Origin of the sequence: Pseudomonas sp. NPDC089396, assembly GCF_044749545.1 — a bacterium.
Taxonomy (GTDB): domain Bacteria; phylum Pseudomonadota; class Gammaproteobacteria; order Pseudomonadales; family Pseudomonadaceae; genus Aquipseudomonas.
Map to the genome: position 1 here is coordinate 111,185 of NZ_JBIVIC010000005.1, position 115,343 is coordinate 226,527.

The window sequence follows — 115,343 nt, forward strand, 5'->3', positions numbered from 1 at the left end:
CTTGGGATCAGGCCCTGGCACTGGTGTTGCGGAGCAAGGGGTTGGCGCGGCGAGAGGAAGGCAATGTCTTGCTGATCGCGCCCGCGGGTGAGTTGGCTGAGCAGTCGCTCGGCGAGTCCTACGGACAGGCCCTCGATGCCCAGTTGCAGCCCTTGCGCCGGGAGTTGATGCCAATCCATCACGCCAATGCCTCGGCGCTGGCGGAGGTATTGCTGGCGACGCTGGCCGACGACGGCATCCTCACCGGTCGCGGTAGCCTGAGTGTCGATGCTCGTACCAATACCTTGCTGGTGCACCAGCCCGAAGAGCGCCTCGCCCAGTTGCGGCAACTGGTCACGCAACTGGATGTGCCGGTGCGCCAGGTGGCGATCGAAGCGCGCATCGTCGAGGCCAATGTCGATTATGAAAAGAGCCTGGGTGTGCGCTGGGGAGGTGCCCTGCATGAAGAGGCTGCGCAGTTGGGCAGGGATGTGTTCGTCGATCTGGGCGTGGAGAGGGCCGGCGCTGGAGTAGGCCTGGGCCTGGGCCTGTTGCGAGGAGGCGTACTGCTGGACCTTGAACTCAGTGCCATGGAAAAAAGTGGTAATGGCGAGATCATTTCGCAACCCAAAGTGGTTACCGCAGACAAGGAAACGGCCCGGATCCTCAAGGGCACCGAAGTGCCATACCAGGAGACCAGCAAGAGCGGCGCCACCTCCGTTTCCTTCCGAGAGGCCTCGCTGTCGCTTGAAGTCACCCCGCAGATTACCCCTGACGGCAAGGTCATCATGACGGTCAGGGTGACCAAGGACGAGCCCGACTTCGTCAATGCCCTGAACGACGTGCCGCCGATTCGCAAGAACGAGGTCAATGCCAAGGTCCGTGTGGCCGATGGGGAAACCATCGTCATTGGCGGCGTGTACTCGACTTCGCAAAACAATGTGGTCGACAAGGTGCCATTTTTGGGCGATCTGCCGTATGTTGGGCGGCTGTTTCGACGCGATGCATTACAAGAGAAAAAATCCGAGCTGCTGGTCTTCCTGACTCCGCGTATCATGAGTGACCAGGCGATTGCTGTGAGTCGTTGATTCTGTGCGAAATTTGATACTTGTAGGGCCCATGGGCGCTGGAAAGAGCACCATCGGGCGCCTGTTGGCCAAAGAGCTGCGCCTGCTGTTCAAAGATTCCGACAAGGAAATCGAACTGCGAACCGGCGCCAACATTCCGTGGATCTTCGATAAAGAAGGCGAACCGGGCTTCCGTGACCGTGAGCAAGCGATGATCGCCGAGCTCTGCGCGCTCGATGGCGTGGTCGTGGCGACCGGTGGCGGCGCAGTCATGCGCGCGGAAAACCGCCAGGCGCTGCATGCGGGCGGACGGGTCATTTACCTGCATGCTTCGGTGGAGCAGCAAGTCGGGCGCACCGCGCGCGATCGCAACCGCCCGTTGCTGCGCACCGCCAACCCGGAGGCGACCCTGCGCGCCCTGCTGGAAACGCGCGACCCGCTCTACCGTGAGATCGCCGACCTGGTGGTGGAAACCGACGAGCGGCCGCCGCGCATGGTGGTGCTCGATATTCTCGAACGCTTGCAGCAGTTGCCGCCCCGCTAAGCCGGGACTATTCTCGGCCAGCGCCGAGGCGAGGTTCAACGTTACCGCGTGGGTCGCATCAATGACGCCGCGCCCAAGTACATTGTGGGGATACATGCAGACACTAAAGGTCGACCTGGGCGAGCGCAGCTACCCGATCTACATTGGCGAAGGCTTGCTGGACCAGCCCGAACTGCTGGCGCCGCACATCGCCGGGCGGCAGGTTGCCATCGTTTCCAATGAAACTGTCGCGCCTCTGTATCTCGAACGCCTGAGCAAGACCCTGGGTGCCTATTCGGTGCTGCCAGTGATCCTCCCGGATGGCGAGGCCTACAAAAACTGGGAGACCCTGCAGCTGATCTTCGACGGCCTGCTCACCGCTCGGCATGACCGCCGTACCACCGTGGTCGCCCTTGGCGGCGGGGTGATCGGTGACATGGCGGGCTTCGCAGCGGCCTGTTACCAGCGCGGTGTCGATTTCATTCAAGTGCCCACCACCCTGTTGTCCCAGGTCGATTCCTCGGTCGGCGGCAAGACGGGCATCAACCACCCGCTGGGCAAGAACATGGTCGGTGCGTTCTATCAGCCCAACGCGGTGCTGATCGATACCACCAGCCTCAAGACCCTGCCCCAGCGCGAGCTGTCGGCTGGTCTGGCCGAAGTGATCAAGTACGGCCTGATCTGCGACGAGCCGTTCCTCGGCTGGCTCGAAGACAACATGCAAGCCCTGCGCGCCCTGGAGCCTGCGGCCCTGACCGAAGCGATCCGCCGCTCATGCGCGGCCAAGGCCGCCGTGGTCGGCGCCGATGAGCGCGAATCCGGCGTGCGGGCGACCCTGAACCTTGGCCATACCTTCGGGCATGCCATCGAAACGCACATGGGCTACGGCGTCTGGTTGCACGGCGAAGCCGTGGCTGCGGGCACGGTGATGGCCCTGGAGATGTCAATGCGCCTGGGCTGGATCGACCAGCCTGCGCGCGATCGAGCAATCCGCCTGTTGCAGGACGCAGGTTTGCCGGTGGTGCCACCACAGGAAATGACCCCGGCGCATTTCATGGAGCATATGGCGGTCGACAAAAAGGTGCTCGACGGTCGCCTGCGGCTGGTGCTGTTGCGCCGGCTGGGCGAAGCCGTGATCACCGACGACTATCCGAAAGAGATTCTTCAGGCCACGCTGTCGGCGGATTACCGCGCGATCGTGGCCCAGCTTTGAGGTTGTGACAGCGCAATGACCAGTTTGCATGCCGATGAGGCGTTTCTCGACCATTTCCAGTTGAGCCACGATCCGTTCGCGCCGCGCGTGCCCGGTTTCAAGTTCTTCCCCGCCCAGCGCAAGCCTGTGCTCGGCCAGTTGCATCACCTGGCCCGTTACAGCCAGCTGATGCTGGTGGTTACAGGCCCCGTAGGCAGCGGCAAGACACTGCTGCGCCAGGCCTTGGTGGCCAGTACCAACAAGCAGTCGGTGCAAAGCGTGGTGGTATCCGCCCGTGGAGCCAGCGATGCTGCCAGTGTATTGGGGCAGGTTGCCCAGTCGCTGGAAGTGGCCCAGCCCGAGGTTCAGGCCATTCTGTCCAAGGTGGTGCAGCTTGCCCTGACCGGACAGGAAGTCTATTTGCTGGTGGACGATGCGGAACAACTCGACGAGTCGGCACTCCAAGCGTTGCTGGAGCTGGCGGCGGGTGTCCCGGAGGGGCGCCCGCACGTGTTCCTGTTCGGCGAGCCGTCGCTGATTGCCGGGTTGGATGAGATCCATGTCGAGGAAGAGCGCTTCCATGTCATCGAACTCGCCCCCTACAGCGAGGAAGAGACCCGCGAGTACCTTGAGCAGCGTCTGGAAGGCGCCGGCCGGGGCATCGAGGTGTTCACCCATGAGCAGCTCGTCGATATCCATGAAAACTCCGACGGTTGGCCTGGCAACATCAACCAGGTCGCCCGCGATACCTTGATCGAAGCCATGATCGCCAGCCGCACTGCGGTCAAGCGACCATCCATGGGGTTCAAAATGCCGAAGAAACACGTGCTCGCGCTGTCCGCTGTCGTCGTGGTCGCTGTTGGTGCCGCGGTGCTCATGCCCAAGAAAGGCGACAAGGCTCCTGAGGCACCCGCTGCCCAGGCCCAGTTGCCATTGGGCGACAAATCGAACAACCCCGCCATCGAGTTCTCCGGCTCGTCGCAGCCGATGCCGCTGCCGCTGGTTGGCCAATCCCAGCCGGTGATGCGTGAGCCTCTGGCTCAGGCAGCTGGCATGGGCGACGGCGAGGAGGGCGGCCCAGCCGACAATACCGCGCTGCAGCCTGGTAACCCGCCGCCGACCGTGACCACCACTGCACCACCGCAAGGCGTTGCTGCGGGCCCGGCGCCGACCCTGGCCCAGGCGACCCCTGTAGCACCGTCACAGCCGGTTGCGCCTGTGCAAAAGCCTGTCGCAACCCAGCCGGCCAAGCCGGTTGCCCCTGCCAAGCCGACCCCGGCGCCGACCCAGGTCGCCACGGCCAAGCCGGCCGCCAAGCCTGCTGAAAAACCGGCAGCCGGTGGCAGTGCCAGCGGTGGCTGGTACGCAGGTCAGAAGCCTGGCAACTATGTGGTGCAGATCCTCGGCACCAGCTCCGAGGCCTCGGCCCAGGCCTTCGTCAAGGCACAGGGTGGCGACTATCGCTACTTCAAGAAAAACCTGCAGGGCAAACCGCTGTACGTGGTCACCTATGGCAGCTTCGCCAACCGCGACGCCGCAGTAGCTGCAATCAAGAACTTGCCAGCGAAGGTCCAGGCTGGTAAACCTTGGCCACGTACCGTCGCCAGCGTCCAACAAGAGCTGGCCTCGGCCCGCTGATACCTTCCGGGCGGCATCACCCCGCCGCCCAGTTGCTGAGCGATTACTGACTTTCGTCTAGCCTGCTGCGCCTGAGCGCGGCAGGCTTTTCTGTCCCAGGCTGCCGGCCACAAGCCCTTCTTGCAGTCATGGCTGAAACGCTTCAGACTCGAGCCGAGCCGCTATCACGGCGCGCGGCGCAAAAACATTCAAAAATGCGACATAAATTTTCAATGGTGAGACATGAAAATTTGTGAGTATCGCTGTCGCTGTGCAACAATGGTTTTCCATGGCCACCGCAAAAAAGCTGGCATTTGATCGGCGTGGATGGTAAGTGGTTGTACTAAAAAGAGATTTACCTCCGTTGAGAGGTGAACCTGGTGAGAAAGTGTCTATGAAAACAGGTCTGTACCATCCCGAAGAATTCAAGGACAACTGTGGCTTTGGCCTGATCGCCCATATGACGGGCGAACCGAGCCACCACCTTCTGCAAACCGCCATGCAGGCACTGACCTGCATGACCCACCGCGGCGGCATCAACGCCGACGGCAAGACCGGTGACGGTTGCGGTCTGCTCATGCAGAAGCCCGATCAATTCCTGCGTGCCGTGGCCCAGGAACACTTCGCCGTCGAGCTGCCCAAGCAGTACGCCGTCGGCATGGTGTTCTTCAACCAGGACCCGGTAAAAGCCGAAGCCGCGCGGGCCAACATGGACCGCGAAATCGTCAACGCCGGCCTCACGCTGGTGGGCTGGCGCAAAGTCCCGATCGACACCAGCGTGCTGGGCCGCCTGGCCCTGGAGCGCCTGCCGCAGATCGAGCAGGTGTTCATCGGCGGTGAAGGCCTGAGCGATCAGGAATTCGCCATCAAGCTGTTCAGTGCCCGTCGCCGTTCGTCCGTGGCCAACGCCCATGACGCCGACCACTACATCTGCAGCTTCTCGCACAAGACCATCATCTATAAAGGCCTGATGATGCCGCGCGATCTCGCGGCCTTCTATCCAGACCTGGATGACGAGCGCCTGCAAACCGCGATCTGCGTGTTCCACCAGCGCTTCTCCACCAACACCCTGCCGAAGTGGCCGCTGGCGCAGCCCTTCCGCTTCCTCGCCCACAACGGCGAGATCAACACCATCACCGGCAACCGCAACTGGGCCATGGCCCGTCGCACCAAGTTCGCCAACGACCTGATCCCCGACCTCGAAGAGCTCGGCCCGCTGGTCAACCGTGTCGGCTCCGACTCCTCGAGCATGGACAACATGCTGGAGCTGATGGTCACCGGCGGCATCGACCTGTTCCGTGGCGTGCGCATGCTGGTACCGCCAGCCTGGCAGAACGTCGAAACCATGGACGCCGACCTGCGCGCCTTCTACGAATACAACTCCATGCACATGGAGCCGTGGGACGGCCCGGCCGGTATCGTCATGACCGAAGGCCGCCATGCGGTGTGCCTGCTCGACCGCAACGGCCTGCGCCCGGCGCGCTGGGTCACCACCACCAATGGCTACATCACCATCGCCTCGGAAATCGGCGTGTGGGGCTACCAGCCTGAGGACGTCCTGGCCAAGGGCCGAGTCGGCCCAGGCCAGATTCTTGCCGTGGACACCGAGACCGGCCAGATCCTCGACACCGATGCCATCGACGACCGTCTCAAGTCGCGTCACCCGTACAAGCGCTGGCTGCGTCAGCATGCCCTGCGCATCCAGGCGACCTTGACCGACGACCAGGGCGCGGCCAGCTACGACACTGACCAGCTCAAGCAATACATGAAGATGTTCCAGGTCACCTTCGAAGAGCGTGACCAGGTGCTGCGTCCACTCGGCGAGCAGGGCCAGGAAGCGGTAGGCTCGATGGGTGACGACACGCCGATGGCCGTGTTGTCCCAGCGCGTGCGTTCGCCATACGACTTCTTCCGCCAGCAATTTGCCCAGGTCACCAACCCGCCGATCGACCCGCTGCGCGAAGCGATCGTGATGTCGCTGGAAATCTGCCTGGGCGCCGAGCGCAACATCTTCCAGGAATCCCCGGAGCATGCCTCCCGGGTAATCCTCAGCTCGCCGGTCATCTCGCCCGCCAAATGGCGCTCGCTGATGAACCTGGAGCGCGAAGGCTTCGACCGCCAACTGATCGACCTCAACTATGAAGAGAGCGTCGGCCTGGAAGCGGCCATCCGCAACATTGCCGACCAGGCCGAAGAAGCGGTGCGCAGCGGCAAGACCCAGCTGGTGCTGAGCGACCGCTACATCGCCCCGGGCAAACTGCCGGTGCACGCCTCGCTCGCCGTCGGCGCGGTACACCACCGCCTGACCGAGCAGGGCCTGCGCTGCGACAGCAACATCCTGGTGGAAACCGCCACCGCCCGTGACCCGCACCACTTCGCCGTGCTGCTGGGCTTCGGCGCCTCGGCCGTGTACCCGTACCTGGCGTATGAAGTGCTGGCCGACCTGATCCGCACCGGCGAAGTGCTGGGCGACCTGGACGAAGTCTTCAAGTACTACCGCAAGGGCATCTCCAAGGGTCTGCTGAAGATCCTGTCGAAGATGGGTATCTCCACCATCGCCTCGTACCGTGGTGCCCAGCTGTTCGAAGCCGTGGGCCTGGCCGAGGAAGTGGTCGGCCTGAGCTTCAAGGGTGTGTCCAGCCGCATCAAGGGTGCGCGCTTCGTCGACCTGGAAGGCGACCAGAAGCTGCTCGCCGCCGAAGCCTGGAGCGCGCGCAAGCCGATCCAGCAAGGTGGCCTGCTGAAGTTCGTCCACGGTGGCGAATACCACGCCTACAACCCGGATGTGGTCAACACCCTGCAGGCTGCCGTGCAGCAGGGCGACTATGCCAAGTTCAAGGAATACACCACGCTGGTCGACCAGCGCCCGGTGTCGATGATCCGCGACCTGCTGAAAGTGAAAGTGGCCGACCAGGCCCTGCCGCTGGATCAGATCGAGCCGCTGGACGCGATTCTCAAGCGCTTCGACTCCGCCGGTATCTCGCTGGGCGCACTGTCGCCAGAAGCCCACGAAGCCCTGGCCGAGGCCATGAACCGCCTGGGTGCGCGCTCCAACTCCGGTGAGGGCGGTGAAGACCCGTCGCGTTACGGCACCCTCCGCAGCTCCAAGATCAAGCAGGTGGCCACCGGCCGCTTCGGTGTCACCCCGGAGTACCTGGTCAACGCCGAAGTGCTGCAGATCAAGGTTGCCCAGGGTGCCAAGCCCGGCGAAGGCGGGCAGCTGCCAGGCGGCAAGGTCAACGGCCTGATCGCCAAGCTGCGCTATGCCGTGCCGGGCGTGACCCTGATCTCGCCGCCGCCGCACCACGACATCTACTCGATCGAAGACCTGGCCCAGCTGATCTACGACCTCAAGCAGGTCAATCCGCAGGCCCTGGTATCGGTCAAGCTGGTCGCCGAGGCAGGCGTTGGCACCATCGCCGCTGGCGTGGCCAAGGCCTATGCCGACCTGATCACCATTTCCGGCTACGACGGCGGCACCGGCGCTTCGCCGCTGACCTCGATCAAGTACGCCGGCGCCCCGTGGGAACTGGGCCTGGCCGAAACCCACCAGACCCTGCGCGGCAACGACCTGCGCGGCAAGGTGCGGGTACAGACCGATGGCGGCCTGAAAACCGGCCTGGACGTGATCAAGGCGGCCATCCTCGGCGCCGAGAGCTTCGGCTTCGGCACCGCACCGATGATCGCCCTGGGCTGCAAGTACCTGCGCATCTGCCACCTGAACAACTGCGCCACCGGCGTGGCCACCCAGAACGACAAGCTGCGCAAGGACCACTACATCGGCACCGTCGACATGGTGATCAACTTCTTCACCTTTGTCGCCGAAGAAACCCGTGAGTGGCTGGCCAAGCTGGGCGTGCGCAGCCTCGGCGAGCTGATCGGCCGCACCGACCTGCTCGACGTGCTGCCAGGCGACACCGAGCGCCAGCATCACCTGGACCTGACTCCGCTGCTGGGCAGCTCGCACATTCCGGCCGACAAGCCGCAGTTCTGCGAAGTCGACAAGAACCCACCGTTCGACAAGGGTGAGCTGGCCGAGAAGATGGTCGAGATGGCCCTGCCGGCCATCCGTGACCAGGCCGGTGGCGAGTTCGCGCTCGACATCTGTAACTGCGACCGTTCCATTGGTGCCCGCATCTCTGGCGAAATCGCCAAGCTGTACGGCAACCAGGGCATGGCCGACAAGCCGATCACCTTCCGCTTCAAGGGCACTGCAGGGCAAAGCTTCGGCGTGTGGAACGCCGGCGGCCTGAACCTGCACCTGGAAGGCGATGCCAATGACTACGTTGGCAAAGGCATGACCGGTGGCAAGGTCACCATCGTGCCGCCTGCCGGCAGCCCGTTCAAAACCCAGCTCAGCGCCATCGTTGGCAACACCTGCCTGTATGGCGCGACGGGCGGCAAGCTGTTCGCCGCCGGCACCGCAGGCGAGCGCTTCGCTGTGCGTAACTCCGGCGCCCACGCGGTCGTCGAGGGGACTGGCGATCACTGCTGTGAATACATGACCGGTGGCTTTGTCTGCGTTCTGGGCAAGACCGGTTACAACTTCGGTTCTGGCATGACTGGCGGCTTCGCCTACGTGCTCGACATGGACAACTCCTTCGTCGACAAACTCAACCACGAGCTGGTGGAAATCCAGCGCATCAGTGGTGAGGCGATGGAGGCTTACCGCAGCCACTTGGCGCGGGTCCTTGCCGAATACGTGGAGGAGACTGGCAGCGAGTGGGGGCGTGAGCTCTCGGAGAACCTGGACGACTACGTGCGGCGCTTCTGGCTGGTCAAGCCGAAGGCGGCCAACCTCAAGCAACTGCTGTCCAGCACCCGTGCCAACCCGCAGTAACAACAGCTGCAAGTGACGGCCCCGTGCGCGGGGCCCGTCGTGCTCAAGTGATCGTCTTGCAGCTTGCAGCCCAAGGCTGGCAACTGCGGTAAAGAGGTTTTGAAAAATGGCTGAACGTCTGAACAACGACTTCCAGTTCATCGAAGTGGGCCGCAAGGACCCGAAGAAAAAGCTCCTGCGCCAGCGCAAGAAGGAGTTCGTGGAGATCTACGAACCCTTCAAGCCGCAGCAATCCGTGGAGCAGGCGCACCGCTGCCTGGGCTGCGGTAACCCGTACTGCGAATGGAAGTGCCCGGTGCACAACTTCATCCCCAACTGGTTGAAGCTGGTTTCCGAAGGCAACATCCTGGCGGCGGCGGAGCTTTCGCACCAGACCAACACCCTGCCGGAAGTGTGCGGCCGCGTGTGTCCGCAAGACCGCCTGTGCGAGGGTGCCTGCACCCTGAACGACGGCTTCGGCGCGGTGACCATCGGCTCGGTGGAGAAGTACATCACCGACACCGCGTTCGCCATGGGCTGGCGCCCGGACATGTCCAAGGTCAAGCCGACCGGCAAGCGCGTCGCGATCATCGGTGCAGGTCCTGCGGGCCTGGGCTGTGCCGACGTGCTGGTGCGCGCTGGCGTGACCCCGGTGGTGTTCGACCGCAACCCGGAAATCGGCGGCCTGCTGACCTTCGGCATCCCTGAGTTCAAGCTGGAAAAGACCGTGCTGAGCAATCGCCGCGAAGTCTTCACCGGCATGGGCATCGAGTTCCGCCTGAACACCGAGGTGGGCAAGGACATCACCCTGGAGCAGCTGCTCGCCGAGTACGACGCCGTGTTCATGGGCATGGGCACCTACACCTACATGAAAGGTGGTTTCCCGGGTGAAGACCTGCCGGGCGTGCATGACGCGCTGGATTTCCTGATCGCCAACGTCAACCGCAACCTGGGCTTCGAGAAGTCGCCGGAAGATTTCGTCGACATGCAGGGCAAGAAGGTGGTGGTACTGGGCGGTGGCGATACCGCGATGGACTGCAACCGCACCTCCATCCGTCAGGGCGCCAAGGCGGTGACCTGTGCCTACCGTCGTGACGAAGCCAACATGCCGGGCTCGCGCAAAGAGGTCAAGAACGCCAAGGAAGAGGGCGTGAAGTTCCTCTACAACCGCCAGCCTATCGCCATTGTCGGCGAGGACAAGGTCGAAGGCGTGAAGGTGGTCGAGACCCGTCTCGGCGAGCCGGACGCCCGTGGCCGTCGCAGCCCCGAGCCGATTCCAGGGTCTGAAGAAATCCTGCCGGCCGATGCCGTGGTGATCGCCTTCGGCTTCCGTCCGAGCCCAGCGCCGTGGTTCGAGCAGCATGGCATCCAGATGGACAGCCAGGGCCGCGTGGTGGCGCCGGAGAAGGGCAAGTTCAAGCACCAGACCAGCAACCCGAAAGTCTTCGCCGGTGGCGATATGGTGCGCGGTTCGGACCTGGTGGTGACCGCCATTTTCGAAGGGCGTACCGCTGCCGAAGGCATCCTGGACTATCTGGAAGTCTGATTCTGGCTGAACCGGCCTCATCGCCGGCAAGCCGGCTCCCACAATACCTGTGGGAGCCGGCTTGCCGGCGATGAGGCCGGTTTTGTATACAAAACTGCTTGATCCAACGCATCCAATAGACAAAACGCATGGTCTCAGCCGTGCCTTTTGCGCTCCCGTCTGAGAAAATGCCCGCACTTTTTTTCCGGATGCCGACATGACTGCCCTGAAGAACGATCGTTTCCTGCGTGCACTGCTCAAGCAACCCGTAGACGTCACCCCGGTATGGATGATGCGCCAGGCCGGCCGCTATCTCCCGGAGTACCGCGCCAGCCGCGCCAAGGCCGGTGACTTCATGAGCCTGTGCATGAACCCGCAGTTCGCCTGCGAGGTCACCCTGCAGCCGCTGGACCGCTACCCGCTGGACGCGGCGATCCTGTTCTCGGACATCCTCACCATCCCCGACGCCATGGGCCTTGGCCTGTACTTCGAAACCGGCGAAGGCCCACGTTTCAAGAAAGTCATCAGCACCCCGGCCGACATCGAAGCGCTGCCGATCCCTGACCCGCAGAAAGACCTGGGCTATGTCATGGACGCGGTCAGCACCATCCGTCGCGAACTCAATGGCCGTGTGCCGCTGATCGGTTTCTCCGGCAGCCCATGGACCCTGGCCACCTACATGGTCGAAGGCGGCTCTTCCAAGGACTTCCGCAAGACCAAGGCGATGGCCTACGACAACCCGCAAGCCCTGCACCTGCTGCTGGACAAGCTGGCCCAGTCGGTCACCAGCTACCTCAACGGCCAGATCCTCGCTGGCGCTCAGGCCGTGCAGATCTTCGACACCTGGGGCGGCAACCTGTCGGCGGCGGCGTACCAGGAATTCTCCCTGGCCTACATGCGCAAGATCGTCAGTGGTCTGATCCGCGAGCACGAAGGCCGCAAGGTGCCGGTGATCCTGTTCACCAAGAACGGCGGCCTGTGGCTGGAAAGCATCGCCGAAGCCGGCGCCGACGCGCTGGGCCTGGACTGGACCTGCGAGATCGGCGATGCGCGCCGCCGTGTCGGCGACAAGGTGGCACTGCAGGGCAACATGGACCCGACGGTGCTGTACGCCAAGCCAGAAGCGATCCGCGCGGAAGTGGCGCGTATTCTTGCCAGCTACGGCAAGGGCACGGGCCACGTGTTCAACCTGGGGCATGGCATCACGCCGGAAGTCGACCCAGAGCATGCGGGCGTGTTCATCAACGCCGTGCACGAACTGTCGGCGCAGTACCATCAGTGATCTGATGGCAGATACAGAAAACCCGGCCTGGCGCCGGGTTTTTTTATGGCATTAAGTTTCAATTCAGCGATCGTCGTTAATCTGGGCCCATCGAAACCGAAACAGGACCCGATCCCCATGAAAGCACGTTACCTCGCCCTGATCCTTGCCCCGCTCTTCAGCACCGCTGCCCTGGCAGCCGGTTATACCGGCCCGGGTGCACAGTCGGTGACCAGTGTGGCTGCTGCCAATGATGCCGCCGATGACACGCCGGTGGTGCTGCAGGGCTTTGTGACCAAGAAGATCAACAACGACGACAAGTACGAGTTCAAGGACAACACCGGCACGATCACGGTTGAAATCGATGACGAAGACCTGCCGCCGACGCCGTTCAACGAGAAGACCAAGGTCAAGCTGACCGGCGAAGTGGAGAAGCACCTGATGAGCCGTGAAGTGGATGTGGATATTGTCGAGATCGTGAACTGATCCGAAGGCCCTATCGCCGGCAAGCCGGCTCCCACACAGATCACCGCTGACCTTGTGGGAGCTGGCTTGCCAGCGATGGGCTGCAAAGCAGCCCCAAATGCTCAGGCCTTCTTGGGCTCCAGCCTGCTCAGGTGCAACGCCACCATCAACGCCACCGCCAGCAAGCTGCCAATGAACAGCCCGATACCGTTCCACCCCCAGTGATGCCAGAACACCCCGCCCGCCGTACCCGCCACGCTCGACCCCGCGTAGTAGCAGAACAGGTACAGCGACGAGGCCTGCCCCTTGGCCTTCAGCGCCCGCCGCCCAATCCAGCTGCTGGCCACCGAGTGCGCACCAAAGAAACCGAAGGTGAACACCAGCATGCCCAGGATTATCAGCACCAGAGGCGTTGCCAAGGTCATCAGCAACCCGCCCGCCATCACCACGATACTGGCCCAGAACACCTTGCGCCGGCCCAGCTTGTCGGCCAGGGCGCCGACCTGCGCCGAACTGTAGATACCCGACAGGTACACCACCGACAGCAAGCCGACCAGCGCCTGGTTCATGTGGTAGGGCCCCGCCAGCAGGCGATAACCGATGTAGTTGAACAGGGTGACGAAGGCGCCCATTAGCAGGAAGGCCTCGAGGAACAACCACGGCAGGCCGGCATCCTTGAAGTGCATGACGAAGCCATCCAGCAGCCTGCGGGGCTTGAGCGATTGTGCGCGGAAGTTGCGCGATTCCGGCAGCACCTTCCAGAACACCAGCGCCGCCACCAGGGCCAGGCCGCCGATGATCAGCATTGCCATGTGCCAGCTGACGAAGTCGATCAGTACCCCGGTGATCAGGCGGCCGCTCATGCCGCCGATGGCATTGCCGCCAATGTACAGCCCCATGGCCAGGCCGATGTGCTGTGGATGGATCTCCTCGCTCAGGTAGGTCATGGCCACGGCTGCCAGGCCGCTGAGCGACAGCCCGACCAGCGCCCGTGTCGCCAGTACCCATTCCCAGGTCGGCATGACCGCGCTGACCATGGTCGACAAGGCCGCGCACAACAGGGCGAAGACCATCACCGGCTTGCGCCCGATGCGATCGGAAATCGGCCCGGTGATCAGCAGCCCGAACGCCAGCATGGCGGTGGATACCGACAGCACCAGGCTGCTTTGCGCGGCATTGATCGCGTACTCCTGGGACAGTAACGGCATCATCGGCTGTACGCAGTACAGCAAGGCAAAGGTGGCGAAGCCGCCGCTGAACAGGGCCAGCACGGTCTTCATGAAGGCAGGGGTGCCTTTTTCGATCCAGATGTCGTTCAGCGGGGCAGGTTCGGGTGCGGCGGGAAGGGGTGCTACAGCAGTTTTCACGGGCGGGTACCTCTGTTGCAATGAAAAAAGCTTATAGCTGGCTAATGATTAGATCCAATATATTGTTCGACCTGTTTAAGAGGTTTTACGACCCAATCGGAGCTGATCATGGAACTGCGCCATTTGCGGTATTTCATCGCCGTTGCCGAAGAGCTGCACTTTGGCCGTGCAGCCCAGCAACTGGGCATTTCCCAGCCTCCCCTGAGCCAGCAGATCCAGGCGCTGGAGCAGGAGTTGGGGGCACGGTTGTTCGAGCGTACCAATCGTCGGGTCGAACTGAGCGAGGCTGGCAGGTTGTTCCTCGACGAGGCACGGCAGGTGCTGGCGCAGGTGGAGAAAGCGGCCGATGTGGCACGCCGGGCGCAGTTGGGGGAGCTGGGCGAGATGAAGATCGGCTTCACCGCATCGGCGCCGTTCACCTCGAAGATTCCCAAGGCGATCCATGCCTTTCGCCAGCGTTTTCCTGCCGTGCACCTGAGCCTCAAGGAAATGAGCAGCCGCGATGTGGCTGAGGGTGTGTTCGACGAGTCCATCGAAATCGGGCTGATGCGGCCAATGCCGCTGCCCGAAGGCCTGGTAGCCACCGAGCTGTTCCGCGAGCCTTTGGTGGCGGTGATCAATGCGTCGCATCCGCTGGCCGCGGGTACCGAACAGGGCGTGCACATTGCCGAGCTGGCCCATGAGCCTTTTGTGTTCTTCCCGCGCAGCTATGGCAGTGGTCTGTACGCCCAGCTGCTGAGCCTGGCGCGGCAGGCAGGGTTCAGCCCGCACTTCACCCAGGAAGCGGGCGAGGCGATGACCATCATCGGGCTGGTGTCCGCAGGCCTTGGGGTGTCGGTATTGCCGGCTTCTTTCCAGCGTATGCGGATCGAGGGCGTGGTCTATCGGACCTTGCTCGACGAGGGCGCGACGTCGGCCGTGTGGCTGGTACAACGTGAGCGTGGCAGCTCGGCGATGGCCAAGGCCTTCGCCGAACTGGTCACCGACGCGACTTCCGCTGTCAATTGAGGTGCAGCGGCCAGTGCCGCTCGCCGAGCATCTCGGGCGGCGAGGGTGCCCAGTTTTCGCGCGGGGCAGGGGTATCGTTGCCGTCAACGTCCGGCAAATGCCGCTGGCCATTGCCGCCGCGCCGCCACATACTCGGTCATTCGTTGATACACGGAGGTCTCTCATGCGGCGCGTGGTGTTCAATCAGAAAGGTGGCGTAGGCAAGTCGAGCATCGCTTGCAACCTGGCGGCAGTCAGCGCCAGCGAAGGCTATCGGACCTTGCTGATCGACCTGGATTCTCAGGCCAACTCGACTCAATACCTGACCGGGCTTACCGGCGAAGACATCCCCATGGGTATCGCCGATTTCTTCAAGCAGAGCCTGTCCAGCGGGCCATTCAGCAAGAAGAATAAGGTCGATATCTACGAAACTCCGTTCGACAACCTGCATGTGGTCACCGCCACGGCGGAGCTGGCCGACCTGCAGCCCAAGCTTGAGGCCAAGCACAAGATCAACAAACTGCGTAAGTTGCTCGACGAGCTGGACGAGGACTACGAGCGGATCTACATCGACACGCCACCGGCGTTGAATTTCTATGCAGTATCGGCACTGATCGCCGCTGATCGCGTACTGATTCCTTTCGACTGCGACAGTTTCTCTCGCCAGGCCCTGTATGGCCTGCTGGCTGAGATCGAAGAGCTCAAGGAAGACCATAACGAAGACCTGGCGGTCGAAGGGATCGTGGTCAACCAGTTCCAGTCCCGTGCCAGCCTGCCCCAGCAGATGCTCGACGAGTTGCTGGCCGAAGGCTTGCCGGTGTTACCGGTGTACCTGGGCAGTTCGGTGAAGATGCGCGAGTCGCACCATGCCAGCCTGCCGCTGATCCACCTGGAGCCACGGCACAAGCTGACCCAGCAGTTCGTCGAGTTGCATTCCCTGCTTGAAGAGAACGCCTAGACCCCCTGACTACGCAGCCACTCCAGCAACGACTGGAGTGGAAACGCTCCAGCCTGGCGGCTGACTTCGCGGCCATTCTTGAACAGGATCAGGCTGGGAATCGAGCGGATGCCCAGTTGCCCGGCCAGGTTGCGGTTGGCTTCGCTGTCGAGCTTGGCCAGGCGGCAGCGGCCATTGAGCTGGCCGGCGGCCTGTTCGAAGGTGGGGGCGAAGGACTTGCACGGGCCGCACCAGTCGGCCCAGACGTCGACCAACAGCGGCAGGTCGCCTTTGATCTGGCTGGCGTAGCTGCTTTCGCTGAGGTCGAAGGGTTTGCCGAGCAGTACATCCTGTTTGCAGCGGCCGCACTTTGGAGCATCGCCCAGGCGCGTGGCGGGCAGGCGGTTGAGGCCGTTGCAGTGGGGGCAGGGGATCAGTAGCGGGTCGGTCATGTCAGTTCCTTGTGGTGTTTGATCGGGCCCTATCGCCGGCAAGCCGGCTCCCACAGGGGAGTGCACTGCTGCCCTCTGTGGGAGCCGGCTTGCCGGCGATGAGGCCTATGAGGAGCAGCTGATTTCCAGATGCTTGCCCCACTCCGGCGGTCGCTCGGCATAGGCCTGCATCCCGGCTTGCTCCTCGAACGGCCGGCTCAGCACCTGATGCAGGCGACGCACTTCACTGTAATCCCCCGCTTCGGCCGCTTCGATGGCTTTCTGCGCCAGGTAGTTGCGCAGCACATACAGCGGGTTCACCGCATGCATGCGTTCGCGCCGCCCCTCGGCGTTGCCGGCTTCGCGCTCGCAGCGGGCCAGGTAGTCCGCGCCCCAGGCGTCGAAGCCGGCAAGGTCGATGAAGTCGTCGCGTACCACGGTGAGGGCAGCGGCCACGGGTTGATCGCCCAGCTTGCGGAAGAACAGGTTGTAGTCCACGCCGCCGCTCTGCATGCACTGCAACAGGCGTTCGACCAGCGCCATGTCGTCGTCTTCGGCGGTGGCAAGGCCCAGGCGCCGGCGCATCAAGTCCAGGTAGTGCGCCTGGTAGAGCGGCAGGAACAAACCCAGCGCTTCTTTCAGCGGCTCGACCTCGATGACCGTGGTGAGCGCCTGGGCCAGGGCGCTGAGGTTCCAGTGGCCGATCGGCACCTGGTTGGCGTAGCTGTAGCGGCCGCGATCATCGGAATGGTTGCAGATGAAGTTGGCATCGAAGTCGTCGAGGAACGCGTAGGGGCCGAAGTCGAAGGTGATGCCAAGAATCGACATGTTGTCGGTGTTCATTACCCCATGGCAGAACCCATAGGCCTGCCAGCGGGCGATGAGTTCGGCATTGCGCTCGACGATGGTGCGGAACATGTCCAGGTAGGGCTGTTCGGCATCGCGGCATTCGGGGTAGTGCTGCTCCAGCACGTAATCGATCAGCACCCGCTGCTGTTCAGGCTGCTTGGTGTAGTAGAAGTATTCGAAATGCCCGAAGCGCACGTGGCTCTGCGCCAGGCGCGTGAGCATGGCTGCACTTTCGCGGGTTTCGCGCCATACCGGGGTGCTTGAACCGATCACGCACAGCGCCCGACTGGTCGGGATGCCCAGCGCATGCAGGGCTTCGGAGGCGAGGAATTCGCGAATCGACGAGCGCAGCACGGCGCGCCCGTCTCCCATGCGCGAGTACGGGGTCTGGCCGGCACCCTTGAGGTGCAGGTCCCAGTGCTCGCCCGCGTCGGTGAGCACTTCGGCCAGCAGCAGGCCGCGACCATCGCCCAGGCGTGGGTTGTAGGCGCCGAACTGGTGGCCGGAATAGACCATCGCCCGTGGGTCGGCTTCTTCCCAGAGCTTCTGGCCGCTGAACAGCTCGGCGAAGATCGGCAGCTCGGCTTGCGCGGGGTCGAGGTCGAGCAGGGCCATGGCCGACTCGCTGGCTACCACCAGGCGAGGGTCTGCGATGGGGTCGGGCAGCACCTGGGTGGAGAACGCGTCACCCAGGCGGGCGAAGCGGTTGTCGAAGCTGAGTTGGTCGAGGGCTTTCACGGGGCTGCTCCTGGGGATCGGTGCTTGGGGCCGCTTGGCGGCCCATCGCCGGCAAGCCGGCTCCCACAAGGTCCAGCGCAGTTCCTGTAACTGTGGGAGCCGGCTTGCCGGCGATCGAGGGCAAAGCCCTCGCCAGCATTCTGGCGGTCATGCCCGTTGGAGTCCACTCAGCTTGGCGCAGTGCCATCCGTTTTCGGCTGTTCCACCGGAATCAACTGCTGCTTGCCGCCGGTGGCGTCCATCAGGAACACCTCGACCTGGCGCACGGAAATCTTGATGTCGTGCGCCTTGAACTCGCGACTGATGTAGCGGTTGATCTCGTCCAGCGTCGGGTTGCGGTCGCCCAGGTCGCGCACGTGCATGCGCAGCTCGTGGTCCAGCGAGCTTTCGCCGAAGTTGAGGAAGTACACGATCGGCTCCGGGTCCTTGAGCACCCGTGGGTTTTCGTGGGCACCCTTGAGCAGCAGATCGCGCACCAGGTCCAGGTCGGAGCCGTAGTCGATGCCCAGTTTCAGCGTCACCCGGGTGACCGTGTCGGTCAGCGACCAGTTGATCAGCTGACCGGTGATGAAGGTCTTGTTGGGGACGATGATGTCCTTGCGGTCGAAGTCGGTGATGGTGGTGGCGCGGATGCGGATCTTGCTCACTGTACCCGACAGGTTGCCGATGGTGATGGTGTCGCCGATGCGCACCGGGCGTTCGAACAGGATCATGATGCCGGAGATGAAGTTGGCGAAGATCTCCTGCATGCCGAAGCCCAGGCCCACCGACAGCGCTGCCACCAGCCACTGCAGCTTGTCCCAGCTCACCCCGAGGGTCGACAGGGTGGTGACGATGCCGATGCCGACGATGATGTACGACAGCAACGTGGTGGTGGCATAGGCGCTGCCCTGGGCCAGGTTCAGGCGCGACAGCACCAGCACCTCCAGCAAGCCCGGCAGGTTGCGGGCCAGGGCGAAGGTGATGCCGACGATCACCAGCGCGCCGAGCAGGTCGCCGAGGCTGATCGGCACCATGCTGGCCGCGCTGCCGGTGCCGCTGGTGTATTCGTACAAAGTGAAGTTGTTGAGGTAGGCGAACACCGAGATCAGGTCCGCCCAGACCCAGTACAGGCCGGCAATGAAACCACCCAGCAGGGCAAGGCGGATCAGGCGCAGCGACTGCTGGTTGACCTGTTCGATATCCAGCGTCGGCTCTTCGGTGATGACCTCGCCATCGAGCCCTTCCTTGGCCGCCGCGCGCTTGCTCAGGGCGCGCTGATAGGCCAGGCGCCGCGCCGCCACCGACAGGCCGCGCACGAAGGCGGCCTCGATCACCAGCCAGAACAGCAGCAGGTACAGGGTGTAGATCAGCCGGTCGGTGAGCTTCAGCGCGGTGTAGTAGTAGCCGAAGCACACCGCCACGAACAAGGCGATCGGCAAGGCCGTGAAGGCCACCCCGACAGCGCGGCGGAACAGCGAGGTATCACGGTGGGCGGGGCTGCTCAGCAACAGGCGGCTGAGCAACCAGGCCATCAGCGCATAGCAGGTCAGCACCACACCGATGCCCAGTACGTCGTCGGCCAGCGCCGAGGGCTGGTGCTCGGCCACCGCCACCACGCCAACCAAGGCCAGCACCACGGTGCCCAGCCGGCGTACCCAGCCCCGCAGGAACTCGACCTGCGGCTTGTGCCAGCGGAAGTGGATTTCCGCCACCCCGCCGGGGGCGAGGATGCGGTAGGCGGTGTAGAACACCAGCCAGGCCTGGGCCAGCTGCCACAGCGCCGCGCCGAGGTTGGCGTTCTGCCCGCGAGCGTCGATCTGCAAGGCGTAGCTGCACAGGGCAAGGCCCAGACTGACCGGCATCGCCAGCAGGATGTTGATGAGGATGGCCTGGGGCGTGTGCCACTGGCTGTCACGGCGGAAATGGCCGATGTCCTGGTGCACCTTGCTCAGCCGCTGGTACAGATACTTGCGCCGCCACAGCAGGGCGCCGATCACCAGCAGCAAGGGCAGGAACAGCAGCGGGCGCTGGCTCAGGCCGTCGGTCAGCTCCTTGAGGCCGGAGCCCCAGGGCAGGTCGGCGACCTGCTTGGCGAAGCGTTCAGGCACATAGCGCAGCCAGTCCCAGTCCAGCGGCTTGTTGCTGGGGATCCAGAACATCTGCTCGTCGAGGGTGGTGCGCAGGCCCTGGGCAGTGCCCAGCAGCTGCTTCTGATTGAGCTGCAGGGTGATCGATTCGTTGAGCAGTGCCGACAGCTCGCGGTTCAGGCGTTCGAGCAGGTCGCTGCGGGTAATGGCGACTTCCAGCAGGGCCTTGCGCAGCGCCGGGTTCACGTCTTCCTGCGGCTGGTTGGCCAGCAGCTTGTCGACGTAGGTCACCGGGCTGCTCATCTGCTCGCGTTGCTGATTGACCTCGAACTGGTACAGGCGGATGTCGGCGATCTGGTCGGCCAGGTCGCGATCGAACTTCAGGTGCGGCAAGGCCTGTTTCTGCTTGTAGAGGATCTTCGACAGCAACAGGCTGCCCTTGAGCACGCTGATCTGTTCGTCCAGGGCCTGGTCGGCCTGGGTCAGGCTGTCGAGTTGTTGCTTGGTGCGCAGGTTTTGCTGGGTCAGTTCGTTGAGGCGGTCGGTACTTTTGAGCAGGTAGTCGGAAAGCTTGAGGTTGGCCGCGCTCTCGCTGGCCAGCAGGGTGCTGCCACCGGCCTTCTGCGCCTCGATCGACTGCTGGGTGACGGTCTGCTGGGACTGGGCCAGGCGCTTCTCGTTGATCAGCGTCTGCAGGTCCTGGATTTCCTGCTCCAGCCGCGCGGCGCGGTCGATCAGCAGGTCGTGGCGGGCGTTGCCGAGGTCCTGCAGTACGCCGTTACCGGCCAGCTCCTGGCGGCGCAGCAGGGTCAGGGCATTGAGCGAGGCCAGCTCGGCGGTGAGCTGGTTGCGCTGGTCGGCATTGATCGCCTTGCCGCCGTCCTTGCCGCTCTTGAGGATGTTGTTGATCTGCTGGCTGCGGGTCTGGTTGCTGCTGATCTCGGCCTGGGCACGCTCGGGGCGGGTTTGCGAGTTGATGATCAGGCTGTTGGCTTCCGACAGCGCTTTTTGCAGTTCACCTTGCAGCGTGTTGCGCTCGCTGAGCATCTGCTCCAGCTGCGGCACGCTGAGGTTGGCGTAGCGCTGGGCGACCGGTTGCGGCTTGCTGTCCTTGAGCTTGGCCAGCTCTTTCTGGCTGTCGCTGGTTTCTTTCGGCGCGTTGGCCAACTGTTGCTTGAGCGCAGCCAGCTTCTTTTCGCTGTCTTCCTTGCTGGCCAGCAGCGCAAGGGTTTGCTCCAGCACTTGCTGCAGGGCTTTCTGGTCGGCTTCGGGCAGTTTGCGCTCGGCGATCTTGTCGAGGCTGTTCTGGATGCTGGCAGTGGTCGGCGTTTCGGCCGCGGCAGCCGCGAACGAAAGGGACAGGCACAGCCCGAGGAGGGCTGTGCGAAGGTACACGCGCAGGGACATAGGCAGACTACTTGTGACTCGAGCGAAAACGGAGTTTAGAGGAACAATCCTGGTCCGGGTCGCGTTCCTTCGGGGAATCTGACGCCCACTTTCTGGATCTTGTTCCCGTCCATGGTTGCCACGGTCCAGATTGTGCCGTGCCATTCGACCTGGTCGCCTACTACTGGAGCGCCTCCGACCTTCTGTCGGATGAACTGCGCCAGCGGCATTTTCGCGTCCAGGCCGTCGAGTTTCAGGCCATAAAGCGCGGCTACCGCGCCCAGTTCGGCATCGCCTTCGAGCACGAAGTCGCCGAAGAAGCGCAGGTCCAGGCCACGCTGCGGCGCCTGGCTGAACAGCTTGCCCAGGGCAGACAGGTTATGTTCGTGGCCGATCACGCAGAGCATGTCACCGACCTCCAGTACGGTACTGCCCGACGGGTGCAGCAACTGCTCGCCCCGGAACAGGGCGGCGATGCGCGTGCCTTCAGGCATCTTCAGCTCACGCAGGGCGGCGCCGATGCACCATTTTTCCGCGCCCAGCCGGTAGACGAACAGCTCCCACTCGCTGGTGACATGCACCTCCAGCGCGGAGCGCGAGATGGGCGCCGGGTCCGGCGGTACCGTGACCTTCAGCAACTTGGCCATCCACGGCAGGCTGGTGCCCTGCACCAGCAGCGACACCAGCACGATGAAGAACGCCAGGTTGAAGAACAGCTGGGCTTCCGGCAGCCCGGCCATCAGCGGGAACACCGCCAGAATGATCGGTACCGCACCGCGCAGCCCGACCCAGGAAATGAAGGCTTTCTCGCGGCCATGGAAGGCCTTGAACGGCAACAGCGCAGCGACCACCGACAGCGGGCGGGCAACCAGGATCATCCACAGCGCCAGGCCCAGCGCCGGCAGGGCGATCGGCAGCAGGTCGTGGGGCGTGACCAGCAGGCCCAGCACCAGGAACATGCCGATCTGCGCCAGCCAGGCCATGCCGTCGAGCATGTGCAGGATGCCGTGTCGGCTGCGGATTGGTTTATTGCCCAGTACCAGGCCGCACAGGTAAACGGCGAGGAAGCCGCTGCCATGCAGGGCGTTGGTCAGCGAGAACACCACCAGGCCGCCGGCCACCACCAGGATCGGGTACAGGCCGCCGGCCAGGTTGATCCGGTTGACCAGTTGCAGCATCAACCAGCCGCCCCCCAGGCCGAGCAGGCCGCCAATGCCGAATTCGCGCAACAGGTGGGTCAGCAGGCTCCAGTGCAGGCCGGTCTGGCCGCTGGCGATCATGTCGATCAGGGTAACGGTGAGAAATACCGCCATCGGGTCGTTGCTGCCCGACTCGATTTCCAGCGTGGCCGTGACCCGCTCGTTCAGGCCCTTGCCGCCCAGCAGCGAGAACACTGCCGCGGCGTCGGTGGAGCCGACGATGGCGCCGATCAGCAGGCCCTGGATCAGGCTCAGGTTGAACAGCCAGGCCGCGACCAGGCCGGTCAGGGCAGTGGTGATCATCACGCCGACGGTGGCCAGCGAAAGGGCCGGCCACAACGCTACGCGAAAGCTCGCCACCCGCGTGCGCAGGCCGCCGTCGAGGAGGATTACCGCCAGTGCCAGGTTGCCCACCAGGTAGGCGGTTGGGTAGTTGTTGAAGATGATGCCGCCACCATCGACCCCGGCGACCATGCCGACGGCGAGGATGATGACCAGGATCGGGATGCCCAGGCGCGACGACAGCGAGCTGACCAGGATGCTTGCGCCCACCAGCAATGCGCCGATGAGGAACAGGCTGTTGATGGTGCTGGCATCCAAAGGCAGGTACTCCGGTACATCGCGGGGGAAGGGACTTGCGAGAATGAACTAGCAGGTCGCGTGCCAATTGATTCTAACCTGATGAATTGGCAGGCTGTAAAGCGTTTCTGCTGATGTAGAAAAGGCACCGCGGAGGGTGCCTTTTCTGAGTTGTCGCTGTTGCGAGGGCTGCGCCCTCGATCGCGACGCAAGGCCGCTCCTACAAAGAGTACGTGGATCCCTGTAGGAGCGGCCTTGTGTCGCGAAAGGGCCGCAAAGCGGCCCCAGTGCCTTACCCCTGCTTCACTTCACGCATCGGCTTGCCTTTCACCGGCGCACCGCCCGCCACGTAGTACTTGGCGGTGCTGCGCGGCAGCGGCTTGCGGCCACGGATCTTGTCCGAGATTTTCTCAGCGATCATGATCGTGGTGGCGTTGAGGTTGCCGGTGATGATGATCGGCATGATCGACGCATCGACCACACGCAGGCCCTTCATGCCATGCACGCGGCCTTCGTTGTCGACCACGGCCATGTCGTCGGTGCCCATCTTGCACGAGCAGGACGGGTGGAAGGCGGTTTCGGCGTGCTCGCGGATGAACGTGTCCAGCTCTTCATCAGTCTGCACGTGCTCGCCCGGGCTGATCTCGCGGCCGCGGTACGGGTCCAGCGCCGGCTGGGCCATGATCTCGCGGGTCAGGCGGATGCCGTCGCGGAACTCCTGCCAGTCCTGCTCGGTAGCCATGTAGTTGAACAGGATGCTTGGGTGCTGGCGCGGGTCCTTGGACTTGGCCTGGATACGCCCACGGCTTGGCGAACGCATCGAGCCCATGTGCGCCTGGAAGCCGTGTTCCTTCACGCCGTTGGAGCCGTTGTAGTTAATGGCCACCGGCAGGAAGTGGTACTGAATGTTCGGCCATTCGAACTCAGGGCGAGTGCGGATGAAACCGCCGGCCTCGAACTGGTTGCTGGCGCCGATGCCGGTACCTTTGAACATCCACTCGGCACCAATGGCCGGCTGGTTCCACCACAGCAGCGATGGGTACAGGGAAACCGGCTGGGTGCAGGCGTACTGCAGGTACAGTTCCAGGTGGTCCTGCAGGTTCTCGCCGACGCCTGGCAGGTCGTGGACCACCGGGATGTCGAGGCTTTCCAGCAGGGCGCGTGGGCCAACACCGGAGCGCTGCAGCAGCTGCGGCGAAGCGATGGCGCCGGAGCTGACGATGACTTCCTTGCGGGCGCGGGCTTCGACGCGCTCTTCGCTGTCGCCAACCAGGTAGGTCACGCCAACGGCGCGCTTGCCGTCGAACAGCACGCGGTCGCTCAGGGCGTGGGTGACGATGGTCAGGTTCGGGCGCTTCTTGGACTGGTCCAGGTAGCCGCGTGCGGTGCTGGAGCGGCGACCTTGCTTGGTCACGGTGCGGTCCATCGGACCGAAGCCTTCCTGCTGGTAGCCGTTCAGGTCTTCAGTGCGCGGGTAACCGGCTTGCACGCCGGCTTCGACCATGGCGTGGAACAGCGGGTTGTTGCCGGCTTTTGGCGTGGTCACGCTGACCGGGCCTTCGCCACCGTGGTAGTCGTTCGGGCCGATGTCGCGGGTTTCCGCCTTGCGGAAGTACGGCAGGCAGTCCAGGTAGGTCCAGTCTTCCAGGCCTGGCAGTTTTGCCCAGCCGTCGAAGTCCATGGCGTTACCGCGGATGTAGCACATGCCGTTGATCAGCGAGGAGCCACCCAGGCCCTTGCCGCGGCCACATTCCATGCGGCGGCCGTCCATGTGCGGCTCCGGGTCGGTCTCGTAGGCCCAGTTGTAGCGACGGCCCTGCAGCGGGAAGGCCAGGGCGGCTGGCATCTGGGTGCGGAAGTCGAAGCGGTAGTCAGGGCCGCCAGCTTCCAGCAGCAGCACGGTGACGCCGGCGTCTTCGGTCAGGCGGGTGGCCAGGGTGTTACCGGCGGAGCCTGCTCCGACGATGATGTAATCGAATTCTTGGGACATGTAAGTACCCTCGTTTGGCGGTGATCAGGGAGCGAAAACGCCCGTGCGCGGTGGCACGGGCGTGGCTAGACAGGGTTTAGAAAACCGAGTTGTAGCCGCCCAGCTCGACCTGGACCGACTTGATGCGAGTGTATTGAGCCAGCGAGCTGACGCCGTTTTCACGGCCGACGCCCGACTGCTTGTAGCCACCAACCGGCATTTCGGCCGGCGATTCACCCCAGGCGTTGATCCAGCAGATGCCGGCTTCGAGCTTGTGGATGATGCGGTGGGCACGGGTGATGTCGTTGGTGCACACGCCTGCGGCCAGACCGTATTCGGTGTCGTTGGCGCGGCGGATCACTTCTTCTTCGGTGTCGTAAGAGAGAATGCTCATTACCGGGCCGAAGATCTCTTCCTTGACGATGGTCATGTCGTCGGTGCAATCGGTGAACACGGTCGGGGCCACGAAGGCACCCTTGGCGAAGTCACCGGTGGTCAGACGCTCACCACCGCACAGCACGCGGGCACCTTCTTCCTTGCCCTTGGCGATGTAGCCCAGCACGTTTTCCATGTGTGGGAAGCTGACCAGCGGGCCAAAGTTGGTGTTCTCGTCTTCCGGGTTGCCGACACGGATGCGGGCTACGCGCTCGGCGATCTTGGCTTCGAAGGCGGCTTTCATCTCGGTAGGGATGAACACGCGGGTGCCGTTGGTGCAGACCTGACCGGAGCTGTAGAAGTTGGCCATCATGGCGATGTCGGCGGCCTTGTCCAGGTCGGCGTCGGCGCAGATGATCAGTGGCGACTTGCCGCCCAGTTCCATGGTCACTTCCTTCAGCGAGGAGCTGGAGGCGCTGGCCATGACTTTCTTGCCGGTGGTGGTGCCGCCGGTGAAGGAAACTTTTTCGATGCGCGGGTGCTCGGTCAGCCAGGTGCCGACTTCGCGGCCGCTGCCGGTCAGGACGTTGAACACGCCGTCCGGCAGGCCGGCTTCGGTGTAGATCTCGGCCAGTTTCAGGGTGGTCAGCGAGGTGACTTCCGATGGCTTGAAGATCATCGCGTTGCCAGCGGCCAGGGCCGGGGCGGATTTCCACAGGGCGATCTGGATCGGGTAGTTCCAGGCGCCGATACCGACGGTCACGCCCAGCGGCTCGCGGCGGGTGTAGACGAAGGAGCTTTCACGCAGCGGGATCTGCTCGCCTTCGATGGCCGGCACCAGGCCTGCGTAGTATTCCAGCACGTCGGCGCCGGTGACGATGTCGACGTAGCGGGTTTCCGAGTACGACTTGCCGGTGTCCAGGGTTTCCAGCATGGCCAGCTCGTCGTTGCGCTCACGCAGGATGTCGACGGCGCGGCGCAGGATGCGCGAACGCTGCATGGCGGTCATCGCTGCCCAGACTTTCTGGCCGCGCTCGGCGCTTTCGACGGCTTTTTCGACATCGGCCTGAGTGGCACGTTGCACGTGGGCGAGGACTTCGCCGGTAGCCGGGTTGATGGCTTCGAAGGTGGCATCGGTGCCAGCGTCGACGTAACCGCCATCAATGTAGAGTTTTTGCGTTCCGAAACGGGCCATAGTGTCCTCGCAAGTGCAGTGTGTGAATGGCGTATCCGTCACGCTCCTGCCGTGTTGGCAAGCGCCGTGCGCGGTGATTCAGCGGCCTGGTCGTCTGTTGCCAGGGTGTGCTGTTTAGCCAGTTGTAGATCCATGTATTCGTAAGCAATCCGTATCGCCTGATCGGTGTCGAATGCATCACCCGACAGCGCTCCACGCAACCACAAGCCGTCGATCAGGGCCGCCAGGCCGCGGGCTGCCTTGCGTGCATGGTAGAGCGGCAAGACGCGGCGGAACTGGCAGCACAGGTTGGAGTACAGGCGGTGGTCGTTGATCCGCTGCAACCTGTGCAAATCGGGCTGGTGCATGCTGGAAGCCCAGAAGGCCAACCAGGTTTTCATTGCCGGGCCGTTCACCTGGCTGGCATCGAAGTTGCCCTCGATGATCACTTTCAGGTGGGCTCGCGGGCTGTCATCGGTCAATGCCTGGCGACGCGCCCTCACGCCCTCATTGAGCATGCTCATGATGTAACCCATCGTCGCTGCGATCAGGCCGTTCTTGTCCCGAAAGTAGTGACTGATGATGCCGTTCGACACGCCGGCCAAACGGGCAATCAGCGCAATGCTGGCGTCCCCCAGGCCGACCTGATCGACCGCTTGCAGCGTGGCTTCGATCAATTGCTGGCGGCGGATGGGTTGCATACCGACCTTGGGCATCTTGCTATCTCCTCAGGCCTGCGAGCAGACGACGGGCGGCTGACTCGGCGAAGGCCAGTCTATTTTGTTTTGATTGAACGTTCAATCAATAAAGAATAAGCTCTGCGACAATTTGTGCCATTGACAGTTTTTCAGGCTGCTTCGAGGGCACGAACTGACACCCCAGGAAATCGTGTAACCCCCGGAATACAAGGCGTTGACGGGCTAGTGCGAAGCAAGATTCAGATTCTGCCCAGCGGTCATGGACCCTGCGGCGGGCCCTTGGAGCGGGCGGGGTGCTCTGTGACGAATGCGCGCACCTCATGGGAGGCGTGGCATTTTTTGCAGGCCACCTGTCTGTTTTTTGCAACGTATCGATTCGGGATCACGGTTTCCAGGGTGCTTTTATAACACCTGTAGCAGTGGGGCTATTGCACCAATTGCTCGGGAATAGACTGATTAGCCTCCAAAGCCGTACTGCCCGGAGCATTCGTGCAATGAGTTCTGCCTCCCTTACCAAACCCCCCGCCGAGAGGGTACGGGTCAACCGCGTCGTGTTCTTCACCTCCGCGCTGATGATCCTTGTTCTGACTGCCTTGCTGATCGCTGTACCCGAAACCGCAGGCCAAGTGCTGGGCGTGGCCCAGAAGTGGCTGACGCGCACCTTCGGCTGGTACTACATGCTGGTGATCTGCAGTTACCTGGTGTTCGTCGTCTACCTGGCTTTCTCCGACTACGGCAAGCTCAAGCTTGGCGGCAAGGACGACCAGCCCGACTTCAGCTACGGCGCCTGGGCCGGCATGCTGTTCTCTTCCGGTATCGGTATTTCGCTGCTCTACTTCGGTGCTTCCGAGCCGCTGGACCACTATTTCAACCCACCTGAAGGCACCCCAGCCAGCCTTGAGGCCGCGCGCCAGGGCTTGCAGCTGACCTTCCTGCACTGGGGCCTGCATGGCTGGGCGATCTACGCCCTGGTCGGCCTGGCCGTGGGTTACTTCGCCTATCGCCACAACCAGCCGCTGGCACTGCGCTCGGCGCTGTACCCGCTGGTCGGTGAGCGCTGGGTCAAGGGCGCTGCTGGCAATGCCGTGGACATCTTCGGCATGTTCGTCACCCTGCTGGGCCTGGTGACCAACCTGGGTATTGGCTCGATGCAAGTGTCTTCGGGCCTGGAATACCTGTTCGGCATGGACCACAGCAAGACCAACCTGCTGGTGGTGATCCTGGTCATGGCCGGCGTGGCCACCGTGGCTGCGGTGTCGGGTGTGGAGAACGGTATCCGCCGCCTGTCCAACCTGAACATCATGCTGTTCAGCGGCCTGCTGATCTTCGTCCTGCTGGGCGGCGAAACCCTGCACCTGCTCAACGGCTTCGTGCAGAACGTCGGTGACTACCTCAACGGCATCGTGCTCAAGACCTTCGACCTCTATGTCTACGAGAGCGAAGCCGGCAAGTCCGAGCGCTGGCTGGGCCTGTGGACCGTGTTCTACTGGGCCTGGTGGATTTCCTGGGGCCCGTTCGTCGGCATGTTCATTGCCCGAATTTCCAAGGGCCGCACCGTGCGCCAGCTGGTCAGCGGCGTGCTGCTGATCCCACTGGGCTTCACCCTGGCCTGGCTGTCGATCTTCGGCAACACCGCGCTGGACCTGGTGATCAACCAGGGCGCCGTGGAGCTGGGCAAGACCGCACTGGAACAACCGTCGATGTCGATCTACCAGCTGCTGGAATACTTCCCGGCGGCCAAGATCGTGATCGGTGTGGCGGTGTTCGTCGGCTTCGTGCTGTTCCTCACCCCGGCCGACTCCGGCGCGGTGATGATGGCCAACCTGTCGTGCAAAGGCGGCAAGGTCGACGAAGACGCCCCGCACTGGATGGTGGTGTTCTGGTCGGTGGTCATCACCCTGGTCACCATTGGTCTGCTGTTCGCCGGTAACTTCGAAGCCATGCAGACCATGGTGGTGCTGGCCGGCCTGCCGTTCTCGGTGGTGCTGGTGCTGTTCATGTTCGGTCTGTACAAGGCCATGAAGCAGGATGTGGCCGCCGAAGGCGAGCGTGCCGAGCTGGCGGCCCGTGGCCGTCGCGGTTTCAGCGAGCGCCTGAGCCAGCTGGAGTTGCAGCCGACCCAGGCCGTGGTCCAGCGCTTCATGGACCGGCACGTCAGCCCGGCGTTGAAAGATGCCGCCGCGCAATTGCAGACCCTGGGCTTCGAGGTGGAAACCCGCGTCGGCCAGTCGCGCAACATGATGGGCCTGCGGGTGATGATGGAAGAGGGCAACCCCTTCGTCTACGAAGTGAGCCTGGACGGCTATATGGCCGCGCCGAGCGAAGCGCCGGTCGAGGGCGAACCGGAGGTGCGCCAGCGCTTCTATCGCGCCGAAGTGTACCTGCACGATGGCAGCCAGGAATATGACCTGATGGGCTTTGCGCCTGAGCAGATCGTGCGTGATGTGCTCGATCAGTTCGAGAGCCACCGGCAGTTGCTGGGTCGCGTCTACAGCTGAGCTGCACGACGGTGACAAAAAAGGTCCCGCCGCAATGGCGGGGCCTTCGTTGACTTAGATCCCCCCTTGCCTGCGTGGGTGCTGAACATCTAAACGTTGGGGTGATGGCTGAAGCAAACCGGTAGGGTCACCGGTTGCTGTAGATACCATGCCTGCCGTGTCCAGGCATGGCTTGGTTGCTGCGTTCGGCGATCATCTGCTTGAGGCCGATCAGGGTGATGCCCTGGCTCCGGAGCCGGGGCAGTTCCTGCTCCAGAATGGCCAGCGTCTGCGGATAAGGATGGCCGATCAGCACGGCTGAACCCTGGCGTCGTGCCAGCTCCACGCCCAGACGAAGTTGCCCGGCGATGGCCTCGGGCGTGCGTGTGTCGTCAAGGAACACATCGCGCGAGACGTGGGCCAGGCCGGTGCGCTGGGCCTCGGCGGCGGCCACGGTGGCTGCGCTGGTACGGCTGTCGACGAAGAACAGATGCCGCTGCTGCAGCTCGCCCATCAACCAGGCCATCGGCTCGCGCTGGGCGGTCATGCGGCTGCCCATGTGGTTGTTGATGCCGGCAGCGTAAGGAACCTTGGCCAGGGCGGCCTGGAGTCGGCTGGCCAGCTCTGGCAACGGTGTGCCGGGGTGCCAGGCATAGGGGCCGGTGGCCGGGTCCATCGGCATGTGCAGGATCACCGTCTTGCCGGCCTTGTGTGCCTGGCGAGCAAAGTCGCTTGCGTGAGGGGTATCGGGCATGATCGCCATCGTGACCGGGCCGGGCAGGGCCAGGGTACGGCTGTCCCGGTCGATGCTCTGGCCCAGGTCGTCGATGATGATGCTCATGTAGGCCTTGGCTGGCGCCGCATGGGCAGTGCCAGCCAGCAGGCAGAACAGCGTGAGCAACAGATAACGCATGGCAGGTATCAGTGGCCGCCCTTGGTGATGTTCAGGCCCTTGAGCAGGCTCAGCGCCTGGCTCAGCTGGAAGTCATCGTCCTGTGGCCGCTCCTTGCGCTTGCTGCTGCTGGTCGGGCGGTCGGCGCCGCCGTTGCCGTTGCCCAGGTGGCCCTGCAGGTCGGCTTCCTTGAAGTTCTCGGTGTCGGCTTCGGCAGTGAGCTTGGCTGGGCGCACCTCGATGTCAGGCACGATGCCCTGGGCCTGGATCGAGCGGCCGTTGGGCGTGAAGTACAGCGCGGTGGTGAGCTTCAGCGCACGGTCGTTGGCCAGCGGCAGCACGGTTTGCACCGAGCCTTTGCCGAAGCTGTCGGTGCCCATCAGCACGGCGCGTTTCTGGTCTTGCAGGGCGCCGGCGACGATCTCCGAAGCCGAGGCGCTACCGCCATTGATCAGCACAACCAATGGCACACCGTCGCTGGCATCGGCCGGGTCGGCGGAGAAACGCAGCTCGGAGTTGGCGATGCGGCCCTTGGTGTAGACGATCAGGCCTTTGGTCAGGAAGTGGTCGGCCACTTCCACCGCCGACTGCAACACGCCGCCTGGGTTGTTGCGCAGGTCGAGCACAACACCGCGCAGTTTCTTGCCGTTGTCCTTGCGCAACTTGGCCAGGGCCTTGCCCACTTCCTCGCCGGTCTTGACCTGGAACTGGGTGATGCGGATGTAACCGTAGTCGTTTTCCAGCAGCTGGCTCTTCACGCTCTTGACCTGGATGACCGCGCGGGTCAGCGTCACGTCGAACGGATTGCCGCCGTCACGCACGAGGGTCAGGGTGATCTTCTCGCCAACCTTGCCACGCATCTTGTCCACGGCTTCGGTCATGCTCTGGCCGCGGGTCGGGGCACCGTTGATCTTGACGATCAGGTCGCCCGCCTGGACGCCGGCGCGCGAGGCCGGGGTGTCATCGATGGGCGAAACCACCTTGATGAAGCCGTCTTCCTGGCCGACTTCTATCCCTAAGCCGCCGAACTCGCCGCTGGTGCTTTCCTGCAGTTCCTGGAAGTCTTCGGGGCCAAGGTAGGCCGAGTGTGGGTCGAGGTTGCTGAGCATGCCCTTGATGGCATTTTCCAGCAGGGTCTTGTCATCCACAGGTTCCACGTAGGCCGCTTTGATGCGGTCCAGGACCTCGGCGAAGGTGCGCAGTTCTTCCAACGGCAGCGGCGCCTTGGAGGTCGCCTCGGTGGCCGGCACCGCGGCAGGCTTGGCAGGCTCGGCGGCGTTGGCCAAGGGCGCGCCGACCGACAGGGCAATGGTCAGGGCCAGCTGGGTGAGGCGAGGCGAGTGCAGCATGTCGAACGAACTCCTGATCCTGTAGACGCTCCCTGGGGAGCATCGGCGCAGCGCCTGGCGCTACGCCGTAAAAAATGAACTCAACCTCTGCACCACTGCGCAGGGTCGGTGGGCCGGCCCTGCTGGCGGATGGCGAAGTACAAACCCGCGCTGTCCTGGCCACCGCTGTCGCCAACGGTGGAAATGGCTTCGCCGGCCTTGACGATGTCACCGGCGCTCTTGAGCAGACTCTGGTTATGGCCATACAGGCTCAAGTAACCATTGCCATGGTCGAGGATGACCAGAAGTCCGGCGCCACGCAACCAGTCGGCGAACACCACGCGCCCGCCGTGCACGGCGCGCACCTGGGTGCCTGGGTTGGCGCTGATCATCACACCGTCCCACTTGGCGCGGGCATCGCTGCCGCGGGCATCGCCGAAGCGCGCCAGCAATCGACCATTGACGGGCCAAGGAAGTTTTCCCCGCGCGGCGGAAAATGCACCGCCGTAGCTGGCGCCGTCGCCGGAAACAATCGGGCCGAGGGTGGTGCGGGCCTTTTTCGGTGGTTCGGCATCGTCGCGGGCGGCCAGGGCTTGTTGCTGGCGACGCTTCTCGGCTTCCTGCTGGGCGAGCAGGGCTTTCTTGCGTGCTTCCTCGGCCTCGCGGGCCTGGCGGGCCAGGGTTTCCTCGATGGTCTTGAGTACTTTGCCCAGATCGGCCTGGTCCTGTTCGCGGGCCTGCAGCTTCAGGCCGCGGTCCTTCACGTCGCTGTTGAGCTTGGCCAGCACTTGCTGGCGTTTGCCGCGTTCGACCTCCAGGGCCTGGCGGCGGCCGTCGAGGTCGGCGCGCTGGCTCAGCAGCTGTTCTTGCTGGCGGCCGATGTCCTGTTCGACGTTGGCCAGCTGGCGCAGGGTCTCGTTGAAGGCGCGCAGTTGATCTGTGCGCGCCTTGCTCAGGTAATCGTAGTAGGAGAGGGTGCGGGCGAACTTCTCGGGGTTCTGCTGATTGAGCAGCAGCTTGATGTATTCCTCGCGGCCATTGTTCTGGTAGGCGGAACGGGCCTGGATGGCGATCAGTCGCTGCTGTTCAATACGGGCGCTCTGGAGTTTTTTTTTCTCGGTATCAAGGCGCTCCAGCTCGCCCTCGGTCTTTTTTAGTTCTTGCTGCAGTGCCTCCACCTGCTTTTCGAGATTGCCGATGTCGGTCTCGGTGGACTTGAGGTCTTTCTGCACGCCGGCCTTTTCTTCCTGGAGCTTGCCCAGCATCTTCTTGAGCTCGGCGATGTCCTGGCGGGTGGCGTCCAGTTGTTGCTGGGTCTGTGCGCGCTCATCGGCAAAGGCCGGACTGAGCAGGCAAGACAGGGCGAGTAGGATCAGGGCGCGGAGCATGGGGTTTGGCGTACCAGGGATGGAGACTGGCCTAGTATGCCCGCGCGGGCCTGCAAAAAAAACGCCTCGCTGCGGGTGCGGCGAGGCGTTTGTCCGGAATTCATGTGCAGGGGGCTGCTTTGCAGCCCAATCGCTGGCAAGCCAGCTCCCACAAGGCCGGCGCTGGCCTACTCTTTGTGGGAGTTGATTGGACCTCATGCCGAGACTTGGATGCTGTGAAGCACCTGTGGGAGCCGGCTTGCCGGCGATTGGGCCGCAGAGCGGCCCCAGTGCACCCATCAGGCGTCGACCAGAATCGAAGAACCGGTCATTTCCACCGGCTTCTCCAGCCCCAGCAGTTCGAGCATGGTCGGCGCCACGTCGGCCAGCACGCCGCCTTCGCGAACCTTGACCTTGCGCTTGCCGACATAGATGAACGGCACCGGCTCGGTGGTGTGGGCGGTGTGCGCCTGGCCGGTGCACTCGTCTTCCATCTGCTCGACGTTGCCGTGGTCGGCGGTGATCAGCGCTTCGCCGCCCACCTTGTCCAGCGCCTCGACGATGCGACCGACGCAGCCGTCGAGTGCCTCGACCGCCTTGACCGCGGCATCGAACACGCCGGTGTGGCCCACCATGTCGCCGTTGGCGTAGTTGACCACGATCACGTCATAGCGCTGCTGCTCGATGGCCTCGACGATACGGTCGGTGACCTCAGGTGCGCTCATTTCTGGCTGCAGGTCGTAGGTGGCGACCTTCGGCGACGGGATGAGGATGCGCTCTTCGCCTTCGAAGGGTTCTTCGCGGCCGCCCGAGAAGAAGAAGGTGACGTGGGCGTACTTCTCGGTTTCGGCGATACGCAGCTGGGTCTTGCCGTTCTTCGCCAGGTATTCACCCAGCACGTTGTTCAGGCTGGCAGGTGCGAAGGCCGCAGGGGCTGGAATCTTCGCCGAGTACTGGGTCAAGCCGATGTAGGCCGCCAGTTTCGGCAGGCGCGCCCGCGGGAACTCGTTGAAATCGGCCTCGACGAACACACGCGACAATTCGCGAGCGCGGTCGGCGCGGAAGTTCATGAAGATCACGGCGTCGCCGTCTTCGACCTTGACCGCTTCGCCGATGCGCGTGGCTTTGACGAACTCGTCGCTCTCGTCACGTGCATAAGCGGCTTCGAGGCCGGCCACAGCGCTGTCGGCGCTGTATTCGGCGACGCTGTCGACGATCAGGTTGTAGGCGGCGCTGACGCGGTCCCAGCGGTTGTCACGGTCCATCGCGTAGTAGCGGCCGATCAGGCTGGCGATACGGCCCTTGCCGAGCTTGGCAAAGGCCGCATCGAGCAGTTCGATGGACGACTGAGCGCTACGCGGTGGGGTGTCACGGCCATCGAGGAAGGCGTGCAGGTAGATCTTCTCGGCGCCACGCTGCGCGGCCAGTTCGGCCATGGCGACCAGGTGGTCCTGGTGGCTGTGCACGCCGCCGTCGGAGAGCAGGCCGAGGATATGCACGGCCTTGCCGGCACCCACAGCCTTGTCCACCGCGCCGGAGAGTACCGGGTTGTGGAAGAACTCGCCGTCGCGGATGGCCTTGGTCACCCGGGTGAAGTCCTGGTAGACGACGCGGCCGGCGCCGAGGTTCATGTGACCGACTTCGGAGTTGCCCATCTGCCCGTCCGGCAGGCCGACATCCATGCCTGAGCCGGAGATCAAGCCATGCGGCTGGCTGGCGCGCAGGCGGTCATAGACCGGTGTGTTGGCGGCATAGATGGCGTTGTATTCGGGGCTTTCGCTGTGGCCGAATCCATCCAGGATGATCAGCACCAGGGGTTTGGGCGTACTCGTCATCAATCAAACTCACGGTTGTTCAAAGATGATAAAGACACGCATTTTAGGGCAAATACGCCACCTGCGGCGAATAATCGTCCTATTGCCTGACCGGCGAGCCCTGTTTGGAACATGAAGTGACTCTCCCGCCCGGCCTGTCGGGCTTTGGCGGTCATGGGGGGCTGTGTATACTGGCCGGCATTTTCAATCGCCTGGAACACCGCTGATGGTTGCTCACCTGATTCAATTCGCGACAGATCACTACATCCTGGTTGCCATCTTCGTCGTTTTGCTGGTTGCCTTGCTGGTCAATGAAATTAGCCGCGGCGGCAAGAGCCTGAGCAATGGCCAACTGACCGCGCTGGTCAACGCCGACAAGGCCCTGGTCATCGATATCCGCCCGTCCAAGGATTATTCCGCCGGCCACATCGTCGGCGCAGTGAGCATCCCGCAGGACAAGCTGGCCAACCGCATGGCCGAGCTGGACAAGCACAAAGAGAAGACCCTGATCATCGTCGATGCGATGGGCCAGCAGTCCGGCATGGTCTGCCGTGATCTGCTCAAGGCTGGTTACACCGCCGCCAAGCTCAGCGGTGGCGTTTCCAGCTGGAAAGCCGATAACCTGCCCCTGGTGAAGTGATATGAAGCCCGTCATCGTCTACTCCAGCGACTATTGCCCCTACTGCATGCGCGCCAAGTACCTGCTCGAGAGCAAGGGCGTGGCCTTCGAGGAAATCAAGGTCGACGGCAAGCCGCAGGTGCGCGCCGAGATGAGCCAGAAAGCCGGTCGTACCTCGGTGCCGCAGATCTGGATCGGCACTACCCACGTTGGAGGCTGCGATGACCTCTATGCCCTGGAGCGCGCCGGCAAGCTCGACGCGCTGCTGGCGGCCTGATTTGCACTGCATTCAAAAACATTAGGATAAGGACCTGCCATGACTGACCAACAGACCAACGGCGCAGCCGCCGAAGACAACAGCCCTCAGTTCTCCCTGCAGCGCATCTACGTGCGTGACCTGTCGTTCGAGGCGCCGAAAAGCCCGCAGATCTTCCGCCAGCAGTGGGAGCCGAGCGTTGCCCTGGACCTGAACACCAAGCAGAAAGGCCTGGAAGGCGACTTCCATGAAGTGGTGCTGACCCTGTCGGTGACCGTCAAGAACGGTGACGAAGTGGCCTTCATCGCCGAAGTGCAGCAAGCCGGTATCTTCCTGATCAAGAACCTCGATGCCCAGTCGATGAGCCACACCCTGGGTGCGTTCTGCCCGAACATCCTGTTCCCGTATGCACGTGAGACCCTGGACAGCCTGGTGACCCGTGGTTCGTTCCCGGCCCTGATGCTGTCGCCGGTGAACTTCGACGCCCTGTACGCGCAAGAAATGCAGCGCATGCAGGAAGCCGGCGAAGCGCCGACCGTGCAGTAATACTGCCGGTATGAAAAAGCGCCTCTCGGGGCGCTTTTTTGTTGCCTGTACCGGCCCTATCGCCGGCAAGCCGGCTCCCACAAAAGCCTTGCACCTCCCCTGTGGGAGCCGGCTTGCCGGCGATAGGGCCAGTGCAGGCAACCTGTCAGCTCCCGGCAAACCCTTGCTGACGCCACGCCTCATACACCGTCACCGCCACGGTATTGGACAGGTTCAGGCTGCGGCACCCCGGCCGCATCGGCAGGCGCAGGCGCTGCTCGGCCGGCAGGCTGTCCAGCACCTCGGCCGGCAGACCACGGCTCTCGGGCCCGAACAAGAATGCATCGCCCGGCTGATAGGCCACTTCGTGGAACGGATGCGAGCCCTTGGTGGTAAAGGCGAACAGCCGCGGGTTGCCCAGGCTTTCCAGGCATCCGGCCAGGCTTTCGTGGCGCTTGAGCGTGGCATACTCGTGGTAATCCAGCCCAGCGCGACGCAGGCGCTTGTCGTCCAGCTCGAAACTGATCGGTTCGATCAGGTGCAGGTCGCAACCGCTGTTGGCGCACAGACGGATGATGTTGCCGGTATTCGGCGGAATTTCTGGTTGAAAGAGGATGACGTGAAACATGCACGGCTCCAAGCATGAAGATGGCGAGCATTCTACCCCTGAAGCGGACCTGCGATCGAAGGGCTTCCCGCGTGTGCTGCTGTCCCTTGCGATCGTCGGCGTGATGGTGGGGCTGATGATCGGTCGCCTGACGTCGCCGGATGAGCGTGTCCTGGAACAGGTGGACGTGGTGCAGGATGGCCTTGACCTGTGGTTCAACGAAGCGCCGAAGCTGCACGGTGAGCATGTCGAAGGGACGGTTGCAGTGCTGTTCGAAGCCCAAGGCAAGGCCCAGCGCGGGCAATTGAGCCTGCAGGGCAGGCCGGTGGGTTGGCGTTTGCAGAAGAGCGAAGAGGGGTTGCTGTTGACCCTGGTGGCCGCGCGTCCTCTGCACGGCGAGTGGGCCGGTGCAGAAGACGCTGGGCGCTGGCGTGTGCAGGTACGGCTGCACGAATAAAAGAGGGGATGTCCCGGCCTGCCTGTACCGAGGTCCCCAAAACTTGCGCGGACTGCGAATAAAAGAGGGGTTCACCCGGCCTGCCTGTACCGAGGCCCCCGAAACTGGAGATGTCTTGGTTATTGCAGGGGGCGTGCCAGTTTTGCAAAGCCCGGGAATATTGGGCTTTCAGGGGGATTTGGCCGGGATTCGAGGGGATTTGTGCCTTGGGGCGGTGCAGGGGGCACAGGATCGGTGCATGGGTCTCAAATGGCTGGGGCCGCTTTGCGGCCCTTTCGCGACACAAGGCCGCTCCTACAGAAGCAACGCAGTCCCTGTAGGAGCGGCCTTGTGTCGCGAAAGGGCTGCGCAGCAGCCCCAGCAATCAAACTGACCTATCAGGTCTTAATGTTCATCCCCCTCATCATCATCCCCACCATCCACATTCATCCCCAGCTCCTTGATCTTGCGGGTCAGGGTATTGCGCCCCCACCCCAGCAGCACCGCCGCATCACGACGTCGTCCCGCCGTATGCTTGAGCGCGGTCTCGATCATGATCCGTTCGAAACTGGGCACGGCGCTGTCGAGCAGGTTCGACTGTCCGCGCGCCAGGGCCTGGTCAGCCCACTGGCGCAGCGCCTGCTCCCAGTTGGTGACCGGGGCGGCGTCCTGGGGCAGGTTCAGTAGCTCGGGCGGCAGGTCGCCGATCAGCACTTCGCGGCTGGAGGCCATCACTGTGATCCAGCGGCAGGTGTTTTCCAGCTGGCGAACGTTACCGGGCCAAGGCAGGTTGCGGATGAATTCTTCGGTTTCCGGCTTTAGCAGTTTCGGCTCGACGGCCAACTCCTGCGCGGCGCGGCCAAGGAAGTGCCGGGCCAGGGCCGGAATATCCTCGCGGCGGTCGGCCAGGCGGGGGATATGAATGCGGATCACGTTGAGCCGGTGGAACAAGTCCTCGCGGAACTTGCCCGCCTGGACCAGCGATTCGAGGTTCTGGTGAGTCGCAGCGATGATTCGCACATCGACCTTCACCGGTACATGGCCGCCGACGCGATAGAACTCGCCATCGGCCAGCACCCGCAGCAGACGTGTCTGGGTATCGGCTGGCATGTCGCCGATCTCGTCGAGGAACAAGGTGCCACCGTCCGCCTGTTCGAAGCGACCGCGACGCAGGTTGGCTGCACCGGTGAACGCGCCTTTCTCGTGGCCGAACAGCTCCGACTCCATCAGGTCCTTGGGAATAGCGGCCATGTTCAGCGCGATGAATGGCGAAGCCGCACGTGGGCTGTGGCGATGCAGGGCATGCGCCACCAGCTCTTTACCGGTACCCGACTCACCGTTGATCAACACGGTGATATTGGAATGGCTGAGCCGGCCAATGGCGCGAAACACCTCCTGCATCGCCGGCGCTTCGCCGATGATCTCGGGGGTGCGGGCCAGTGCCTGGGGGACGTCGAGGCCTTGCTGTTCCTGGGCGTGCTGGTTGGCGCGCTTGACCAGCGACACCGCTTCGTCGACATCGAACGGCTTGGGCAGGTACTCGAAGGCGCCGCCCTGGTAGGAGGCCACGGCGCTGTCCAGGTCGGAATGGGCGGTCATGATGATGACCGGCAGACGCGGGTGCTGTTCGCGGATCTGCGCCAGCAGGTCCAGGCCACTGGCGCCGGGCATGCGAATGTCGGAAATGATCACGTCCGGCTGCTGCCGAGCCAGGCGGCCCATTACGCCATCTGCGCTGTCGAAGCTCTGGGTCGTCATGCCTTCCTGTTGCAGGGCTTTTTCCAGGACCCAGCGGATGGAGCGATCATCGTCGACGATCCATACGGTTTCACTTCGGCTCATGAGGCGGTGACTCCTTGTTCCAGGGGCAGGAAGATCGAGAACGCGGTGTGGCCCGCGTGGCTTTCACACTCGATCAGGCCCTGGTGCTGGCTGATGATGTTCTGGGTGATGGCCAGGCCCAGCCCGGTACCGTCCGGGCGTCCACTGACCATGGGATAGAAGAGGGTGTCCTGCAGTTCCGCCGGGATGCCCGGGCCGTTGTCGATGATCTCGACCCGGGCCACCAGGCGGTGACGCACATGGCCGATGGTGAACTGACGCACCGCACGGCTGCGCAAGGTGATGCGCCCAAGGCGCAGTTCGTTCTGCGAGCTGATGGCCTGCATCGCGTTGCGCACGATGTTCAGTACCGCCTGGATCATCTGCTCGCGGTCGATGAGCAGGTCCGGCAGGCTGGGGTCGTAATCGCGCACCAACGTGATGCATCCCTGGCTTTCGGCGTCGACCAGGCTGCAGACGCGCTCCAGCACCTCGTGGATGTTGGTCATGGCCAGCGACGGCAGCTTGTTCGAGCCGAGCATGCGGTCGACCAGGTTACGCAGCCGGTCGGCTTCCTCGATGATCACGTTGGTGTAGTCGCGCAGCCCGTCTTCGGGCAGCTCGCGCGCCAGCAGCTGCGCTGCGCCACGGATGCCGCCCAGCGGGTTCTTGATTTCGTGGGCCAGGCCACGCACCAGCATCTTGGTGGTTTCCTGCTTGCTCAGCTGGGCTTCTTCCTTGGTGATGCGCAGCAGGCGGTCGCGCGGGTGCACCTCCAGCAGCAGCAGGGTATTGCCCTGGTGCAGGATCGGCGTCACCGCGTAGTCGACGGTGATGGTCTGCCCGGTCAGTGAGGTCAGTTGCGCTTCACGCTTGGTGAAGGGGTGTGCGTGTTCCACCGCCTGACGCAAGGAATTGAGCGCCTCGGTCGACTCGGTGAACAGCTCGCTGATGAATTGCCCGTGGCTGCGTTGACCGCTGACAGCCAGCAGCATTTCGGCGGCCGGGTTCATGTACTCCAGGCGCAGCTCTGCGTTGAGCAGAAGCGTGGCGGTGGTCAGGTTGTCCAGAAGCAGACGGTGCTGTGCATCGCTGATGGTCATAAGGCGTCGGTGACCTCTTTTGGCGCTGGCAGCCCTCGGCGTGACCTGGGGCGGGCGCGCTATGGATCCGCAGATGCCAGGAAAATGCAAGAAACAAACCAAGGCTCCGAAAAGAAGCGGAATTAGCCGAAAAAGGCCTGCAATTGCGCGAATTCGGAACAGAATGCCCTGGTTTAACGTTTTTTGTGATCCATTTTGGGCTGCACCGAAGGCCCACACTCAATCGGATGCACCAATATAGAGCATAGAGGTTTCAGGGTTTATCGCACAGTTGGCCGGTGGCGCGGATCAGTGCGTTGCGGGTCAGGTTGTCCACCGGGCGGCTGGCCAGGGCATCAGCCAGTCGGGCGGCGCAAGCGCGTGGCGGGTGCTGCTCGAATGCGGCCAGTTGCCCAAGCAGCGTGGCCTGCAGTTGATCGAGCTGCGGGCGCAGCTGTTGCTGCAGGTCCTGGCGTAGCGTGTCGGGCGCCACACCCTGGCGATGCCAGCGGGAAAGCAAGGTGTACTGCATCAGTTTGTTGGCTTCGATCTGGTCGGCGAAGAAGGCTTCGGCGCGCTGCGGGATCAGGCCATAAGCGGGTGCGGCTGCGCGAACATGCGCAAGCACCTGCTGTTCGCGTTGGGTTGCCTGCACCGGTTGGCCCTGGTCCCACTTGTGCAGCGCAACCGCCTCGGCCAGGCTCAGGCGTTGTTCGATGGCGTCGAGTAGGGGTGCGAACGCGGGGCTGTCTGTCGAGGTTGTGGTGCAGCCTGCAAGGCTCAAGGCGGCAAGGGCGACGAGGGAAAATGGACGCATGGCAAGTCTCCAGTGGATGAAGCGTCGAGTGTGGAGAAGCTGCCGTGTTTCTCGGGTAGGAACCTTCCGAAGCTGTTGAAGGCAGAAACAGAAACGGCCTCCCGAAGGAGGCCGTTTCATGTGACGTTGATCAGCGCCAGGCGCCGATCAAATCAGCAGCTGTAGTACAGCTCGTATTCCAGCGGGTGTACGAAGGTGCGGACCTTGATCTCTTCTTCCGACTTCAGCTCGATGAAGGCATCGATGAAGTCGTCGGAGAACACGCCGCCCTTGGTCAGGAACGCACGGCCTTTATCCAGCTCTTCCAGGGCTTCTTTCAGGCTGCCGCAAACCTGCGGGATATCCTTCGCCTCTTCAGGCGGCAGGTCGTACAGGTTCTTGTCGGCAGCATCGCCTGGGTGGATCTTGTTCTGGATGCCGTCCAGGCCAGCCATCAGCAGGGCCGCGAAGGCCAGGTACGGGTTGGCCGATGGGTCCGGGAAGCGTGCTTCGATACGACGGGCTTTCGGGCTGCCGACGTAAGGAATACGGATCGAGGCGGAACGGTTGCGAGCCGAGTAGGCCAGCATTACCGGCGCTTCGAAGCCTGGGACCAGGCGCTTGTAGGAGTTGGTCGACGGGTTGGTGAAGCCGTTCAGGGCCTTACCGTGCTTGATGATACCGCCGATGAAGTACAGGGCGGTGTCGGACAGGCCGGCATAGCCTTCACCCGAGAAGGTGTTCTTGCCGTCTTTCCAGATCGACATGTGCACGTGCATGCCCGAGCCGTTGTCGCCGTACAGTGGCTTCGGCATGAAGGTGGCGGTACGGCCGTAAGCGTCGGCAACGTTGTGCACGACGTATTTCAGGGCCTGTACTTCGTCAGCCTTCTTCACCAGGGTGTTGAACTTGACGCCGATTTCGTTCTGGCCGGCAGTCGCCACTTCGTGGTGGTGAACTTCAACGGTCTGACCCATTTCTTCCAGTGCGTTGCACATGGCAGTACGGATTTCGTGGTCGTGGTCGAACGGCGGAACCGGGAAGTAGCCGCCTTTCACGCCTGGACGGTGGCCTTTGTTGCCGCCTTCCACGTCAGCGCCGGTCATCCACGAGCCTTGCTCGGAGAAGATCTTGAACATCGAGCCGGAGATGTCCGACTGGAACTTCACTTCGTCGAAGATGAAGAACTCAGGCTCTGGACCTGCGAATACGGTGTCACCGATGCCGGTGCTCTTCAGGTACTCTTCGGCGCGCTTGGCGATGCCACGCGGGTCGCGATCGTAGCCCTGCATGCTCGACGGGTCGACGATGTCGCAGGTGATGATCAGGGTCGGCTCTTCGGTGAACGGGTCCAGTACAGCGGTGTCGTCGACCGGCATGAGGATCATGTCGGAGGCTTCGATGCCTTTCCAGCCTGCGATGGAGGAACCGTCGAACATCTTGCCGACTTCGAAGAAGTCTTCGTCCAGGCCATCACGCGCCGGCATGGTCACGTGATGCTGAATGCCTTTGGTGTCCGTGAAACGCAGATCAATCCACTTGACGTCATGATCTTTGATGAGTTGAACCGACTTCGACATGTTGTCCTCCGGAGGGTCTAGAGCGCGGTGGGCCGCCGCCCTGGAAAAAGGGTGTTGCTGGGCGCGGATAGTCGGCCAAGCTTACCTGCCTCACAAGGGAGCAAATTGCATGCCAGTGCCCGAAAATGGCGAGGCTGGGATAAAAAGGGGCGTTTGCGGGCATCTAGGGGTGTAGGCCTGGCGAAAAATGCACTCTTAAGATGCGGATTTTGGTAGTTGCGCACCAATACGGTGCGTTTGTTGGGGTTTGTGCTTCCTTTAAGGGCCTCATCGCCGGCAAGCCGGCTCCCACAAGGTCAACCACAGGCCTCAAGACCTACGCCCTCCCCTGTGGGAGCCGGCTTGCCGGCGATGAGGCCGGTGCGGGCAAACATAAATCCAACCTTCTGTACAAAAGTTGGTCAAATCCTGAGCAATTTCCGATATAATTCGCGCCCCTCATTTTCGGCAGGCCCTGCGCGCGCTGTTAAACCAATGAAACTTATCGTCAAAGTCTTCCCAGAGATCACCATCAAGAGCCGGCCGGTGCGCAAGCGCTTCATCCGCCAGCTCGGCAAGAACATCCGCAACGTGCTCAAGGACCTCGATCCTGAGCTCGCGGTCGATGGTGTCTGGGACAATCTCGAAGTGGTCACCCGCGTCGAGGACGAGAAGGTCCAGCGCGAGATGATCGAGCGCCTCACCTGCACGCCGGGTATCACCCATTTCCTGCAGGTCGAGGAGTACCCGCTGGGCGACTTCGACGACATCGTCGCCAAGTGCAAGCAGCACTTCGGTCACCTGCTGGAAGGCAAGATCTTCGCTGTGCGTTGCAAGCGTGGCGGCCACCACGACTTCACTTCGATGGACGTCGATCGCTACGTCGGCAGCCAGCTGCGCCAGCAGTGCGGCGCCGCCGGCATCGACCTGAAGAACCCTGAAGTGCTGGTGCGCATCGAAATCCGCAACCAGCGCCTGTACGTCATCCACAACCAGCACCAGGGCATTGGCGGCTACCCGCTGGGCGCCCTGGAGCAGACCCTGGTGCTGATGTCCGGTGGTTTCGACTCCACCGTGGCGGCCTACCAGATGATGCGCCGTGGCCTGATGACCCACTTCTGCTTCTTCAACCTCGGCGGCCGCGCCCACGAGCTGGGGGTGATGGAAGTCGCCCACTACCTGTGGAAGAAATACGGCAGCAGCCAGCGCGTGCTGTTCATCAGCGTGCCGTTCGAAGAAGTGGTGGGCGAGATCCTCAACAAGGTCGACAACAGCTACATGGGCGTGACCCTCAAGCGCATGATGCTGCGCGGCGCCGCGCACATGGCCGATCGTCTGGAAATCGAAGCGCTGGTGACCGGCGAGGCGATCTCCCAGGTATCCAGCCAGACGCTGCCGAACCTGTCGATCATCGATTCGGCGACCGACAAGCTGGTACTGCGCCCATTGCTGGCCAGCCACAAGCAGGACATCATCGACCAGGCCACCGAAATCGGCACTGCCGATTTCGCCAAGCACATGCCTGAATACTGCGGCGTGATCTCGGTGAACCCGACGACTCATGCCAAGCGTCATCGCATGGAGCATGAAGAGAAACAATTCGACATGGCCGTGCTGGAACGCGCCCTCGAACGCGCCAAGTTCATCTCCATCGACCACGTGATCGACGAGCTGGGCGAGGACGTGGAAATCGAGGAAGTACGCGAAGCGCTGCCAGGCCAGATCGTCATCGACATCCGTCACCCCGACGCCCAGGAAGACGAGCCTCTGGTGCTCGAGGGCGTTGAAGTCCAGGTGATGCCGTTCTACGCGATCAACAGCAAGTTCAAGCAGCTGGATGAGACCCGCCAGTACTTGCTGTATTGCGACAAAGGTGTGATGAGCCGTCTGCACGCACACCACCTGCTCAGTGAGGGACATGCCAATGTGCGTGTTTATCGTCCGGCATAAGATGCCAGGGCTGTATGGCGGCAGCATCCGCCATCGCCCTCCCGACCGCCGGGCCCGCTGAGCCTTTTAACTTCATATTGGCCGCCTAGACTGGCGGCAACCGAATCCTCTGATCGAGATACAGTTGTGATCGAAAATCTGCGTAACATCGCCATCATCGCCCACGTTGACCATGGTAAAACCACCCTCGTCGACAAACTCCTGCGTCAGTCCGGCACTCTGGAGCGTAACGAGCTCAACGACGAGCGCGTCATGGACTCCAACGACCAGGAAAAAGAGCGCGGCATTACCATTCTGGCGAAGAACACCGCCATCAACTGGAACGGCTACCACATCAACATCGTCGACACCCCCGGCCACGCCGACTTCGGTGGCGAGGTTGAGCGTGTAATGTCGATGGTCGACTCCGTGCTGCTGCTGGTCGACGCCCAGGACGGCCCGATGCCGCAAACCCGCTTCGTGACCAAGAAGGCCTTCGAAGCCGGCCTGAAGCCGATCGTCGTGATCAACAAGGTTGACCGTCCGGGCGCGCGTCCTGACTGGGTTCTGGACCAGATCTTCGACCTGTTCGACAACCTCGGTGCCACCGACGAACAGCTGGACTTCAAAGTCGTCTACGCCTCGGCCCTGAACGGCATTGCCGGTCTGGACCACACCGCCATGGGCGAAGACATGACCGCGCTGTACCAGTCGATCGTCGACAACGTACCAGCACCGGACGTCGATCGTGACGGTTCGTTCCAGATGCAGATCTCCGCGCTGGACTACAACAGCTTCCTCGGCGTTATCGGCGTTGGCCGTATCGCCCGTGGTCGCGTCAAGCCGAACACCCCGGTTGTCGCCATCGACACCAACGGCAAGAAGCGCAACGGCCGTATCCTGAAGCTGATGGGTCACCACGGTCTGCACCGTGTTGACGTCGAAGAAGCCCAGGCCGGCGACATCGTCTGCATCAGCGGTTTCGACGAGCTGTTCATCTCCGACACCCTGTGCGCCCCGGATGCGGTAGAAGCGATGAAGCCGCTGACCGTTGACGAGCCGACCGTTTCGATGACCTTCCAGGTCAACGACTCGCCGTTCTGCGGCAAGGAAGGCAAGTTCGTCACCAGCCGTAACATCAAGGACCGTCTGGACAAAGAGCTGCTGTACAACGTTGCTCTGCGCGTTCAGGAAACCGATTCCCCTGACAAGTTCAAGGTATCGGGCCGTGGTGAGCTGCACCTGTCGGTACTGATCGAAACCATGCGCCGTGAAGGCTTCGAGATGGCCGTAGGCCGTCCTGAAGTGATCATCCGCGAAGTCGACGGCGTTAAGCAGGAGCCGTTCGAGAACGTCACCATCGACATCCCTGAAGATTCGCAGGGCAAGGTCATGGAAGAAATGGGTCTGCGTAAAGGCGACCTGACCAACATGGTGCCGGATGGCAAAGGTCGTGTGCGCCTGGAGTACAACATTCCAGCCCGTGGTCTGATCGGTTTCCGTAACCAGTTCCTGACCCTGACCAACGGTGCAGGCATCCTGACCTCGATCTTCGATCGCTACGACACCATGAAGTCGGGCCAGATGTCCGGCCGCCTCAACGGCGTACTGGTTTCGGTCGAGACCGGCAAGGCACTGACCTACTCGCTGGAAACCCTGCAGGCGCGTGGCAAGCTGTTCGTTGAACACGGTCAAGAGATCTACAACGGTCAGATCATCGGCCTGAACAGCCGCGACAACGACCTGGGCGTGAACCCGACCAAAGGCAAGAAGCTCGACAACATGCGTGCTTCGGGCAAAGACGAAGTCATCGCCCTGGTTCCGCCAGTTCGCCACACCCTGGAACAGGCCCTGGAATTCATCCAGGACGACGAGCTGTGCGAAGTCACGCCGAAGTCGATCCGTCTGCGCAAGAAGATCCTGGACGAAGGCGAGCGTACCCGCGCTGCCAAGAAAGCCAAGAACTGAGTTAGCTCAGGCTGAATGAAAACGCCCCCGGTCGAAAGGCCGGGGGCGTTTTTGTTTGCTTTGTGGAAAGTGGCTGTAGGAAGCGGCTGTGTTTCGCGGCTGCATGTTCGACTGTGAACTTAGCCACCTTGTCGCGCTTGGAACCGTTGCCTACGTTGCCGGCTCTTTCCCATGGAGCACGGCACATGAACTGTCGCTATTTGCTGGTAATCCCCTGTCTCGCTGTCTGTTTCCAGGCCAGTGCCCAGCAGGACTGCAGCGGGCTGCGCCCGCAGGAAGTGGCCCGCTGTCATGTCGAAAAGGTAAGGCAGGCGCCGCTGCAGTACCAGCTTGAGCAGAAGACCCCCGCGCGGGGCTATACCCTTTATCAGTACCGGATGACCTCGCAGACCTGGGCGCCTGAACCGGTGGTCGAACCCCGCTTGTGGGAGCACCGCGTCGAGCTTTATGTGCCCGATGCTGCGTCGCAGGAAAAGGCGCTGCTGGTGGTGAATAACGGTGTGAGATTGGGTGAGGAGCAACAAACACCCGACTACTCGTCCGAGGCGCTGAGTGCGGTGGCTGTGCAGACGCAGACCGTTGTGGCAATGATCAGCGACGTGCCCAACCAGTACGTGACCTTCAGCGATGCACAAGCGCCTATGCGCGAGGATTATGCCGTGGCCCACACTTGGGCGCATTCGCTGCGCAGCGAAGCCGCCGCCCCGGAGCTGCCCCTGCATGTGCCGATGGCCGCCGCCGCGAGCAGGGCCATGGACCTCACGTCAGAAGCACTTCCCGAATTGCGTATCGAGCGCTTCATCATCACTGGCGCATCGAAGCGCGGTTGGAGTGCGTGGCTGACCGCCATGGCCGATGAGCGGGTGATCGCCATCGTGCCGGGTGTTATTGATGTTGCCGACACCACCGATATGTTGGCCGGGTTGCGCAAGCGCTACGGTGGTGCGTGGCCGCTGGCGCTATGGCCTTATCAGGCAGCGGGTGTCTTGCAGCAGTTGGGCAGCCCAGCCTTCGAGCGGCTGATGGGGCTGATGGACCCGATGCAGTATCTGGATGAACCGGGCGCTCGCCTGGAAATACCCAAGTACCTGGTATCCGCCAGCGGGGATGATTTCTTCGCGCCCGACCACGCCACGGACTACCTGCAGCGCCTGCCGGGCCAGACAAGCCTCAGGGTGTTGCCGAATTCGGACCATGGCGGCGTGCGCGCGCATGTTGCCACTACGCTCGTACCTTTTGTCCAGCGTATCCAGGCGGGTCGGCCTCTGCCTGGCGTACAGGTGTTGCCGGGCGAGGAGGTGGGGCGTTTGCAGGTGCGCTTATCTGAGATGCCTGTGGCAGTGAAGGTCTGGACTGCGCACAACGGCGAGGACCGGGATTTTCGGTATGCCTGTGGCGTTCGCTACACATCCCGGACATTAGTGCCCGGCGAAGCCTTCAGCCTGGATTGGACTGCGCCGTCGCAAGGGTGGCAGGCGCGGTTCGTGGAAGCGCAGTTTGCTGATGGATTCGTCGCCACCAGCCCGGTGACGGTGTTGCCTGAGACCTTCCCGACCCATCCACCGAAGGACAATGGCCAGGCCTGCAGAACCTTCCCAAACTGACCCCGCGCGTTGCTGTAGGAGCGGCCTTGTGTCGCGAAAGGGCTGCAGAGCAGCCCCAGCAACTGATGCAGCGCTGCCGAGGGCCTGGGGCCGCTTTGCGGCCCTTTCGCGACACAAGGCCGCTCCTACATGGGAGCGGGCTTGCCCCGCGAAGCGTCGAGCATCAATGCAAGCTGCCGGTACGCTCCAGGGCGAGGGAAAGCGCATCCGCCTGCCCCCAGGCCAGTTGCATGGCCCGCAACCCGTTCATCAGCGACTCTCGCGCCGCCTCATCGGCCATGCCATCGAGGGCGCGGTGGCTGTGGGTGTAGGTGAGGGTCGTGCCGTCTGGCAGGTCGAAATGGTGGGGTGGGTCGGGGACTATCTTTTTCATGGCTATCTCTCATGGCATTACCGCCCCCGTCCGTTTCCACACGTAAGGGTGGCAGTTGTACACGGAGTGGAAAACCAGGCCATGAGAACCCCGGCAGGCCGTGCGGCCTTCCGCGTACAACTGCCATTACGACGGTCGCATTCTCATGTATTGCCAGGGTTTCCACACCCCGATCGCTGAAACATTCAGCGACCCGAAGAGCCTAGAGAGTCAGGTTTCCAGGGGCAATCAGACGCGTGTCGACAGAGCTCGTAGGATATTTCGCAGGAGGCTGTACCTCCAGTGCAAATGCGTAGGAAATATCTGAGTTTATGGTGGGAACGCAGACTCTGTGGGAGCCGGCTTGCCGGCGATCACCGGCGCAGCCGGTGCCATGCACCGCGTTGTCTTCATCGCTGGCAAGCCAGCTCCCACAGGTCCTGCACCGATCCTGAGAGGGGTGAGTACCTGTAGGTGCTCAAGGGCAATTGAATCAGCGAACGGCAGCCTTCGGCTTGTAAGCACAATACCCCGGCCGCGGCCCGATCTTCGGATGGTTCCGGCAGGTATCCGGGCGCTTGTCATAAATGGTGCACAGCCGGCTCTTACGATCCAGATAGAGGCAATCGTCATTGCTCATGCGGGTCAGGGTGAAGATCCCCGACTTCTGGTTGAAGCGCTCGATGATGCCGTCTTTCTGCAGGCGTTTGGCGATGTTCTTCGGTGGTTCGTCCTTCTCGAACTCGTCCACCACGCCAATGCGGATCAGGTCTTTGATCTTCACTTCCACCGGCAAGGTGCAGCACGTCGAATGGCAGCCTCCGCACATGTGGCTGGCATAGCGCTGCCAGGTTTCCAGGCGGTCGACTTCGGCCGCGGCAATCAGGGTCGTTTTCATCGTTATATAGAGCTGGATCACGGTCTTGGGGCGCGCGATCATACCGGAGTTGTTCAATTTGTGAACAACCTTTTGCCGGATTCACCCAGCAGGCACGAAATCTGCGAACCGTAATCGTCACTCCCTGTCGAAGGGTCTAGTCTCAACACTCTCCCTGCGCTTTCGTCAACTTGCCCGAGGATGCCGCATGTCCCAGGAACCCAAAGCTCGTGACGCCGAGGTGGCCGACTTTCGCGCCGCTGTACTGGACAAGCTGACCTACGCGGTCGGCAAGGACCCCGAGCACGCCTTCGACCACGACTGGTTCGAAGCCATCGCCCTGGCTGCCCGCGACCACATGGTCGACCACTGGATGGACCACACCCGTCGGGCCTATCGACGCAGCCAGAAGCGGGTGTATTACCTCTCCCTGGAATTTCTTATTGGCCGACTGCTGTACGACAGCCTGAGCAACCTTGGCCTGCTGGACGTTGCCCGCGAGGCGCTGCAAGGGCTGGATGTGGACCTGGAGCGCATTCGCCTGCTCGAACCGGACGCGGCGCTGGGCAACGGCGGCCTCGGCCGGCTGGCAGCGTGCTTCATGGAAAGCATGTCGACCCTCGGTATCGCTGCCCACGGCTATGGCATTCGTTATGAGCATGGCCTGTTCCGCCAGGCGGTGGTCGATGGCTGGCAACAGGAACAGACCGAGAACTGGCTGGACTTCGGCAACCCCTGGGAGTTCGAGCGGGCGGAAGTGATCTACCCGATCAGCTTCGGCGGCAGTGTAGAGACGCTGAACGACGCCGATGGCGCCCAGCGCCAGGTCTGGACACCGGGCGAAACGGTGCGGGCGGTGGCGTACGATACGCCGGTGGTCGGCTGGCGTGGCGCCAGTGTCAACACCCTGCGGCTGTGGCGTGCGCGGGCGCTGGAAGAGCTGCATCTGGAGCGCTTCAATGCCGGCGACCACCTGGGCGCGGTGGCGGAAGTGGCGCGGGCCGAGAGCATTTCGCGGGTCCTGTACCCGGCCGATAGCACCGAGGCGGGGCAGGAGTTGCGCCTGCGCCAGGAATACTTCTTCGTCTCGGCTTCGTTGCAGGATCTGCTGCGCCGTCACCTGAACATGCACAAGGACCTGCTCAACCTGCCCGATGCGGCGGCCATCCAGCTCAACGACACCCACCCCTCGATCGCCGTGGCCGAGTTGATGCGACTGCTGGTCGACCAGCATGAAGTCCCGTGGGAAAAGGCCTGGGAGCTGACCGTGGGTACGCTCGCCTACACCAACCACACCCTGCTGCCCGAAGCGCTGGAAACCTGGCCGGTGGCGCTGATGGAGCGCATGCTGCCGCGGCACATGCAGATCATCTACCTGATCAACGCCTTCCACATCGACGCCTTGCGGGCCAAGGGCCTGCACGATTTCGACGTGCTGCGCGCGGTGTCGCTGATCGAGGAAGAAAACGGTCGCCGGGTGCGCATGGGCAACCTGGCGTTTCTCGGCTCGCACAGCGTCAACGGCGTGTCGGCGCTGCACAGCCAGCTGATGAAAAGCACGGTGTTCGCCGAGCTGCACAAGCTCTACCCGAAACGCATCAACAACAAGACCAACGGCATCACCTTCCGCCGCTGGTTGTACCTGTCCAACCCGCAACTGACGGCGATGCTGGTCGAGGCCGTGGGCCCCGAGCTGCTGGACGATCCGCAAGGTCGCCTGGCCGACCTGGTGCCCTTCGCCGACAAGGGCAGCTTCCGCAAGGCCTTCGCCGCCCAGCGGCTGCACAGCAAGCGCGCGCTGGCCAGCATCATCCAGGACCGGGTCGGGGTCACGGTGAACCCTGAAGCGCTGTTCGATGTGCAGGTCAAGCGGATCCACGAGTACAAGCGCCAGCTGCTCAACCTGTTGCATACCGTCGCCCTGTACCAGGCCATTCGCAACGACCCCAGCACCAACTGGGTGCCGCGGGTGAAGATTTTCGCCGGCAAGGCGGCGGCGAGCTACCACCAGGCCAAGCTGATCATCAAGTTGGCCAACGACATCGCCCGCGTGGTCAACAACGACCCGACCGTGCGCGGCCTGCTCAAGGTGGTGTTCCTGCCCAACTACAACGTCAGCCTGGCCGAGAGCATCATTCCGGCCGCGGACCTGTCCGAGCAGATATCCACCGCCGGCTACGAGGCTTCAGGTACCAGCAACATGAAGTTCGGCCTCAACGGTGCGCTGACCATCGGCACCCTGGACGGCGCCAACGTGGAGATGTGCGAACACGTGGGGGCCGACAACATGTTCATCTTCGGCCTGACGGCGCAGCAGGTCGAGGCGCGCAAGCGGGCCAACGATTTTGGTGCCGGTGCCGCGATTGCCAGCTCCCATCGGTTGAACGATGTGCTTCAGGCGATTCGCAGTGGGGTGTTCTCGCCGGACGATCCTGGGCGCTACGCGGGGTTGATCGACGGGCTGGTGGCTTATGACCGGTTCCTGGTCTGCGCCGATTTCGATGCCTACTGGGATGCCCAGCGCAGGGTCGAGGAGCTGTGGCATACGCCGCAGGAGTGGTGGCGGATGGCGGTGCTGAACACGGCGCGGATGGGCTGGTTCTCTTCGGACCGGACCATTCGCGAATATGCTACCGAGATCTGGAAGGCGTTTGATTGACTGGCAAGCAACGTGATCTCTGTAGGAGCGGCCTTGTGTCGCGAAAGGGCTGCACAGCAGCCCCAGCTTTTTTCGTAGCATCGCCGAATACCGGGGGCCGCTTTGCGGCCCTTTCGCGACACAAGGCCGCTCCTACAGAATCCGCAGTGGCTACCCTTTAGACAACCGGCCTGGCAAGCGCTGAACTACCGACCTATTGTGCCGTCTGACAGCCCAGGCAAGTCTCATCGCTCGCTAGCTTGCAACTCTCCCTGTAAACTGCGGGGGTTTTTCTCCCCCCCAACCCTTTCGGAGCAATACATGTCCCGCGTTACCCTGAGTCGCTATCTGATTGAGCAGACCCGCAGCAACAATACCCCTGCCGATCTGCGCTTCCTGATCGAAGTGGTGGCGCGTGCGTGCAAGGAAATCAGCCACCATGTGTCCAAGGGCGCCCTTGGCGGTGTGCTGGGCAGCATGGGCACCGAAAACGTGCAGGGCGAAGTGCAGAAGAAGCTCGACGTGATTTCCAACGACATCCTGCTCGAAGCCAACGAGTGGGGCGGCCACCTGGCCGGCATGGCGTCCGAGGAAATGGACAACGCCTACCAGATTCCGGGCAAGTACCCGAAAGGCGCCTACCTGCTGGTATTCGACCCGCTGGACGGTTCGTCGAACATCGACGTCAACGTTTCGGTCGGCACCATCTTCTCGGTGCTGCGTTGCCCTAACGAATACCTGAGCCAGAACGAAACCCTCAACGAAAACGCCTTCCTTCAGCCAGGCACCGAGCAGGTTGCCGCCGGTTACGCGATCTACGGTCCGCAGACCATGCTGATCCTGACCCTGGGCAACGGCGTCAAGGGCTTCACCCTGGACCGCGAGCTGGGCAGCTTCGTGCTGACCCACGAGAACATCCAGGTGCCGGCAACCACTGCCGAATTCGCCATCAACATGTCCAACCAGCGTCACTGGGAAGCCCCGGTACAGCGCTACGTGGGCGAACTGCTGGCCGGCGAGACCGGTCCGCTGAAGAAGAACTACAACATGCGCTGGATCGCCTCGATGGTTGCCGACGTGCACCGCATCCTGACCCGTGGTGGCCTGTTCATGTACCCGCGCGACGCCCGCGAGCCGAGCAAGCCGGGCAAGCTGCGTCTGATGTACGAAGCCAACCCGATGTCGTTCATCATCGAACAGGCCGGCGGCGCGTCCACCAACGGTTACGATCGCATCCTCGACATCAAGCCCGAGAGCCTGCACCAGCGCGTGTCGGTGATCCTCGGCTCGAAGGAAGAGGTCGAGCGCGTGACCGCCTACCACAAGGAGTAAACCATGCTCGCACCTTGGCAGCCGTTGCTGGAATGGTGGTTCGGTTGGGGTACCAGTGCCCAGGCCGTGGCTGACGAGCAGAGCACGCTATGGTTCGGCAAGCATCACGATGCCGAAGCCCAGGCGCTGTTTGGCGACTTGGTCGAGCATGCCCTGGCGGGCGGGCTCGACGAGTGGCAGCAGAGCCCCCAGGGCTGGCTTGGCCTGCTGATCCTGCTGGATCAGCTGCCGCGCATGATCCACCGCGACACGCCGCGCGCCTTCGAAGGCGACCGGCGTGCCCAGGTGGTGGCCATGCAAGGGCTGCAGAAGGGCTGGGACTACCAGTTGCTGCCGATCCAGCGGGTCTTCGTGCTGCTGGTGCTGGAGCACGCCGAGGTGCTGGACTGGCAGAACCTGAGCGTCGAGCGTTACCAGATCCTGCTGGACGAGCAGCCGGAAGCGAACCGTCGGCTGTTCGAAGGCTTCCTCGATTACGCCGAGCAGCACCAGCGGGTGATTGCCCGCTTCGGGCGCTTCCCGCATCGCAACCTGATGCTGGGCAGGCCTAGCACCAGTGATGAGATGGACTTCTTGCTGGAGCCTGGCTCCAGGTTCTGAGTCGTCTGCTCCACCCTCTTCGCGGGACAAGCCCGCTCTCACAGGACCGCCGTGGTGGCCCTGTGAGAGCGGGCTTGTCCCGCGAAGTGCTTTCCACACCCTGAAACGCACTGCCAGCCGACCAACGGTGTAGAACGAAAAGGGGGGTGGCAGGGAACCAGGGAGGGATTTTCCCGTCGAAGGTCACTGCAGGCCACTCGCCTGTACCCACCTTTCAGGAGTGTTCCTTCATGTCGTTGCGTTCCCTCGCCCTGTTGTCCTTGTGCGTCGTCCTGACTGCGTGCAGCAAGATCAATCAGGAAAACTATTCCAAGCTCAAGGCCGGCATGAACAAGGCCGAGGTCGAGCAACTGCTCGGCACACCTGCCGAGTGCTCCGGTGCGCTGGGCATGAGCAGCTGCACCTGGGGGGACGAGAAGAGCTTCATCAGCGTTCAGTACGCTGCAGACAAGGTGCTGATGTATTCAGGGCAGGGCCTCAAATGACGCGTGTGCACCTGCTGCTGGGGATGTGCCTGGTGATGCTGCTGGGTGGCTGCGCCACCTCGGCCAACGACCCGTTGGCGCCGAAGACCGCCGGCAATGTCGACCTCAAGCGCTATCAAGGCAAGTGGTTCGAGCTGGCGCGCCTGCCGATGCCGTACCAGAGTGAATGCGCCCAGTCCGAGGCGCATTACAACCTCAAGCCCGATGGCTCGTATGGCGTACTCAACCGCTGCCGCACCATCGGCGATGAGTGGCTGCGCGCGGAGGGCCATGCCAGCATCCAGGAGCCGGGGCACACCGATAGGTTGTGGGTGGAGTTCGACAACTGGTTCACCCGCGCGGTGCCGGGCCTGACCAAGGGCGAGTACTGGATCCTGTACGTGGATGATCGCTACCGCACGGCGATCGTCGGCAGCCCGGACCGCAAGTACCTGTGGATTCTTTCGCGTACGCCGACGCTACCTGCCTGGGAGCGCGAGAACCTGTTGTCCAAGGCGCGCCAGCAAGGTTATGACACCAGCCGGCTGATCTGGCGCACGCCGGACCAGCAGATCGTACAGATGCATTGAGGCTGTCCGCAGGGGCCCTATCGCCGGCAAGCCGGCTCCCACAAAGAGCAGGCCAGCGCGGCCCCCCCCTGTGGGAGCCGGCTTGCCGGCGATAGGGCCCTTGCAGACTACCCACTAACCCAGCAACTGACGCAATACCTCGACGAACGCCCGCGCACTTTCCGCTTCCTGTGCATGCCGCCCCTGGCGCACCACCCACTGCCCATTGACCATCACATCGCGCACCTGGCGATCCGAGCCTGCGAACAACCAGCGGTTGAGAATCGCATCGCCCTGGGCCATGGCGATGTACGGATCCTGCCCGTCCAGCACCAGCCAGTCGGCCCGCTTGCCGACCACCAGTTCACCCACCGGGTGCCCCAGCGCCTGTGCGCCGCCCGACAGTGCCGCGTCATACAGCGTGCGCCCGACCATCGGCTGGTCTTCGCGGTACAGACGGTTGCGCCGCTGGTCCCGCAGCCGCTGGCCATATTCCAGCCAGCGCAGTTCCTCGACCACGCTCAATGACACATGGCTGTCCGAGCCAATGCCCATGCGCCCACCCTGGGCCAGGTAGTCCACTGCCGGGAAGATACCGTCACCCAGGTTGGCCTCGGTGGTCAGGCACAGGCCGGCCACAGCCCCGCTGCGCGCCATCGCCGAGACCTCATCGTGGTCGGCATGGGTGGCGTGCACCAGGCACCAGCGTGAATCCACATCGACATGCTGGTACAGCCACTGCAGTGGACGCTGGCCGCTCCAGGCCAGGCAGTCGTCGACTTCCTTCTGCTGTTCGGCGATATGAATGTGGATCGCGCATTGCTGATCGCTTGCGGCCAGTACTTCGGCAATCTGGCCTGGCGTTACCGCGCGCAGCGAGTGGAAGCACAGGCCCAACTGCTGTGCTGGTTGAGCGGCCAGCAGCGGGGCGAGTTGTTCTTGCAGGCGCAGGTACTGCTCGGTGGAATTGATGAAGCGCCGCTGCCCGTCGTTGGGCGCCTGGCCGCCAAAGCCGCCATGGCTGTACAGCACCGGCAGCAAGGTCAGGCCAATGCCGCTGCTGGCAGCGGCAGCGCTGATGCGGCGGGACAGCTCGGCAGGGTCGGCATAGGCCTTGCCGGTCTGGTCATGATGCACGTAGTGGAACTCGGCCACCGAGGTGTACCCGGCCTTGAGCATCTCGATGTACAGCTGGCGAGCGATGACCTGCAAGTGTTCCGGCGTGACCTTGCCCACCAGCCGATACATCAGCTCGCGCCAGGTCCAGAAGCTGTCGTTGGGGTTGCCCGCCACTTCCGCCAAGCCCGCCATGGCGCGCTGGAAGGCATGCGAGTGCAGGTTGGGCATGCCAGGCAGCAAGGGCCCGTTCAGTCGCTCGGCACCCGCGGCGCTGGCATCGGCCTCGATGGCGGCCAGCCGGCCATCGGCAGTTACTTCAAGGCGGACATTGTTGGCCCAACCGCTGGGCAGCAGGGCACGTTCGGCAAAGTAGGCGGGCATTGCGCTATCCTGTTATTGTTTAACTTGTATATACATATACAGCCGTTTGCCTGCCGGGTAAACTCCGGCAAGCTACCGTCAATCAACTCGCACAAGGATCAAACGCCGTGCCGACACCTCCTGTCTCCGCGCTGGTAGCCCAGATGGGCGAGGGCCCGGCGCCGCTGTATGCCCGGGTCAAGCAGATGATCGTCCAGCAGATCGAAAATGGCAGCTGGCCGCCACACCACCGGGTGCCTTCCGAGAGCGAGCTGGTCAGCGAGCTGGGCTTCAGCCGCATGACCATCAATCGTGCCCTGCGCGAACTCACCGCCGAGGGGCTGTTGGTGCGCATGCAGGGTGTGGGTACCTTCGTCGCCGAGCCGAAGACCCGCTCTGCGCTGTTCGAGGTCAACAACATCGCCGACGAGATTGCCGCGCGTGGCCACCAGCATAGCTGTCAGGTCATCGTCCTGGCCGAGGAAGCGGCCGGCTCGGAGCGCGCCCTGGCGCTGGACATGCGCGAAGGCCAGCGGGTGTTCCATTCGCTGATCGTGCACTTCGAGAACGGCGTGCCGGTGCAAATCGAAGACCGCTACGTCAACGCACAGATCGCCCCGGACTACCTCAAGCAGGACTTCACTCGGCAGACGCCCTACGCCTACCTGTCGCAGGTGGCCCCGTTGACCGAAGGCGAGCACGTGGTCGAAGCCATTCTCGCCGAACCCGATGAGTGCCAGCTGCTGCAGATCGAGCGGGGCGAGCCTTGCCTGCTGATCCGCCGGCGTACCTGGTCCGGTCGCCAGCCGGTGACCGCTGCGCGTTTGATCCACCCCGGTTCCCGTCATCGCCTGGAAGGACGTTTCAGTAAATGAGCCAGTTGCAGTGCTTGCGTGCCCAAGACTACCCCCGTATGCCGTGGAAGAACGGCGGTGGGTTCACCGAAGAGATCACCCGCGATGCCGGCGATGGACTGGACGGCTTCGGCTGGCGCCTGTCGATCGCTGATATCGAGGCGTCTGGCGGGTTCTCCAGTTTCGCCGGTTACCAGCGGATCATCAGCGTGCTGCAGGGCGATGGCATGCAGTTGACCGTGGACGGCGAGCAGGGCCGGCCACTGCTGCCCTTCGATGCCTATGCCTTCAAGGGTGAAAGCCAGGTGAGCTGCGCGCTGTTGGGTGGGCCGATTCGGGATTTCAACCTGATCTATGCGCCTGCCCGTTACCGGGCGCGGCTGCAATGGTTCGACGGTGGTAGCCGGCTGTTCAGTGCGGCCAGTACGGTGCTGGTGTTCAGTGCCCAGGCGGACTTGCAGGTGACGGTCGATGGCCAGGTGCAGTCGCTGGGGTTGTATGACTGCCTGCAGCAGAGCGGTAACGACCGTTTGCTGGAAGTGGCTGTGCAGGGGCGCTGCTGCGTGATCGAGCTGACCCAGCTTTCCCAGTGATCTCACTGGCCCTATCGCCGGCAAGCCGGCTTCCACAGGGGACAGCGCTGGCCTGCTCTTTGTGGGAGCAACTGTCTCGCCCAAAATTCCAGCGCTTGCACGATCCCTTGTGGGAGCCGGCTTGCCGGCGATAGGGCCGGAAAAGCCAACCCAAGAGTTACCCGGTAACGCTTCCAAACGGAGCAGCCTGTTACCGATCGCCCCAGGATGGCGCAATGCCGTCAAACCTCTGATCCACTTCACCAGAACCGCCTCAGATTTTTTTCCTGCCTCCAGATCCCCGGTTTTTCTGGGCTGTACCCCTTTCCCATCCCCCGTGATGCACCCCCAGTCGACTACTTGGCAATTCAATTGCATATGCTTGTATGTACAAGTAAAGCCAAGTGCGCGAAAGTGGATAGGCCGTCCCCATTCGCGCTGTACGCACCCGAGGAGCACTTTTCGTGACTGACAACAAACTGAACAAATTCCGTGACGTCGAGATCCGCGCCCCGCGTGGCAACAAGCTGACGGCCAAAAGCTGGCTGACCGAAGCGCCGTTGCGCATGCTGATGAACAACCTCGACCCACAGGTTGCCGAGAACCCCAAAGAGCTGGTGGTTTACGGCGGCATCGGCCGCGCCGCGCGCAACTGGGCCTGCTACGACAAGATCGTCGAGAGCCTGACCAACCTCAACGACGACGAAACCCTGCTGGTGCAGTCGGGCAAGCCGGTCGGCGTGTTCAAGACCCACGCCAACGCTCCGCGCGTGCTGATCGCCAACTCCAACCTGGTACCGCACTGGGCCAACTGGGAACACTTCAACGAACTGGATGCCAAGGGCCTGGCCATGTACGGCCAGATGACCGCCGGCAGCTGGATCTACATCGGCAGCCAGGGCATCGTCCAGGGCACCTATGAAACCTTCGTCGAGGCTGGCCGCCAGCACTACGGCGGCAGCCTCAAGGGCAAGTGGGTACTGACCGCCGGCCTCGGCGGCATGGGCGGCGCCCAGCCACTGGCCGCGACCCTGGCCGGCGCCTGCTCGCTGAACATCGAATGCCAGCAGAGCCGCATCGACTTCCGCCTCGATACCCGCTATGTCGACGAGCAGGCCACCGACCTCGATGACGCCCTGGCACGCATCGCCAAGTACACCGCCGAAGGCAAGGCGATCTCCATCGCCCTGCATGGCAACGCTGCAGAGATCCTGCCGGAGCTGGTCAAGCGTGGCGTGCGCCCGGACATGGTCACCGACCAGACCAGCGCCCACGACCCGCTCAACGGCTACCTGCCAGCCGGCTGGACCTGGGAGCAGTACCGCGACCGTGCGCAGACCGAGCCGGCTGCCGTGGTCAAGGCCGCCAAGCAGTCCATGGCCGTTCACGTGCAAGCCATGCTGGACTTCCAGAAACAAGGCGTGCCGACCTTCGACTACGGCAACAACATCCGCCAGATGGCCAAGGAAGAGGGCGTGAGCAATGCCTTCGACTTCCCAGGTTTCGTCCCCGCCTACATCCGCCCGCTGTTCTGCCGGGGTATCGGCCCGTTCCGCTGGGCTGCGCTGTCGGGCGATGCCGAAGACATCTACAAGACCGACGCCAAGGTCAAGGAACTGATCCCGGACGACGCCCACCTGCACCGCTGGCTGGACATGGCCCGCGAGCGCATCAGCTTCCAGGGCCTGCCGGCGCGTATCTGCTGGGTTGGCCTGGGCCTGCGCGCCAAGCTGGGCCTGGCGTTCAACGAAATGGTGCGCAGCGGCGAGCTGTCGGCGCCGATCGTGATTGGCCGTGACCACCTCGACTCGGGTTCGGTATCCAGCCCCAACCGTGAAACCGAAGCCATGCAGGACGGTTCGGATGCCGTGTCCGACTGGCCGCTGCTCAATGCCCTGCTCAACACTGCCAGCGGTGCTACCTGGGTGTCACTGCACCACGGCGGCGGCGTCGGCATGGGCTTCTCGCAGCACTCTGGCATGGTGATTGTGTGTGACGGTACCGATGAGGCGGCCGAGCGCATTGCCCGCGTGCTGACCAACGACCCGGCCACCGGGGTGATGCGCCATGCCGATGCGGGCTATCAGATTGCGATTGATTGTGCCAAAGAGCAGGGGTTGAACCTGCCGATGATTACTGGCTGATCTGGATCTGGGGGCTGCTTTGCAGCCCTTTCGCGACACAAGGCCGCTCCTACAAGGGATCGCGGTCGTCTGTAGGAGCGGCCTTGTGTCGCGAAAGGGTCGCGCAGCGGCCCCCGAATCCAGCATTTCCTTGCAAGGACTGCCGATTTCCACTTTCAAGTTTGGGAGCGTCACGCAATGAAAACCAACAAGACCTTGCTCGCCTCGCTGTTCGCCCTCGGCCTGCTCGGCGCTGCCGGCAGCAGCCAGGCCGCTGGCTGGTGCGAGTCCGGCAAGCCGGTGAAGTTCGCCGGGCTGAACTGGGAAAGCGGCATGCTGCTGACCGACGTGATGCAATTCGTATTGAAGAACGGCTACGGCTGCGAAACCGATAGCCTGCCCGGCAACTCCATCACCATGGAAAACGCCCTGGGCACCAACGATATCCAGGTCTTCGCCGAGGAGTGGGTTGGCCGCAGCGAGGTCTGGAAGAAGGCCGAGGCCGCCGGCAAGGTGGTCGGCGTCGGCGCCCCGGTAGTGGGCGCGGAAGAAGGCTGGTACGTCCCCCGCTATGTGATCGAGGGCGACCCCAAGCGCAAGCTCGAAGCCAAGGCACCGGACCTCAAGAACGTCGCCGACCTGGGCAAGTACGCCAGTGTCTTCAAGGACCAGGAAGAGCCGAGCAAAGGCCGCTTCTACAACTGCCCGGCCGGTTGGACCTGCGAGCTGGACAACAGCAAGATGCTCAAGGAGTACGGCCTGGAAAGCAGCTACACCAACTTCCGCCCTGGCACCGGCCCGGCACTGGATGCCGCGGTGCTGTCGAGCTACAAGCGCGGCGAGCCTATCCTGTTCTACTACTGGACCCCAACCCCGCTGATGGGCCAGGTCGACCTGGTCAAGCTGCAGGAGAAAGAGGGTGTGGACAAGTCGGTGTCGATCAAGGTCGGCCTGTCCAAGACCTTCCACGAACAAGCCCCCGAACTGGTTGCGGTGCTGGAGAAGGTCAACCTGCCAATCGACCTGTTGAACCAGAACCTGGCGCGCATGACCAAGGAGCGGATCGAGTCGCCCGCACTGGCCAAGGCGTTCCTCAAGGAACATCCTGAAGTCTGGCAGGCCTGGGTCAGCGAAGACGCTGCCAAGAAGATCAACGCGGCGCTTTGAGCGTCCACAGCTGATGAGTGGATCCTATGTTTCCTGACAACCTGACATTCTCCATCGCCGACTGGGTCAATGGCTGGGTCGACGCCCTGGTGACCAACTACGGCGATGTGTTCCGGCATATCTCCGACACCTTGCTCTGGGCCATCGTCAGCCTCGAAGGCGCGCTGCGCGCTACCCCGTGGTGGCTGATGCTCGGCGTGGTGGCCCTGATCGCCTGGCACGCCACCCGGCGCATCCTGCCGACCCTGGTCATCACCGGGCTGCTGTTCCTGGTCGGGGCCGTCGGCCTGTGGGACAAGCTGATGCAAACCCTGGCACTGATGCTGGTGGCCACGCTGATCTCGGTGCTGGTGGGGATCCCGCTGGGCATCCTCTCGGCCCGCAGCAACCGCTTGCGCGCGGTGCTGATGCCGCTGCTGGACATCATGCAGACCATGCCCAGCTTCGTGTACCTGATCCCGGTGCTGATGCTGTTTGGCCTGGGCAAGGTGCCGGCGATCTTCGCCACGGTGATCTACGCCGCGCCGCCGCTGATCCGCCTCACCGACCTGGGGATTCGCCAGGTCGACGGTGAAGTGATGGAAGCGATCAACGCCTTCGGTGCCAACCGCTGGCAGCAACTGTTCGGTGTCCAGCTGCCGCTGGCGCTGCCCAGCATCATGGCCGGCATCAACCAGACCACCATGATGGCCCTGTCGATGGTGGTGATCGCCTCGATGATCGGTGCCCGTGGCCTGGGCGAGGACGTACTGGTCGGCATCCAGACCCTCAACGTCGGCCGCGGCCTCGAAGCCGGCTTGGCCATCGTCATTCTCGCGGTGGTGATCGACCGCATTACCCAGGCCTATGGCCGGCCACGCCATGAGGTGAGCAAATGAGCACGCAGGCGATCAGCAAGATCGAAGTGAAGAACGTCTTCAAGATCTTCGGCGACCGCGCCGACGAGGCCCTGCAGTTGATCCGCAACCAGCAGAGCAAGGAGCAGGTGCTGTCGCAGACCGGTTGCGTGGTGGGGGTCAACGACCTGTCGCTGTCCATCGGCAGCGGCGAGATCTTCGTCATCATGGGCTTGTCAGGGTCCGGCAAGTCGACCCTGGTGCGCCACTTCAACCGCCTGATCGACCCCACCAGCGGGCAGATCCTGGTCGATGGCGAAGACATCCTGAAGTACGACATGGAAGCCCTGCGCGAATTTCGCCGGCGCAAGATCAGCATGGTGTTCCAGAGCTTCGGCCTGCTGCCGCACCGCAACGTGCTGGACAACGTCGCCTATGGCCTGAAGGTGCGCGGCGAGAGCAAGCAGCTGTGCGCCGAGCGTGCCATGCAGTGGATCGAGACCGTGGGCCTGAAGGGCTACGAGAAGAAGTACCCGCACCAGCTGTCGGGCGGCATGCGCCAACGCGTCGGCCTGGCCCGGGCGCTGGCGGCGGACACCGACATCATCCTCATGGACGAGGCGTTCAGCGCCCTCGACCCGCTGATCCGCGCCGAAATGCAGGACCAGTTGCTGGAGCTGCAGAAGACCCTGCACAAGACCATCGTGTTCATCACCCATGACCTGGATGAAGCGGTGCGCATCGGCAACCGCATCGCCATTCTCAAGGACGGCCGCCTGATCCAGGTCGGCACGCCCCAGCAGATCCTTCACAACCCGGCCGACGAATATGTCGACCGCTTCGTCCAGCGCCGCGCGATCGCGGTATGAGGAGCCCCATGTCGCAAGCTGCAACTGTGGTCATCACCGGCGCCGCGCTGCGCTGGCAGGACATCGCCGCCGTGGCCCGCCATGGCGCGCGCCTGGAGCTGGCGCCGCAGGTCTGGGCACGTATCGACAATGCCCAGGCCATCGTGCGCCACATCGTCGACAGCGGCGAGCGTGCCTATGGCGTCAACACCGGGCTTGGCGCGCTGTGCAACGTGTCGTTGCAGGGTGAGCAGCTCGCCGCGCTGTCGCGCAACACCCTGCTCAGCCATGCCTGTGGTGTGGGGCCGGCGCTGCCCGACGAGCAGGCCCGGGCGATCATCTGCGCGGCCATCGCCAACTACAGCCACGGCAAGTCCGGCCTCCAGCGCGGCGTGGTCGAGGCGCTGCTGGCGCTGCTCAACCACGGCATCACCCCGCAGGTGCCGTCCCAGGGCTCGGTCGGCTACCTGACCCACATGGCCCATGTCGGCGTGTGCCTGCTGGGCATCGGCAAGGTCAGCTACCGCGGGCAAATCGTCGAGGCCGCCGAAGCGCTGGCCGCCGAAGGCCTTGAGCCCGTTCAGCTGGGGGCCAAGGACGGCCTGTGCCTGGTCAACGGCACGCCGTGCATGACCGGCCTGGCCAGCCTGGCGCTGGATGATGCCAGCCGCCTGCTGCAATGGGCCGATGTGATCGGCGCCATGAGCTTCGAAGCCTTGCGTGGGCAGATCGCCGCCTTCGACCCGGAAATCATCGCACTCAAGCCGCACCCGGGCATGCAGGTGGTGGGCGAGAACCTGCGCGCCCTGCTCGAAGGCAGCGAAGTGATCGCCGCCAGCAAGGGTATCCGCACCCAGGACGCCTTGAGCATCCGCTCCATGCCGCAGGTACACGGTGCCGCCCGTGACCAGTTGGCCCACGCTGCCCGACAGATCGAGGCGGAACTCAACGGCGCCAACGACAACCCGCTGTTGCTGGGGACCCCGGATGACTTCCGGGTGGTGTCCCAGGCCAACCCCCACGGCCAGTCGGTGGCCATGGCCGCCGACCTGCTGGCGATCGCCATGGCCGAGATCGGCTCGATCGCCGAGCGGCGCCTGGACCGTCTGGTCAACCCGCACGTCAGTGGCCTGCCGGCATTCCTGGTCAGCAACCCTGGGGTCAACTCGGGCATGATGATCGTCCAGTACGTCGCGGCCTCGCTGTGCGCGCAGAACCGCCAGCTGGCGCAACCGGCGGTGCTCGATAACTACGTTACCTCGGGCCTTCAGGAAGACCACCTGAGCATGGGCACCAATGCCGCGCTCAAGCTGCACCAGGTGCTGGAAAACTGCACCCAGATTCTGGCCATCGAATACCTGCTGGCCGCCCAGGCCTTCGAATTCCTCAAGGCGCAGCGCTTCGGCGCGGGTACCGATGCCGCCTGGCGCCTGCTGCGCGAACAGGTGCCGGCCTACCTCGAAGACCGCTGGCTGGCCCCTGACATCGCCCGCGCCGCCGCGCTTCTTAAAGTTTCGCAAGGGCCGCAGCCAGTGCTGCCGGCACTGCGCTGATCACGCAAAGGAGTCTGAACATGGAAGCTTTGAATCTGGTTCCTGGCCGCCTGACCCTGGCCCAGCTGCGCCGTATCCACCTGGCCCCGGTGCAGTTGAGCCTGGATGCGAGTGCCGGCGCGGGCATCGACGCCAGCGTCGCCTGCGTCGAGCGGATCATCGCCGAAGACCGCACGGCCTACGGCATCAACACCGGTTTCGGCCTGCTGGCCTCGACCCGCATTGCCAGCCATGACCTGGAGAACCTGCAGCGTTCGCTGGTACTGTCCCACGCCGCCGGCATCGGCGCGCCGCTGGACGACGCCATGGTGCGGTTGATCATGGTGCTGAAGATCAACAGCCTCAGCCGTGGCTTTTCCGGCATCCGCCGCAAGGTCATCGATGCACTGATCGCCCTGGTCAATGCCGAGGTCTACCCGCACATTCCGCTCAAGGGCTCGGTGGGCGCTTCCGGTGACCTGGCACCCCTGGCGCACATGTCGCTGGTGCTGCTCGGCGAAGGCAAGGCGCGCCACCGCGGCGAATGGCTGTCGGCCAACGAAGCCTTGGCCGTGGCCGGGCTCGAACCGCTGACCCTGGCAGCCAAAGAGGGCCTGGCGCTGCTCAACGGCACCCAGGCATCCACCGCTTACGCCCTGCGTGGCCTGTTCCAGGCCGAAGACCTGTTCGCTGCCGCCATCGCTTGCGGCGGCCTGACCGTCGAAGCCGTGTTGGGCTCGCGTTCGCCGTTCGATGCGCGCATCCATGCCGCCCGAGGCCAGCTGGGCCAGATCGATACCGCGGCGTGCTTCCGCGACCTGCTGGGCGAGTCCACCGAGGTGTCCCAGTCGCACAAGAACTGCGGCAAGGTCCAGGACCCGTATTCGCTGCGTTGCCAGCCGCAGGTCATGGGCGCCTGCCTGACCCAGTTGCGCCACGCCGCCGAAGTGCTGGGCATCGAGGCCAACGCGGTGTCGGACAACCCGCTGGTGTTCGCCGCCGAGGGCGATGTGGTATCTGGCGGTAACTTCCATGCCGAGCCGGTCGCCATGGCCGCCGACAACCTGGCCCTGGCCATCGCCGAGATCGGCGCGCTGAGCGAGCGGCGCATCTCGCTGATGATGGACAAGCACATGTCGCAGCTGCCACCGTTCCTGGTGGAAAACGGCGGGGTCAACTCCGGCTTCATGATCGCCCAGGTCACCGCGGCAGCCCTGGCCAGCGAGAACAAGGCCCTGTCACACCCGCACAGCGTCGACAGCCTGCCGACCTCGGCCAACCAGGAGGACCATGTGTCCATGGCCCCGGCTGCCGGCAAGCGGTTGTGGGAGATGGCCGAGAACACCCGTGGGGTGTTGGCCATCGAGTGGCTGGGCGCCTGCCAGGGCCTGGACCTGCGCGAAGGGCTGAAAACCTCGGTGAAACTGGAGCAGGCGCGCCAGGTGCTGCGTCGCGAAGTGCCGCACTATGACCACGATCGCTTCTTCTCGCCGGATATCGAGGCGGCCAGTGCCTTGTTGGCCGAAGGCAAGCTGACCGCGCTGCTGCCGGCTGGGGTGCTGCCAAGCCTGTAGGAGCAAGCCGTGCAGGCGTGGGAGCCGGCTTGCCGGCGAAGAAGGCACCGCGGTGCATGGCACCGGCTGTGCCGGTGATCGCCGGCAAGCCGGCTCCCACAGGAATGGCGTCAACTTTTAGAAATTGTGTAAGACAGTTGCTCCTACAGAGTCTCTTGCCCTGCTTGAGTGAATAGACATCGGAGTTTGTGTATGAGAACCCTTTGGCAAAACTGCCACGCGGCAACCATGGCCCAAGGTAGCTACTCGGCCATCGAAGACGCCGCCATCGTCAGCAACGCCGGCCTGATCGAATGGATCGGCCCGCGTGCCGACCTGCCTGCGCTGGAAATCGCCCGTACGGTCGACCTCAATGGCGCCTGGGTCACGCCAGGCCTGATCGACTGCCACACCCACGCGGTGTTCGGCGGCAACCGCAGCGGCGAGTTCGAACAGCGTCTGCAGGGCGTGAGCTATGCCGAAATCGCCGCCCAAGGCGGTGGCATCGCCAGCACCGTGCGCGCCACCCGCGCGGCCAGCGAGGACGAACTGTTCGCCAGTGCCCGCCAGCGCGTGCAGGCACTGATGCGCGATGGCGTGACCACGATCGAGATAAAGTCCGGTTACGGCCTGGACCTGGCCAACGAGCGCAAGATGCTGCGCGTGGCCCGGCGCCTGGCCGACGAACTGCCTGTGGCAGTACGTGCCACCTGCCTCGCCGCGCATGCCTTGCCGCCGGAGTACGCCGGCCGTTCGGACGACTACATCGCCCACATCTGCGACGAAATGCTCCCGGCCCTGGCCGAGGAAGGGCTGGTGGATGCGGTGGACGCCTTCTGCGAGCACCTGGCGTTCTCCCCGGCACAGGTCGAGCGGCTGTTCATCAAGGCGCGTGAACTGGGCCTGCCGGTCAAGCTGCACGCCGAACAGCTTTCGCCGTTGCACGGTTCCAGCCTGGCGGCGCGTTATCAGGCGCTGTCTGCCGACCACCTGGAATTCATGACCGAGGAAGACGCCATCGCCATGGCCAAGGCCGGCACTGTCGCGGTGCTGCTGCCGGGTGCATTCTATTTCTTGCGTGAAACCCAGTTGCCACCGATGGACGCCTTGCGCCGCCATGGCGTGAAGATCGCCCTGGCCAGCGACCTCAACCCCGGTACTTCGCCTGGCCTGTCGTTGCGGCTGATGCTGAACATGGGTTGCACGTTGTTCCGCATGACTCCGGAAGACGCGTTGGCCGGTGTCACCCTGCATGCCGCCACCGCACTGGGTCTTGGCGACAGCCATGGTTCGCTCGAAACCGGCAAGGTGGCGGACTTCGTCGCCTGGCAGATCGAGCGCCCCGCCGATTTGGCCTACTGGCTGGGCGGCGACCTGCCCAAGCGCGTGGTGCGCAAGGGCAACGAGATTTCCAATTGAGAGAGGCCAGATGGACAAGGTACTGAGTTTCCACCAGGGCCGTTTGCCCCTGTTGATCAGCATGCCCCACGCGGGGCTGAAACTGACCCCTGCCGTGCAGGAGGGCCTGGTCGACGCGGCTCGCAGCCTGCCCGACACCGATTGGCACATCCCGCGACTGTACGATTTCGCCCGTGATCTGGGCGCCAGCGTGGTGGCGGCGGAGTACTCGCGGTTCGTCATCGACCTGAACCGGCCGCAAGACGACCAGCCGCTGTATGTCGGGGCGACCACGGGTCTGTTTCCTGCCACGCTGTTCGAGGGCGAGCCGCTGTTCAAGGAAGGGAAAGTACCCTCGGCGCACGAGCGCGCCACCTACCTGGAGCAGATCTGGCGGCCTTACCACGACACCCTGCGCAACGAATTGCATCGCCTGCGCGAGCAGTTCGGCTATGCGCTGCTGTGGGATGCCCATTCGATCCGCTCGCACATCCCGCACCTGTTCGACGGCAAGCTGCCGGACTTCAACCTCGGCACCTTCAATGGTGCCAGTTGCGACCCTCGGCTGGCCGAGCGACTACAGGGTGTATGCGCCGAGCAAAGCGCCTATAGCCATGTGCTGAACGGGCGCTTCAAGGGCGGCCACATCACCCGCCACTATGGCCACCCAGGCGAGAACATCCACGCCGTGCAGCTGGAGCTTGCGCAAAGTACCTACATGGAAGAGTGCGAACCTTTCGCTTATCGCGAGGAACTTGCGCAGCCGACCCAGAAGGTACTGCGCAAGCTGCTGGAAACGACCGTGGACTGGGGGCGTGAGCGCTACGGGCGTTGAGCCGGATCACTCGAAGAGCGCGGCTTGCGATCAGGGTCGGCGAAGGCGGTGAGTTCGCGGATCAGGTGTGATTCGCGGGCCTTCCGGCTTCGTTCCAGGGCATTGAATTCCTCGCTCAGGTCATCCAGTGACCGTTCTGGATAGCGTTCGGGGAGTTCGCTCACCTGGTCTCGGTAATGGCTTTCGATTTGTGCGAAGCGCTCCGAGTAGGACTGGCGCAAGTGTTGGACCCAAACTTCGTTGGCGGCAGCAAAACGCAGGAAATCCTCGCCGAGTTCCCCGCGCCGGACCTGCAACTCTGCATCGATCAATTCCTCGAAACTGGGGTTGATCGCATACATCAGCCTATCGACGGGCTGGCCAAGTTGCAGTGGCCCATTCAGTTCGCGCAGGTAGGTCAGGCGTACCTCGGCTATATCCCGGTCGCCAGCTTCGCGCGTGGCCACCTCATCTACCGTGCGCAAGCGATACAGGCGGCGCAGCTCACGATACAAGTTGGCCTCGCTGTCTTCGCCATCAAACTTCAAATATTCGCTGGCAATGTAGAACTCGATGTTCTTGAAGGTCAGCAGGGCGCCGTCATAGCAGGTATGGTCGCCGTCTTCTTGGATCAAGGCTTCGCTGGCCTGGATGTTGAAAAGCGCCCGATCGTCCGGATCAAGCAACGCCCTGACCAATACCTTGCGAACGCGTTCACAGAACGCCAAGCGGGTCTGGTCATTCTGGTAGGCAGCGGTATTTTTCAATCGGCCTACAAGGGCCAGCAGATCCTGGGCATCGCCTGCTTCCTCAAGTTGCTCCCAGGTGTCGCGCAGGGCTTCGTTTTCCACCTCTGAAGCCAGGAGCCAGTCCGTGAGTCTGGGTGTATCTTCGATGGGCAGTCCACCCCACTCGTCGCGAATCGCGCTGAGCAGGTCCTCGTACCATTCGTCGACGGCATCGAGCCTGAGCGTAAAGCTGCTACGGCTCTCCGATGACACGCGTGCGCGGTGGACGACATCCTCCCTCAATGGGTTGCCGTTCAGGCGGATGGTGCTGATGGGCACGCTGTTATCGAGGTTTTGCATGATGAAGGGAGGCAATTCCCTGAGCTGGTTATCACTCAGGTCCAGCATTTCCAGGGGTAACAGGCTATTGACCCAGGTTGGCCAATGCTCGAGGCCCATTTCGTTGAGGTTGATGCGTCGCAGTGTGATGAGTGTATGCGGGACATTGACGATTGTGCCGGCGCGGTTGTTTCTGAGGTCAAGTATTCGCAGCCGGTGCAGTGGCGCCAACGCATCCATGAAGTGCTGATCGACCTCCAGCCCGACATTACGCAGTGCCAGAAAGGTCAGTTGAGAGGATTGCTGCAGCGCCATCGGCAGGTCATGCGGTGCCCGCACGAACGTGTCCAGGGTCAGGCGGGTCATGCCAGGGAAGCGACTGAGCAGATCTTGCAGTTGCGCGGTGGTACCGCTGACATTTTCGAGGCAGAGGGTAGTTACGCGCTCGCAGAAGAACGTGGGTAACCGAGTCGGGAACAATTCCAGTGCTACGCCTGTCAGGCGTAACGGGATGCTGAGTTGGCCGATTTCCTGACTGCTCCAGAACGCGTTCAGCGCTGTAGCGATGTCCCTTCTGCCGTTGTACACGGCTTGGCTGACCACTGCGGTCGAGGAGGACGCGTTGAGGTAATTGTCGAGATGATCGTGAAGCCGTTCTCGCAGCGTCAGATGCTGATTCAGCTGCTCAAGGAAGGCATCGGGCTGGTCCCACTCGAAGTGCTGGCCCCAGCCGTCCTGGTCGAGCATCACCGGCAGCATGTGGTCATGGCTGATGGCGTTGCCTTGCAGGAGCAACCGGGGATGGTGGGGAACGCCGTGTGTCCTTTCCAGCAGGAAGTCGGGCAGCATCGTGATCTGGTTGTTGCGCAGGGAAATCTGCTGCATGCGGGAGGCGCTACTGTAGCCGAGCCCATCCGGCCAGTGTTCCAGCTGCATGTTGTCGAGGCCAAGATAATCCAGGCTCAAGCGACTGAAGTCGGGCGGATTGTCGTCGGAGAGGCGGTTCCCGCTGAGGTCCAGGTGGCGCAGCTCGTTCAGGTTCGCGAGGCTGTCGATATCGACCATTGAAATGATGATGTTCTGGTGGGTCAGGCGTAGCGTTTGCAGCGAGGGCAACTGCTCTGCGATCAACGGCAAGCTGAACTGGAACGGCGAAGGCAATGCATCTTGCCGGTAGGGGCGGCTGATCTCCAGCGTTCTCACGTTGGCGAATTGCCGCAGCATGCTGTTCAACCGTGGCGTGTGCTCGCGCACGCTCTGATAGCGTTCAGGCTGGGTTTCGAGCAACTGCAGGTCGCTGACGCCTGCAGTGAAGAAGGTCGGCAGCCGAAGCGGAAAGTCCAGCAGCGACAACCGCTCCAGGCGCAAGGGCGTGACCAGGCTTTCGTGTGCTGCAAAGGCGCGATCATACCAATGCTGGGTAATGGCATTCGCCATGTGCTCGAAGTCGTTGGCGCTGTGGTTGGGCAATACGGCCGCCATCTGCCGCCAGAGGCTCAGGCTGGACTGCAATTGGCTGCGTTGCTCCAGCAGGTTGTCGAGTTGGCCACTGATCGCGTTGCGATCGAGGCTGCGGCTTTCCAGTGATGCCAGGATCTGCTCGGCGGGACGTGGCGTGGGGGTGTGCAAACTGATCTGCCTGATCCTGGCGAGCAGTGTTTGCCGCGAAATGCTGGTGACGCGCGGGCGAGTACCGCCCAAAGGGTAGCCGATACGCCCGTCGGCCAGGCGCATGGGTGAGCGGAAACCGGGCTCCACTGGCTGCATGCCCAGAATCTGCCTCAGCGCTGGGCGTGGCAGCAGGTCAGCTTGCTGAACCATTGCCTTGAATGCCAGGTGGTTGTCGATCCCCAGCGCCGTGCGCTGCGCTTCGCTGAGCGCTTCGAACAGGGCACCATGCAACGAGGTGTAAGTTTTCAGCGGAGCATCGGAGGGTTCACTGCTCATCAGTCTGTAGCCGGCCTGGGCACTGATGATCGTTGGACCCTGCGCTGCATCAGGGCCGATGCGGGCACGTTGGCTGGGTGAGTAGATGCGCTGTTCCAGGGTGATGCCGAGATCCACAGGCCAGCCAGGTAACTGCGCGAGGGTGTGCAGCACCAAGCAATCGGTGTCCCAGTTGCGCAACTGGTCCAGGTACAGCCCTTCGTAGGCGCGGTTGAGCCTGATCTGCTGCTGTAGCAGGCGGATTTCATCGGCCAGGCGCCTGGGCACCTTGCCATTGTCCAGTTCGCCCAGTTCGCTGGTGGTGGCATTGTTCAGCAGCTCCTCGATGACGGGGGAGGGCAGCTGCCGATAGCGTGCGTGGAGCATTTCGGCCCCCGGCCCCTGGCTGGCGGGCAGGCGCTGGTACTGCAGCTGGAAGTCGCGCTGAACCTCGCCGGGCAATGCCTGCGTGTTTGCCTGTTCAAGGCGCTGGTACAGCTTGAAGCGGGTAAAGGTATCTTCCAGCTGGCCGGGCAGGCGCTGGCTGTCGCACAGCACTTTGCGCAGGACATCCTCGTCGATGTCGCTTACCCGCAAGGTGCGCCGTACGGTGTTCTCGTCGAAGTGTTCGTTACCTGCCCCCGAGCGGCGCACCAGTTGGCTTGCCTGCCATTGCTCGGGGCGGTCCAAGGGATGCAGCCAGCTGTCGGTACCGTTGTGACGCAGTGGTGGTTGGTAGGCGTCCGCCCGGGTCGGGTGTTCGATAACGTAGCCATCGTCCTGCGCAGCACGCCTTACCGAATAGGCTTGGCCGTCCAGAACAAGCCATGCTCTGCCTTTGTGATGCCGTAGCCCCAGGTTGTCTGGCTGGAGTGTGGCGGGAAAATCGATGGGCTGCGCATAGGGCGCAAGGTCGGCCTGCCAGAGCCTGGTCTGGCCTTCCGGCAGTTCCACGTCATCGAGCTCTTCAATGAATGACGGTGTTTCCACCGGCATGGGTTCGACCAGCTGCCTTGGGTCAAGGGTGCTCGCACCGCCCTGGATCGCCTTGAGGGCCAAGGTGAACGCGGCCATCTCTGCCACGTTCTTCACCACATCCATCAGGTACTGGTAGGCCTGTTGCCGATCGTCATGGGCCCAGCTTTCGATACCCTCGTAGACCTCATAAGCCAGTTGCAATGCACTGACACCTAGCATGACCTCGCCCACGGCAGGTATGAAGAACCCGGCGATATTGAGTGAGGTGAGTGCTTTTTGCAGCAAGTGCTCGCGGTAACTCACTGCAGTGATGGTATCGATGAGGGTTGTGGGGATGGCGTGGAAGGCGGCGTCTTCTTCATGGCGAAAGACTTTTTCCGTGACCAGCCCCTGCAACAGGGAACCACTTAGCTGGCGTACTTGCAGGTACAACGTCGCGTGAGGATCTGCGATACGTTCATGAGTGCCTTTCTGCGTCAGCGTCAATGGCATCAGCCGGTCCAGCAACCGGGTCTGCAGATGTGCCTTGTGGCGCTCTTTCATGCAGTGGTCGAGGTATCTGATGTCGCCGAGCAAACGGTCGCGCAACCATTGCTCGCAGGCTGTCTTCGATGCGAATTCCCGAAGCGGTGTCTCAGGGTCGGCGGGAATGTAAAGCGCCACCGAAGATTCCCCATCGGCTGATCTGTAATCGAGCAGCCGCACATGGGTCAGTTGTACATCCCAGAGCGTAATGACACCGAATGTCAGGGTGGGGGCGTGCACCGGAACATCCAGAGGCAGCGCCAGGGCTGCCTCGTAGAGGCCCTGGCTGATGTCGTTCTGTAGCCGGGCAAGGTGCAGGCTCCGGGTGAACGTGCAGCGCTCAAGCTCGGCAAGCTTCTCGCCGGTCACCTTGTTGCTTTCACCGCTCTTCAGGTCGCTGTAATGGATGGCCTGCAGTTTTGCCTGGTACTGGCCACCGATATCCAGTTCACGGCACATGCGGGCAAACCGTTCGGGGGCCATGTCGAGGGTGTTGGGGATCGGTACCGTGCCCATGAAACCTTTGTGGTCGAGGATCACCGACTTCTTGAGCAGGGCATTGGCGTTATCCATACCCCCGGGCTCGGCTGCGCTGGCCTCGAAGTTGCGCAGCGCACTCTCCAGCAAGGAACGGGTGGCAAGCGTGTAGACCTGCAAATCCTCTCCTGGTTGATGGTCGAGGTGCCGGACGTCCAGCAGGTGGTTGTCGGTGACATCCAGTTCGATGCCGAAGGTTTCCTTGATGGACGTGGCCAGCTGTTCCTTGGCAAAGGTTTGCAGGTCAGGCAGAGACTGATACAGGGCCTGCACCTCAAGCATGGCGGCCTGCACGCGCGCATGCTCGCTCGCCAGTGCCCGGGCGATGGCAGGTTCGACCTGGCAGGCCTGCTGCAGCTCGGCTGCACGTGCGCTCATCACCTGCTGCATCAGGGTATGGGTCGATGGCGGAGCGTTTTTCATCCAGTCGGGGGTTTTTCCGGCGATCAGCGCATAGGGGATGCCGTTGTCTTTTTCCAAGGTCATGGTGAGCCCTAAGTGAAGTGGAAGGCTCAGCGACTATGGCCATGCGCCTGGCGCGCATGTGGTAGATAATTCCGCTCGGTGATTCCTCGAACTTTGCCGTTCGACGGTACGAGGACATGCTCAAAGCGCAATTCAGGTTTATGATGCCCAACGGCAGTCAATATCCTCACACGGAGTGCGCAATGCAGACCCTCTACCCGCAGATCAAACCCTACGCCCGGCACGATCTGGCCGTGGAAGCGCCGCATGTGCTGTATGTCGACGAGAGCGGTTCGCCCGAAGGTCTGCCGGTGGTGTTCATCCACGGTGGCCCAGGCGCGGGCTGTGATGCCCAGAGCCGTTGCTACTTCGACCCCAACCTGTACCGCATCATCACCTTCGACCAGCGCGGCTGTGGCCGCTCCACGCCCCATGCGAGCCTGGAGAACAACACCACCTGGCACCTGGTCGAGGACATGGAACGCATCCGCAAGCACCTGGGGATCGACAAGTGGGTGCTGTTCGGCGGCTCGTGGGGTTCCACCCTGGCCCTGGCCTACGCCCAGACCCACCCCGAGCGGGTGCATGGCCTGATCCTGCGCGGCATCTTCCTGTGCCGGCCGCAGGAGATTCAGTGGTTCTACCAGGAGGGCGCCAGCCGCCTGTTCCCCGACTACTGGCAGGACTACATCGCACCGATTCCGCCAGAAGAGCGCTGTGACCTGGTCAAGGCCTTCCACAAGCGCCTGACCGGCAACGACCAGATCGCCCAGATGCATGCCGCCAAAGCCTGGTCTACCTGGGAAGGCCGTACCGCCACCCTGCGTCCCAACCCGCTGGTGGTCGACCGCTTCTCCGAGCCGCAGCGGGCCTTGTCGATCGCGCGCATCGAATGCCACTACTTCATGAACGATGCCTTCCTCGAGCCTGACCAGCTGATCCGCGACATGCCCAAGATCGCCCACCTGCCGGCGGTGATCGTGCATGGCCGCTACGACGTGATCTGCCCGCTGGAAAACGCCTGGGCGCTGCACCAGGCCTGGCCGAACAGCGAACTGAAAGTGATCCGCGACGCCGGGCATGCCGCCTCCGAGCCGGGTATCACCGATGCCCTGGTACGCGCCGCCGACCAGATGGCCCGGCGCTTGCTCGACCTGCCCCTGGAAGAAGCATGAAGGGGCTGTTGCAGCGCGTGCGCGGCGCGCGGGTAGAGGTGGCGGGGGACATCGTCGGCGCCATCGACCAGGGCCTGCTGGTGCTGGTGGCAGTCGAGCCTGAAGATACGCGCGAGCATGCCGATAAGCTGTTGCACAAGTTGCTCAACTATCGTGTGTTCAGTGACGAGCAGGGCAAGATGAACCTGTCGCTCAAGGATGTCGGCGGCGGCTTGCTGCTGGTGTCCCAGTTCACCTTGGCTGCAGATACCCGCAGCGGCATGCGCCCGGGCTTCTCGACAGCCGCGCCGCCGGCACTGGGCGCCGAGCTGTTCGACTACCTGTTGCAGCAAGCCCAGGGCCAGCACCCTGCTGTGGCAAGCGGGCAATTCGGTGCGGACATGCAGGTGCACCTGGTCAATGATGGCCCGGTGACATTCCTGTTACAAATATGAGGTAAAAAAACCCCCTGTTTATAGGAAAACAAGGGGTTTTGTACGATAAATAGTTGGTGCTGCCTGATGCGTTGTAACGCGACGTGCTGGATAATCGCGCGCTGCATGAACCTGCGTTCGCAGGTTCGTTTCACTCTGACTCGAGCATTGTCTGGATCCGTTTGGGGAATCATTACGCCCTCACGGGGTCCGAACAGTGCTCGCCAACCCGGCATTTGTCGCTGGCCGTTGGTTTCATGATCTGTTTTCGGCGAGGGTTGCTCGTGATTGTAAGTCCCCAAAAAGCATCAAGTATCCCCGGCACTCGGCTGCGCAAGGCCCTGATGGCCAGCGTCGCCCTGGTTGGTCTGATGAGCGCGGGCCAGCTGTGGGCATTCAATCTTGACGATGTTGCAGCCAAGGCAAAGGATCTGGCCGGCCAGAAGTACGAAGCACCGAAAAGCAATCTGCCGGCAGTCTTCCGCGACATGAAGTTCGCCGACTACCAGAAGATTCACTTCCTGCAGGAAAAGGCCGAGTGGGCGAAGGACAAGACCCCGTTCAAGCTGTCCTTCTATCACCAGGGCATGCACTTCGACACGCCGGTGAAGATCAACGAAGTCACTGCCTCCACGGTCGAGGAAATCAAGTACGACCCGAGCCGCTTCGAGTTCGGTGACGTGCCGCACGACCCGGAAACCACCAAGAACCTGGGTTACGCCGGTTTCCGCGTGCTCTACCCGATCAACAAGGCCGACAAGCAGGACGAGATCATGACCCTGCTGGGGGCCAGCTACTTCCGCGTGGTCGGCAAGGGCCACGTGTACGGCCTGTCGGCCCGTGGCCTGGCGATCGACACCGCACTGCCGTCCGGCGAGGAGTTCCCGCGCTTCACCGAATTCTGGGTAGAGAAGCCCAAGCCTGCCGACAAGCACCTGGTGATCTACGCCCTGCTGGACTCGCCACGCTCCACCGGCGCCTACAAGCTGATCCTGCGTCCGGGCAACGACACCGTGGTCGACGTGCAGTCCCGCGTGTTCCTGCGTGACCACGTCAGCCGCCTGGGTATCGCGCCGCTGACCAGCATGTACCTGTTCGGCCCCAACCAGCCGTCCAAGGTCCTGAACTACCGTCCGGCCCTGCACGATTCCGAAGGCCTGTCGATCCACGCCGCCAACGGCGAGTGGCTGTGGCGCCCGCTGAACAACCCGAAACACCTGGCCGTGAGCAACTTCAGCGTCGAGAACCCGCGTGGTTTCGGCCTGATGCAGCGCCAGCGCGCCTTCAGCGACTACGAAGACCTCGACGACAACTACCAGAAGCGCCCGAGCGCCTGGATCGAGCCTAAGGGCGACTGGGGCAAAGGCACCGTCGACCTGGTCGAGATCCCGACCGCCGACGAGACCAACGACAACATCGTTGCTTTCTGGAGCCCGGAGACACTGCCGGAGCCAGGCAAGCCGGTCGAATACGCCTACCGCCTGCACTGGACCCTCGACGAGCCGAAGTTCCAGGCACCGGACCTGGGCTGGGTCAAGCAGACCCTGCGTTCCACCGGTGACGTCAAGCAGTCCAACCTGATCCGCCAGCCAGACGGCAGCGTTGCCTTCCTGGTCGACTTCGCAGGCCCGGCATTGGCCGCGCTGCCGGAAGACACCGCAGTGCGCAGCCAGGTCAGCGTGGGTGACAACGCCGAGGTGGTCGAGAACAATCTGCGCTATAACCCGGAAACCAAAGGCTGGCGCCTGACCCTGCGATTGAAGGTCAAGGAAGCCAACAAGGCCACCGAGATGCGCGCCGCGCTGGTACGTGACGTACCGGTCGAGCCGGCCAAGCCTGCCCAGGACAGCAAGCAGGACAAGGCCGCTGCCAAGCACGCCAAGCACGACAAAACTGCCAAGGCGCAGGAGCCAGCCAAGGCCGAACAACCAGCCGCCGATGCGGCGTCCACCAACGGGACACCGGCCACCACGGAAAAAGTGCTGACCGAGACCTGGAGCTATCAGTTGCCTGCCGATGAGTAACTCAAGCGCAAGGCCGGAATCGCTTGGCGAGTACCTGGCCCACCTCCCACTGAGCGACGAGCAGCGTGCGGAACTCGCCAGCTGCACGTCGTTCGGTGAGCTGCACCAACGCCTGGCGGCCAGACCGGCCGCCGATTCCACCGAGGCCGTACAGGCCTCGGTGGGCTCGCGCCTGACCGTAGGCAGCGCCGCCGAGCTGGAAGATGCCGAAATGCTCGGCGTCGACGGCAGCGGCCGCCTGTGCCTGAAGATCGCCCCGCCGATCAAGCGCACCAAGGTCGTTCCCGAGCCGTGGCGCACCAACGTGCTGATCCGCATGTGGCGGCGCATGACAGGCCGCCCCAACGCCCCGCAGCCGGCCCAGCGCGAGCTGCCCAAGGCACGCTGGCGTACGGTCGGCTCGATCCGCCGCTATATCCTGCTGGCCCTGATGATCGGTCAGACCATCGTCGCCGGCTGGTACATGAAGGGCATCCTGCCGTACCAGGGCTGGTCGTTCGTCGACCTCGCCGAGGTGGTCAACCAGCCGCTCTGGGACACCGTGGTGCAGGTCTGGCCGTATGCCTTGCAGACGTCCATCCTGATCCTCTTCGGTATCCTCTTCTGCTGGGTGTCGGCGGGCTTCTGGACCGCGCTGATGGGCTTCCTCGAGCTGCTCACCGGGCGTGACAAGTACAAGATTTCGGGTAGCAGCGCTGGCAACGAGCCGATTGCTCCCGAGGCGCGCACCGCGCTGGTGATGCCGATCTGCAACGAAGACGTGCCGCGGGTGTTCGCAGGTTTGCGCGCCACCTTCGAGTCGGTGGCAGCCAGCGGCAACCTCGACCGCTTCGACTTCTTCGTGCTCAGCGACACCAACGACACCGACATCGCCGTGGCCGAGCAACAGGCCTGGCTGGACGTGTGCCGCGAGACCAAGGGCTTCGGCCGCATCTTCTACCGCCGCCGCCGCCGCCGCGTGAAGCGCAAGAGCGGCAACCTCGACGACTTCTGCCGTCGCTGGGGTGGCGAGTACAAGTACATGGTCGTGCTCGACGCCGACAGCGTGATGAGTGGCGAGTGTCTGAGCAGCCTGGTGCGCCTGATGGAGGCCAACCCGGACGCCGGCATTATCCAGACCGGGCCGAAGGCCTCGGGCATGGACACCCTGTATGCGCGCATGCAGCAGTTCGCTACCCGCGTGTACGGCCCGCTGTTCACCGCCGGCCTGCACTTCTGGCAGCTGGGCGAGTCGCATTACTGGGGCCACAACGCGATCATTCGCATGAAGCCGTTCATCGAGCACTGCGCCCTGGCGCCGTTGCCGGGCAAGGGCGCGTTCGCCGGGGCCATCCTCTCCCACGACTTCGTCGAAGCCGCGCTGATGCGCCGTGCCGGCTGGGGCGTGTGGATCGCCTACGACCTGCCGGGAAGCTACGAAGAGCTGCCGCCGAACCTGCTCGACGAGCTCAAGCGCGACCGTCGCTGGTGCCACGGCAACCTGATGAACTTCCGCCTGTTCCTGGTCAAGGGCATGCACCCGGTGCACCGTGCGGTGTTCCTCACCGGCGTCATGTCGTACCTGTCGGCGCCGCTGTGGTTCCTGTTCCTGGTGCTGTCGACTGCGCTGCTGGCGACCAACACGCTGATGGAGCCGCAGTACTTCATCGAGCCGTACCAGCTCTACCCGCTGTGGCCGCAGTGGCACCCGGAGAAGGCGGTTGCGCTGTTCTCCACCACCATCGTGCTGCTGTTCCTGCCCAAGCTGCTCAGTATCGTGCTGATCTGGGCCAAGGGCGCGGTCGAGTACGGCGGACGCATCAAGGTCACCTTGTCGATGCTGATGGAGATGCTGTTCTCCATGTTGCTGGCGCCGGTGCGGATGATTTTCCACACCCGCTTCGTGCTGGCTGCGTTCCTCGGCTGGGCCGCGACCTGGAATTCGCCGCAGCGTGACGACGACTCCACCCCGTGGAGCGAGGCGGTGCGTCGCCATGGCCCGCAGACCCTGCTGGGCTTTGCCTGGGCCGGGTTGGTCGCATGGCTGAACCCGAGCTTCCTGTGGTGGCTGGCGCCGATCGTGGGTTCGCTGGTGCTGTCGATCCCGGTTTCGGTGATTTCCAGCCGTACCCGACTGGGTCTGGCGGCCAAGGACGAGAAGCTGTTCCTGATTCCCGAGGAGTACGCTACCCCGCAGGAACTGCTGGCAACCGATCAGTACACCCATGAAAACCGTTGGCATGCCCTGCACGACGGCTTCGTGCGGGCCGTGGTCGACCCGCGGCAGAACGCCCTGGCTTGCGCCATGGCCACTGCTCGTCATGGTCAGGCAGCAGCCATCGAAGCGCTGCGCGCCGAGCGTGTGGCCAAGGCGCTGGAGGTTGGGCCGCAAGGGCTGGACCTCAATACCCGCCTGGCCTTGCTGAGCGATCCGGTGGCCCTGGCACGCCTGCACGAGCAGGTCTGGGCGGGGCACCATTCTGCCTGGATCGACGTGTGGCGCGCTTCGATCGACAACGACCCGCATTCGCCGTTGCTGCCGCTGCACCCGGAGAATGAAGGCCAACCGGCACTCGTCGGCGCCTGATCCAGCCTTGGGCCGCTTTGCGGCCCTTTCGCGACACAAGGCCGCTCCTACAGGAATACGCAAATCCCTGTAGGAGCGGCCTTGTGTCGCGAAACGAGGGCAAAGCCCTCGCCTGCAATGTTCCTGTCTAGTGGATTTTGGCCAACAAAGTCCCCCCCGGCTCTAGGTCCCGGAGCCGCCATGCGTTAGCATCCTTCTCCGATAAAACACGCCGGCCGCCACGGCCGAGCCAACGATAAGATTCGCTACTTTTCTTGCTAGGGGACTTGGTGATGATGAAGAAATACCTTTCGCGCCTGCTGGTGGGCGTCACCGCGCTGGTCGCGGTCGCTTCCGCCCAGGCCGGCGCCATCGACGACGCGGTCAAGCGTGGCACCTTGCGGGTGGGCATGGACCCCACCTACATGCCGTTCCAGATGACCAACAAGCGCGGCGAGATCATCGGCTTCGAAGTCGATGTCCTCAAAGCCATGGCCAAGTCCATGGGCGTCAAGTTCGAGGCTGTCTCCACCGCCTATGACGGCATCATCCCGGCCCTGCTGACCGACAAGTTCGACATCATCGGCAGCGGCATGACCCTGACCCAGGAACGCAACCTGCGCCTGAACTTCAGCGAACCCTTCATCGTGGTCGGCCAGACCCTGCTGATCCGCAAGGAGCTGGCAGGCGAGATCAAGTCGTACAAGGACCTGAACAACGAGAAGTACCGCATTACCTCCAAGCTCGGCACCACCGGCGAGATGGTTTCCAAGAAGCTGATCGCCAAGGCCCAGTACCACGGCTACGACAACGAGCAGGAAGCGGTGATGGACGTGGTCAACGGCAAGGCTGACGCCTTTGTCTACGACGCGCCGTACAACGTGGTGGCAGTGGACAAGGCCGGCGCTGGCAAGCTGCTGTTCCTCGAAGAACCCTTCACCTACGAGCCGCTGGCCTTCGGCCTGAAGAAGGGCGACTACGACAGCATCAACTTCATCAACAACTTCCTGCACCAGATCAAGCATGACGGGACCTACGATCGTATCCACGACAAGTGGTTCAAGAACAAGGACTGGCTGAAGGAAATGGAATAAGGCCCAGGCCACCAGCCCAGGCTTTGACCCCGACGCGCAGGCAAACCCTGCGCGTTCGCATTTACGGAAGTACCCACGTGATCAAACACAAGAAAGCCCAGTGGCCCTGGCATGCGCTGACCGCGCTGGTCCTGGTGGGCCTGGCATTCAGCCTGTACATGGCCACTTCGATGATTTCCTACGAGTGGCGCTGGAACCGCGTGCCGCAATACTTCGCCTACAAGGCCGAGGAAGCGCAGCGTGCGGCCGGTTACGGCACCGTGCAGGACATCGTCGTTTCCGGTGACAACGCGCGCGTCACGCTGAAGGACGAAAACGGTGACGAGCAAGTACTCGACGTTGCCAAGGACAGCCTGCAACTGAGCCGCGGCGACGACGTCTCCGAAGGCGACCAGGTCGGCGTGACCCGCCACTGGGCTGCCGGTCCGCTGGCGTGGGGCCTGTGGACGACCTTGTGGATCTCGGTGGTTTCCGGGGCGCTGGGCCTGGTGATCGGGCTGTTCGCCGGGTTGTGCCGGCTTTCCAACAACCCGACGCTGCGCGATCTGTCGACGGTGTATGTCGAGCTGGTGCGTGGCACGCCGTTGCTGGTGCAGATCTTCATCTTCTACTTCTTCATCGGCACCGTGCTCAACCTCTCCCGCGAGTTTGCCGGCGTGGCGGCGCTGGCGCTGTTCACCGGAGCCTACGTGGCGGAAATCGTGCGTGCCGGCGTGCAGTCGATTGCCAAGGGTCAGAACGAGGCAGCTCGCTCCCTGGGCCTGAATGCCGGTCAGTCGATGCGCCATGTGATCCTGCCCCAGGCGTTCAAGCGTGTGCTGCCGCCGCTGGCCGGGCAGTTCATCAGCCTGGTCAAGGACACTTCGCTGGTGTCGGTGATCGCCATCACCGAACTGACCAAGAGTGGCCGCGAGGCCATCACCACCTCGTTCTCGACCTTCGAGATCTGGTTCTGTGTGGCAGGCCTGTACCTGCTGATCAACCTGCCGCTGTCGCACATGGCCAGCCGGCTCGAGCGGAGGCTTGCGCAAAGTGATTGAAGTCCGTGACCTGCTGAAAGTCTTCGACACCCGTGGCCATGTGGTGCGCGCGGTGGATAACGTCACCACGCAGGTGGCCAAGGGCGAAGTGGTTGTGGTGCTCGGCCCGTCCGGTTCGGGCAAGTCGACCTTCCTGCGCTGCCTCAACGGCCTGGAGCATTTCGACGAGGGCCATGTGGCCATCGACGGCCTGCGCCTGGACGACCCGAAGACCGACATCAACGCCTACCGCCGTGAAGTCGGCATGGTGTTCCAGCACTTCAACCTGTTCCCGCACATGACCGTGCTGGAGAACCTGTGCCTGGCGCAGAAGGTGGTGCGCAAGCGCAGCAAGGCCGACCGCGAGGCCAAGGCCCGTGCGTTGCTGGAGAAGGTGGGTATTTCGCAGAAGGCCAATGAATATCCGTCGCGCCTGTCCGGCGGCCAGCAGCAGCGGGTGGCGATCGCCCGTGCCCTGGCCATGGACCCGAAAGTGATGCTGTTCGACGAGCCGACCTCGGCGCTCGACCCGGAAATGGTCGGCGAGGTGCTGGATGTGATGAAGACCTTGGCCCAGGAAGGCATGACCATGGTCTGCGTGACCCACGAAATGGGCTTTGCCCGGGAAGTGGCGGACCGCGTGCTGTTCTTCGATCACGGCAAGCTGCTGGAAGATTCGGCGCCGGTGGCGTTCTTCGATTCGCCTAGAGATCCGCGGGCCCAGGCCTTCCTGCGCCAAGTGCTGTAACCGCTGTGGCTGCTTTGCAGCCCAATCGCTGGCTTGCCAGCGATTGGGCCGCAGAGCGGCCCCCTGCGATCTCAGAGCCTGAACCGCCCCACCAACCCCTGCAAATGCGTCCCCAGCCGCGCCAGCTCGATGCTGGAGCTGGCCGTCTCCTCGCTCGCCGCCGACGTCTGGTCGGAAATATCCCGCACATTCATCACACTACGGTTGATCTCCTCGGCCGTGGCGCTCTGCTGCTCCGCCGCCGTGGCGATCTGCTGGTTCATCGCCTGGATCGACGACACCGTGCGGGTAATGGTATCCAGCGAAGTCCCTGCGCGGCGGGTCAGCTCGACACTGCTGTCGGTGAGCTGGCGGCTGGCGTCCATCACGCTGGCCACGCGCTGGGTACCGCTCTGCAGGCCGGCAATCAGCTCCTCGATCTCTTCGGTGGACTGCTGGGTGCGCTGGGCCAGGCTGCGCACCTCATCGGCCACCACGGCGAAGCCGCGGCCTGCCTCGCCGGCACGGGCCGCCTCGATAGCGGCATTGAGGGCCAGCAGGTTGGTTTGCTGAGCCACCGACTTGATCACATCGAGCACGCTGCCGATCTTGTCGCTCTCGGCCTTGAGCTGGTTCATCGCTTCGCTGGAGTTGACCACCTCGTTGGCCAGGCGCTCGATCTGCGCCACCGCCTCGCCGACCACGCGATCACCTTCACGGGCCTGCTGGTCGGCCATCAGCGCCGCCTCGGAGGCCTGTTCGGCATTGCGCGCCACCTCATGCACGGTGGCGGCCATTTCGTTCATCGCCGTGGCCACCTGGTCGGTCTCGACCTTCTGGTTGTTGACCCCGGCACTGGTCTGCTCGGTGACCGCCGACAGTTCTTCGGCAGCGCTGGCGATCTGGGTGACGCCGTCGCCGATGCCACCGATCAGCTCGCGCAGGCCCTGGGTCATGCGTTGCATGCTCGCCTGCAGCTGGCCCAGCTCGTCGCGGCGGGTGGTCTGCAGGTCCTGGCGCAGGTCACCGTTGGCCACGCGCTCGGCGGCGGCCAGGGTCTGGCGCAGGGGGATGATGATCTGTCGGGTGATGGCCCAGGCCGCGAGCAGGCCCAGGAGCATGGCCAGGCCGGTGGCACCGGCGAGCATGGCCTTGGCCTGGCGGGCGCCTTCGTCACGCACCTGGGTTTGCGAAGCGGTCATGGCCTGGCTGGTCTGCAGCAGCACGGTACCTTGCTCGGCCATGCCCTGCAGCGCGGCTTCGACGCGGCCCTGCTTCAGCTCGCTGAAGGCCTGGCGGTAGAGGCGCACGGCTTCGAGCTGCTGTTGCAGGCGTTGATGATCGGCGGGCTGCTCGATCTGGCCGAGCATCAGTTGCACTTGCCGTTCGAGGTTGCCCAGGACCTGCTCCAACTCGCTGATCGAGGCGGCGTCCTGCTTGCGCTCATAGTGCTGCCGGGCGATGCGCAGGTCCTGGGTGTATTGTTGGATGACCGAGATATTGCCCAGCTTGTCACCGCGGTTGATGATGCTGTCCATGCCCATCCACCCGGTCAAGGTGATGGCCAGGGTCAGCAGTAGCACCAGGCCGAAACCCAGCCCCAGTTTGCGATTGACGCTCACATTACCCAGCGATTGGGATACCCATTGGTACATTGTCGACTCCCCGGCAACTTGGCAGCACGGAATTTTGCTGTGTTGCCAAGGCCATCGGCTCGGGCCGGGGAAACTTGATGGGGGAAAGTTGACCCGCCTGTCAGAAAATCCGCGAGAGCAACGCGGTGACGGCGGTTTCCACCCGCAGGATGCGATCGCCCAACTGCACAGGCGCAAGACCTGCCTTGCCCAGTAGCTCGACTTCGTAGGGGATCCAGCCGCCTTCAGGGCCGATAGCCAGCGTTACCGGGCCATCGACGGCACGCGGGCAAGCGGGGTAGGAACCTGGGTGAGCGACCAGGCCGAGGCTGCCTTCGGCGATGGCCGGTAGGCGGTCTTCGACGAACGGCTTGAAGCGCTTCTCGATGATCACCTCGGGCAGCACCGTGTCACGGGCCTGTTCGAGGCCGAGGATGAGGTTTTCGCGGATCGCTTCCGGCTGCAGGAACGGGGTCTGCCAGAAGCTCTTCTCGACCTTGTAGCTGTTGACCAGGATCAGCCGTGGCACGCCCAGGGTGGCTACGGTCTGGAACAGCCGGCGCAGCATCTTCGGGCGCGGCACGGCCAGCACCAGGGTCAGCGGCAGCTTGGCCGGCGGCTGTTGGTCGAAGGCGACTGCAAGCTCGGCTTCGTGCTGTTCCAGGCGCACCACGGTGGCGCTGCCCATCAGGCCATTGATGCGGCCCACCCGCAACGTGTCACCCACCGCGACGCGGTGGATGTCCTGCATGTGGGTAAAGCGCCGATCAGCGAGGACGACGCGGTCGGCCGACACGAAGTCGGCCTCTTCGAGGAGCAACAGGTTCACGGTTGGGTCGCAGGCGGCTGGTCGTTGTGGTCGTCGGTGGCTTCATCGGCGTCATGGCTGCGCTTGCGGATCAGGCCGCCGCACAGCACGCCGACCTCGAACAGCAGCCACATGGGCACGGCGAGCAAGGTCTGGGAGAAGATGTCCGGCGGGGTAAGGATCATGCCGACCACGAAGCAGCCGATGATCACGTAGGGGCGCATCTTCCTCAGGGACTGCACATCGACCACGCCGATCCACACCAGCAGCACCACCGCCACCGGGATTTCGAAGGCGACGCCGAAGGCGAAGAACAGGGTCATGACGAAGTCGAGGTAGCTGGCGATGTCGGTCATCATCGACACGCCTTCCGGGGTGGCGGCGGCGAAGAAGCTGAACATCAGCGGGAACACCAGGAAATAGGCGAACGCCATGCCGGCGTAGAACAACAGGATGCTCGACACCAGCAGCGGGATGGCGATGCGCTTTTCGTGGCGGTACAGCCCCGGCGCGATGAAACCCCAGATCTGCTGCAGGATGAACGGGATGGCCAGGAACAGCGAAACGATCATGGTCAGCTTGAACGGCGTCAGGAACGGCGAGGCCACGTCGGTGGCGATCATCGTCGCGTTGGCCGGCAGGTGCGCGCGCAGGGGGGCCGAGACCAGGGTGTAGATCTGCTGGGCGAAGGAGAACAGCCCGGCGAAGATCAGGAAGATGGCCGCCACGCAGCGCAGCAGGCGGGTGCGCAGTTCGGTCAGGTGCGAGACCAGCGGCATGGGCTGGTCGTCTTGCGGAATTTCGCTCATGGGGCTCGCGGCGGTTGAGGCTGATCGGGCTGTTCAGGCGTCGCCGCAGGCGCTGCGGTTGCTGATGTGGGCGCAGTGGCAGGCGGCTGGGCAGGCGGCGTCAGCGGGTTGAGGATGCGCTTGGCTTCTTGCTCCATCTGCAGGATGTGCTCGTTGTGAAGCTGGCGGCGGATGTCGTCGGCACCGATTTCGCGCTCGACCTCCGTCTTGATCGCATTGAAGCTGCGTTTCAACCGGCCGATCCACAGCCCCGCGGTACGCGCGGCGCCAGGCAGGCGCTCGGGGCCGAGCACCAGCAGGGCTACCAGGCCGACGAGCAGCAGTTCGCTGAAGCTGATGCCGAACATGGCTCAGTCTTTCCGCTGCGGCTCTTGGACCGGCTGGGCCTGGCCCTCGATGGTGTGGCCTTGCGCTTGCGGCGCTGCGGCTTGCTGCTGGGTGGTCTGTACCGGCGGAATCGGCTGCGCAGGCGGCGGGGTCTGCTCGGCCGGCTTGGTTTCTTCGTCGTTCATGGCCTTGCGGAAGCCCTTGATCGATTCGCCCAGGTCGCCGCCGAGGTTCTTCAGCTTCTTGGTGCCGAAGACCAGGACCACGACAACCAGCAGGACGATCCAGTGTTTCCAGTCAAAAATACCCATTTCGTACTCCTGAAAAATGTGTGTTGGTCATCTGGTTTTGGGGCTGCTTTGCAGCCCATTCGCGACACAAGGCCGCTCCTACAGTGTCACCAATCTACCTTGCGACGCGGCGCCTGTAGGAGCGGCCTTGCGTCGCGAAAGGGGCGCAATGCGCCCCCAGAATACGTCAGACAGAAGGCGCGCGAGCGGCCTTTTCATCATGCCCGGAGAGGCCGAAACGGCGCTCCAGTTCATCAAGTACGGCTTGTGGATGCTGGCCCAGCGCGCTGAGCATGACCAGGCTATGAAACCACAGGTCGGCGGTTTCATAGATGACATCGCTGTAATCCTGGCTGACCGCGGCATCCTTGGCGGCAATGATGGTCTCGACCGACTCTTCGCCGAGCTTCTCGAGGATCTTGTTCAGGCCCTTGTGGTGCAGGCTGGCCACGTAGGAGCTGTCGGGCGCTGCGTGCTTGCGCGCTTCGAGTACTTCGGCCAGGCGGTTGAGGGTGTCGCTCATGTCAGTGTCCTGCGCTATAGATGGCATCCGGGTCTTTCAACACCGGGTCGACGGTTTTCCACTGGCCGTCTTCGAAGACGCGGTAGAAGCAGCTTTCACGGCCGGTATGGCAGGCGATATGGCCGAGCTGCTCGACGCAGAGGATGATCACATCGGCATCGCAGTCCAGGCGCATTTCGTGCAGTTTCTGCACATGCCCCGATTCCTCGCCCTTGCGCCACAGCTTGCCACGCGAACGCGACCAGTAGATGGCGCGTTGCTCGGCGGCGGTCAACGCCAGCGACTCGCGGTTCATCCAGGCCATCATCAGTACGCGTCCGGTCTTGTGGTCCTGGGCGATCGCCGGCACCAGGCCGTCGCTGTTCCACTTGATCTCGTCCAGCCAGTCTTTCATCGTCGACTCCAAAACCGGGCCCGCTTCTGTGTCGGGCCCTTTGCGCTAGTGTGCCAGCCAGCAGCGCGGCTGGCTATTGGCGCACGATCAGGTACAGGCCGGCGGCCAGCATCAGCCACGCCGGCCAAGCGGCGGGGGCGGCCAGGCTAGCGGCTTCGGCGGCCCCCGCAGCCAGCACCGCACCGCCACCGAGCAGGCCGGCGCCGAGCAGGCGTAGCGCCCAACGGTCGCCCTGGTTGCGACGCCGCTCCGGCAGTGGCAGGTCTTGCAGGTGCGGCTGCGACAGGCGTTCGAGCAGGTCGCGGGTCATGCCGGCCAGGTGCGGCAACTGTTCGGCCTGGCTGTAGATGTTGCCGAGTACGGCCTTGGGGCTCATGCGATCGCGCATCCAGCGTTCCAGGAAGGGCTTGGCAGTGCTCCACAGGTCGAGGTCGGGGTACAGCTGGCGGCCCAGGCCTTCGATGTTGAGCAGGGTCTTCTGCAGCAGCACCAACTGCGGCTGAACCTCCATGTTGAAGCGCCGAGCGGTCTGGAACAGGCGCATCAGCACCTGGCCGAAGGAGATGTCCTTCAACGGTTTTTCGAAGATCGGTTCGCACACGGTGCGGATCGCCGCTTCGAACTCGTTGACCTTGGTATGCGCCGGCACCCAGCCCGAGTCGATGTGCAACTGGGCGACGCGGCGGTAGTCACGCTTGAAGAAGGCGATCAGGTTGCGCGCCAGGTAGTCCTGGTCTTCGGCGGTGAGGCTGCCGACGATGCCGCAGTCGATGGCGATGTACTGCGGGCTCCACGGCTTGACGGTGCTGACGAAGATATTGCCCGGGTGCATGTCGGCGTGGAAGAAGCTGTCGCGGAACACCTGGGTGAAGAACACTTCCACACCGCGCTCGGCCAGCAGCTTCATGTCGGTGCGCTGGTCGGCCAGGGTCGCCATGTCGGTGACCGGCACGCCGTAGATGCGCTCCATCACCAGCACCTTGGGACGGCAGTGGTCCCAGTACACCTGCGGCACGTACATCAGCTCCGAGCCTTCGAAGTTGCGTCGCAGCTGGCTGGCGTTGGCCGCCTCGCGGAGCAGGTCGAGCTCGTCGTAGATGGTCTTTTCGTAGTCGCCGACGATTTCCACCGGGTGCAGGCGGCGGGCATCGGCCGAGGCCCGTTCGGCGGCCTTGGCGATCAGGAACAACCAGGCCAGGTCCTGGGCGATCACCGGCTTCAAGCCCGGGCGCACCACCTTGACCACCACCTCTTCGCCGCTCTTGAGGCGTGCGGCATGCACCTGGGCCACCGAGGCCGAGGCCAGTGGTTCGACGTCGAAGCGGCTGAACACTTCGCCGACCTTGGCGCCAAGCTGCGACTCGATCAGCGCCACGGCCTTTTGCGGGTCGAACGGTGGCACGCGGTCCTGCAGCCGCATCAGCTCGTCGGCGATGTCGGTGGGCAGCAGGTCGCGGCGGGTCGACAGCAACTGGCCGAACTTGATGAAGATCGGCCCCAGGTCCTGCAGGGCCAGGCGCAGGCGCTCACCCCGGCTGAGCTCGGAGGGCTTGCGCGGCAGCCAGCGCCAGGGCATGAGCAGGCGCAGGCTCATCAGCCACCAGGGCAGCGGCAGTTCGAACAGCAGGTCATCGAGACGGTAGCGGATCACCACGCGCTGGATGCGGAAGAGACGGCGGACGGCGAGCAGCTTCATGCGTTATCGCTGGTATCAAGGGATCGGGAGAGGCGCTGCAGGCGCGCCTCGAGGCGTTCTATATCGACCTTCAGGCTGTCGAGTTCGCTGAAGGCGGCTTCGGCTTCGCGCTTGCCCACCAGGGTGCGCGATTCTTCGGCCAGGTATTCGGACAGGTTCTGCTGAAAGCGCGCCAGGCCCTGGCGGGTCCAGCGTGCACGCAGGCGCACGTGGCCGGCGAGCAGCGCCGTGGCGACCGGGCCGAGCCAGCGCTGCAGCTCGTGCTCCCAGTCCAGCTCCAGGTCCTGCAGCACGCCGAACAGGTCGAGCAGCACCGCGCTGTCGCCATGCAGCTCGACCTGCGGGGTGTGCAGTACACCGGTCTTGTCCTTGGCCACAGCCAGTTGCAGCAAGCTGCCGGCAGGGGCGCGCAGGCTGCAGTCGACTTCACCCTGCCAGTGGGCGGCGAGCATCAGGCCCTCTTCATCGGGCAGGATGAAGACCTGCAGGGCCGGCTGGCGGCAATCGATCTCGATGACCTTGCCTTCCAGCGCAGCCAGACGCGGCAGCGCCGTGCTGTCCATGCGCAGGACGCGGTTCAGGCCATGTTCGACGCTGGCGAGCAGCCCTGCCAGCAGCATCAGGGCTTGATTCCCCGGTGCACGGCGACGATGCCGCTGGTCATGTTGTGGTAGGTGACGCGGTCGAAGCCGGCATCGACCATCATGGCCTTGAGGGTTTCCTGGTCAGGGTGCATGCGGATCGACTCGGCGAGGTAACGGTAGCTTTCCGAGTCGTTGGTGATCAGCTTGCCGGCCAGTGGCATGAAGGCGAACGAGTAGGCGTCGTAGGCCTTGGACATCAGCTTGTTGGTCGGCTTGGAGAACTCCAGCACCAGCAGGCGACCGCCCGGCTTGAGCACGCGCAGCATCGAACGGATGGCTTCGTCCTTGTGGGTGACGTTGCGCAGGCCGAAGGCGATGGTCACGCAGTCGAAGTGGTTGTCGGGGAACGGCAGCTTCTCGGCATCGGCCTGGACGAACTCGATGTTGCCGGCCACGCCACGGTCGAGCAGGCGGTCACGGCCAACCTTGAGCATCGATTCGTTGATGTCGGCGAGCACCACTTGCCCGGTCGGGCCGACCAGGCGCGAGAACTTGGCGGCCAGGTCGCCTGTGCCGCCGGCGATGTCCAGTACCCGATTGCCGGCGCGCACGCCCGACAGCTCGATGGTGAAGCGCTTCCACAGGCGGTGCATGCCGCCGGAAAGCACGTCATTCATGAGGTCATACTTGGCGGCCACCGAGTGGAAGACTTCGGCGACTTTCTTCGCCTTCTGGCTCTCGGGGACGTCCTTGTAGCCAAAATGCGTGGTGGGTTCGGCGTGGTCGCCTTTGCGCTGGTCGTTCATATCGCTTCACCGGAAAAAATTACCGCCATTCTAGGGCGAACGGGCGGATTTGTCTTGGCGGGGTGTGCCGTAGGGCAGGGGCGGGCATAATGCCAATTATGTCTACATACCCAGGATTGCCCGCATGACCCAGATCAGCGTCGAACGCAAACACACCCTCGGCCGCGAAGCCGCCCGTGCCAAGGCCGAGGCGCTGGTGGACAAACTGACCCGCGAATACGACCTCAAGGCCACCTGGAGCGGTGACCGCGTCGACGTGACGCGCAGTGGCGCCAATGGCAGCGTGCAGATCTTCGATGACAGCATTCGCGTCGAACTGAAGCTGGGCATGATGCTGTCGATGATGAGCGGCACCATCAAGGGCGAAATCGAACGCGCCCTGGACAAAGCCCTGGCCTGAGCCGACACCTTAGGGTGAAGATTCTAATTTGCCTCTCTACCTTATGCTCCAAGCCCAACCTCCATGGGCGGTTCCTCCCTCCACTCATGAGCATGAGGTACAGAGCATGGCCAAAGTGAATGTGAAGAAAAAGGATGATGCCCAGAGTACGTTGGGCGAAGTGCGCGGTTATGCGCGCAAGATCTGGCTGGCCGGTATTGGCGCGTATGCCCGCGTCGGCCACGAAGGCTCCGAGTATTTCCAGGAGCTGGTAAAAGCCGGTGAAGGTGTCGAGAAGCGTGGCAAGAAACGCATCGAACAGGACCTCGATGCCGCCAACAACCAGATCGACGAAGCCACCGAGGAAGTTACCCAGGAAGTCAGCCGTGTACGTGGCAAGGTCGAGATCCAACTCGACAAGATCGAAAAGGCTTTCGACGCACGGGTCGGTCGCGCCTTGAATCGCCTCGGCATTCCGTCTAAACATGACGTTGAAGCGTTGTCCATCAAGCTTGAACAGCTGCATGAGCTGCTTGAGCGTGTCGCGCACAAACCATAAGGAGAGCAGGATGGCTGGCAAGAAGAATTCCGACAAAGAAAGCAGCTCCTGGATCGGCGGGATCGAGAAGTACTCGCGCAAGATCTGGCTGGCGGGGCTGGGTATCTATTCCAAGGTCGACCAGGACGGCCCGAAGCTGTTCGACTCGTTGGTGAAGGACGGCGAGAAGGCCGAGAAGCAAGCGAAGAAAACGGCTGAAGACGTGGCGGAAAATGCCAAGTCCTCGACCACTTCGCGTGTGTCCGGCGTGAAAGACCGTGCCCTGGGCAAGTGGAGCGAGCTCGAAGAAGCCTTCGACAAGCGCCTGAACAGCGCCATCTCGCGCCTTGGCGTGCCAAGCCGCAACGAGATCAAGGCCCTGCACCAGCAGGTCGACAGCCTGACCAAGCAGATCGAGAAGCTGACCGGCGCTTCGGTTACGCCGATTTCTTCGCGCGCTGCCGCGGCCAAGCCTGCTGCCAGCAAAGCGGCAGCCAAGCCACTGGCCAAGGCTGCAGCCAAGCCTGCGGCTAAAACCGCTGCGGCAAAACCGGCAACCAAGCCTGCCGCTGCCAAGCCTGCTACAGCGAAGAAGCCTGCAGTGAAGAAAGCGCCGGCCAAGCCTGCTGCGGCCAAACCTGCAGCGGCCAAACCTGCAGCGGCCAAACCGGCAGCTCCTGCCGCCAGCGCCGCCCCGGCTGCTACCGCAGCACCGGCGCCAAGCGCGGCTCCGGTCAGCAGCGCACCTTCGGCACCGGTTACGGCCACGCTGATCTGATACCGCGTCGCGCCCATCGCCGGCAAGCCGGCTCCCACAAGTACTGCGCTGGCTTCAATGTCAGCGCAGTCCCTGTGGGAGCAACGGTCTTGCTCACTTTCCAGAAGTTGACGCGATTCCTGTAGGAGCCGGCTTGCCGGCGATGGGGCCAGCCGCAGCCCCCTCAAACTTGACTACCTAACCCTCCAGATACCGCTGCGCCAACTCCTGCGCCGCCGCCCTTGGCTTTTCCTGCAGATGCGGTGCCACCAGCATCATCACCTGATACACCACGACCCCCACATCGCCCTCACGTCCCAGCACGCGTTGATAGTCCAGCGAGAACATCAGCGTCAGGGTGATCTGTTCCACAAGCTGTCCCAATGCCTGCGTTTCGCTGACCACCTGCCCCTGGGCCTTGAGGCTGGCCAGTAACGCTGCCAAGGTACGCTTGAGCCCATTGATCAGGCTGCGCATGCCTCGGGCCAGCTTGGGCAAGCGCCCGGTGAGGTTCGACAAGTCCTGGAACAAGAAGCGGTACTGCGCCATGTGCTCGACGATCAGGTGCAAGAACAGCCAGTAATCTTCGGCACCCAGGCGCACCCCCAGGGGCGGGTCGAGCAATGGCATCAGCGATTCTTCGAAACGCTCGAACAGGCCGTTTACCAGCGGCTCCTTGCCGTGGAAGTGGTAGTAGAGGTTGCCAGGGCTGATTCCCAGTTCGTTGGCAATCTCAAGGGTCGAGACATTGGGTTCGCCCTGCTGGTTGAACAGCTGCAGGGCACATTCAAGGATACGGTCGCGGGTTTTCATCCGGGCAGTGGTGCTCATCGAGTCAGGACGTAGGTGCCTGGCGCGGGGCCCAGCGGTGGGTAGGTTGCGTTGCCCAGCTCCAGGCGCGGCGCCTTGAGCGGGCCGGAGCGCGGCGTGATCCACTCCAGCCACAAGGGCCACCAGCTGCCGTCGCTGCGCTTCGCATCATGGAACCAGGCACGGGGGTCGCCCGACAGCTTGGGGTTGTCCAGGTAATAGGACTTGGGATTGCCGGGCGGGTTGATGATGCTCTGGATGTGGCCGCTGTTGGACAACACGAAACGCCGCTCGCCGCCCAACAGCAAGGCCGAGCGGTACACCGCATCCCACGGCGTGATGTGGTCGTTGCTGCCGGCCACGGTGAAGCTGTCCAGGTCGACCTGCTTGAGGTCGATGGGCGTGCCGCACACTTCCAGTCCGGTCGGGTGGGCCAGCGGGTTGTGCTTGAAGAAATCCAGCAGATCGCCATGCAGGGCGGCCGGCAGGCGGGTGCTGTCGGCATTCCAGTAGAGGATGTCGAACGCCGGTGGTGTCTTGCCCAGCAGGTAGTTGTTGACCCAGTAGTTCCAGATCAGGTCGTTGGGCCTCATCCAGGCGAAGATCCGCGCCACCTCGGCGCCATCGAGCACACCGCGCTGATACGAGCGGCGCTTGGCGGCTTCGATGGTCTGCTCGTCGGCGAACAGGCTGGCAGGGCTTTCGAACTGACTGTCGAGCAGGCTCACCAGGTAGGTGGCGCTGCGCACTCGGCGCAGCTGGTGTTTGGCCTGCAGGTGGCCTTGCAGCGCGGCCATGGTCAGGCCGCCCGCACAGGCGCCCATCAGGTTGGGGTCACGGTTGCCGCTGATGCTGCGGCAGGCGTTGAGTGCCTCTTCCAGGGCCTCCACATAGCTCGACAAACCCCATTCGCGGTGGCGTGGGTCCGGGTTGCGCCAGCTGACCATGAACACCTGCAAACCGTTCTTGAGCATGTACTGGACGAAGCTGTTGGTCGGCTGCATGTCGAAGATGTAGAACTTGTTGATTTGCGGCGGCACCACCAGCAAGGGCCGGGCGTGCTGTTTTTCACTCATCGGTTTGTACTGGATCAGTTCCAGCAGCTCGTTGCGAAACACCACAGCGCCTGGGGTGGCTGCCAGATTGCCGCCAACCTCGAAGGCGCCTTCATCGACCTGACGCGGCAAGCCGTCGTTGTGGCGCAAGTCGTCGAGCAGGTGGGCTACGCCGCGCACCAGGCTCTGCCCTCCGGTGTTGAACAGCTCCTTGACCGCCAGCGGGTTGAGCAGCGAGTTGCTGGGCGCCAGGGCATCGTTGATCAGGTTGAACAGGAAATGCGCACGGGCCCGGTCGTCGTCCTTCAGGTGGCTGTCCTCGATCCACAGGCGGGTCTGCTTCTGCCAGGCCATGTACGCCTGCAGGCTGCGCCGGTAGAACGGGTTCTGGCTCCACGTAGGGTCGTCGAAGCGGCTGTCACGCGGGTTCGGTTGATAGGGTGTGTCACCCAGCATCACGCGACCCAGTTGACCGCTCAGGGCCAGCAGATGCCGCGCCGTGAGCAGCGGGTTGCGCAAGCTCTGGCGACCGACACTGCGCAGTGTCGATATCAGGTCGCGGCCGCGCAGGCCGAGAATGGCGTTCTGCACGTTCATGCTGGTGGCGGGAAGCGTTGTCGTTCCTCGGTCCGGTTTTTCTTTCATGGCAACACTCCCTCGTCTTACCAGATTCGCGGGCAGCGACTATCAACCGCCGGAGGCGGGGCGCGGATGCATGACCGCGCGCTGACGTTCTTCCTGGAGAAACTTCATGATGATCGGTGCGACGGCTTCGGCCCGGGTGATCAGGAACAGGTGGCCGTCGTCGATAATGTGTAGCTGGGCATTGGGAATTCGCCAGGCCAGCAGGCGCATGTTGATCAGCGGGATCAGCGGGTCGTCGTCGCCGGCCAGCACCAGCGTGGGCTGCTGGATCCTGTGCAGCCAGTGGATGCTGGTCCAGCCCAGGCCCGCGAACAGCTGCCAGTAATAGCCCAGCTTGCCGCCGGAGCGCACCTTGGCCGCGTGGTGCATGGCAAGCTCCGGGTCGCGGCGAAAGCCGCCGCCATAGATCAGCGGGGCGATGCGGATGACATGGGACGGCTGGATATAGCGCCTGGGGCTGGCCATCAGCCACAGCACCTTGGGCTTGCCCGGCACCATCACCGCGCCGGCCGCCGTGGCCGCCAGCACCAGCTTCTTGCAGCGCTCGGGGTAGTCATGGGCGAACTGCTGGGCCAGGGCGCCGCCCCAGGAAACACCGATGACGTTGACCTGGCCGTAGTCCAGATAGTCGAGCATGCGCGCGGTCAGTTTGGCCAGACCGGGGAAGCGATAAGGATGGCGCGGGGTCGAAGAGCCGCCCACGCCTGGCACATCGAAGGCAATCACTTCCAGGTCCGGGTCCAGCGCTTCGATGAACGGAAACACCAGCTCCAGGTTGGCGCCGATGCCGTTGAAGATCAGCAAGGGTGTCAGGTGCGGCTTGCCCGGGCGCACGGCGGTGCGGATGGATTGATCACCCAGCTCGACGGTCCTGAATTTGTAGGGTTGCGGCATGCGCGTGGCTCTGTGGTGTCAATAAGCACCGTGGCGCGCCAGTGGGCGGCCACGGCGTTACAACTCAACGTTCGTGAACGTAGGTTCCCGGCGCGGCCTCGCCAGCGGCGTAGGCGCGGTTGCCCAGGCGGGTCGGCGCTTTTTTCAGGTCGCCAGCACGTTCGCCCAGCCAGTTTTGCCAGTGCAGCCACCAGGAATCGGCGTGCTTGTCGGCGTTTTCCTGCCAGGCGACGGGATCGCCCGGGCGGTCGGCACCGGTCATGTAACGTGCCTTGGGGTTGCCGGGTGGGTTGAGGATGCTCTGGATGTGGCCGCTGTTGGACAGCACGAACTCGATCTTGCCACCGAACAGGTGCGCCGAGCGGTAGCACGATTGCCAGGGGGTGATGTGGTCGGTGGTGCCGGCAACGCTGAAGATGTCGCACTTGACGTTCTGCAGGTCGATGGGGGTGCCGCACACTTCCAGGGCATTGGCGCGGGTCAGTGGGTTGTTCTTGAACAGCTCGATCAGGTCGCCGTGGAAGGCGGCCGGCAAGCGCGTGGTGTCGTTGTTCCAGAACAGGATGTCGAACACCGGTGGCTCATTGCCGAGCAGGTAGTTGTTGACCCAGTAGTTCCAGATCAGGTCGTTGGGGCGCATCCAGGCGAACACCCTGGCCATGTCGCTGCCTTCGAGCACGCCGGCCTGGTAGGAGTGGCGCTTGGCCGACTCGAGGGTCTGCTCGTCGACGAACAGAGAGACATCGGTGTTCATGGTGGTGTCGAGCACGCTGACCAGCAGGGTCAGGGTGTTGACCTTGTTCTCGCCCAGTGCGGCGTAGTGGCCGGCCAGCGCGGTGCAGGTGATGCCGCCGGAGCAGGCGCCGAGGATGTTCAGGTCTTTGCTGCCGGTGATCGCCAGCACCGCGTCGACCGCTTCCTTGAGCGCATCGATGTAGGTCGACAGGCCCCATTCGCGTTGGGCCTTGGTCGGGTTGCGCCAGCTGATGATGAAAGTCTGTTGCTGCGAGCGGAGGGAGAAGCGCGCCAGGCTCTTCTCCGGGCTCAGGTCGAAGACGTAGAACTTGTTGATCTGGGGAGGAACCACCAGCAACGGGCGGGCATGTACCTGTTCGGTGATGGGGCTGTACTGGATCAGTTCCAGCACATCGTTGCGGTACACCACAGCACCTTCCGTGGTGCCGAGGTTCTTGCCCACTTCGAAGGCTTCCATGTTGACCTGGCTGGGCATGCCGCCGTTGTTGACCAGGTCCTTGGCCAGGTTGGACAGGCCGTCGAGCAGGCTCTTGCCGCCGGTTTCGAAGAAGCGCTTGACCGCTGCCGGGTTGGACAGGGTGTTGGTCGGCGCCATGGCTTCGGTGAGCAGGTTGATGACGAACTGGCCGCGGCTGATGTCCTGAGGTGACAGGTCGCTGTTGCCGATCCAGTCCTGCAGCTCATGGCGCCAGGCCAGGTAGGTCTGCAGGTAGCGGCGGTAAAGCGGGTTCTTGCTCCAGGCCGGGTCGTTGAAGCGACGGTCGTCGCCTGCCGGGGCCAGGGTGGATTTGCCCAGCAGCACGTTCTTCAGCTCCAGGCCGAAGTGCGCCACGTGCTTGGCACTGTGCAGCGGCTGGCGCATGGCCTGACGCAGTACGGTCCGCGCTGAGCTCAGCAGATCCTTGCGGCGAATGCCGATGACCGGGTTAAGCCCCAAGGTGTTATCCGAGGCTTGCCGCTGCAACTCATCGTTGTTCTTGCTACTCATCTACGACGCTCCGTTGTCCTGAGACGAGTACCGGTTTGCTGTGGCACGTGCACAGTCGACAGCCCGGTACTGCTACTCGGGTGACCAGTGATAAGAAACAGCGGTGCTGCCGGCCGGATGCATTCGGCGATGAGCTGCGGGGGAATCTGCGTGTGAAGACTGCCTGCTTTCGCTCGCGACTTGTACAAACCGGCCATGCCCTGATTGCCTTGATAACGATGCAGGGACCTTGCCAGCACCATTGGTTACCCGACTTTCAAGTAATGCGCAAGACAGCCCATTTTCGAGCTGTCTATAGGGCATTCAAACAGATGAGATTAGAAAATGCGCTCTAAACGCTGAGAGGCCCGAGCTAGAGCATCAGCTTGACGACGGCTTCGGCGGGGTCGCGGGATTTGCCGGCCTTGTGCAGCTCGTCGAGATACTCGTCCCAGAGCGGTTGCTGTCGCAGGCACAGCTGTTCCAGGTACTCCCAGGTGAACAAACCACTGTCATGGCCGTCGTCGAAGATCAGTTTTAGTGCGTATTGACCGGCAGGTTCCAGGCCGGCAAGGCCGACATTGATCTTGCCGAATTGCAGGATGGGATTACCGTGGCCCTGGACCTCGGCGGAGGGGGAGTGCACGCGGAGGAATTCGGCGGGCAGGTGGTAGACCTCGCCGGGGGCGTAGGTGAGGCTGAGGGTTTTAGAAGCTTTGTGCAAATTGATGGCGGTGGGCAGGCGGGCCATGGGCTGAATCTCTCGGGAGCTGATTGTGCAAGCTTCGAGCGATTCGGGTTAATGCGCAAGGGGCTGCTGCGCAGCCCAATCGCCGGCAAGCCGGCTCCCACAGGGTTCTGCAGCGCTGCAGCCAATGTGGGAGCCGGCTTGCCGGCGATTGGGCCGCAAAGCGGCCCCCTAAGGTCTTACAGGATGTAACGCGACAGGTCTTCGTTCTGCGCCAGCTCACCAAGGTGGCCGTTCACATAAGCCGCATCGATCTGAATCGGCGTTTCATCATGGGCACTGGCCAGGTCACCGGCACTGAACGACACCTCTTCGAGCAGTCGCTCCAGCAGGGTGTGCAGGCGGCGGGCACCAATGTTCTCGGTCTTCTCGTTGACCTGGTAGGCGATCTCGGCCAGGCGCTTGATACCGTCGGCCTGGAACTCGATGTTCAGCCCTTCGGTCTTGAGCAGCTCGCGGTACTGTTCGGTCAGCGAAGCATGCGGCTCCTGCAGGATGCGCTCGAAGTCTTCCGGGGTCAGCGCCTTGAGTTCGACGCGGATCGGCAGACGGCCCTGCAGTTCAGGCACCAGGTCGCTTGGCTTGCTCAGGTGGAACGCACCGGAAGCGATGAACAGGATGTGGTCGGTCTTGACCATGCCCAGCTTGGTATTGACGGTGCAGCCTTCGATCAGCGGCAGCAGGTCGCGCTGCACGCCTTCGCGGGACACATCGGCGCCGCCAACGTTGCCACGCTTGGCCACCTTGTCGATTTCGTCGATGAACACGATGCCGTGTTGCTCGACAGCTTCCAGGGCCTTGGCCTTGAGCTCTTCCTCATTGACCAGACGGCTCGCTTCTTCATCGCGAACCATCTTCAGCGCGTCCTTGACCTTGAGCTTGCGGGCCTTGCGCTTGCCCTTGCCCATGTTGGCGAACAGGCTCTGCAGCTGGTTGGTCATCTCTTCCATGCCGGGTGGCGCGGCGATCTCGACGCCCATGTTCTCGGCGACTTCGATCTCGATTTCCTTGTCGTCCAGCTGGCCTTCACGCAGGCGCTTGCGGAACAGCTGGCGGGTGTTGGAGTCGCTGCTGGTCTGCGCGGCTTCCTCGCTGAAGCTGGTCACCCGCGCCTGCGGCAGCAGGGCGTCGAGGATGCGGTCTTCGGCGGCATCTTCGGCGCGGTGGCGCACGCGGACGATTTCCTGCTCACGCAGCATCTTCATCGCGGCGTCGGCCAGGTCGCGGATGATCGATTCGACATCGCGGCCGACATAGCCCACTTCGGTGAACTTGGTCGCTTCGACCTTGATGAACGGCGCATTGGCCAGCTTGGCAAGGCGACGGGCGATTTCGGTCTTGCCGACGCCGGTGGGGCCGATCATCAGGATGTTCTTCGGGGTTACCTCGACACGCAGCTCGGCAGGCAACTGCATGCGCCGCCAGCGGTTGCGTAGGGCAATGGCCACGGCGCGCTTGGCGTCGTCCTGGCCGATGATGTGGCGGTTGAGTTCGTGGACGATCTCGCGGGGGGTCATGGACATGATCAAAAATGGTCCTTGGACGGAGTGGTGTCAGCGTGGAAAAGCCCCATCACCGGGATGGGGCGCCAGAACAGCTGATCACTCGGCCAGGTCCTGCTCCTCGATGGTCAGGTTGTGGTTGGTGAACACGCAGATATCGCCCGCGATGTTCAGGGCAGTTTCGGCGATTTCACGCGCCGACAGGTCGGTCTTGTTCAGCAGGGCGCGGGCTGCGGCCTGGGCGTAGGCGCCACCGGAACCCATGGCGATCAGGCCGTCTTCTGGCTCGACCACATCGCCGTTGCCGGTGATGATCAAGGAGGCGTCCTTGTTGGCGACTGCCAGCATGGCTTCCAGGCGGCTCAGGGAACGGTCGGTACGCCACTCTTTGGCCAGCTCGACGGCGGCGCGCACCAGGTGACCGGAGTGTTTCTGCAGTTGCGCTTCGAAGCGCTCGAACAGGGTGAACGCGTCGGCGGTGGCGCCGGCGAAACCGGCGATGACTTCACCGTTGTACAGGCGACGGACCTTCTTGGCGTTGCCTTTCATGACGGTGTTGCCGAGGGATACCTGGCCGTCGCCGCCCATGACGACTTTGCCGTGACGGCGGACAGAAACGATGGTGGTCAAGGGGAGAGTCTCCACGCAGCGGGGCGAAAATGCCTGATGCAGACTCATATGGGGGTGGGGGGAAGGATTTCAACCGGGGGGGATGAATGGTTGTTGTTACTTGAGGTCGAGCACAACCGTTGTAGGAGCGGCCTTGCGTCGCGAAAGGGCCGCAAAGCGGCCCCAGCAATCTGTGCGGGGAGGCGCAGATCCCGGGGCCGCTTCGCAGCCCTTTCGCGACACAAGGCCGCTCCTACATAACGAGAAGCGTGTCTACTCAGCCCTCGTGGCAGACATGCCCATCGACCAAGGTATAACGCACCGCACCCGGCAGGCAGTGACCGATGAACGGGCAGTTGTCGCCGCGCGAGAACCACTGCTCGCCCGCCACCGTCGAGGCCTTGGCATCGAACAGCACCAGGTCGGCCGCGCCACCCACCTTCAGTTCACCCGCCGGCAGGCGCAGGGCCGCAGCCGGGCCACTGGTCAAACGCGCCAGCAGCGTAGGCAGGTCGAGCAGGCCATCGTCGACCAGGGTCATGGCCAGCGGCAGCAGCAACTCGACACTGCTGATGCCAGGTTCCGTGGCGCCGAACGGGGCCAGCTTGGCATCGCGCTCGTGGGGCTGGTGATGGCTGGAAATCGCCTGGATCACGCCCGACTTGACCGCTTCGCGCAGGCCGTCGCGGTCGGTAGCGGTACGCAGTGGCGGCTGCACGTGGTAGAGACTCGAGAACTCGCGCAACGACTCGTCGGTGAGGATCAGCTGGTACAGGGCCACATCGGCGGTCACCGGCAGCCCCAGTTCCTGGGCCTGGGCAATCATCCGTGCGCCTCGGGCGCTGGTGATCTGGCTGAAGTGGGCGCGCACGCCGCTCTGTTCGACCAGCAGCAGGTTGCGCGCCAGGGCCACGGTTTCGGCGGTTTCGGGGATGCCGGGCAGGCCGAGGAAGCTGGCCATGGCGCCTTCGTGGGCCAGGCCGCCCTGGGCCAGGTCGCGGTCCTGGGAGTGGAACACCACGGTCAGATCGAACGTGGCGGCGTATTCCAGAGCGCGTGCCAGGGTACGGTTGTTGGGGATTTCCTTGAGGCCGTTGCCGAAGGCCACGCAACCGGTGTCGCGCAGGGCCACCAGCTCCGCCAGTTGCTCGCCTTCCAGGCCCTTGGTCAGGGCGCCGATCGGGTAGACCTTGCTGTTGCCTGCTTCACGGGCGCGGTCGAGGATCAGCTCGGCCACTGCCGAGGTGTCCAGCACCGGCTTGGTCTGCGGCGGGCAGCACAGGCTGGTGACCCCACCGGCCACGGCCGCGCGGGTTTCGCTGGCAATGGTGCCCTTGCGGCTGTAGCCCGGCTCGCGCAGGGAAACGCCAACGTCGACCAGGCCCGGTGCGGCGATCAGGCCGTCGGCCTGGATCGTGCGGTTGGCACTGAAACCCGCCGGGGCCGCGCCGATGGCGGCAATGCGACCGCCATCCAGGTGCAGGTCGGTAATCTGGTCCAGGCCGGTCTTGGGGTCGATGACCCGGGCGCCAAGAATGCTGAGGGTCACTGGGCGTTCTCCTGGTCGAATTGACGTTGCGCGTTCTGTCCGCTCATGGCCATGGACAGCACGGCCATGCGCACGGCGATACCGTAGGTGACCTGGTTGAGGATCACCGAGTGTTTGCCGTCGGCCACGGCCGACTCGATCTCCACGCCGCGGTTGATCGGCCCAGGATGCATGACGATGGCGTCGGGCTTGGCGCCGGCCAGGCGCGCGGTGGTCAGGCCGAACAGGCGGTAGAACTCGCCTTCGCTGGGCAGCAGGCCACCGGCCATGCGCTCACGCTGCAGGCGCAGCATGATCACCACGTCGACGTCCTTCAGGCCTTCGGCGAGGTCGGTGTAGACCTTCACGCCGTATTGCTCGATACCGATCGGAATCAGGGTTTTCGGGCCGATCACGCGGATGTCCGGGCAACCCAGCGCCTTGAGCGCCAGCATGTCGGAACGGGCCACGCGCGAATGCAGGATATCGCCGACGATCGCGACCGACAGGTTTTCGAAACTGCCTTTGTGGCGGCGGATGGTCAGCATGTCGAGCATGCCCTGGGTCGGGTGCGCATGGCGGCCGTCACCGCCGTTGATCACCGCGACGTCCGGGCACACGTGCTCGGCGATGAAGTGCGCAGCACCGGAGTCGGAGTGGCGCACTACGAACATGTCGGCGGCCATGGCTTCGAGGTTGCGCAGGGTGTCGAACAGGGTCTCGCCCTTGCTGGTCGAGGAGGTCGACACGTTCAGGCTGATCACGTCGGCCGACAGGCGCTGGGCGGCCAGTTCGAAGGTGGTACGGGTACGGGTCGAGTTCTCGAAGAACACGTTGCACACGGTCTTGCCGCGCAGCAACGGGACTTTCTTCACGGCCCGGGCGCCGACTTCGAGGAACGAGTCGGCGGTGTCGAGGATCTCGGTGAGCAGTTCGCGGGGCAAACCGTCGAGCGAGAGGAAGTGGCGCAGCTGGCCCTGGTCATTGAGCTGCAGCGGGCGCTTGGCGTCGATTGGCGTCATCGCGAGGGGACTCTTAAAGGGCGGAAGCGGTGGCGAGGTCCTGGCGCTCGAGGGCGAGCGGTGCGGGTCCGGTCAATTTTACCCGTTCATGGGCGGCCAGCGACAGCGTGGCGCCAAGCACGTTGGGGCGGATCGGTAGTTCGCCGGCATCCAGGTCGAGCAGGCAGACCAGCGTCACGCTGGCCGGGCGCCCGTAGTCGAACAGTTCGTTGAGCGCGGCGCGGATGGTGCGACCGCTCATCAGCACGTCATCGATCAGCACCAGGTGCTGGCCTTCGACTTCGAATGGCAGCTCCGAGGGGCGCACTTGCGGGTGCAGGCCGTTCTGGCTGAAGTCGTCGCGGTAGAAGGAGACGTCAAGGGTGCCCAGCGGGCTGCTATCGGCCATTTCCGCCTGCAGGGCCTGGGCTACCCAGACACCGCCGGTGCGGATGCCGATGAAGCGTGGCTCGGTGATGCCGCGGCGGGCCAGATGGGCGCGAAGGTCGACAGCCATCTGCCGGATCAGGTCGGCGGGATTGGGTAGGCTCATTGCGTGTCTCCTGAGGGCGCCGGGTTGGCCCCTTGATGAGGCGGAAAGTTTAGGTGTTGGCCTCCAGCCAGCCTTGCAGCAGCAGGGCGGCGGCGATGGCATCGACCGGGTTGTCACGGTAGCTGCCGCGCTGGCCGCCGCGGGCCAGGCGTTCGCCCTTGGCCTCGAAGGTGGTCAGGCGCTCGTCGTGGGTGTGCACCGGCAGGTTGAAACGGCCATTGAGGCGGCGGGCGAACTTCTCGGCGCGGGCGCTCATCTCGCTGGGCGTGCCGTCCATGTTCAGGGGCAGGCCGACGACGATGGCATCGGGTTTCCATTCAGCGATCAGTTTTTCCACCTGGGCCCAGTCCGGTACACCGTTCTGTGCCTTCAGGGTGCACAGCTCGCGGGCCTGGCCGGTGACCACCTGGCCGACGGCCACACCGATCTGTTTGCTGCCGTAGTCGAAGCCCAGCAGTAGGCGCAGCTCGGCCATCAGGCGTGGCCCGCCTGGCTGGTCAGCAGACTGAGGTTGATGCCCAGGCTGGCCGCCGCCGCTTCCAGGCGTTGGTCGCTGGCCAGGCCGAAGATGATTTCCGGGTCGAACGGGCAATTGAGCCAGGCGTTGTCGGCCAGCTCTGCTTCAAGTTGGCCCGCTTCCCAGCCGGCGTAGCCCAGGGTGATCAGGCTTTTTTGCGGCCCTGCGCCTTCGGCGATGGCGAACAGCACGTCCTGGGAGGTCGACAGCGACAGGCCCTGAAGCTCAACGGTGGCCTGGTAGCTGCATTCGCTTGTGTGCAGCACGAAGCCGCGGTCGGTCTGCACCGGGCCACCCAGATAGATCGGCACCTGCAGGGTGCTGGCGGGTGGTTCCTCGTCCGGGCGCAACTGCTCCAGAATGTCGGCCAGGTTCAGCTCCTGGGGCCGATTGACCACCAGGCCCATGGCGCCATTGGCGTTGTGCTCGACGATGTACGTGAGGGTCTGGGCGAAGTTCGGATCGGCCATGTGCGGCATGGCGATCAGGAACTGATGCTTGAGATAGCTCGGGGCGAGGGTTTTCATGGGGGATAGTGTGGCGCCAGGTGGCGAGGCTGACAAGGTGCTGTGGGGGTAGTTTGGGGGCCGCTTCGCGCCCCATCGCCGGCAAGCCGGCTCCCACACCCAGCTCAAGGGCAGCGCCGTCCCTGTGGGAGCCGGCTTGCCTGCGATGGGCTGCAAAGCAGCCCCGTCAGTTACTGGACAACCGATCCCCACGCGCAAACCGCCAGGTACGAATGATCTCCAGCCGGTCAAACTCCGCCAAATCCCCGGTAAACGGCGCAAACGGCGCCGCCAGCCGCACGATGCGCTGCGCTGCCTGGTCGAGTACCGGCTGCCCGGACGATTCCAGCACCAGCACCTCGTACAGCGAGCCATCGCGGTTGATCGACACCATCATCCGCAAGTTGCCGTAGATCTGCTGGCGCCGCGCGTCGTCGGGGTAGTTGAGGTTACCCACCCGCTCGACCTTCTTGCGCCACTCCTCCTTGTACCAGGCGCCCTTGTCGCGCATGGTCGAGGCCGCATTGAGGCGGTGAATGCGTGGGCGCTTGGCGTACATCTGCTGTTCGTTGGACAGCTCGGCTTCAAGGCTGGCGATCTGGCTCGACAGCTGCGAGCTGTCGAAGTCCGGCGTGGCGGCCGCAGGCTTGGGCTGCGCCTTGCTTTCCTTGGGCTTGGGCTCGACCTTTTGCGGCTTGGGGGCCTTGGTGGCCACGGCGGACTTCGCCGGCGCCGGCGGCGGCACCACCTCGGGCTTGGCGGCCGGTGGCGGCGTGACCTTGTTGATCTTGCTGTCCTGGAAGGGCGCCACCTCGGTGGTCTTGGGCACCGCCTTCTTCTCCAGGGTACCGCTGCCCTGCTGGTTTTCCTGTGCCTGGAAGTCGGCCTTCTCGGGCGCTTTCTCGCTCTTGAAGGTGGCCAGGGTAATGTCCATGGTCTGGCGGATTTCAGCCGGTTTGACCACGGTAAAGCCCACGCCAAGGATCAGCGCCAGGTGCACCAGGGCAGCCAGAAACAGGGTAAAGCCAAGCCGGTCCACCGGGCGAACGCGGGGTGGCAAGAAGTCGGCGGGGATGTCGGCGGGCAGCGTCATCAGGTATCCAGCAACCGCGGGGCGGGGCAGCAGCTCAGTCGAATAGGACCGGCATCATACCCCACTCCGCGTCATTGCTCCGCGTTGGCGGTCAGCGCGCCTTGAGCTGGCGATCAATGGCATCCATCAGCTTGCCACCGATATCGGTGTCGTAGGCCGCGTCGATCTCGCGGATGCAGGTGGGGCTGGTGACGTTGATTTCGGTGAGGTAGTCGCCGATCACATCCAGGCCAACGAACAGCAGGCCCTTTTCGCGCAAGGTCGGACCGACCTGGGCGGCGATCCAGCGGTCGCGCTCGCTCAGCGGGCGGGCTTCGCCGCGGCCACCGGCGGCCAGGTTGCCGCGGGTCTCGCCGCTGGCCGGGATGCGCGCCAGGCAGTAATCCACCGGCTCGCCGTCGATCATCAGGATGCGCTTGTCGCCGTCCTTGATCGCCGGCAGGTACGCCTGCGCCATGATCTGCTGGGCACCCAGCGCGGTCAGGGTTTCCAGAATCACCGACAGGTTGGGGTCGCCCACCCGGTGCCGGAAGATCGAGGTACCGCCCATGCCGTCCAGCGGCTTGAGGATCACGTCGCCGTGCTCGGCGGCGAACTGGCGAATGATGTCCGGGCGGCGGCTGACCAGGGTCGGCGGCGTGCACTGCGGGAACAGCGTGGCGAACAGCTTTTCGTTGCAGTCGCGCAGGCTCTGCGGGCGGTTGACCACCAGCACGCCTTCAGCCTCGGCCTGTTCCAGCAGGTAGGTGCTGTAGACGAACTCCATGTCGAACGGCGGGTCCTTGCGCATCAGGATCACGTCCAGCTCGGCCAGGGGGCTGTCCTGCTCCTCACCCAGCTCGAACCAACGCGCCGGGTCGGCGAACACGTTGAGCGGGCGCATGCGCGCGCGGGCTTTGCCTTGGGCCTGGTACAGGTCGCGCTGCTCCATGTAGAACAGGCTCCAGCCGCGGGCCTGGGCGGCCAGCAGCATGGCCAGCGAGCTGTCCTTCTTGTAGGAGATGGACGCGATGGGGTCCATGACAATGCCGAGGCGAACGCTCATGGGTGGTTCCTCTTGGCGGCGGTGGCCGCGACGAATCGAAAGAAAAGTGGCTCAGGGTGGCGCCGCGAACGCCGCGGGTCAAGGGGTGTGGCAGATGGAATGGCTATCCGGAGTGTGCTAAAAATGCCAGTCACAGTGCGGTATGACAGGCCTTTGGGGCTGCTGCGCAGCCCATCGCCGGCAAGCCAGCGCCCACAGGTACGGCGCCAATCTGCAGAAATGTGCTGTACCTGTGGGAGCCGGCTTGCCGGCGATAGGCCGCAGAGCGGCCGCGAGGGCTGCACAACGTACAGTTAATTCCGACGGGTAGGCATCTATGGAACAACCCCTGAAGGTGATGGTGATCGACGATTCACGCACGATCCGCCGCACCGCGCAGATGTTGCTCGGCGAAGTGGGCTGTGAGGTGATCACCGCCAGTGACGGTTTCGATGCCCTGGCCAAGATCGTCGACCACCAGCCGCAGATCATTTTCGTCGATGTGCTGATGCCGCGCCTGGATGGCTACCAGACCTGCGCCGTGATCAAGCACAACAGTGCCTTCAAGGACATCCCGGTGATTCTCCTGTCGTCACGCGATGGCCTGTTCGACAAGGCCCGCGGCCGGGTGGTCGGCTCCGACCAGTTCCTCACCAAGCCCTTTGGCAAGGACGAACTGCTCGACGCGATCCGGGCCCATGTGCCCGGTTTCGCCGCGCAGGAACAACACGCACCCTGACCGCGCCCGAGGTGGCGCGGCCTCTCTATTTCCTGATGGGGAAACAGCATGGCCCGAGTTCTGATTGTCGACGACTCGCCGACTGAGATGTACAAACTGACCGCCTGGCTGGAAAAACACGGGCACCAGGTGCTCAAGGCCAACAACGGTGCCGACGCGGTGGCCCTGGCGCGCCAGGAGAAGCCCGATGCGGTGCTGATGGATATCGTCATGCCCGGCATGAACGGTTTTCAGGCCACCCGCCAATTGAGCAAGGACCCGGAAACCAGCGCGATTCCAGTGCTGATCGTGACCACCAAGGACCAGGAAACCGACCGTATCTGGGCGCAGCGCCAGGGCGCGCGTGGGTTCGTCACCAAGCCGGTGGAAGAAGACGCCCTGATCGCCAAGCTCAACGAAGTGCTCGGCGCTTGACCACCCGCCCCCAAGGCGCGTCGCTGACCGCCTTCGAGCTGTTGCTGGACATCGACCGGCGCTGCCGCCTGCTGGTGGCCGACCAGCCCCCGCAGGACACCCGCCTGCAGCAATGGAGCGGCATCGGTTTTCGCATCGCCGGGCAGTGGTTCGTGGCGCCCATGGGCGAAGTCGCCGAAGTGTTGCGCGAGCCGCGCAGCAGTCGCGTACCGGGCGTGCAGCCATGGGTCTGCGGGGTGGCCAACCTGCGTGGCCGTTTGTTGCCGGTGATGGACCTGAGCAGTTTCTTCGGCCTCGGCCCGGCGGCCCCGGGCAAGCAGCGACGGGTGCTGGTGCTGGACCACGAAGACCTGTTCGTCGGCCTGCTGGTGGACGAAGTCCTGGGCCTGCAGCATTTCGCCTTGAGCAGCCTGGAACTGTCGCCGCCCCAGCCGCTGCTGCGCGCCGCCGCCCGTTTCGTGCAGGGGCACTTCCCGCGTGAACGCAACTGGGCGATCTTCAGCCCCTTCGCCCTGGCCCAGGCGCCGGGGTTTCTCGATGTGGCGCTATAGGACTTTCGAACGTGAACAAGCCGGCCACCAGTGTCGCCCCCAACAGCATGACCCCGCGCACGCGCAGCATCGTGCAGATCACCGTGCTGTTCGTGGTACTGATCCTGTCGATCATCCTGCTGTTCGCCAATTTCGCCTACCTCAACACCCAGTCCAACCACGACAAGCAGTACATCGGCCATGCCGGCGAGCTGCGCGTGCTGTCCCAGCGCATCGCCAAGAACGCCACCGAGGCGGCGGCGGGGAAGGCCCTGGCCTTCAAGCTGCTGTCGGATGCGCGCAACGATTTCGAGCGGCGCTGGAGCTACCTGCGCGAAGGTGACAAGTCCACCGGCCTGCCGGCGGCACCGGTCACCGTGCGCGATGAAATGGAGGCGGTGCGCCAGGATTGGGAAAACCTGCGCAAGAACACCGACACCATCCTCGCCAGCGAACAGACCGTGCTGTCGCTGCACCAGGTGGCGGCGACCCTCGCCGAAACCGTGCCGCAACTGCAGGTGGAGTACGAAAAGGTCGTCGAGATCTTGCTGCAGAGCGGTGCACCGGCCAACCAGGTGGTGGTGGCCCAGCGCCAATTGCTGCTTGCCGAACGTATCCTCGGCTCGGTCAATACGGTGTTGGCCGGTGACGACACCGCCGCCCAGGCGGCCGATGCCTTCGGCCGCGACGCCAGCCGTTTCGGCCAGGTGCTTGAAGGCATGCTCGCGGGCAACCCGGCCATTCAGGTCACCCGTGTCGAGGACGCCGACGCCCGTGCGCGGTTGGCGGAAATCGCCGAGCTGTTCCAGTTCGTCGCAGGCTCGGTGGATGAAATCCTCGAAACCTCGCCCGAGCTGTTCCGCGTGCGCGAGGCCGCGGGCAATATCTTCAGCCTGTCGCAGACCCTGCTCGAAGAGGCCTCGCACCTGGCCAACGGCTTTGAGAACCTGGCCGGTGGCCGTACCCTGGATACGGTTGGCGGCTACGTCCTGGGCCTGCTGGCGCTGGCCTCGATCATCCTGATCGGCCTGGTGATGGTGCGTACCACTAACCGCCAGCTGCGCGAGACCGCTGAAAAGAACGAACGCAACCAGCAGGCGATCATGCGCCTGCTCGATGAAATCGAGGAACTGGCCGACGGCGACCTGACTGTCACCGTATCGGTCACCGAGGACTTCACCGGCGCCATCGCCGACTCGATCAACTATTCGGTCGACCAGTTGCGCGACCTGGTGGCGACCATCAACCACAGTGCCGAGCAGGTGGCAGCGGCCGTGCAGGACACGCAGAACACTGCCCGCCAGCTGGCCAAGGCCTCGGAGCACCAGGCCGACCAGATCAGCGAGGCGTCGGAGGCGGTGGGCGACATGGTCGAATCGATCGACCGGGTTTCGGCCCATGCCTACGAGTCGGCCAAGGTGGCTGAACGTTCGGTGGCCATCGCCAACAAGGGCAACGAAGTGGTGCACAACACCATCAACGGCATGGACAACATCCGTGAGCAGATCCAGGACACCGCCAAGCGCATCAAGCGTCTGGGCGAGTCGTCACAGGAGATCGGCGACATCGTCAACCTGATCGACGACATTGCCGACCAGACCAACATCCTGGCGCTCAACGCGGCGATCCAGGCATCCCTGGCCGGCGAGGCCGGTCGTGGCTTTGCCGTGGTGGCCGACGAAGTCCAGCGGCTGGCCGAGCGTTCGTCCTCGGCCACGCGGCAGATCGAGGCGCTGGTGCGGACCATCCAGGCCGACACCAACGAGGCGGTGATCTCCATGGAGCAGACCACCGCCGAAGTGGTACGTGGCGCGCGCCTGGCCCAGGACGCCGGAGTGGCGCTGGCCGAGATCGAAGGGGTGTCGCAGAACCTGGCCGAACTTATCCACAGCATCTCCGACGCCGCCCAATTGCAGACCTCCTCGGCGGGGCAGATTTCCCACACCATGGCGGTCATCCAGCAGATTACCGCGCAGACCTCCGCTGGCTCCGGCGCCACTGCCGACAGCATCCGGCACCTGGCGCGCATGGCCAGCGAGATGCGCCGGTCGGTGTCTGGCTTTACCTTGCCGGCCCCGGCAGAACGGCGTTGAGGGACCTACCCATGGCTTCTGCAGCAGTGAGCCCCGAGCGCCACGACACGGTCGCCCTGGCCTGGACCCGGGCGGCGATCCTCGACTGCCTGGGCCAGGCGCGCCAGGCCCTGGAACGCTTTGCCGGCGAGACCGATGACCGCTCCATCCTGGCCTTTGTGGTGGACAACCTGCACCAGGTGCATGGTTGCCTGCGCATGCTCGAACTGCGTGGCGCCACGCGCCTGGCCGAAGAGCTGGAGCTGCTGGCCAAGGCCTTGGCCGATGGCCAGGTGAGCCCGCGCGGCGACTGCCTGGGCCCGTTGTTTCGCGGGCTCGAACAACTGCCCTCGTACCTGGAGCGGCTGCGCGGGGCGCGCCATGACCTGCCGTTGGTGATGCTGCCGCTGCTCAACCAGCTGCGCGCCTGCCGTGGCGTCGAGCCGTTGGCCCAGGGCAGCCTGATCAGCGGCGCGGCGCAACGCTTCGCCGGGTCCGACGACCTGGCCAACCTCGACCTGTCGCTGGGGAACTGGCGTGAGCAGGTGCAGGCAGGGCCAGGCCGTGATGCCTTGCGTTCGGTGGTGACGGCCCTGTGCGACGACCTGGTGCGGATCAAGGAGCGCCTGGACCAGTTCGTGAGGGGCGATCGCCAGCACATCGAACAGCTTGACGCATTGCTGGCGCCGTTGCGGCATGTTGCCGACACCTTGGCGGTGCTGGGTTTCCAGCAACCTCGGCGCGTCATCATCGACCAGGTCCTGGCGCTGCAGGCCCTGGCCCAGGGCGAGCGCGCCGTGGATGACCCGGTGCTGATGGATGTGGCGGGCGCCCTGCTGTACGTGGAGGCCAGCCTCAATGGCATGGTCGGCCCTCTGGAGGAGGGCGGGCAAAACGGGCTGCCGGGTTCGGACCTGGCAGAAATCCGCCAGCTGGTGCTGAACGAATCGCTGGCCGTGTTGCAGCAGGCCAAGGACCTGATAGGCGATTGCCTGGAGTCCGGCTGGCCGCGGCAACGCCTGCAGCCGTTGCCGGGCTTGTTGCAGCAGGTGCGCGGGGCGCTGGCGATGCTGATGCTGCCGGCCGCTGCGCAGGTGTTTGGTGCAAGCGCCGCGTATGTACAGGGCTGGTTGCAGCACCTGGACGTGGAGCCGCCAGCGGATGAGCTGGATCATCTGGCGCAGGCGCTCAGTGCCGGCGAGTGCTACCTGCAATGGCGGGTCGCCGACCCGCTGGCCGATGGCCAACCGTTCCTCGACATGGCCCGTGCCAGCCTGGCGGCGCTGGGCGTGCAGTGCAGCCATGGCGAAGCGCAGCCAAGCCATGACGGCGACAGCGATGGCATCGATGACGAGTTGCGTGAGGTGTTTCTCGAAGAGGCCGGCGAGCTGCTGCCGGAAATCGAGCGTCACTGGTTGCGCTGGCGCGCCGACAACAGCCTGTACGAAGCCCTGGTTGCGCTGCGCCGCGATTTGCACACGCTCAAGGGCAGCGGTCGCATGGTGCATGCCCAGGCCGTCGCCGAGCTGGCCTGGGGGGGCGAACACCTGCTCAATCGCGTGCTCGAACGGCGTATCGCCCTTGCGCCAGAGGGGGCCGTGGCGCTGCAGCAGGTGGTCGTGCATTTGCCGGACCTGCTGGCCGACTTCGCCGCCGGGCAGATGCCGCAAGTGACCGAGATCGAGCAGTTGGCGAGCCATCTGCATGCGCTTGCCGAGAGCGACACCCCCGTCAGTGCCGAAATCGAGGGACTCGATCCTCAGCTGCTGGACATCTTCCGCAATGAGGCACAGGGCCATCTGGCCAGCCTGAGCGCCTACCTGCAGGCGGCCAATGGCCAGGACACGCCCGTCAGCGATGAACTGCAGCGCGCCCTGCACACGCTCAAGGGCAGTGCCGCCATGGCCGGCGTGATGCCGATCGCCGAACTGGCCACGGCTTTCGATCGCCTGGTTCGCGAATACCGCAGTCACCAATTGCCCTTGCAGAGCGCCGAAATCACCTGGCTGGACGCGGCGCGCGCCTTGTTCCAGCAGGGCCTGGCGCAATTGGGCAGCACGCCGCTGGCCGTTATCGCGGGCGCGGCGCAGTTGATCGAGCAGGTCGGCGAGGCGGTGGACGAGCGCCTGGCAACCCTGCATGACGAGCAGTCCCACGCACGGCGCAACGCGCGCGACCCACAGCGCACAGCCAGCTTCCTGGCCCAGGCCATGGACATCCTGCTGGATGCCGAGTCGCTGCTGTCGCGCTGGCAAGAGCAACCGGGCCAGCGCCAGTCGCTGGACAGCCTGCTCGATGAATTGACCACGCTGTGCCATTCGGCCCACCTGGCCGACCTCTGGCAGATGGACGATGTCTGCGAAGCACTGCTGGACGTGTATGGCGCAGTGGAAGAGGGCAGCCTGGGGGCCGATGCGCACTTTTTCGCCCAGGCCCACCAGGCCCATGAAGCGCTCCTCGATATGCTTGACCAAGTCGCTGCCGGCCAGGAGCTGACGCCCCGCGCCGATTGCGTCGACAGCCTGCGCGGCTTGCTGGCCGGTGCCTTGGCGCCGGATGCCACGGGCCTGGTGGCGCCGGGCTCGGTGACGCCGCTGCCGGCATCCGTGGAACAGACCGAGGAGGTCGACAGCCCGGACGACAAGGAACTGCTGGAAGTCTTCCTCGAAGAAAGCTCGGACATCGTCGAAAGCGCCGCAGCCGCGCTGGCACGCTGGCAGGCAGAACCGCGCAACAGCGTCGAGGTGGATAACCTGCTGCGTGACCTGCACACCCTCAAGGGGGGAGCACGCATGGTCGAGATCGCCGCCATCGGCGATCTTGCCCACGAACTTGAGTTTCTTTACGAGTTGCTGGCTGCCGGGCGCTTGCCGCCCAGCGCACCGCTGTTCGCACTCTTGCAGAACTGCCACGACCGCCTGGCGCACATGCTCGATGCCGCGCGCCTGGGCCAGCCGCTGCATGCGGCCACCGCACTGATCGACTACATCCGCAACTTCAGCAGCGCCGCACTGACCGACAGTGTCGCCGGGCAGGCTCCGGCCGAAGCGGCGCCCGCCGAGCTGCCCAGCGCTGCGCCGGAGCGCGCGGCTGGCGATATGGTCAAGGTCGACGCCGAGCTGCTCGACGACCTGGGCAACCTGGCCGGCGAGCATTCGGTCATCCGCGGGCGCATCGAACAGCAGGTCAACGACGCCCAGTTCGCCCTGAACGAGATGGAAACCACCCTGGAGCGCATGCGCGACCAGCTGTTGCGCCTGGACAACGAGACCCAGGGACGGATCACCAGCCGGCAACCCTTCGAAGGCGACGCCTACGAAGACTTCGACCCGCTGGAGATGGACCGCCATTCCCAGTTGCAGCAGTTGTCGCGGGCCTTGTTCGAATCGGCCTCCGACTTGCTCGACTTGAAAGAGACACTGACCCAGCGCGCCCAGGAGGCCTACAGCCTGCTGCAGCAGCAGGCGCGGGTGAACAGCCAGTTACAGGAAGGCCTGACGGCGACCTTGATGGTGCCGTTCGAGCGCCTGGTGCCGCGCCTGCAGCGGGTGGTACGGCAAGTGGCGAGCGAGCTGGGCAAGCAGGTCGAACTGGTGGTCGGCAACGCCGAAGGCGAGCTGGACCGCAGCGTGCTCGAGCGCATGGTCGCACCGCTCGAACATATGCTGCGCAATGCCGTCGATCATGGCCTGGAGGGCCGCGAAGTGCGTCTGGCCGCCGGCAAGCCGGAGCACGGCACCATCCATTTGAACCTGCTGCACGAAGGCGCCGATATCGTCATCGAAATGACTGACGATGGCGCTGGCGTTCCACTGGACGCGGTGCGACGCAAAGCCATCAAGCGGGGCCTGCTGGACCCGCAGGCCAACTTGAGCGATCACGAAATCCTTCAGTTCATCCTGCGCCCCGGTTTTTCCACGGCCGAGAAGATCACCCAGATTTCCGGGCGTGGTCTGGGCATGGACGTGGTGCACGAAGAGGTCAAGCAGCTTGGCGGCTCGATGACGATCGAATCGGCCCAGGGCAAGGGTGCGCGCTTCCTGATTCGCCTGCCGTTCACGGTGTCGATCAACCGCGCCCTGATGGTGCACATGGGCGAGGAACAGTACGCCATCCCGCTCAACACCATCGAGGGCATCGTCCGCGTGCCGCCGGCCGAGCTGGCCGCCTGCTACCAGCTGGGGGTGCCGCGTTACGTGTATGCCGGCCATGAATACGAGCTGCGTTACCTGGGCGAACTGCTGCAAGGGCTGCCACGGCCTGGGCTGCTCGGGCAGAGCGTGCCGCTGCCGGTGCTGCTGGTGCATTCCCAGGAGCAATCGTTCGCGATTCAGGTCGACAGCCTCTCGCCGAGCCGCGAGATCGTGGTGAAGAGCCTCGGACCACAGTTCGCCGCCGTGGCGGGGCTGTCGGGCGCGACCCTGCTGGGCGATGGTCGGGTGGTGCTGATTCTCGATCTGCTCGGCCAGCTGCGCGGCCAGCAACGCCGCCTGGCGCGCCTGCCGGGCGGCAGCGGGGTGCAGAGCACCCTGTTCGGGCCGGCACCGCGGCGCGCCTTGCTGGTGATGGTGGTGGACGACTCGGTGACGGTGCGCAAGGTCACCAGCCGCTTGCTCGAACGCCATGGCATGAGCGTGCTGACTGCCAAGGACGGGGTCGACGCCATGGCCCTGTTGGAAGAGCACCGCCCCGACGTGTTGCTGCTGGATATCGAGATGCCCCGCATGGATGGATTCGAAGTAGCCACCCGCATTCGCCGCGATGAGCGGCTCAAGGACCTGCCGATCATCATGATCACCTCACGCACCGGGCAGAAGCACCGCGACCGGGCCATGGCCATCGGCGTCAACGACTACCTGGGCAAGCCGTACCAGGAGTCGGTGTTGCTGCAGAGCATCGCCCACTGGAGCCAGCACCATGCTTGAACTGATCGCAGGCCAGCGTAGCAGCCTGACGGGCCTGTTGTTGCCGTTGGGCGACCGAACCCTGGTGTTGCCGAATGTGGCCGTGGCCGAACTGATTGGCCAGCGCAACCTGTTCTGCCAG

The 115,343-nt window shown here is 63.6% G+C and carries 95 protein-coding genes (2 of these 95 running past the window's edge); 49 read left to right on the forward strand and 46 right to left on the reverse strand.

The genetic code is table 11. The features are described from left to right. The 8 genes from ACIPZB_RS10860 to ACIPZB_RS10895 form a co-directional block, all read left to right on the forward strand. Window positions 1–1,067, forward strand: partial view of a type IV pilus secretin PilQ gene (locus tag ACIPZB_RS10860; protein ID WP_400640417.1) — the 3' portion only. Its footprint begins 187 nt before the window's first position; only the last 1,067 of its 1,254 coding nucleotides appear in the window; the start codon falls outside the window, past its left edge; the stop codon is at window positions 1,065–1,067. A 4-nt stretch (window positions 1,068–1,071) separates the two neighbouring features. Continuing rightward, window positions 1,072–1,590: a shikimate kinase AroK gene (gene aroK, locus ACIPZB_RS10865; protein WP_400640204.1), complete on the forward strand. Its 519-nt coding sequence runs from the start codon at window positions 1,072–1,074 to the stop codon at window positions 1,588–1,590. A gap of 94 nt (window positions 1,591–1,684) precedes the next feature. Continuing rightward, a complete protein-coding gene (aroB, locus tag ACIPZB_RS10870) occupies window positions 1,685–2,782 on the forward strand; it encodes a 3-dehydroquinate synthase (RefSeq protein WP_400640205.1) in 1,098 nt (365 codons plus the stop codon). Window positions 2,783–2,797: 15 nt separating this feature from the next. Further along, window positions 2,798–4,399 (forward strand): SPOR domain-containing protein, encoded by a 1,602-nt coding sequence (locus ACIPZB_RS10875; RefSeq protein ID WP_400640206.1) that lies wholly within the window; start codon window positions 2,798–2,800, stop codon window positions 4,397–4,399. A 373-nt stretch (window positions 4,400–4,772) separates the two neighbouring features. Continuing rightward, window positions 4,773–9,218 carry a glutamate synthase large subunit gene (gene gltB / locus ACIPZB_RS10880; RefSeq protein ID WP_400640207.1) on the forward strand — a complete coding sequence of 1,482 codons (4,446 nt, stop codon included), beginning with the start codon at window positions 4,773–4,775 and terminating at the stop codon, window positions 9,216–9,218. Between the two features lie 106 nt (window positions 9,219–9,324). Further along, on the forward strand, window positions 9,325–10,743 hold the full coding sequence (locus tag ACIPZB_RS10885) for an FAD-dependent oxidoreductase (RefSeq protein ID WP_008093019.1): 1,419 nt from the start codon (window positions 9,325–9,327) through the stop codon (window positions 10,741–10,743). Between the two features lie 196 nt (window positions 10,744–10,939). Further along, a complete protein-coding gene (gene hemE / locus ACIPZB_RS10890) occupies window positions 10,940–12,004 on the forward strand; it encodes a uroporphyrinogen decarboxylase (RefSeq protein WP_008093137.1) in 1,065 nt (354 codons plus the stop codon). Between the two features lie 117 nt (window positions 12,005–12,121). Then, window positions 12,122–12,469, forward strand: a complete 348-nt coding sequence (locus ACIPZB_RS10895; RefSeq protein ID WP_008093139.1) for a YgiW/YdeI family stress tolerance OB fold protein — start codon at window positions 12,122–12,124, stop codon at window positions 12,467–12,469. Window positions 12,470–12,570: 101 nt separating this feature from the next. Here the strand turns inward: ACIPZB_RS10895 and ACIPZB_RS10900 are convergent, their stop codons facing one another. After that, complete coding sequence (locus ACIPZB_RS10900; RefSeq protein WP_400640208.1) at window positions 12,571–13,815, reverse strand: MFS transporter; 1,245 nt, start codon at window positions 13,813–13,815, stop codon at window positions 12,571–12,573. A 108-nt stretch (window positions 13,816–13,923) separates the two neighbouring features. Here ACIPZB_RS10900 and ACIPZB_RS10905 point away from each other — a divergent pair, with 108 nt between their 5' ends. Continuing rightward, complete coding sequence (locus ACIPZB_RS10905) at window positions 13,924–14,823, forward strand: LysR substrate-binding domain-containing protein (RefSeq protein ID WP_400640209.1); 900 nt, start codon at window positions 13,924–13,926, stop codon at window positions 14,821–14,823. On the opposite strand, the gene ACIPZB_RS10910 is transcribed toward ACIPZB_RS10905, so the two are convergent. Then, on the reverse strand, window positions 14,816–14,953 hold the full coding sequence (locus ACIPZB_RS10910) for a hypothetical protein (RefSeq protein ID WP_400640210.1): 138 nt from the start codon (window positions 14,951–14,953) through the stop codon (window positions 14,816–14,818). The two genes, ACIPZB_RS10905 and ACIPZB_RS10910, sit on opposite strands and share 8 nt — an antisense overlap. A gap of 33 nt (window positions 14,954–14,986) precedes the next feature. Between ACIPZB_RS10910 and ACIPZB_RS10915 the strand changes: the two genes are divergently transcribed. Next, window positions 14,987–15,760, forward strand: a complete 774-nt coding sequence (locus tag ACIPZB_RS10915; RefSeq protein WP_400640211.1) for a ParA family protein — start codon at window positions 14,987–14,989, stop codon at window positions 15,758–15,760. On the opposite strand, the gene trxC is transcribed toward ACIPZB_RS10915, so the two are convergent. The 7 genes from trxC to betI form a co-directional block, all read right to left on the reverse strand. After that, window positions 15,757–16,191 carry a thioredoxin TrxC gene (gene trxC, locus ACIPZB_RS10920; protein WP_400640212.1) on the reverse strand — a complete coding sequence of 145 codons (435 nt, stop codon included), beginning with the start codon at window positions 16,189–16,191 and terminating at the stop codon, window positions 15,757–15,759. The genes ACIPZB_RS10915 and trxC overlap by 4 nt on opposite strands. A 105-nt stretch (window positions 16,192–16,296) precedes the next feature. Continuing rightward, entirely contained in the window at window positions 16,297–17,757 is a 1,461-nt protein-coding gene (gene selO, locus ACIPZB_RS10925) for a protein adenylyltransferase SelO (RefSeq protein WP_400640213.1), read from the reverse strand. Between the two features lie 167 nt (window positions 17,758–17,924). Next, window positions 17,925–21,233: a mechanosensitive channel MscK gene (gene mscK, locus ACIPZB_RS10930; RefSeq protein WP_400640214.1), complete on the reverse strand. Its 3,309-nt coding sequence runs from the start codon at window positions 21,231–21,233 to the stop codon at window positions 17,925–17,927. Window positions 21,234–21,268: 35 nt separating this feature from the next. Continuing rightward, window positions 21,269–23,011: a potassium/proton antiporter gene (locus tag ACIPZB_RS10935; RefSeq protein WP_400640215.1), complete on the reverse strand. Its 1,743-nt coding sequence runs from the start codon at window positions 23,009–23,011 to the stop codon at window positions 21,269–21,271. A 271-nt stretch (window positions 23,012–23,282) separates the two neighbouring features. Further along, the gene (gene betA / locus ACIPZB_RS10940) at window positions 23,283–24,980 is read right to left on the reverse strand and encodes a choline dehydrogenase (protein WP_400640216.1); all 1,698 of its coding nucleotides are present in this window, start codon (window positions 24,978–24,980) and stop codon (window positions 23,283–23,285) included. 76 nt (window positions 24,981–25,056) lie between these two features. After that, window positions 25,057–26,529 carry a betaine-aldehyde dehydrogenase gene (gene betB / locus ACIPZB_RS10945; RefSeq protein ID WP_400640217.1) on the reverse strand — a complete coding sequence of 491 codons (1,473 nt, stop codon included), beginning with the start codon at window positions 26,527–26,529 and terminating at the stop codon, window positions 25,057–25,059. Window positions 26,530–26,567: 38 nt separating this feature from the next. Then, window positions 26,568–27,224 carry a transcriptional regulator BetI gene (gene betI / locus ACIPZB_RS10950; protein WP_400640218.1) on the reverse strand — a complete coding sequence of 219 codons (657 nt, stop codon included), beginning with the start codon at window positions 27,222–27,224 and terminating at the stop codon, window positions 26,568–26,570. Window positions 27,225–27,757: 533 nt separating this feature from the next. On the opposite strand from betI, the gene ACIPZB_RS10955 reads away from it, so the two are divergent. Further along, the gene (locus ACIPZB_RS10955) at window positions 27,758–29,704 is read left to right on the forward strand and encodes a BCCT family transporter (RefSeq protein WP_400640418.1); all 1,947 of its coding nucleotides are present in this window, start codon (window positions 27,758–27,760) and stop codon (window positions 29,702–29,704) included. 127 nt (window positions 29,705–29,831) lie between these two features. Here the strand turns inward: ACIPZB_RS10955 and ACIPZB_RS10960 are convergent, their stop codons facing one another. From ACIPZB_RS10960 to gpmI, 4 genes are all read right to left on the reverse strand, one after another. Continuing rightward, window positions 29,832–30,596, reverse strand: a complete 765-nt coding sequence (locus ACIPZB_RS10960; protein WP_400640219.1) for a divergent polysaccharide deacetylase family protein — start codon at window positions 30,594–30,596, stop codon at window positions 29,832–29,834. Window positions 30,597–30,604: 8 nt separating this feature from the next. Next, complete coding sequence (locus ACIPZB_RS10965) at window positions 30,605–31,924, reverse strand: S41 family peptidase (protein ID WP_008093166.1); 1,320 nt, start codon at window positions 31,922–31,924, stop codon at window positions 30,605–30,607. Window positions 31,925–32,004: 80 nt separating this feature from the next. Further along, window positions 32,005–33,291: a peptidoglycan DD-metalloendopeptidase family protein gene (locus ACIPZB_RS10970; RefSeq protein ID WP_400640220.1), complete on the reverse strand. Its 1,287-nt coding sequence runs from the start codon at window positions 33,289–33,291 to the stop codon at window positions 32,005–32,007. 278 nt (window positions 33,292–33,569) lie between these two features. After that, window positions 33,570–35,105, reverse strand: a complete 1,536-nt coding sequence (gpmI, locus tag ACIPZB_RS10975) for a 2,3-bisphosphoglycerate-independent phosphoglycerate mutase (RefSeq protein WP_400640221.1) — start codon at window positions 35,103–35,105, stop codon at window positions 33,570–33,572. 205 nt (window positions 35,106–35,310) lie between these two features. Between gpmI and ACIPZB_RS10980 the strand changes: the two genes are divergently transcribed. The 3 genes from ACIPZB_RS10980 to secB are packed head-to-tail and all read left to right on the forward strand — an operon-like array spanning window position 35,311 to window position 36,505. Continuing rightward, the gene (locus ACIPZB_RS10980; protein ID WP_400640222.1) at window positions 35,311–35,724 is read left to right on the forward strand and encodes a rhodanese-like domain-containing protein; all 414 of its coding nucleotides are present in this window, start codon (window positions 35,311–35,313) and stop codon (window positions 35,722–35,724) included. Between the two features lies 1 nt (window position 35,725). Further along, entirely contained in the window at window positions 35,726–35,980 is a 255-nt protein-coding gene (gene grxC / locus ACIPZB_RS10985; RefSeq protein WP_317660782.1) for a glutaredoxin 3, read from the forward strand. A gap of 39 nt (window positions 35,981–36,019) precedes the next feature. Then, window positions 36,020–36,505, forward strand: coding sequence for a protein-export chaperone SecB (gene secB, locus ACIPZB_RS10990; RefSeq protein WP_008093176.1), 486 nt, complete (start codon window positions 36,020–36,022; stop codon window positions 36,503–36,505). A gap of 145 nt (window positions 36,506–36,650) precedes the next feature. Here secB and trmL read toward each other — a convergent pair whose 3' ends face one another. Continuing rightward, complete coding sequence (trmL, locus tag ACIPZB_RS10995; RefSeq protein WP_008093177.1) at window positions 36,651–37,112, reverse strand: tRNA (uridine(34)/cytosine(34)/5-carboxymethylaminomethyluridine(34)-2'-O)-methyltransferase TrmL; 462 nt, start codon at window positions 37,110–37,112, stop codon at window positions 36,651–36,653. Between trmL and ACIPZB_RS11000 the strand changes: the two genes are divergently transcribed. Next, window positions 37,111–37,548, forward strand: coding sequence for a hypothetical protein (locus ACIPZB_RS11000; protein WP_400640223.1), 438 nt, complete (start codon window positions 37,111–37,113; stop codon window positions 37,546–37,548). The two genes, trmL and ACIPZB_RS11000, sit on opposite strands and share 2 nt — an antisense overlap. A 384-nt stretch (window positions 37,549–37,932) precedes the next feature. Here the strand turns inward: ACIPZB_RS11000 and ntrC are convergent, their stop codons facing one another. The 4 genes from ntrC to glnA all read right to left on the reverse strand — a co-directional run bounded on the left by ntrC (window position 37,933) and on the right by glnA (window position 42,806). Beyond that, entirely contained in the window at window positions 37,933–39,369 is a 1,437-nt protein-coding gene (gene ntrC / locus ACIPZB_RS11005) for a nitrogen regulation protein NR(I) (protein ID WP_400640224.1), read from the reverse strand. Then, window positions 39,366–40,451, reverse strand: coding sequence for a nitrogen regulation protein NR(II) (glnL, locus tag ACIPZB_RS11010; RefSeq protein WP_008095435.1), 1,086 nt, complete (start codon window positions 40,449–40,451; stop codon window positions 39,366–39,368). Before glnL ends, ntrC begins: the two co-directional genes overlap by 4 nt. 253 nt (window positions 40,452–40,704) lie before the next feature. Next, on the reverse strand, window positions 40,705–41,247 hold the full coding sequence (locus ACIPZB_RS11015; protein ID WP_400640225.1) for a chorismate mutase: 543 nt from the start codon (window positions 41,245–41,247) through the stop codon (window positions 40,705–40,707). A 152-nt stretch (window positions 41,248–41,399) separates the two neighbouring features. Continuing rightward, entirely contained in the window at window positions 41,400–42,806 is a 1,407-nt protein-coding gene (gene glnA / locus ACIPZB_RS11020; protein WP_008095432.1) for a type I glutamate--ammonia ligase, read from the reverse strand. Window positions 42,807–43,280: 474 nt separating this feature from the next. Here glnA and thiI point away from each other — a divergent pair, with 474 nt between their 5' ends. The 3 genes from thiI (at window position 43,281) to ACIPZB_RS11035 (ending at window position 48,286) form a co-directional block, all read left to right on the forward strand. Further along, a complete protein-coding gene (thiI, locus tag ACIPZB_RS11025) occupies window positions 43,281–44,735 on the forward strand; it encodes a tRNA uracil 4-sulfurtransferase ThiI (protein WP_400640226.1) in 1,455 nt (484 codons plus the stop codon). A 126-nt stretch (window positions 44,736–44,861) separates the two neighbouring features. Next, window positions 44,862–46,682: a translational GTPase TypA gene (gene typA, locus ACIPZB_RS11030; protein ID WP_016395395.1), complete on the forward strand. Its 1,821-nt coding sequence runs from the start codon at window positions 44,862–44,864 to the stop codon at window positions 46,680–46,682. A 185-nt stretch (window positions 46,683–46,867) separates the two neighbouring features. Then, window positions 46,868–48,286: a PhoPQ-activated pathogenicity-related family protein gene (locus ACIPZB_RS11035; RefSeq protein WP_400640227.1), complete on the forward strand. Its 1,419-nt coding sequence runs from the start codon at window positions 46,868–46,870 to the stop codon at window positions 48,284–48,286. A gap of 163 nt (window positions 48,287–48,449) precedes the next feature. On the opposite strand, the gene ACIPZB_RS11040 is transcribed toward ACIPZB_RS11035, so the two are convergent. Continuing rightward, the gene (locus ACIPZB_RS11040; protein ID WP_400640228.1) at window positions 48,450–48,659 is read right to left on the reverse strand and encodes a hypothetical protein; all 210 of its coding nucleotides are present in this window, start codon (window positions 48,657–48,659) and stop codon (window positions 48,450–48,452) included. 472 nt (window positions 48,660–49,131) lie between these two features. Next, on the reverse strand, window positions 49,132–49,536 hold the full coding sequence (locus tag ACIPZB_RS11045) for a YkgJ family cysteine cluster protein (RefSeq protein ID WP_400640419.1): 405 nt from the start codon (window positions 49,534–49,536) through the stop codon (window positions 49,132–49,134). A gap of 187 nt (window positions 49,537–49,723) precedes the next feature. Here ACIPZB_RS11045 and ACIPZB_RS11050 point away from each other — a divergent pair, with 187 nt between their 5' ends. The 5 genes from ACIPZB_RS11050 (at window position 49,724) to ACIPZB_RS11070 (ending at window position 55,139) form a co-directional block, all read left to right on the forward strand. Beyond that, window positions 49,724–52,174 carry a glycogen/starch/alpha-glucan phosphorylase gene (locus ACIPZB_RS11050; protein ID WP_400640229.1) on the forward strand — a complete coding sequence of 817 codons (2,451 nt, stop codon included), beginning with the start codon at window positions 49,724–49,726 and terminating at the stop codon, window positions 52,172–52,174. 300 nt (window positions 52,175–52,474) lie between these two features. Beyond that, window positions 52,475–53,485, forward strand: coding sequence for a class 1 fructose-bisphosphatase (locus ACIPZB_RS11055; RefSeq protein ID WP_008100945.1), 1,011 nt, complete (start codon window positions 52,475–52,477; stop codon window positions 53,483–53,485). A 3-nt stretch (window positions 53,486–53,488) separates the two neighbouring features. Then, on the forward strand, window positions 53,489–54,085 hold the full coding sequence (locus tag ACIPZB_RS11060; protein ID WP_400640230.1) for a DUF924 family protein: 597 nt from the start codon (window positions 53,489–53,491) through the stop codon (window positions 54,083–54,085). Window positions 54,086–54,315: 230 nt separating this feature from the next. Then, entirely contained in the window at window positions 54,316–54,570 is a 255-nt protein-coding gene (gene bamE / locus ACIPZB_RS11065) for an outer membrane protein assembly factor BamE (RefSeq protein WP_008094623.1), read from the forward strand. Further along, window positions 54,567–55,139: a lipocalin family protein gene (locus ACIPZB_RS11070; RefSeq protein ID WP_008094621.1), complete on the forward strand. Its 573-nt coding sequence runs from the start codon at window positions 54,567–54,569 to the stop codon at window positions 55,137–55,139. The genes bamE and ACIPZB_RS11070 overlap by 4 nt, the downstream gene beginning before the upstream one ends. Window positions 55,140–55,253: 114 nt before the next feature. On the opposite strand, the gene ACIPZB_RS11075 is transcribed toward ACIPZB_RS11070, so the two are convergent. Beyond that, window positions 55,254–56,618: a formimidoylglutamate deiminase gene (locus ACIPZB_RS11075; RefSeq protein ID WP_400640231.1), complete on the reverse strand. Its 1,365-nt coding sequence runs from the start codon at window positions 56,616–56,618 to the stop codon at window positions 55,254–55,256. A 143-nt stretch (window positions 56,619–56,761) separates the two neighbouring features. Between ACIPZB_RS11075 and hutC the strand changes: the two genes are divergently transcribed. The 10 genes from hutC to hutG all read left to right on the forward strand — a co-directional run bounded on the left by hutC (window position 56,762) and on the right by hutG (window position 68,315). Beyond that, a complete protein-coding gene (gene hutC, locus ACIPZB_RS11080) occupies window positions 56,762–57,472 on the forward strand; it encodes a histidine utilization repressor (RefSeq protein WP_177324909.1) in 711 nt (236 codons plus the stop codon). Further along, window positions 57,469–58,044 (forward strand): HutD family protein, encoded by a 576-nt coding sequence (locus ACIPZB_RS11085; protein ID WP_400640232.1) that lies wholly within the window; start codon window positions 57,469–57,471, stop codon window positions 58,042–58,044. Before hutC ends, ACIPZB_RS11085 begins: the two co-directional genes overlap by 4 nt. Window positions 58,045–58,487: 443 nt before the next feature. After that, window positions 58,488–60,167, forward strand: coding sequence for a urocanate hydratase (gene hutU / locus ACIPZB_RS11090; RefSeq protein ID WP_008098123.1), 1,680 nt, complete (start codon window positions 58,488–58,490; stop codon window positions 60,165–60,167). A gap of 177 nt (window positions 60,168–60,344) precedes the next feature. Beyond that, window positions 60,345–61,313: an ABC transporter substrate-binding protein gene (locus ACIPZB_RS11095; protein WP_400640233.1), complete on the forward strand. Its 969-nt coding sequence runs from the start codon at window positions 60,345–60,347 to the stop codon at window positions 61,311–61,313. A 26-nt stretch (window positions 61,314–61,339) separates the two neighbouring features. Continuing rightward, window positions 61,340–62,191: a proline/glycine betaine ABC transporter permease gene (locus ACIPZB_RS11100; RefSeq protein ID WP_008098126.1), complete on the forward strand. Its 852-nt coding sequence runs from the start codon at window positions 61,340–61,342 to the stop codon at window positions 62,189–62,191. Continuing rightward, window positions 62,188–63,018 carry a glycine betaine/L-proline ABC transporter ATP-binding protein gene (locus ACIPZB_RS11105; RefSeq protein ID WP_008098129.1) on the forward strand — a complete coding sequence of 277 codons (831 nt, stop codon included), beginning with the start codon at window positions 62,188–62,190 and terminating at the stop codon, window positions 63,016–63,018. Before ACIPZB_RS11100 ends, ACIPZB_RS11105 begins: the two co-directional genes overlap by 4 nt. An 8-nt stretch (window positions 63,019–63,026) precedes the next feature. After that, window positions 63,027–64,550 carry a histidine ammonia-lyase gene (hutH, locus tag ACIPZB_RS11110; protein ID WP_400640234.1) on the forward strand — a complete coding sequence of 508 codons (1,524 nt, stop codon included), beginning with the start codon at window positions 63,027–63,029 and terminating at the stop codon, window positions 64,548–64,550. Window positions 64,551–64,570: 20 nt separating this feature from the next. Continuing rightward, window positions 64,571–66,103, forward strand: coding sequence for a histidine ammonia-lyase (gene hutH / locus ACIPZB_RS11115; protein WP_400640235.1), 1,533 nt, complete (start codon window positions 64,571–64,573; stop codon window positions 66,101–66,103). A gap of 192 nt (window positions 66,104–66,295) precedes the next feature. Beyond that, window positions 66,296–67,501 (forward strand): imidazolonepropionase, encoded by a 1,206-nt coding sequence (gene hutI, locus ACIPZB_RS11120; protein WP_400640236.1) that lies wholly within the window; start codon window positions 66,296–66,298, stop codon window positions 67,499–67,501. Window positions 67,502–67,511: 10 nt separating this feature from the next. Then, window positions 67,512–68,315 (forward strand): N-formylglutamate deformylase, encoded by an 804-nt coding sequence (hutG, locus tag ACIPZB_RS11125; RefSeq protein WP_400640237.1) that lies wholly within the window; start codon window positions 67,512–67,514, stop codon window positions 68,313–68,315. On the opposite strand, the gene ACIPZB_RS11130 is transcribed toward hutG, so the two are convergent. Then, window positions 68,303–73,813 (reverse strand): dermonecrotic toxin domain-containing protein, encoded by a 5,511-nt coding sequence (locus ACIPZB_RS11130; RefSeq protein ID WP_400640238.1) that lies wholly within the window; start codon window positions 73,811–73,813, stop codon window positions 68,303–68,305. The two genes, hutG and ACIPZB_RS11130, sit on opposite strands and share 13 nt — an antisense overlap. Before the next feature lie 182 nt (window positions 73,814–73,995). On the opposite strand from ACIPZB_RS11130, the gene pip reads away from it, so the two are divergent. The 7 genes from pip (at window position 73,996) to ACIPZB_RS11165 (ending at window position 82,810) form a co-directional block, all read left to right on the forward strand. Further along, a complete protein-coding gene (gene pip / locus ACIPZB_RS11135; RefSeq protein WP_400640239.1) occupies window positions 73,996–74,967 on the forward strand; it encodes a prolyl aminopeptidase in 972 nt (323 codons plus the stop codon). Continuing rightward, window positions 74,964–75,401, forward strand: a complete 438-nt coding sequence (gene dtd, locus ACIPZB_RS11140) for a D-aminoacyl-tRNA deacylase (RefSeq protein ID WP_400640240.1) — start codon at window positions 74,964–74,966, stop codon at window positions 75,399–75,401. Before pip ends, dtd begins: the two co-directional genes overlap by 4 nt. A 263-nt stretch (window positions 75,402–75,664) precedes the next feature. Further along, the gene (locus tag ACIPZB_RS11145; RefSeq protein WP_400640241.1) at window positions 75,665–77,404 is read left to right on the forward strand and encodes a glucan biosynthesis protein G; all 1,740 of its coding nucleotides are present in this window, start codon (window positions 75,665–75,667) and stop codon (window positions 77,402–77,404) included. Beyond that, on the forward strand, window positions 77,397–79,970 hold the full coding sequence (mdoH, locus tag ACIPZB_RS11150; protein WP_400640242.1) for a glucans biosynthesis glucosyltransferase MdoH: 2,574 nt from the start codon (window positions 77,397–77,399) through the stop codon (window positions 79,968–79,970). Before ACIPZB_RS11145 ends, mdoH begins: the two co-directional genes overlap by 8 nt. Before the next feature lie 275 nt (window positions 79,971–80,245). Continuing rightward, window positions 80,246–81,043, forward strand: coding sequence for a transporter substrate-binding domain-containing protein (locus ACIPZB_RS11155; RefSeq protein WP_400640420.1), 798 nt, complete (start codon window positions 80,246–80,248; stop codon window positions 81,041–81,043). A 77-nt stretch (window positions 81,044–81,120) separates the two neighbouring features. Further along, entirely contained in the window at window positions 81,121–82,083 is a 963-nt protein-coding gene (locus tag ACIPZB_RS11160; protein ID WP_008096139.1) for an amino acid ABC transporter permease, read from the forward strand. Further along, window positions 82,076–82,810, forward strand: a complete 735-nt coding sequence (locus ACIPZB_RS11165; protein ID WP_400640421.1) for an amino acid ABC transporter ATP-binding protein — start codon at window positions 82,076–82,078, stop codon at window positions 82,808–82,810. Before ACIPZB_RS11160 ends, ACIPZB_RS11165 begins: the two co-directional genes overlap by 8 nt. Window positions 82,811–82,881: 71 nt before the next feature. Here the strand turns inward: ACIPZB_RS11165 and ACIPZB_RS11170 are convergent, their stop codons facing one another. The 10 genes from ACIPZB_RS11170 to ubiE all read right to left on the reverse strand — a co-directional run bounded on the left by ACIPZB_RS11170 (window position 82,882) and on the right by ubiE (window position 90,660). Continuing rightward, window positions 82,882–84,444, reverse strand: coding sequence for a methyl-accepting chemotaxis protein (locus ACIPZB_RS11170; RefSeq protein WP_400640243.1), 1,563 nt, complete (start codon window positions 84,442–84,444; stop codon window positions 82,882–82,884). A gap of 100 nt (window positions 84,445–84,544) precedes the next feature. Then, window positions 84,545–85,252, reverse strand: a complete 708-nt coding sequence (locus tag ACIPZB_RS11175; protein ID WP_400640244.1) for a 16S rRNA (uracil(1498)-N(3))-methyltransferase — start codon at window positions 85,250–85,252, stop codon at window positions 84,545–84,547. After that, window positions 85,249–86,040, reverse strand: coding sequence for a twin-arginine translocase subunit TatC (gene tatC / locus ACIPZB_RS11180; RefSeq protein ID WP_400640245.1), 792 nt, complete (start codon window positions 86,038–86,040; stop codon window positions 85,249–85,251). Before tatC ends, ACIPZB_RS11175 begins: the two co-directional genes overlap by 4 nt. Continuing rightward, window positions 86,037–86,387: a Sec-independent protein translocase protein TatB gene (tatB, locus tag ACIPZB_RS11185; RefSeq protein WP_008096133.1), complete on the reverse strand. Its 351-nt coding sequence runs from the start codon at window positions 86,385–86,387 to the stop codon at window positions 86,037–86,039. Before tatB ends, tatC begins: the two co-directional genes overlap by 4 nt. 3 nt (window positions 86,388–86,390) lie before the next feature. After that, the gene (locus ACIPZB_RS11190) at window positions 86,391–86,678 is read right to left on the reverse strand and encodes a twin-arginine translocase TatA/TatE family subunit (protein WP_016395361.1); all 288 of its coding nucleotides are present in this window, start codon (window positions 86,676–86,678) and stop codon (window positions 86,391–86,393) included. 166 nt (window positions 86,679–86,844) lie between these two features. Further along, complete coding sequence (locus ACIPZB_RS11195) at window positions 86,845–87,180, reverse strand: phosphoribosyl-ATP diphosphatase (RefSeq protein WP_400640246.1); 336 nt, start codon at window positions 87,178–87,180, stop codon at window positions 86,845–86,847. Between the two features lies 1 nt (window position 87,181). Further along, window positions 87,182–87,574, reverse strand: coding sequence for a phosphoribosyl-AMP cyclohydrolase (gene hisI, locus ACIPZB_RS11200; protein ID WP_008096127.1), 393 nt, complete (start codon window positions 87,572–87,574; stop codon window positions 87,182–87,184). A 73-nt stretch (window positions 87,575–87,647) separates the two neighbouring features. Then, window positions 87,648–89,270: a ubiquinone biosynthesis regulatory protein kinase UbiB gene (ubiB, locus tag ACIPZB_RS11205; RefSeq protein ID WP_400640247.1), complete on the reverse strand. Its 1,623-nt coding sequence runs from the start codon at window positions 89,268–89,270 to the stop codon at window positions 87,648–87,650. Next, a complete protein-coding gene (locus ACIPZB_RS11210; protein WP_008096123.1) occupies window positions 89,267–89,890 on the reverse strand; it encodes an SCP2 domain-containing protein in 624 nt (207 codons plus the stop codon). The genes ubiB and ACIPZB_RS11210 overlap by 4 nt, the downstream gene beginning before the upstream one ends. After that, window positions 89,890–90,660 (reverse strand): bifunctional demethylmenaquinone methyltransferase/2-methoxy-6-polyprenyl-1,4-benzoquinol methylase UbiE, encoded by a 771-nt coding sequence (ubiE, locus tag ACIPZB_RS11215; RefSeq protein ID WP_008096122.1) that lies wholly within the window; start codon window positions 90,658–90,660, stop codon window positions 89,890–89,892. The genes ACIPZB_RS11210 and ubiE overlap by 1 nt, the downstream gene beginning before the upstream one ends. A 124-nt stretch (window positions 90,661–90,784) precedes the next feature. On the opposite strand from ubiE, the gene ACIPZB_RS11220 reads away from it, so the two are divergent. From ACIPZB_RS11220 to ACIPZB_RS11230, 3 genes are all read left to right on the forward strand, one after another. Continuing rightward, on the forward strand, window positions 90,785–91,060 hold the full coding sequence (locus tag ACIPZB_RS11220) for a polyhydroxyalkanoic acid system family protein (RefSeq protein WP_008096120.1): 276 nt from the start codon (window positions 90,785–90,787) through the stop codon (window positions 91,058–91,060). A gap of 106 nt (window positions 91,061–91,166) precedes the next feature. Further along, the gene (locus ACIPZB_RS11225; protein ID WP_400640248.1) at window positions 91,167–91,598 is read left to right on the forward strand and encodes a phasin family protein; all 432 of its coding nucleotides are present in this window, start codon (window positions 91,167–91,169) and stop codon (window positions 91,596–91,598) included. A 10-nt stretch (window positions 91,599–91,608) separates the two neighbouring features. Continuing rightward, entirely contained in the window at window positions 91,609–92,355 is a 747-nt protein-coding gene (locus ACIPZB_RS11230) for a phasin family protein (protein ID WP_400640249.1), read from the forward strand. A 177-nt stretch (window positions 92,356–92,532) separates the two neighbouring features. Here ACIPZB_RS11230 and ACIPZB_RS11235 read toward each other — a convergent pair whose 3' ends face one another. From ACIPZB_RS11235 to gshB, 14 genes are all read right to left on the reverse strand, one after another. After that, window positions 92,533–93,147, reverse strand: coding sequence for a TetR/AcrR family transcriptional regulator (locus ACIPZB_RS11235; RefSeq protein WP_400640422.1), 615 nt, complete (start codon window positions 93,145–93,147; stop codon window positions 92,533–92,535). A 14-nt stretch (window positions 93,148–93,161) separates the two neighbouring features. Next, window positions 93,162–94,844, reverse strand: coding sequence for a class II poly(R)-hydroxyalkanoic acid synthase (phaC, locus tag ACIPZB_RS11240; RefSeq protein ID WP_400640250.1), 1,683 nt, complete (start codon window positions 94,842–94,844; stop codon window positions 93,162–93,164). Window positions 94,845–94,886: 42 nt separating this feature from the next. Next, window positions 94,887–95,738, reverse strand: coding sequence for a poly(3-hydroxyalkanoate) depolymerase (gene phaZ, locus ACIPZB_RS11245; protein ID WP_008099974.1), 852 nt, complete (start codon window positions 95,736–95,738; stop codon window positions 94,887–94,889). 64 nt (window positions 95,739–95,802) lie between these two features. Beyond that, complete coding sequence (phaC, locus tag ACIPZB_RS11250) at window positions 95,803–97,482, reverse strand: class II poly(R)-hydroxyalkanoic acid synthase (RefSeq protein ID WP_400640251.1); 1,680 nt, start codon at window positions 97,480–97,482, stop codon at window positions 95,803–95,805. 352 nt (window positions 97,483–97,834) lie between these two features. After that, window positions 97,835–98,212, reverse strand: coding sequence for a gamma-butyrobetaine hydroxylase-like domain-containing protein (locus ACIPZB_RS11255; protein ID WP_400640252.1), 378 nt, complete (start codon window positions 98,210–98,212; stop codon window positions 97,835–97,837). 176 nt (window positions 98,213–98,388) lie between these two features. Next, window positions 98,389–99,732, reverse strand: coding sequence for an ATP-dependent protease ATPase subunit HslU (gene hslU / locus ACIPZB_RS11260; RefSeq protein ID WP_008099980.1), 1,344 nt, complete (start codon window positions 99,730–99,732; stop codon window positions 98,389–98,391). A 78-nt stretch (window positions 99,733–99,810) separates the two neighbouring features. Then, window positions 99,811–100,341, reverse strand: a complete 531-nt coding sequence (hslV, locus tag ACIPZB_RS11265; protein ID WP_012312406.1) for an ATP-dependent protease subunit HslV — start codon at window positions 100,339–100,341, stop codon at window positions 99,811–99,813. Between the two features lie 256 nt (window positions 100,342–100,597). Next, window positions 100,598–101,869 carry a dihydroorotase gene (locus ACIPZB_RS11270; RefSeq protein ID WP_400640253.1) on the reverse strand — a complete coding sequence of 424 codons (1,272 nt, stop codon included), beginning with the start codon at window positions 101,867–101,869 and terminating at the stop codon, window positions 100,598–100,600. Beyond that, window positions 101,866–102,870 (reverse strand): aspartate carbamoyltransferase catalytic subunit, encoded by a 1,005-nt coding sequence (locus ACIPZB_RS11275; RefSeq protein ID WP_008099987.1) that lies wholly within the window; start codon window positions 102,868–102,870, stop codon window positions 101,866–101,868. Before ACIPZB_RS11275 ends, ACIPZB_RS11270 begins: the two co-directional genes overlap by 4 nt. A 13-nt stretch (window positions 102,871–102,883) precedes the next feature. Further along, window positions 102,884–103,402, reverse strand: a complete 519-nt coding sequence (pyrR, locus tag ACIPZB_RS11280) for a bifunctional pyr operon transcriptional regulator/uracil phosphoribosyltransferase PyrR (RefSeq protein ID WP_008099989.1) — start codon at window positions 103,400–103,402, stop codon at window positions 102,884–102,886. Window positions 103,403–103,451: 49 nt separating this feature from the next. After that, on the reverse strand, window positions 103,452–103,877 hold the full coding sequence (ruvX, locus tag ACIPZB_RS11285) for a Holliday junction resolvase RuvX (protein ID WP_054900324.1): 426 nt from the start codon (window positions 103,875–103,877) through the stop codon (window positions 103,452–103,454). Next, on the reverse strand, window positions 103,877–104,446 hold the full coding sequence (locus tag ACIPZB_RS11290; RefSeq protein ID WP_008099992.1) for a YqgE/AlgH family protein: 570 nt from the start codon (window positions 104,444–104,446) through the stop codon (window positions 103,877–103,879). Before ACIPZB_RS11290 ends, ruvX begins: the two co-directional genes overlap by 1 nt. 166 nt (window positions 104,447–104,612) lie before the next feature. Then, window positions 104,613–105,518, reverse strand: a complete 906-nt coding sequence (locus tag ACIPZB_RS11295) for an energy transducer TonB (protein ID WP_400640254.1) — start codon at window positions 105,516–105,518, stop codon at window positions 104,613–104,615. A 91-nt stretch (window positions 105,519–105,609) separates the two neighbouring features. Next, entirely contained in the window at window positions 105,610–106,563 is a 954-nt protein-coding gene (gshB, locus tag ACIPZB_RS11300) for a glutathione synthase (RefSeq protein WP_400640255.1), read from the reverse strand. 316 nt (window positions 106,564–106,879) lie between these two features. Here gshB and ACIPZB_RS11305 point away from each other — a divergent pair, with 316 nt between their 5' ends. The 6 genes in view from ACIPZB_RS11305 to ACIPZB_RS11330 are tightly spaced (at most 48 nt apart) and all read left to right on the forward strand, a layout consistent with a single transcriptional unit that may run on beyond the window. Further along, window positions 106,880–107,281: a PleD family two-component system response regulator gene (locus tag ACIPZB_RS11305; protein ID WP_400640256.1), complete on the forward strand. Its 402-nt coding sequence runs from the start codon at window positions 106,880–106,882 to the stop codon at window positions 107,279–107,281. A 48-nt stretch (window positions 107,282–107,329) separates the two neighbouring features. Beyond that, a complete protein-coding gene (gene pilH, locus ACIPZB_RS11310) occupies window positions 107,330–107,695 on the forward strand; it encodes a twitching motility response regulator PilH (protein ID WP_008094835.1) in 366 nt (121 codons plus the stop codon). Then, window positions 107,692–108,246 (forward strand): chemotaxis protein CheW, encoded by a 555-nt coding sequence (locus ACIPZB_RS11315; RefSeq protein ID WP_008094837.1) that lies wholly within the window; start codon window positions 107,692–107,694, stop codon window positions 108,244–108,246. The genes pilH and ACIPZB_RS11315 overlap by 4 nt, the downstream gene beginning before the upstream one ends. A gap of 47 nt (window positions 108,247–108,293) precedes the next feature. After that, complete coding sequence (locus ACIPZB_RS11320) at window positions 108,294–110,318, forward strand: methyl-accepting chemotaxis protein (RefSeq protein WP_400640423.1); 2,025 nt, start codon at window positions 108,294–108,296, stop codon at window positions 110,316–110,318. A gap of 11 nt (window positions 110,319–110,329) precedes the next feature. Then, window positions 110,330–115,222 carry an Hpt domain-containing protein gene (locus ACIPZB_RS11325; protein WP_400640257.1) on the forward strand — a complete coding sequence of 1,631 codons (4,893 nt, stop codon included), beginning with the start codon at window positions 110,330–110,332 and terminating at the stop codon, window positions 115,220–115,222. Further along, window positions 115,215–115,343: the 5' end (the start) of a chemotaxis protein CheW gene (locus tag ACIPZB_RS11330; RefSeq protein WP_400640258.1), read on the forward strand. The gene runs 345 nt beyond the window's last position; 129 of the gene's 474 nt are visible here — the first part of the coding sequence; it begins with the start codon at window positions 115,215–115,217; its stop codon lies beyond the right edge, outside the window. Before ACIPZB_RS11325 ends, ACIPZB_RS11330 begins: the two co-directional genes overlap by 8 nt.

Excerpts from the sequence above, each read along its gene's own strand:
- aroB (WP_400640205.1), top strand. The coding sequence starts at position 1,685 with ATGCAGACACTAAAGGTCGACCTGGGCGAGCGCAGCTACCCGATCTAC.
- ACIPZB_RS10875 (WP_400640206.1), top strand. The coding sequence starts at position 2,798 with ATGACCAGTTTGCATGCCGATGAGGCGTTTCTCGACCATTTCCAGTTG.
- gltB (WP_400640207.1), top strand. The coding sequence starts at position 4,773 with ATGAAAACAGGTCTGTACCATCCCGAAGAATTCAAGGACAACTGTGGC.
- ACIPZB_RS10885 (WP_008093019.1), top strand. The coding sequence starts at position 9,325 with ATGGCTGAACGTCTGAACAACGACTTCCAGTTCATCGAAGTGGGCCGC.
- hemE (WP_008093137.1), top strand. The coding sequence starts at position 10,940 with ATGACTGCCCTGAAGAACGATCGTTTCCTGCGTGCACTGCTCAAGCAA.
- ACIPZB_RS10895 (WP_008093139.1), top strand. The coding sequence starts at position 12,122 with ATGAAAGCACGTTACCTCGCCCTGATCCTTGCCCCGCTCTTCAGCACC.
- ACIPZB_RS10905 (WP_400640209.1), top strand. The coding sequence starts at position 13,924 with ATGGAACTGCGCCATTTGCGGTATTTCATCGCCGTTGCCGAAGAGCTG.
- ACIPZB_RS10910 (WP_400640210.1), bottom strand. The coding sequence starts at position 14,953 with ATGTGGCGGCGCGGCGGCAATGGCCAGCGGCATTTGCCGGACGTTGAC.
- ACIPZB_RS10915 (WP_400640211.1), top strand. The coding sequence starts at position 14,987 with ATGCGGCGCGTGGTGTTCAATCAGAAAGGTGGCGTAGGCAAGTCGAGC.
- trxC (WP_400640212.1), bottom strand. The coding sequence starts at position 16,191 with ATGACCGACCCGCTACTGATCCCCTGCCCCCACTGCAACGGCCTCAAC.
- mscK (WP_400640214.1), bottom strand. The coding sequence starts at position 21,233 with ATGTCCCTGCGCGTGTACCTTCGCACAGCCCTCCTCGGGCTGTGCCTG.
- betA (WP_400640216.1), bottom strand. The coding sequence starts at position 24,980 with ATGTCCCAAGAATTCGATTACATCATCGTCGGAGCAGGCTCCGCCGGT.
- betB (WP_400640217.1), bottom strand. The coding sequence starts at position 26,529 with ATGGCCCGTTTCGGAACGCAAAAACTCTACATTGATGGCGGTTACGTC.
- betI (WP_400640218.1), bottom strand. The coding sequence starts at position 27,224 with ATGCCCAAGGTCGGTATGCAACCCATCCGCCGCCAGCAATTGATCGAA.
- ACIPZB_RS10960 (WP_400640219.1), bottom strand. The coding sequence starts at position 30,596 with ATGCGTTATCTGTTGCTCACGCTGTTCTGCCTGCTGGCTGGCACTGCC.
- ACIPZB_RS10965 (WP_008093166.1), bottom strand. The coding sequence starts at position 31,924 with ATGCTGCACTCGCCTCGCCTCACCCAGCTGGCCCTGACCATTGCCCTG.
- ACIPZB_RS10970 (WP_400640220.1), bottom strand. The coding sequence starts at position 33,291 with ATGCTCCGCGCCCTGATCCTACTCGCCCTGTCTTGCCTGCTCAGTCCG.
- gpmI (WP_400640221.1), bottom strand. The coding sequence starts at position 35,105 with ATGACGAGTACGCCCAAACCCCTGGTGCTGATCATCCTGGATGGATTC.
- ACIPZB_RS10980 (WP_400640222.1), top strand. The coding sequence starts at position 35,311 with ATGGTTGCTCACCTGATTCAATTCGCGACAGATCACTACATCCTGGTT.
- grxC (WP_317660782.1), top strand. The coding sequence starts at position 35,726 with ATGAAGCCCGTCATCGTCTACTCCAGCGACTATTGCCCCTACTGCATG.
- secB (WP_008093176.1), top strand. The coding sequence starts at position 36,020 with ATGACTGACCAACAGACCAACGGCGCAGCCGCCGAAGACAACAGCCCT.
- ACIPZB_RS11000 (WP_400640223.1), top strand. The coding sequence starts at position 37,111 with ATGCACGGCTCCAAGCATGAAGATGGCGAGCATTCTACCCCTGAAGCG.
- trmL (WP_008093177.1), bottom strand. The coding sequence starts at position 37,112 with ATGTTTCACGTCATCCTCTTTCAACCAGAAATTCCGCCGAATACCGGC.
- ntrC (WP_400640224.1), bottom strand. The coding sequence starts at position 39,369 with ATGAGCCGAAGTGAAACCGTATGGATCGTCGACGATGATCGCTCCATC.
- glnL (WP_008095435.1), bottom strand. The coding sequence starts at position 40,451 with ATGACCATCAGCGATGCACAGCACCGTCTGCTTCTGGACAACCTGACC.
- ACIPZB_RS11015 (WP_400640225.1), bottom strand. The coding sequence starts at position 41,247 with ATGCGTCCATTTTCCCTCGTCGCCCTTGCCGCCTTGAGCCTTGCAGGC.
- glnA (WP_008095432.1), bottom strand. The coding sequence starts at position 42,806 with ATGTCGAAGTCGGTTCAACTCATCAAAGATCATGACGTCAAGTGGATT.
- thiI (WP_400640226.1), top strand. The coding sequence starts at position 43,281 with ATGAAACTTATCGTCAAAGTCTTCCCAGAGATCACCATCAAGAGCCGG.
- ACIPZB_RS11035 (WP_400640227.1), top strand. The coding sequence starts at position 46,868 with ATGAACTGTCGCTATTTGCTGGTAATCCCCTGTCTCGCTGTCTGTTTC.
- ACIPZB_RS11040 (WP_400640228.1), bottom strand. The coding sequence starts at position 48,659 with ATGAAAAAGATAGTCCCCGACCCACCCCACCATTTCGACCTGCCAGAC.
- ACIPZB_RS11045 (WP_400640419.1), bottom strand. The coding sequence starts at position 49,536 with ATGAAAACGACCCTGATTGCCGCGGCCGAAGTCGACCGCCTGGAAACC.
- ACIPZB_RS11050 (WP_400640229.1), top strand. The coding sequence starts at position 49,724 with ATGTCCCAGGAACCCAAAGCTCGTGACGCCGAGGTGGCCGACTTTCGC.
- ACIPZB_RS11055 (WP_008100945.1), top strand. The coding sequence starts at position 52,475 with ATGTCCCGCGTTACCCTGAGTCGCTATCTGATTGAGCAGACCCGCAGC.
- ACIPZB_RS11060 (WP_400640230.1), top strand. The coding sequence starts at position 53,489 with ATGCTCGCACCTTGGCAGCCGTTGCTGGAATGGTGGTTCGGTTGGGGT.
- bamE (WP_008094623.1), top strand. The coding sequence starts at position 54,316 with ATGTCGTTGCGTTCCCTCGCCCTGTTGTCCTTGTGCGTCGTCCTGACT.
- ACIPZB_RS11070 (WP_008094621.1), top strand. The coding sequence starts at position 54,567 with ATGACGCGTGTGCACCTGCTGCTGGGGATGTGCCTGGTGATGCTGCTG.
- ACIPZB_RS11075 (WP_400640231.1), bottom strand. The coding sequence starts at position 56,618 with ATGCCCGCCTACTTTGCCGAACGTGCCCTGCTGCCCAGCGGTTGGGCC.
- hutC (WP_177324909.1), top strand. The coding sequence starts at position 56,762 with ATGGGCGAGGGCCCGGCGCCGCTGTATGCCCGGGTCAAGCAGATGATC.
- ACIPZB_RS11085 (WP_400640232.1), top strand. The coding sequence starts at position 57,469 with ATGAGCCAGTTGCAGTGCTTGCGTGCCCAAGACTACCCCCGTATGCCG.
- ACIPZB_RS11095 (WP_400640233.1), top strand. The coding sequence starts at position 60,345 with ATGAAAACCAACAAGACCTTGCTCGCCTCGCTGTTCGCCCTCGGCCTG.
- ACIPZB_RS11100 (WP_008098126.1), top strand. The coding sequence starts at position 61,340 with ATGTTTCCTGACAACCTGACATTCTCCATCGCCGACTGGGTCAATGGC.
- ACIPZB_RS11105 (WP_008098129.1), top strand. The coding sequence starts at position 62,188 with ATGAGCACGCAGGCGATCAGCAAGATCGAAGTGAAGAACGTCTTCAAG.
- hutH (WP_400640234.1), top strand. The coding sequence starts at position 63,027 with ATGTCGCAAGCTGCAACTGTGGTCATCACCGGCGCCGCGCTGCGCTGG.
- hutH (WP_400640235.1), top strand. The coding sequence starts at position 64,571 with ATGGAAGCTTTGAATCTGGTTCCTGGCCGCCTGACCCTGGCCCAGCTG.
- hutI (WP_400640236.1), top strand. The coding sequence starts at position 66,296 with ATGAGAACCCTTTGGCAAAACTGCCACGCGGCAACCATGGCCCAAGGT.
- hutG (WP_400640237.1), top strand. The coding sequence starts at position 67,512 with ATGGACAAGGTACTGAGTTTCCACCAGGGCCGTTTGCCCCTGTTGATC.
- ACIPZB_RS11130 (WP_400640238.1), bottom strand. The coding sequence starts at position 73,813 with ATGACCTTGGAAAAAGACAACGGCATCCCCTATGCGCTGATCGCCGGA.
- pip (WP_400640239.1), top strand. The coding sequence starts at position 73,996 with ATGCAGACCCTCTACCCGCAGATCAAACCCTACGCCCGGCACGATCTG.
- dtd (WP_400640240.1), top strand. The coding sequence starts at position 74,964 with ATGAAGGGGCTGTTGCAGCGCGTGCGCGGCGCGCGGGTAGAGGTGGCG.
- mdoH (WP_400640242.1), top strand. The coding sequence starts at position 77,397 with ATGAGTAACTCAAGCGCAAGGCCGGAATCGCTTGGCGAGTACCTGGCC.
- ACIPZB_RS11155 (WP_400640420.1), top strand. The coding sequence starts at position 80,246 with ATGAAGAAATACCTTTCGCGCCTGCTGGTGGGCGTCACCGCGCTGGTC.
- ACIPZB_RS11170 (WP_400640243.1), bottom strand. The coding sequence starts at position 84,444 with ATGTACCAATGGGTATCCCAATCGCTGGGTAATGTGAGCGTCAATCGC.
- tatC (WP_400640245.1), bottom strand. The coding sequence starts at position 86,040 with ATGAGCGAAATTCCGCAAGACGACCAGCCCATGCCGCTGGTCTCGCAC.
- tatB (WP_008096133.1), bottom strand. The coding sequence starts at position 86,387 with ATGTTCGGCATCAGCTTCAGCGAACTGCTGCTCGTCGGCCTGGTAGCC.
- ACIPZB_RS11190 (WP_016395361.1), bottom strand. The coding sequence starts at position 86,678 with ATGGGTATTTTTGACTGGAAACACTGGATCGTCCTGCTGGTTGTCGTG.
- ACIPZB_RS11195 (WP_400640246.1), bottom strand. The coding sequence starts at position 87,180 with ATGAGCGACACCCTCAACCGCCTGGCCGAAGTACTCGAAGCGCGCAAG.
- hisI (WP_008096127.1), bottom strand. The coding sequence starts at position 87,574 with ATGAAAGACTGGCTGGACGAGATCAAGTGGAACAGCGACGGCCTGGTG.
- ubiB (WP_400640247.1), bottom strand. The coding sequence starts at position 89,270 with ATGAAGCTGCTCGCCGTCCGCCGTCTCTTCCGCATCCAGCGCGTGGTG.
- ACIPZB_RS11210 (WP_008096123.1), bottom strand. The coding sequence starts at position 89,890 with ATGCTGCTGGCAGGGCTGCTCGCCAGCGTCGAACATGGCCTGAACCGC.
- ubiE (WP_008096122.1), bottom strand. The coding sequence starts at position 90,660 with ATGAACGACCAGCGCAAAGGCGACCACGCCGAACCCACCACGCATTTT.
- ACIPZB_RS11220 (WP_008096120.1), top strand. The coding sequence starts at position 90,785 with ATGACCCAGATCAGCGTCGAACGCAAACACACCCTCGGCCGCGAAGCC.
- ACIPZB_RS11225 (WP_400640248.1), top strand. The coding sequence starts at position 91,167 with ATGGCCAAAGTGAATGTGAAGAAAAAGGATGATGCCCAGAGTACGTTG.
- ACIPZB_RS11230 (WP_400640249.1), top strand. The coding sequence starts at position 91,609 with ATGGCTGGCAAGAAGAATTCCGACAAAGAAAGCAGCTCCTGGATCGGC.
- ACIPZB_RS11235 (WP_400640422.1), bottom strand. The coding sequence starts at position 93,147 with ATGAAAACCCGCGACCGTATCCTTGAATGTGCCCTGCAGCTGTTCAAC.
- phaC (WP_400640250.1), bottom strand. The coding sequence starts at position 94,844 with ATGAAAGAAAAACCGGACCGAGGAACGACAACGCTTCCCGCCACCAGC.
- phaZ (WP_008099974.1), bottom strand. The coding sequence starts at position 95,738 with ATGCCGCAACCCTACAAATTCAGGACCGTCGAGCTGGGTGATCAATCC.
- phaC (WP_400640251.1), bottom strand. The coding sequence starts at position 97,482 with ATGAGTAGCAAGAACAACGATGAGTTGCAGCGGCAAGCCTCGGATAAC.
- ACIPZB_RS11255 (WP_400640252.1), bottom strand. The coding sequence starts at position 98,212 with ATGGCCCGCCTGCCCACCGCCATCAATTTGCACAAAGCTTCTAAAACC.
- hslU (WP_008099980.1), bottom strand. The coding sequence starts at position 99,732 with ATGTCCATGACCCCCCGCGAGATCGTCCACGAACTCAACCGCCACATC.
- ACIPZB_RS11275 (WP_008099987.1), bottom strand. The coding sequence starts at position 102,870 with ATGACGCCAATCGACGCCAAGCGCCCGCTGCAGCTCAATGACCAGGGC.
- pyrR (WP_008099989.1), bottom strand. The coding sequence starts at position 103,402 with ATGAGCCTACCCAATCCCGCCGACCTGATCCGGCAGATGGCTGTCGAC.
- ruvX (WP_054900324.1), bottom strand. The coding sequence starts at position 103,877 with ATGGCCGAGCTGCGCCTACTGCTGGGCTTCGACTACGGCAGCAAACAG.
- ACIPZB_RS11290 (WP_008099992.1), bottom strand. The coding sequence starts at position 104,446 with ATGAAAACCCTCGCCCCGAGCTATCTCAAGCATCAGTTCCTGATCGCC.
- ACIPZB_RS11295 (WP_400640254.1), bottom strand. The coding sequence starts at position 105,518 with ATGACGCTGCCCGCCGACATCCCCGCCGACTTCTTGCCACCCCGCGTT.
- gshB (WP_400640255.1), bottom strand. The coding sequence starts at position 106,563 with ATGAGCGTTCGCCTCGGCATTGTCATGGACCCCATCGCGTCCATCTCC.
- ACIPZB_RS11305 (WP_400640256.1), top strand. The coding sequence starts at position 106,880 with ATGGAACAACCCCTGAAGGTGATGGTGATCGACGATTCACGCACGATC.
- pilH (WP_008094835.1), top strand. The coding sequence starts at position 107,330 with ATGGCCCGAGTTCTGATTGTCGACGACTCGCCGACTGAGATGTACAAA.
- ACIPZB_RS11320 (WP_400640423.1), top strand. The coding sequence starts at position 108,294 with ATGACCCCGCGCACGCGCAGCATCGTGCAGATCACCGTGCTGTTCGTG.
- ACIPZB_RS11325 (WP_400640257.1), top strand. The coding sequence starts at position 110,330 with ATGGCTTCTGCAGCAGTGAGCCCCGAGCGCCACGACACGGTCGCCCTG.